A 97,141-nucleotide genomic window follows, 5' to 3' on the forward strand; every position below is an offset into this window, starting at 1 on the left:
GTTCGAAAGAATTTGGTGTGAAAAAATTAAGGTTAAACTATCTGATTTCAAGCATGCACCTGCAATTGCCGAATTTGGTGTATTTAATGAGAGAAGATAATTTTTTATCGTTTGGTTATCTCATGGGCCATTAAAAGCAAAGCATGTATAGATTATTCTAAACAAAACACAAACCTTTCAAAAATGAAAATTAAAGCATTCTTACTTATAACAAGCTTATTGCCATTTTTTGCCGCCGCTCAAGGAAATAACTTCTCACTGTCGGGTAAAATCGGAAGTTTGAATGCTCCTGCAAAGGCCTATCTCGATTACATGGACAATGGTGTAAACCATGAGGATTCAACCATTTTAGTAAACGGTGCCTTTCGTTTTAAAGGGAGTATTTCCGGAATCGCAAGCGCTCGTCTGGCTCTTGATCATGATGGTGGCGGTAAACAGCGTGCGGTGTATACAGGCGATGTGATCTACATTTATTTTGGCAAAGAGCAGATCATGATCACATCAAATGATTCATTGGAGAATGCATACTTCAGTGGTTCAAATGTATATAATGAGTTTTTGGCTTACAATAAGAAGATTGGCGGAACAATTATGGCTTTAACCAAAGCTGCTAACGCCGATTTTAATAGTGGAACACCCGAACAGCAAAGGGATTCGGCTTATATGAAAGCTGTAGCTAACAGATTTAGAAATAATATTAAGGCTAGAGAAACAAAGCAATTTGAGTTCGCAAAGGCCAATCCTGATTCATATTTCGGCTTAGTGGCATTATCAGAATCTGCAGGGAGCGACATTAATGTGGCCAAAGCAGAGCCCGTTTATATGGCACTTTCTAAAAACTTAAGAGAAACTGATATGGGTAAAGAGCTGGCACAACGCATCGCAGCGAACAGTGCTACGGCGGTTGGTGCAACAGCTCCATTATTTACCCAAAATGATGTAGTTGGAAAACCCATTTCATTGGAAAGTTTGCGGGGAAAAGTCGTATTGGTAGAATTTTGGGCCAGTTGGTGTGGTCCGTGTCGTTCTGAAAACCCCAACCTGGTTAAAGATTATGCTCAATACAAAAATAAGGGCTTCGAAATCCTATCGGTTTCATTGGATAATTCAAAAGAAAACTGGTTAAAGGCAATTGATGCAGATGGACTTCCCTGGCTTCATGTTTCTGACTTAAAGGGTTGGAACAATGCAGTTGGACGTTTATACGGTATACGAGCCGTCCCTGCCAATTTCCTTTTGGGAAAAGATGGAAAAGTGATTGCCAGTAATTTAAGAGGCGAAGATTTAAATAAAAAATTAGCATCAATATTTAATAACTAGGCCAAAAAGACAGCCATGCAGCAAATCATGCTTAATACAATCAATTCAGATATAGGCAGATATTTAAAATTGGCTGTCTTTTTTGTTTTATTGCTTTCTTCAAAAGCTTTTGCACAGCGTGGCAAAGCAAAAAGGATGGAATCTGCGGTTGTTTCTGCAATGGAAAAAGCCTATTCGGCAAGTGTTAAAATCTGGGGCTTCGATACTACCCGTAACGAGCGGACATCAGCACAATTTAGTGGTGTTGTGGTAACAGCCGAGGGACATATATTAACTGCGGCACACACTATCCGGCCTGGCAAAAGTTATAAAGTCTTTTTTCCGGATGGAAAAGATTGCATTGCAATTGCTTTGGCAAGAATCGAAGTAAAGGAAACGCCCGGGATACCTGATGTTGGAATGATGAAAATCATAAGTCATGGCAGTTGGCCCTATGCAGCTATGGGTTTTTCATCAACATTGCAAAAAGGGCAAACCTGTTTAAGCATTTCCTATCCCGAAAGCCTGAATCAAAACCTGCCAACATTGCGGCTGGGAAAAATCGTGGAGATCAAAAATCAATATGGCTTTATTCAATCTACCTGCAAAATGGAGCCTGGCGATTCTGGAGGTTCGCTATTTGATCTTACAGGCAAAGTTATTGGCTTGCATAGTGCAATTGATGTTTCGGAAGATATGAATTTTGAGATCCCGGTTGATCTGTATCGAAAATATTGGTCAGCATTACTTTCAGAAACCAATTATGACGCACTTCCAAAACAAGAAGAGCGCTACAAAGAAAAGACACTAACTGGTACGGCAAGAAAGAAGAACAAAGTAGAAAACTTGGTTCCTGATCATAGAACCAATATCAAAGCTTTTACAATATCCAGTTTCATCGATCAAAAAATAAGTGAAGTAAGCGCGACTTTTTTCGATCTGATAGATTCCGTTGGTAAGTTGAAGCAAGTGTTGATCACTAAGAGCAGCTTAGTGGGCGATTCGGCAAAACTAAAATTACAAAATACAGCATATCCGTTAAAAGTTTTAGCCAGAAATAAGGATAATGATCTGGTTATGCTGGAAACAGATATACGGCTACAGGGTGGTATCGATTTAAAGAGGTATAAAAGCCACGATGAGTCAAAGATAATGGGGAAAATCCTTTTTACAGTGCAACAAAACGGGGCACTATTGCCAAGCATCGCAGCGAGCAATCTCATCAATTTACCTAAAATAAGTAGCCTGCCAAGTCTGGGTGCAATGGTTGCATATCAATCCTGTCCTGCAATTTTTTCGCTCATTAAAGATAGAAGCCCTGCGGAGCAAGCCGGATTGAAAGTAGGCGATGAAGTGCTAAGCGTGGATAGCCATCTGGTATCCGGGAGTGAAGATTTTGTCTCGATAATTTCATCTTATTGGCCTGACGATAAAATAGAGATGAAGTGGAAACGTGATGGAGAAATACATACCGGGCAGATCCAATTAAGGACGCAAATGCAAGGTGTTTCCAATCATCCTGTTGAGAAGTTTATCGGAGGTAAATCGAAAAGAAGAGATGGTTTTACGAATATATACGCTCATGATCTTGCTCTCCTACCTGAACAGATAGGAACTGCTGTATTTAATATTGATGAGCATTTTTTAGGTATCAATATCGCAAGATTCAGCAGAGCAGTTTCATTGATTATGCCAGTTCAGCAAATCAACGATTTCATTAATCATCATTTAAAACAAACACAATAACATGAATAGCCTATGATGCTACCATTACACTAAAACAAACTTAACTATCGCCGAATTTTAAGCCCGGCACCAATTTTTAAACCTATAACCAACCAAACTTATGAACCAAATTTTTACTATTAAGGTAAGGCACAGGCCTTATCTGGAAAATCTATGGATGCTGCTCGCTTTTTTGGCCGTCAGTATGTTGCTTTTTTCCACTCCCGCAAAAGCACAACAGGGTACATTCAAAATTACTGGAGTTGTAAAAGATTCACTCGGTCTTGGCATACCTGGCGTAAGCTTACAGGTAAAAGGCCAAAATGGTATGGGAACTGTAACCGATAGTGATGGTAAATTTACTTTAAATGCTATTCCGAATGCTACAGTTGTTGTTTCATCTGTGGGCTTCAAACAAAAAACGTTTATTGCTGATCCCAAAAACATTAGGATAGAACTGGTCTTAAGCCCGGATGATAATAACCTATCAGATGTAGTGGTTACCGCTTTCGGGAAAAAGGAACGAAGAGAAGCTATGGTAGGGTCGGTAACCAGTATTACTCCATCTAAACTTAAAATTCCGTCAAGTAACCTAACCAATGCCATGGCCGGACAAATTGCCGGGGTGGTGGCTTATCAGCGAAGCGGACAGCCCGGACTTGATAATTCCACATTTTTTATCAGAGGGGTAACTACTTTTGGTTATAAACAAGACCCCCTGATTTTAGTAGATAATGTGGAATTGACTCCAACTGACCTGGCGAGATTACAGGTTGACGATATTGCCAGTTTTTCCATTTTAAAAGATGCAAGTGCTACTGCATTATATGGCGCCAGAGGGGCAAATGGTGTGATTTTAGTTACTACTAAAGAGGGTGCAGAGGGAAATGCAAAAGTAAACGTGCGTTTCGAGAACTCAATTTCTCAATCTACTCAAAACTTAGATATCGCCAACCCAATTACTTTCATGAAAATGTATAATGAGGCCATTACCACCAGAAATCCTCTGGGTGTTCCACGCTTTACGCAAAATGACATTTTCAACCGCGAACAAACATTGAATGATGCACCAGGAAGTAATAAATATGTATATCCTGCTGTAAACTGGATTGATGAACTTTTTAAAGAAAGCACCAACAACCAAAGATTAAACGGAAGTGTAAGTGGGGGTGGTAAAATCGCCAGATATTACATCGGAACCTCGTACAACCGCGATAATGGCATACTTAAAGTTAGTCCTGTAAACAATTTCAATAATAATGTTAAGCTGGAAAATTATCAACTTCGTTCAAACGTAAACATTAATGTAACGCCAACCACTGAAATTGTATTAAGGCTTTCGGGAACTTTTGATGAATACAACGGACCTATAACAGATGATGGTTCATTTTCTGCAGATCTTTACAGAAAAGCCCTGCATACAAGTCCGGTGCTTTTCCCCGCATTTTTTCCTGCAGATCCTTCAACCGGAATAGACACGCATATTCTTTTCGGAAACAGTTCAACTGAGGGTACGGGTAATACAGTTGGTTATTCAAATCCCTATGCTGATATGATGAAAGGCTATAAATCTTTCTCAAGATCAAGAATGTCTGCACAGCTGGAGCTGAATCAGGATTTGACATTCTTGACCAGGGGTTTATCTTTCAAAGGCATGTTTAACACCAACAGGTATTCCTACTTTGATCTAACCAGACAATATTCTCCATTTTTCTATAATGTGGGTTCGTACGATAGAATCAGTAACGGATACACTTTAAGCTGGATTAACAATCAACCTGGTCAGGCATCAGAATATTTAAGTTTCGAACCCGGATTTAAGGATGTGAATACCTTTGTGTATATGCAGGCCGTGCTTGACTATTCCAGACAGCTGGGCACAAAACATAATATCTCCAGTACGCTGATCGGTATCAGGCAGCAGCGCTTATATGCCAACGCAAATGATCCGGCAACGAATTTACCAAGTTTACAATACTCACTTCCTTACCGAAATATTGGCTTATCGGGCAGGTTGGGCTACTCTTACGACAACCGTTACTTCGCCGAGTTCAACTTTGGGTATAATGGTTCAGAGCGTTTTGCAGAAAAAAACAGATTCGGGTTTTTCCCAACCATTGGTGGTTCGTGGGTAATATCTAATGAAGCTTTTTGGGATGGTGGCCTGAGAAAGGCAATGAATAAACTAAAACTTAGAGCAAGTTACGGTTTGGTTGGTAACGATGCCATTGGCGCACAGCGCTTTTTCTACCTGTCCAATGTGAATTTAAATGGTGGAAATCCAGCCTTTTTTGGACAAACAAACGGCGTAAGCCGCCCCGGAGTAAGCATTACCAATTATGCAAATGATGCCGTTACCTGGGAAACTTCAAGACAAACCAATATAGGTTTAGAGATCAGTCTTTTTAACAGCCTTAATATTATTGCAGAGGTTTACAAGCAACATCGCTACAATATCCTGATGCAAAGAGCATCCATTCCATCAAGTATGGGATTGGAATCGGCAGTGAGCGCAAACCTGGGTACAGCCGATTCGAGGGGGATTGATTTCTCTGCCGATTACAGTAAAACCTTCCGTGGGGGCTTTTGGATGTCGGGCAGGATGAACTTTACTTTCTCACAAAACAAATACGGAGCATATGAGCAGCCGGCCTATCGCGAACCCTGGAGAATACTTTCAGGGCAAAAAATTGGTGTGAGATGGGGTTACATCGCCGAACGTTTATTTGTTGACGATCGGGAGGCAGCCGCGTCGCCATCGCAACTTTTTGGATCAGGGGCTTCTGCACCTCGGGGCGGTGATATTAAATACACCGATTTAAATAATGATGGAAAAATCACTGAAGCCGATCAGGTGTTTTTGGGATTACCATCTACACCAGAAATTGTTTACGGTGCAGGTTTATCTATGGGTTTCAAAAAAATCGATTTATCGATGTTTTTTCAAGGTGTGGGAAGAACCAGCTTTTTTATTGATCCATCACAGGTAAGCCCATTTCTTGAAAACAGACAGGTATTGCAGGCGTTTGCCAACAGCCATTGGACGGAAGATAATCAGGATCTGTATGCCAAATATCCACGTTTGGGAACAAATTCATCAGAAATCAGCAATAACCTGCAAACCAGTTCATGGTGGATGCGGGATGGAGCTTTCATCAGATTGAAATCAGTAGAGATTGGATATACCTTTCCTGATAAATTATCGAAAAAGGCATTTCTTTCCAACTGCAGAATTTACTTCAATGCGCTAAACCCTTTTACCTGGAGCCGATTTAAAGATTGGGATCCGGAATTGGCTTCCAATGGATTTAGTTATCCGATACAAAAAGTATACAATATTGGTATCAATGTAAACCTTTAAGCAGAAATCATGAAATTCAATTATAAATTATTCATACTCCTTGCGCTTTGTTCGGGTATGATCCAATCCTGTAAAAAATACCTCGATGTAACGCCAGATAATGTAGCGACCATCGATTATGCTTTCAGGAATAGAAATGAGGCAGAAAACTACCTTTTTACCTGTTATTCTACCCTTCAAAATATGGTGCCATCCAATAGCGATGCCGCCTTTACAACCTCCGGAGAGATTTATTTTCCCAATACCCTAACTGAGGCTACTTTAGGTAGCCGCGATGCCGAACAAGGTTTTCATTTGATAAGAGGAGTGCAAACCACTGATAATCCATCTTTAAATTATTGGGGTGGAGAACAATTGGGGCAACCGATTTTCAAAGCAATTAGAAGATGTAATATTTTTCTGGAGAATATCGATCGGCCGAAAGATTTGCCTCAATTTGAGCGTAACCGCTGGATTGCAGAAGTGAAATTTTTAAAAGCATATTACCATTTTTATCTGTTAAGGATGTATGGTCCGATTCCTTTGATCAAACAAAATCTGGCAATTGATGCCGGTACTGAAGAGGTAAGGGTAAAGCGTGAGCCAGTTGATGCGGGTTTTGATTATATCGTATCGCTTTTAGATGAGGCCACTCCCGATCTTCCTGCTACCATTCAAGATCCGGCACGGAGTTTAGGCAGAATCACGCAACTCATATCGCTTTCGTTAAAAGCTGAGGTGCTGACCACACAGGCTAGTCCGCTGTTTAACGGCAATCGCGATTATGCCGGTTTTAAAGATAAAGATGGGGTAAATCTTTTTTCAACAACCTATCAGGCCGAAAAATGGTCAAAAGCAATGTTGGCGTGCCAGGCAGCTGTTAAAGCTTGCGAACAAAATAATGTGTCGCTGTATCACTTTGTTTCACCTGGTAATCTTCCAACCATACCAGCGCCATTGAAAACGGTTATGGATATAAGGCAAAGCATTACCGAGAACTGGGAAAAAAATTCGGAAGTGATCTGGGCGCTCAATCCAAGCTTTGGTTTGCAATCTATGGCAATGCCGAGGCTTACTAATGCCATGGTACAAAATATGGATAGTGCGCCTGGCAACTTCGCAGTTCCGATTGGGATGGCCGAATTATTTTACTCTAAAAATGGTGTTCCCATAAATGAAGATTCGGGATATGATTACCGTGGACGCTATGCAATTGCCGCCGCGGCGCCTGATCATAAATATTATCTTAGAAACGGCTATCAAACCATTAAGATGCACATGGATAGGGAACCAAGATTCTATGCCGATTTATCATTTGATGGCAGCTGCTTTTTTGGGAACGGGCAAACAGATCCGGAAAATATGCTATATGTTCAGGCTCGTGGAACAACATCCATTGCAGGACCAAAAGATAATATCAGGGTAAACGTATCAGGCTACTGGCCGAGCAAATTGGTTAATTATCAATCGGTTTTTGGTACTGAGGTTGTCCAGACAGGTTTCAGAATGCCCTTGATCAGACTTGCAGGGCTATATCTTCTTTATGCCGAAACATTAAATGAGGTAAATGGTCCATCAGCTGAAGCATACAGCTACATTGACAGGGTTCGCTCGCGTGCAGGTTTGAAAGGCGTTCAGGAATCCTGGTCACTTTACTCATCCAATCCGGGCAAGGCTTTATCAAAAGATGGTTTGAGATCAATCATCCAGCAGGAAAGAAGAATTGAGCTATGCTTTGAAGGTAGAATTGGATGGGACCTTCGCCGTTGGAAAATCATCCAGGATGTGTTGAGTAAACCTTTACAAGGCTGGAACATTCAGGATACCACTCCCGAAGGTTACTACCGGCAAAGAAACCTTGTTGTTCCTTCATTTGGCTTAAAAGATTATTTGTGGCCGATTAAATACAATGATTTGATCATAAACCCGAATCTTGTTCAAAATCCTTATTGGTAAACCATAAAAACAATGATTATGAAAAATAAATCAACAAAATATAATGGTTGGAGCATGGCGCAGCTTTGTGCTGCCCTGCTACTTGCCTGCTCACTGTACTCATGTAAAGAAAGTGATGGGTTTAATGATGTGGTATCGCAAGATATGGCAAAACCGGGTGTACTTACGGGTGTGAAAGTCGAAAATCTGGCTGGTGCAGCAGTTATTTCTTACACGCTTCCCAATTCCGAAAATCTGCTTTACGTTCAGGCAGAATATAGAATCAATGCCCGAACGGTAAGGCAATCTAAATCTTCTTATTACAGTGATACACTCCGGGTAGAGGGTTTTGAGAAAAGCGGAGATTATGAGGTCACCTTGTATGCTGTTTCCCGTGCAAATGTAAAAAGCGATCCCGTTAAAGTAAATGTCCGACCATCAACCCCCTCTTACCTGATGGTTTATCCTACCATTCAGCTGAATGCAGATTTTGGCGGGGTAAACGTTTCGGCAAGCAATCCATCCAAAAAGGCAGTTGGAATAATAGTGATTTCCAATGATAAAACCACAGGTAAAATGCTCCCCGTTGAACAGTTTTATACAGAAGCAGAAAACATTAATTTCAGTGTGAGAGGTTTTGATACCTTAAAAAGAGATTTCGGGGTTTACGTAACCGACAGATGGGGGAATATATCTGATACCTTATACAAATCCATTAGCCCCATTTTTGAGATTTTGGTACCAAAGAACAGATTTAGTGAATATAGGTTACCGTCAGATTCTCCTTTGGGCGCCACCGGTTTAGGATGGAACACTACCAGGTTGTGGGACAATAACATTGCTGACCCAGGCTGGCATACTGATGCTGGAAATGGCATGCCTTTACAAATATGCACTTTCGATATGGGTATATTAACCAAACTAAGCCGGTACAAATTGTGGGAAAGGGGCGAAGCTTACGGAAATGATTACTCCTATAATCACGGTAATCCTAAGGCATGGACACTTTGGGGTTCTTCAAGTACGGCACCAACCGATGCGGTATTGCCCGTTAATTCTCCTAAGGGTACAGTTGTGGGCGATTGGATTAACATTGGCAATTTTACTTGTCCGCCGCCACCATCGGGCAATGCACCCGGTCAAACCACACCAGCCGATTTAGCTGCTGTTAAGGCAGGGTTTGAGTTTAATATTGCGCTTGATGTTCCAAAAGTAAGATACATCAGGTTGGCCGTAAACAGCACCTGGGGCAATGCAGATTTTGCCCATGTAATGGAATTATCTTTCTGGGGAAATACCAATTAATAAGTATATAAAATGGCAACTAAAAATATAAAAAGGATTTTTTTGGCACTTATGGCCATCGTACTCTTCTACAGTTGTAGTAAAGACGCACTTGATTACAAAAAATATCTCAATGGAAAAGAAAGGGTATATCCGGGTTTTCCTGAAAAAGTGGTAGCATCTCCAGGGAATTACAGGGTAAAGTTAAGTTGGAAAGCAAGCCCTGATCCCAGTGTTACCCGCTATATGATCTTTTGGAACAATTTTCAGGATTCAATAGCGTTAACAGCGCCCGATAGAACGGTTACGACTGTTTCGGTAATCATACCCAATTTGGTAGAGTACAATTACTCGTTTACCATATACTCTTACGACAAGGCCGGCAACAAATCTGTCCCGGTTCAAATTAATAACGTGAAAGTGTTTGGTGACAGTTATAAATCAAGTTTAACCAATCGATTCCTTATGGCAGCAGCACCTTATCAGCTTGATGATAATGGTATTACGCTACAATTTGAGCGGCCAGACACCATAAATATAAATACGGAGATTCATTACACCTTTAAAGATGGGACCATTCATCAAAGCACGCTAGGTCCAGATGATAACTCGATCAGACTTGCAGATTATAAAGTGGGTACAAAAATCTATTTTAAATCTTCGTATGTGCCTGTAAAATCAGCAATTGATACATTTTATGTCGCCAATTTCGACTCATTGAGCAACATCATGGTGCCTGTTGATAAATCATTGTTTCGCCCGCTAAAATTAGCCAATGATGTTGGTACCTATTCAAGTGAAACTTCACTATCAAAACTATGGAATGGAAATCGAGCACCAACAGGTTACCCTGATATTTTCCACAGTGATGATAATACACCACTTCCACATCATTTTACTTTCGATATGGGCAAACAGGTCGCAAATCTGGCTCAATTCGAAATAATCGGTCGCGATTGTTGTAATAACCCCACTAAATTTGAAATTTGGGGCATTGCAGATTTAACAGGTGCTGAAACTCAATCTCCGGGAAATTCTCCGGGATGGATAGCTGAATCAACTGGACGAGGATGGAAACTGCTCAAAACTGTAGAAAGGACTGATGATGGTTCGGCACCCTTCAAAGTTACATTTCCTGATGGTTTGCCAACCGTGCGGTACATTCGGATCAGGGTAATTTCGGTAGCCAGTGGCGATGCATATTACAGCAACATTAGCGAGGTTTCCTTTTGGAATAAATAAATAATACCCATGAGTGGCAGGCAAAAGTTATTCGTTCTCTTTTGCCTGCCACTCATTAATCGTGGCTTTGTAGCAATTTCTTTAATATCCCATATTCAGAAATACATCATTTAGAAGAATGAAACCATCACGATTTAGACCGCAATCTGCTCAATGTTTCAATTCTCATCCCTAAAAACGAGGCGAGGTATTTAAGGGGAATTCTGGTAAAAAAGTCAGGATTTGTGTCCTTGAGACGTTTGATCCGCTTTGGTGCTGATGAAAGCCGTATAATGAAATTGCGTTCTTCAGCTTCCTGATATTGAACCCACAACAACTTTCTGGTAAGTACTGACATTTCTGGAAACAATGATAAAAGCTTCTCGATCAAGGCGTAAGTAATGATGATGACTTCAGTTTCTTCAAGGGCCTGAATATACTGTGTTTTTTCACATCCCGTTGAGGATGGATAAAGTGTCAAACCAACAATGTTCTTTTCCAGACTTATCCAGGTAGTCACTTCTTCTCCGTTATTTCTGACAAAACCTCTGACTGTCCCTTTTAGAATGAAATATACATTGGGAAACAGGTCTAAGGGGCTGACCAGAAATTTGTGTTTGTTAAATGTCTTTGTTGAGCAATCTTCTAATATATATGTTTTCATCTTTGATGGAACATCGATATATTGTTGGAAATATCGTATCAACATTCCTTTGCGATCTTCTTCTTTAAAGAAATCTGAGTTCATATATATCGGTTGCTTTCACGTATTAATCATATTTCGTGCTGAAATTTTGAACTCATGTATGAATAGGGGTAATCAATTTATTATCAATAAATTAAAACGGATGTTCTTTAGTGCGGTATTTATGATCTGTGTATAAAATCCACAAACTGATGCAATTTCGGGCAATGTCGAAGAAATCTAAGATTGCCGGTTTTTATGTCCAATTCAACCATGCCGTAGAATTGTCAAACAAATAACTTAAAATCAGGGTTATGCATTACTAATCCATAACACTTCGCTTATTGGTCATTTGAAAATAAATAATCATTTTGGAAGTATTATTGCAATCAATAACTACTTGTGGTTTCATAAAAATTTAACCGACGAAGAATATGAGCACTCCACTAATAAAAGAGTTTAATTATAATGCACCGATTGAGAAAGTTTGGCACGCTATAACTAATGAGGATAAAATGAGAAAATGGTATTTTCCTCAACTTCAAAAATTTAAACCTTTGGTTGGATTTAAATTTCAATTCGACGATAACGATGCAAAATATCAAAAAGAATGGGTTGTGAAGAAGGTGATAGAAGGCAAAACGTTGGCGCATAGCTGGGCTTATAAAGGTTATCAGGGAAATTCAGAGGTAATATTTGATCTGTTTTCAGAAGAGAACAAAACCAGATTAAAGGTCACACAAACTGATTTGGATAGTTTTCCGGATTACCCACATTTTAAAAGAGACCGGTTTGCATGGGGATGGGATAATCTTCTTGGACAAAATTTGAAGCACCTTCTTGAAGACAGTGTTGACTCCTGATTTAAGATTCGATCATTTGTTTAAAAAAGAAAGTCCTTCAAAATAACATCGTACAATCAGTTCTGTTGCCGATCAATGTGTATTTATAACACATTTTCAAGCAAGTCAAGCTATGTGCATAGATCACAATTATAAAACACTTATCACTTATTGAGTTTCAAAAGATTATGTCAGAAAAATTTTTTAGAGCGATTAAGGCTCCATGTTTTGAGCATTATTCTCTTCTGCTCTCTACCGTGTAAACAAAACTGTCTGCTTTATAGTATCCAAGATTATACTCAATAGGTTTTTCATTGAGATCGTAAACAAACCTTTTGCGGAATAAAATTGGCGCTCCAATAACGGTTTCCAGTTTTTCAGCAATAAAATGGTCGGCAGCAATGGCACTGATTTCTTCTTTTGATATCATTGCTATCACTGCATGCTCCTTTTCAAGCATTTCGTATAGGGGGCTTTTATAATCCTCTTCCCCTGTAAGGCCCACACTAGGATGAAAATAAGATTCAAAATATACGAAAGGTCCTTCCGGACGACCTCGTAGTCTAACCAGTTTCAGTATTTTCTTATCGCCTTTAATTTCGAAAAAACTTGCAATTCGCTTCTCTGGAAAAACCCAGCTTACATGAAGTTCAAAGTTCTTAATCGGAATTCCTCTTGCACTCATCTCCTGAGAAAAACTCATCCAGTTTTTAGATTTCGAACTCAGTGATTTCGACTCTGCGACTTTGGTGCCCACGCCTTTTTTTCTGACCAATAATCCGTCATAAACCAGTTTATTAATCGATTGTCTTAAAGTTGTCCGGGATATGCATAATTTTTTAGAAAGCTCAACCTCGTTTGGAAGTAGTTTTCCTTCTATGTATTCAGGGCTCTCTATCAATCTCCTGAGTAATTCTTCAGCTTGGATGTGTAGTGGAACCGGACTTTTATGGTCGATCGTAAGTTTCATAATCAACACAATTATATAAAAAATTTGGCTCATTGCTAACCTGTATGCACATTCTTTACATTATGTAGGCGGGTTTGATACCAGGCTCACTTAAATATGTCAAAATTATATCCAAATAAATTTGGAAAATTATTTATTAATAATACATTTGTATGTACATACTTTAATATGTATTATCTAACCAAATTATTTGAACTGATTTTAACGTCGAAAATCAATTTTACATAACATGTTTCTCATGTGATTTGGCTTAATAATTTAAAGTGTAGTTAGTCAAAAGTTTACTTATGTGCTTTTATTTAATATTTTTCCCTAAAAAGGAGTAGAAAGAGGATTTGCCAGGCAAGAATACAATGTGTGAACATGAATCAAAATAAAATAAATATTTACAAGAATGCTAATGCAATTATGTCTATAGAAGAACCTATGCGAAAAACTGAGCAGGAGATCATGCCTGCTTATACCAAAGAGATAAATAAACCTGACAGCTATGATATTTATCCGTACCATTCCCTTGGCGATCATAAGATATACCATGGTTTTTTTGAGTTGTGTCAGTTTATTACCGAGCAGAAAACGGTGGTTATTGATGGATATATAGGCGTTTATTGGAATCGTGTTGTAAATGCTTTATCGCAAGAGCTTGCCTTGCTTGGTCTGCAGGTAAATATTATAGATGCTTCTCTTTTTTTGAAAAATGAGGAAGTGATTGATGAAATGGTTGACCCGTTCATGGGCCAGAAAGATTCTGTCTGGGGAAAAAGAACAAACCTCGAGCTTTCTGATTTTTATGAACTTGATGTCTTGAAAAACGTTCAAATCGATCCTCAGTATGATATTAACATCATCATCGGTTGCGGTGCCTCATTAGCCCAATGGGATGGCACATTAATCTACATAGATCTTCCAAAAAACGAACTTCAGCATCGGATGTCTGCTGGTTCAATCTGCAATCTTGGAAAGTCTCAACCTCAGGAACAAATGGAAATGTATAAGCGCTTTTATTTCGTTGACTGGGTAGTGCTCAACCGTCATAAGGAAAATCTTATTCCCAGAATAGAAGTGTTTGTTGATTCGCAGTGGGAAGATGAGATTAACTGGGCCCATGCTGCCGATATTCATGATGGACTTCAAAAAATTTCCACATCCGTTTTTCGTGTGCGTCCCTGGTTTGCGCCCGGGGCCTGGGGAGGACAGTGGATGAAGCACCATATCCCACAACTGGATCAGAATGAAATCAACTATGCCTGGTCTTTTGAGTTGATTGTGCCTGAAAACGGGATTGTATTTGAAAGCAATGGACTGCTGTTGGAAGTATCTTTTGATATATTGATGTTCACCAATAACAGAAATGTATTGGGCAGACATGCTGAACAATTTGGAAATGAATTTCCCATAAGATTTGATTTTCTGGATACTTTCGATGGTGGAAATCTTTCTATACAGTGTCATCCGAGCCTGGAATACATCCGGAAGGAGTTTGGGGAACAAATTACCCAGGATGAAACTTATTATATTTTAGATTGTAAAGATGATGCCTCGGTATACCTGGGGTTTCAGGAAAATATAGACTCGAATCATTTCAGAAAAGTTTTGGAGAACAGTAACCTTGACGGACAAGAGATTGCCATTGAGGAATTCGTTCAGGTTCACAAAGCAAAAAAACATGATCTCTTTCTGATTCCAAATGGAACCATTCACAGTGCTGGTGCGCAAAACCTGGTATTGGAAATCAGCGCCACGCCTTATATTTTCACTTTTAAAATGTACGATTGGTTACGCCTTGATCTTAACGGTAAACCTCGTCCTATAAATATTGACCACGCCTTTAAAAATCTTGATTTTACCCGAAAGGGCCAAAAAGTTCAGGAAGAGCTAATCTCCAAACCTTATATACTTTCCGAATCGGATGGCGTTGTGTGCTATCACCTGCCTACGCATGCAGAACATTTTTATGATGTTTACCGCCTTGAATTTGATGTGCAGGTTGATCTCAGTACCGATGACATCTGCCATGTGCTGATGCTGGTTGAAGGCTCATCCATTACTGTGATCACTAAACACGGCACAGTAATGCAATTCTCTTTTGCAGAAACCTTTGTAATACCGGCTGCTGCTGAAAGCTATAGAATTATAAATAATGGATCACAACGGGCAAAAGTCATCAAAGCCTTTTTAAAATAAATATCATGAGCGTTACAGAACAAGAAACATCTGTTGAAAGAAACAGTCTCTATTTATATCTGGTGTGTCTGGTTGCCGCTCTCGGCGGCTTTCTTTTCGGATTTGACACTGCGGTAATCTCAGGTACGATCAGTTTGGTAAAAAATGATTTTGGGCTGGATGCAGTGAGTGAAGGCTGGTTTGTAAGCTGTGCCCTCTTGGGATGCATCATTGGAGTAAGCATATCAGGAAAGTTGAGCGATAAATATGGAAGGAAAATCGTACTGATTCTTTCTGCCCTCCTTTTTCTTGCTTCTGCTCTTGGTTGTATGTATGCAAGTTCTTTCTCAATATTAATTGCCTTTAGGCTCATCGGCGGAATAGGAATAGGTGTTGCCTCCATGGTATCTCCGCTTTATATCTCTGAATTCGCTCCGTCCAGGCTTCGGGGCACCATGGTTTCTCTATACCAACTGGCGCTGACCATAGGTATTGTGACAGCCTATTTTACCAATGCGTTTCTGGCTGCCCACACGGCGGAAATCTTTTCAGACAGCAGTGCTGAAAGAATATTTTCTCAGGAAGTATGGAGGGCAATGTTAGGCTTAGGAGCTGTTCCTGCATTCATTTTCCTGATTTCCTTATTCTTTGTTCCCGAATCGCCAAGGTGGCTGCTCTCTAAAGGGCGTAAAGAATCGGCTACAAAAATACTTATAAAAATTGACGGGGAAACCGCTGCAAACAAGGAGTTGAAAGCATTTTCTTTACAACAAAGCGACGGGGAAGATGCTTCACTTAAAACATTGTTTAAGCCGGTATACCGTAAGGCTTTATGGATTGGTCTGCTTTTACCTTTCCTGTCTCAGGTTTGCGGGATAAATGCCGTGATCTATTATGGTCCCAGAATTTTGGAGCAAGCGGGCTTTACCCTTAATAATGCCCTTGGAGGTCAGGTCACCATAGGCTTAGTAAATGTCGTATTCACTTTTGTGGCTATTTTTACTGTCGACAGATGGGGCCGTAAACCCCTGCTTTATGTTGGTATCGGTGGCGCTGTTTTCTCACTTGTGATCATCGGAATGCTTTTTCACTTTGGGGTTATTTCAGGACCATGGATACTTATTTTCATACTCGCTTTTATTGCCTGCTTTGCTTTTTCTTTTGGGCCGGTATGTTGGGTGGTCATCGGAGAGATTTTTCCTAACGGGATAAGAGGTAAGGCAATGTCTCTCGCTACGCTGACATTATGGATCGGTAATTTCTTTGTTGGACAGCTCACTCCAATAATGCTTGAAGGCCTGGGCTCTTCCTGGACCTTCTGGATATTCGCCCTTTGCTGTTCACCTGCAATTTATCTTACCTGGAAACTTATTCCGGAAACCAAAGGCCGCTCACTTGAAGAAATCGATGTGCATTGGCACAAAAGTCACTCACAAACCAGCACCTGAGTTAAAACTTTATACCACCTAACCTTATATTCCAGATGCACCTTGGCATCTTTATTAATCAAATGTTATGAGACTTAAACTTTACAAAACAAAAGAACTTAAGCGGCTGCCCTTCCGGCAACTTGCGGTACTGGTATCATTACTGGTTCCCTTTACGCCTTCTTTTCTCGCAGCGAAAACTTTCTCTGCACCATTAACAGAGCTGAGCGCGATGAATGTCACGGTTAGCGGAAAGGTTGTCGATGAAAAAGGTATTGGACTTCCCGGAGTAAGTGTACAGATCAAAGGCACTTCGGTCGGCGCTGTTACCGATGCCAATGGTGAATACGTTATCTCCGTTCCCGATAATCTGGTTTCCCGAAGCCTTACGTTTTCCTATCTGGGCTATGTAAGCCAGGATATTGCAATTGCTGGCCAGAAAACAATAAATGTGCAAATGAAAGCAGGAGGAGAAAATGTATTGGATGATGTTGTCGTTGTAGGTTATGGCGTGCAAAAACGGGTATCGGTAACGGGCGCAATTAACACTATAGATGCGAAAAACATTGAAAATAAACCCGTATTGAATGCCTATCAGGCATTACAGGGTGAAGCTCCCAATCTGATTATTCAACAGACGAATTTAAACCCGGGCAGTAATGTAACCGTGAACATTCGTGGTGTCGGAACTTTGGGTGATAATACGCCACTTGTAGTGGTTGACGGAATTGTGGGCGGGAACCTGAATACTATAAATCCAAATGATATTGCCAGTGTAACAGTATTGAAAGATGCAGGATCAGCCGCCATATATGGCTCCAGAGCTGCGAACGGCGTGATATTGATAACCACAAAATCTGGAAAGCTGAACCAGCAAACAACAGTTTCCTACAATGGGAGCTATGGTATTCAAGATGCCAACGTGCTGGTGCATAAGGTTCCTGCATGGCAAAATGCTTACTATAAAAATGAATCCCTGGTAAACTCAGGTCTTAGTCCGGCTTATACACCAGATCAGATACAGCAGCTTAAAGATCAGGGTGATGGCACATGGGATATTGAACACCTTTTAAGAACAGCTCCTCAACAATCCCATAATTTTAGCATTGCAGGCGGAGGCGAGAAAAGTTCGTTTTTTGTTTCCGCCGGATTTCAGGATCAGGAGAGCAATTTCATCGGTAATGGTGGAGAAGGAGCGAATTTTGGCTACCAGAAATATAACCTGCGATTAAATCAAACCAATGTTATTGGCAAATTAAGAACTAACTTTATTCTTCTTTATACCAAGACACGCAATAAAACAAATAGCGTTGGCGATAACAATATATTTGCTGATGCGAACAGGGTGCCCCATAATTTCAACTGGCAGGACGAAAATGGAAATTATCTGACTAACCCCTTTGCCTCGCAATACAATGAATATGGAGTGCTCGAAAAAGGTGGGTTTAACCAGGCAGATAATGATGAGATTTTTGGCTCTTTTAACGGGCAGTTCAATATCACAAAAGACTTAAGGTTAACCGGACAGTTTGGCGGTACGCTTCAGAATAATGGAACATTTTTCCGTCGTATGCAAGTTAATTACCTGCCTTCAGGTGTTTATGGCGATGATCGTTCTGTTCTTGATGCAAACAGTAAGTCACAGCTTTTCAATACCAAAGTATATCTTGAATATGGTAAGAAAATTTCCGATCACGATTTCAAGGCGCAAATCGGAGCTGAGAGTGAGAATTATTCTCAACGTGGTTTCCAGTTACAAAAAACCTTAACTGATCAGTTACTGGGAACCCCGACAACAGGAACATTGGTAGATGCCATCAATTCCAATAACAGTCTGGCCATCAATTCATATAGCCTGCTTTCTTTATTAGGAAGGCTGAATTATAGTTTTAAGGATAAGTATTTACTTGAAGGTAATGCCAGATATGATGCCTCCTCTAAATTTGCCAGAGGAAACCGCGGGAGTTTCTTTCCATCGGTAAGCGCTGGCTGGATTGTGAGTCAGGAGCCATTCATGCAATCCGTCAGGAACACGCTGAGTAACTTGAAATTACGTGCATCATATGGTGTAGTAGGAAACCAGAATGTGGGCAATTTCCAGTATCAAACAACCTATTTCAATTATGCCAGTGCATATGGTTTTAATAATGTGCCTGTTGGGGGAGCCGGAACATTACTGTCTAACAAAGATTTGACATGGGAAAAGGCATCCACTTTTAATATTGCGGTGGAAGCGGGCTTTTTTGATAACCGCCTGACTGCATCTTTTGATTACTTCACAAAAGTTACAAGAGACATTCTGCAGCCCAGACAGGACATTCCGGCCATTTTCGGAGCGGCAACGCCTGATTTTAATGTGGCGAAAGTGAGAAGCAAAGGATGGGAGGCTACTTTGACTTATAACCTGCGCGGAGACAACGTGACTCAAAGTTTTAGTTTTAACCTTGCTGACAATCAAAATAAATTGCTCCAGTTATCTGGCGGCGCTACTGAACAAATAATCAATCAGGATGTGTTTCAATTGTTGAGAAGAGTCGGGGAGCCTATAACCCAATATTACGGGTATGAGACCAATGGTTTTTTTCAAAATCAGGCAGATATCAACAACTCACCAAAAATCGCCGGAAACCCAGTTGTACCGGGAGATGTAAAATTCAAAGATCTTAATAACGATGGAATAATAGATGCTCAGGATAAAACAGTTTTGGGTAACCCATTTCCAAGGTATACTTTTGGATTCACTTACAGACTAGCCGTTAAAGGTTTTGATCTCCAGCTCTTCATTCAGGGCGTTGGCAAGCGTGAAACCTTCTTGCGTGGTGAACTTGTTGAACCATTTCATTATGGATATGGTGCTACAGTATATGAGCACATGACCAATTACTGGACGCCGAACAATCCGGATGCCCGCTACCCGATTTTTGCAAACATCGGCTCGCCATCCAATACCAATAACTGGCGCACAGGATCTGATCTGTACAAATATGACGCGGCCTATGCCCGTTTGAAAAACGTGAACATCGGCTACACCCTGCCTCAAATGGTGACCAGGAAATTTGGTGTTGAACGCCTTCGGGTTTCGCTCATTGGGCAAAATCTATTCACGCTTAGCAAACTTAAATTCATCGATCCGGAAACTTCCGAATTCGGAAATAATTTAAGCACTGGCTCCAGTTCAAACAGTGCCCGCCAATATCCTTTACCGATATTCTATGGTGCTGGTTTAGACATAACTTTTTAATACTCACGGTTAGAACTACTCATATGAAATTTCTATATAAAAACCTCATAATTGCCATCGCATTGCTAGCATTTGCGGGGTGTAAAAAACTGGATATTGCGCCTACCGACAGGTTTTCAGATCTGACATTCTGGACCGTTGATGTGAACGTGACCAATGCGTTGAACAATAATTACAGTCTGCTTTATAACAGTAACTTGTATTTTGAACCAGAGGCACTCTCTGACAATGCCTATTCTCCCTCCGGAGATCTCAACCTGATTGCCAGTGGCAATGCAACCTCACTTACAGCGAAGTTTCAGGGAGATTGGGCGAGCTACTATCGCACAATAAAATCCGTAAACATCTTTCTGGAAAACGTAGACCAGAATAAAACGCTTCCACAGGCAACTATTGCCCGAATGAAGGCAGAAAACCAATTTATGAGGGCGTTTGCATTGTTTAATCTAATTAAGTGGTATGGTGATGTGCCGCTTCCTGATCATGATCTGACTCCCGAAGAGGCTCAGGTAATTCCCCGCACTTCCAAAGCTGCAGTAAGTGCTTTTATTGTTAGTCAGTTAGAAGCCGCGATACCCAACCTGCCCAGCAAAGATCAGCTCCCGGATGATGAGAATGGAAGGATAACAAAAGGCGCTGCTCTGGCACTACAGATGAGGACATTGCTTTATGAAGGAAACAAAATGGCGGAAGTGATTGCTGTTTGCGAAAAACTGATCAATAACCAGTCTACCTATGGTACCTATTCACTCTCTCCAAATTATAGCGCATTGTTTAGCGATCCGGTAACCAATAAAACCAGCAGTGAGAGCATATTATCCCTTCAATATGTACCTACGGTAAGAACCTGGCAAAATTTCTGGGATTTCGCACCCCGAACGGTTGGCGGAAGAGTTAGCAACATGGCCCCAACTCAGGAACTGGTGGATGATTACGTTATGCTGAATGGAAAGGGAATCAAAGAAGCAGGCTCAGGATATTTGGAAAACGATCCTTACATTAATCGCGATCCCAGGCTAACCGCAACAGTTGTTTATGACAGGTATGCATGGGTAAATCCAAACAACAGCACCAAAACGATTTACATCAAACCAGGCACAGATCCGGTTCAGCCCGGTCTGGATGAATATTCTCCAGGTTCCCAAAGTGCCTCAGCAACCGGTTATTACTGGCGAAAGTATTTTGATCCAAGCGCTTTGTCAAGTTTTGTTTCCGGCAATAACCTCCACTTGTTCCGATATGCAGAGGTATTGCTAACTTATGCAGAAGCCAAAAACAGCCTCGGACAGATGGACGCATCAATTTGGGCAAAAACGATTGGTGCCCTTCGTTCAAGAGCAGGTTTCACAGATGCTGCTGCATTGAATTTTCCAGGTGGGGACCTGACCAATATTATTCGCCGGGAACGCAGGGCGGAACTTGCAATGGAGGGCTTAAGAGTTGATGACATCAGACGATGGAAAGTGGCTGAAGTGACCATGAATGGATTTGCCCATGGAGCAAAATTTGCTTCGGACCAGAATATTGATGGTGGCTATATCAGAACCCAACAAAGAAAATTCAATCCGCAAAGAGATTATCTCTGGGCCATTCCCTCAAGTGAGATCAGTCTCAACAAAAATTTAACTCAGAATCCGGGATACTAAAATCTATAACGATATGAAAAATTTCAAAACATTATTCGTTTTAATGCTCGCCGCCTTTATTGCGGTAACTTCCTGCAAAAAGGATGATAAGGAACTCAATGAGAACCTGAATTCCATTGGTGCTTTAACCTTACCGTCGAATCAACAAAGTATAAAACTTACTCCATCCAATGCATCTGCTGCTCAGCAATTCAAGTGGAACGCTGCAAGCGCCGAGAACGGTGGGCTCATTCTTTACGAGGTTGCCTTTGATAAGGAGAGTGGAGACTTCTCAAATCCCGTTTTCAAAGTGGTTTCTGACGGAGCAGGTATACAACCTCAGGTAACCATCTCTCATAAAGACCTGACCAAAATCGCGGCCTTATGTGGTATAAATTCTTCAAGTACAGGAAACGTAAAATGGACAGTAATGGCTTCAAAAGCCAGCAATAGACAAGCGGGTCAGGAAAGCAGAATACTGCAGTTAGAAAGACCAGCTGGTTTTGCTGAAGTGCCATCTGAACTGTATATCACTGGAACGGCAACAGAGGCCGGGGAGGACATCACAAAAGCCATCAGGATGAAAAAGCTGGAAGATGGTGTGTTTGAAATATATACCTCTTTAAAGCCTGGCAGTTATATCCTTACTGATAAAGCTGTTCAGGGAGGAAGAAAATTCTATTCTGAGGGCTCGTTGATCAAGGAAGGTACATCTCCAATTACCACGACGGGGAATACCAGGGTATATTATTTAAAATATGATTTTAATGTGGCTACTGTGGCTGATGCAGTAGAAATTCAGAGCATGGGATTGTATATGTCTGCTTATGCCTCTGAAATTGGTCAACTTGCTTATAGTGCGAACGGTACATGGCAGTCTGATGCAATCCCTGTGGTATTTTATCAATTTTCATGGGGCAGAGACGAGCGCTATAAGTTTGCGATGCACACTTCTGCTGGAATCCGATACCTCGGAAGCAGCAATGAGAACAATGTGAGTCCGGTAGGGCAGGGTGCGTCCTACTTTTATTTGAATGCGGTAAGTAATGATCAATGGAACAATACCTATAAATTCAATCCTTCAGCAGATAATAAAAACGTAAAAGTAGTGGTAACGCTTAATTCCAGCGGCCCTTATACGCATACCGTAACGACACAATAATTCATACTCCATTGGCAGATATGCCAGTGGATAATAAATCGACTATGAAAAAATTACTTTATAACAGTTTGCTCATTTTATCTATTGTATGCTCCGCTTCCTGTAAAAAGGGTGGCACGGTAGTTCCGGTTACACCGCCTCCCGTGGTTCCACCCTCAACAGGGACGCCAGTTAACTATCTTCAACTGGCACAGGAAACGCATACTTTTACCATAAATAACCTATTGACATCAAGCTATAGTTATAGGGCAAATACAACCACTCACTCCAACAATTGCTACGAATGGTATAATGTGAGTCAGATCTATGCTGATGCTGCAATGGTAAGCGTGGGCCAGACCAAACACCTCGCCTATATGAACAATACCTTTAAATTCATGGAGAATATGTGGGATAAAAACGATCTTAGAGGTGGCTATTTTGCTTCGGTGAATCTTGATGGGACCGGCGCGGGAGGTGATAAATATGTGGATGATAATGCCTTAAGTGGAATGGTTTATCTCGAGGCTTATGAGGTTACCACAGGAGCAGATAAACAAGCCTATCTGGCTAAGGCAAAAGCTTGTGGAGACTGGTTGATTAATTGCGGTCTCTGGGATAATGTGTATGGCGGCGGATTTTACTGGAATACGTTAAAACCTGACAAACCTACCCAGACCAACGGCCTGGCTTTGCAATTGTTTTTGAAACTTTACAGCTTAACAGGTGAAAGTATTTACCGCGATTGGGCAATACAAGTAGAGATGTGGCTGAATAATAAAATGTTTGATCCGGCTAGCGGTTTATACATTTGGAGAATTGATGGCCCGGGAGAAGGCAAAAAACACATTGAAAAGTTCACTTACGATAACGCGATCATGGTGGAAGCATTTATTTTATACAGTAAAATAATGAATGATCCGGGCTATCTTACCAAAGCGCAAAATCTGGGCAAAGCAATGAACACCACCTTGTGGAACTCTGTTTGGAAAGGATATGTATTTAACACTGCTGAAACCAGGATCAATCCGGCGTGGTGCGCCTGGGGATCTCAGGCCATGATCCGTCTTTATGAAGCTGATAAAAATGAAAGCTGGCTGGTATATGCCAGGGAAAATATCAATAGATTAAATGTAGCCAATAGAAATCCGGGCACTTTTGGTTATTATTTTTTCGCAGGATTTGACGGTCAGAACCGCTCACCTGAAATAGAAACAGTTGACCAGGCCTGGATGCAGCGGATTCAGGCATTACTTTCCAAATATTAATTATTATCTAACAAGCCAATACCTTTATGAAAAAGGCCAATAAACCACTATTACTTTTAATGATCATGCTCTTCATGGTGCCAGGCGCCTTTGCCCAGGATCTTTTAAAGTTTGTAAACCCCAACATCGGGACTGCCCACAGCAGATGGTTTTTTTATACTCCTGCTGCCGTTCCCTATGGAATGGCCAAGCTTGCCCCATCTACCAATGGGAGTTACGGCAACCTGCAGGGCTGGGAGGCGGTAGGATATGATACACGTCATAATTCAATTGAGGGCTTTGTTCATTTTCACGAATGGCAAGTGGGTGGTGTTAGCTTTATGCCCACTGCGGGCGAGCTGAAAACCGTGCCCGGGCAACTTGATAAACCTGGAAGTGGGTATCGGTCATCATTTGACCGCAAGAATGAAATCGCCCAACCTGGATATTATTCGGTATTGCTGGATGATTTCAAGATAAAGGTTGAGCTTACTGCCACCAAGCGAGTGGGCTTTCACAGGTATATATTTCCCAAAAGCGACGATTCCCGAATTGTTTTTTCGGTTGGCAGTATTCAGGGAGAAAGCGGCCCGGTAACTGATGCATCCGTGAAGATGATAGACGACACTCATTTTGAAGGCTTTGTTGTTACTTATCCCAAATATGTTAAAACATATGATGAGGGCGGAAAAGTGGCAATGTACTTCTTCGGTGAATTAAGCAAGAGGCCGGTAGGTGTTGGTGCTTTTGACGAAACAAAAACAAGCGCTGATCAAAAATCATCCTCGGGTATTGGGGCAGGTTTATACCTGAGTTATCATACCAGTGAAAATGAAAGCATAGAGATCAAGGTGGGGCTATCGTACACTTCTGTTGAAAATGCTAAACTCAATTTAAAAGCTGAAGCCGCAAATTTAGACTTTGATGGTGCTAAAAAAGCCGCTCAGAACGAATGGCAGAATGAATTGGGCAAAATTAAGGTGTTCACTAAAAATGAATCTGATAAAATTAAATTTTATACAGGACTCTATCACGCATTGCTTGGCCGTGGCATAGCCAGTGACATTAATGGCAACTTTCCAAGACACAATGGTACCATCGGACAATTGCCCAAAGATAAAAATGGCAAATTCAGCTATAACTTTATGAACACCGATGCCATCTGGGGTGGTTTCTGGAACATCACGCAGTTGTGGGCATTATCTTACCCTACGCACTATAATGATTTTGTGCATACCCAACTGGAGATTTATAAAGAAAGAGGATGGTTTGGGGACGGTATAGCAAATAGTAATTTCGTTTCGGGGGTCGGAACTAATTTCGTAGGCCTGGCAATTGCCGGGGCATATCAGGCTGGAGTCAGGGATTATGACCTGAATCTAGCCTATAAAGCTGTATTGGCAAATGAGTTGAACTATCAAAACCGATTGGTTGGTTCGGGAAAAATGGATACCAAAAGCTTTGTTCAAAAAGGCTTTGTACCGTTTCTTGATGCTGATAAAACAGATTCGACCGGCTCTCATTTCTCGGGCTCCCATACTCTTGAATATAGCTATAGTGCATTTGCTGCAGCACAATTTGCTAAAAGGATGGGTAACACAAATGATTATAAAAGGTTAATTGAATTGTCTAATGGATGGAGATTGATTTTTGACAAAGAGCTAAAACTGGTAAGGCCAAAAACACAAAGTGGGGCGTTTATCGATAAATTTAATCCACTAGAAGCTTGGAGGGGGTTTCAGGAAGGAAATGCCACTCAATATACTTTTTATGTTCCCCAGAATCCTGATGGCTTGATAAAAGCCATTGGAAAGAGAGTTTTCAATGAGCGCTTGAACAATATTTTTCAAACCGCTCAGCAAAATGCATTCGGTGGAGGTAAAACAATCGATGCATTTGCAGGTATCCAATCACTATATAACCATGGCAATCAACCTAATCTCCATATCAGCTGGCTGTTCAATTATTCTTCAGCACCATGGCTAACGCAAAAGTGGACAAGGGCCATCTGCGATGAGTTCTATGGTACCGAAAGCATTCATGGTTATGGCTATGGTCAGGATGAGGATCAGGGTCAACTGGGATCGTGGTATGTAATAACCTCGCTCGGCCTGTTTGATGTGAAAGGTTTAACCGATGCAAGACCCACAATACAAATCGGGAGTCCGGTTTTTGACAGAGCAGAGATTCTGTTGGCAAATGGTAACCGATTGATAATAGAAAGCAAAAATAATTCAAAACAAAATGTTTACATCCAATCTGCCTCCTGGAATGGTAAGGCACTGAACAATGCCTGGCTGTACCGTGATGTTTTAATGAAGGGTGGAACATTGACTCTTAAAATGGGTAATAAACCTAATCGAGTATGGGGGGTAAAGATTCCACCTCCATCTGAACAGTAATTGTTTTGGACAACCAATAAATATTCAAATTTTAATCAGCATGAAGTACCTCCATATCATATTTGGTTTAATAATCTCTGTGAACAGTTATGCTCAAAAGCTTAAATCAAATGATATTTATAAAGCGAGAGCTGAAACCATGTTCCAAAAAGTTTGGGATCATTACAGGCTTAAACAATATCCCGGATTGTTTGCAGAAAATTACCCGTCAGGAAATAAAGTTGATCTGAACTATTTTCAAGGTTCAGGAGTGAAAGAAAAGGAGGTAAGCTTTTTGTGGCCGTTTTCGGGAATGTTCTCCGCTGCCAATGTACTGATAAAGTTCCCTGATCTGAAAAAGAAATATGAAAATTATCTCGACACTTTGAAAAATGGTGTTTGGTCATACAGAGATACAACAAGAAGACCTATCGGTTATCAGGCTTATCCGGCAGCGCTCGAAAAATCGGATCGGTATTATGATGATAATGCATTGGTATGTATCGATTACCTTGAATCATATCTTAACACTAATGATCCCGCTTATATCACAAAAGCGAAAGAGGTGTTCAATTTTATAATCAGCGGTTGGGATGAAAAGTTGGATGGTGGTGTTTACTGGGTTGAAGGCCATAAGGATCAGAAACCAGCTTGCACCAATGGAATGGCAACCCTTGCTGCCCTGAAGCTTTACCAATGTAGCAAAGACTCCCTTTACCTGGATTGGGGCAAGCGGTTTTACAATTGGATGTATGCCAGACTCCGAAATCCTCAGGGTATTTATTACAACGATGTTAAGATGGATGGAAAACCGAATGAGGTATATTATACTTACAACAGTGGTTCCATGCTTGAAGCCTCCGTGCTTCTATATCATTTTACCAATGACGTAAAATACATCAAGGAAGCTGAAATTATTGCCAGTAGCACTTTTTCGTTTTTTTCGAGCATCGATAAACAGGGGAAAAGGGTTTTTAAGATTGATCTTCCCTGGTTTGTCACTGTTCTTTTTCGGGGTTATGAGGCTTTGTATAAAGTGAACCAAGATCCGCGTTTCATCAATGCGATTGTGTCGCATCTGGACGATGCATGGGAAAAATCTTCTGACTCTTTGGGTTTTCTGTCGGCGAAATGGGCAACGGACAAAGAAGCCAAAGCAAAACCGAAATGGCTACTGGATCAGGCATGTATTGCCGAATTATATGGTAGAATAAGTTTATTAAAGATTAGACATTAAGATTGACATTGTGAAAAAAAATATAATCCTGGGCGTTGATATTGGGGGTTCCCATATTACATCTGCTCTTGTCGATGTGACAAGCGGCCAAATAATAGAAGGTTCCTGGAAAAGGGAAAGGATTGATTCTCAATCTGGCGCGGAAGCGATCATTGCAGCCTGGTGTACTGTGATGCAAGACAGTCTTTTGTGTGCTGAACATTCGGGAAAAATCGCAATTGCCATGCCTGGACCTTTTGACTACACCAAGGGGATTTCTTATATGAAAGGCATGGGTAAATTTGATGCATTATATGAACAGAATGTACGGGCATTAATCTTGGGCCGCCTTTCCAAAGTGGCAAGTGAGGTATATTTCATCAATGATGCAGGGTGCTTTTTACAAGGTGAGATTACCCATGGCGAGGCATCAAAATATAAAAAGGTTATGGGCTTTACAATAGGCACCGGGTTTGGATCAGCATCTGGCAATGAAGGTGTGGCAACTGATGCTGACTACTGGCAATATCCTTTTCTCGGAGGCATTTGCGAAGATTTCTTCTCTTCGAAGTGGTTTGTTTCGAAATATGTTGAATATTCAGGGAAATTGGTAATCAATGTAAAAGATCTTATCGAAAATGCAGACAATGCAAATCCATTATTTCAGATTTTTGATGAATTCAGCATAAACTTAGGCACTTTTCTGGCCAGAATTTTTAAGGATCACCATTTTGAGTGTGTCGTTTTAGGAGGAAACATATCAAAAGCATCGCCTCTCTTTTTGCCTCAGCTGCAGTATCATCTTAAGGTAAGATCTATGGCTGTACCAATCATAATCTCTAAAAAAGGGGAAAATGCTGCGCTGATAGGTGCCGCATGCTCAATCTAAGTGATTTTGGGGAAGCATAGGTTTAATGTTTTTCAGGAAGACTTTCGGTACATTATCTGTTAAATAAATAAATAAATCTCGCATGTTCATTAACTGTAGTTACAGGCTATAGGTTCTGAACGATTCTTTTTTTGTCGATAGTTTCATCATTCAAATGCCCCACGGTAATTATGAATAGTATAGTTATTGCTTCAGTAATTATGTGTTATCAACCGCAATTGATTGAGGCATTTTCCATGCCCAATTGTTTCTTTCCCCAATTGTGCAGGTGCTCTATAAACGGAATTAATTCCCATCCTGTGTCACTCAATGAATATTCTACTTTGGGTGGCACTTCATGATACATTTTCCGGGTAATCAATTGATCATCTTCCAATTCTCTTAAGGTTTGTGTAAGCATTTTAGTTGTTATATCAGGCAAAGTCCTTCTCAATTCACCATAACGCAACACCTTTTTCGAATTAAGATGCCACAAGATCCGTGCTTTGTATTTTCCACCTATTCGTCTGAAAGCATATTCAACGCCACAATTCTGTATATAATTAGGAAGTTCTTCTTTGTTTTTCATTTTTATATCATTGTAAATAGCTGAAAAACAGCAATAGATACCTTTTGGTATGTAAGATACAAATAAGTACATACTTGACAAAAGTACATATTTGATCTAATATTGCAATTCATTTAAAGTCAAGAATTGCTGGTCTACTCAGCTCTTGATCAAAAGTTAAAATAAAAAGTATATCAAATGACAAAGATGAAAAACACTCCAAATAAGAATGACGGCAAACTATTGATGAAGGCAATCAGACAGCACGAGTTTGGCAGCCCCGAGGTATTACATTATGAAGAAGCGCCGATTCCCGGGCTAGAGCAGGGTGAAGTGCGTATTCGCGTTCATGCAATCGGGGTCAATCCCCCAGACTGGTACCTGCGCGACGGATATAAGATGCTCCCTCCTGAATGGCAGCCGGCAGTATCCTTTCCGATAATTTTGGGAACTGACATTTCAGGTGTTGTAGAAGCGGTTGCTGATGATACTAAAGGCTTCTCTGTAGGCGATGAAGTATATTCTATGGTTCGCTTTCCCAGCTATGGGGAAAGCAAAGCTTATGCTGAGTATGTTACTGTGCCAGCTTCGCAAGTTGCGCTCAAACCGGTTAGTATTGATCATGTAGGTGCTGCTGCAGTGCCGATGTCGTTGCTCACTGCATGGCAATTCATGATTGAGGTAGGTCATGACGAACCCAACCCACTTCAGCCGTACAAACATGAGCCGGTACCACTTGATGGCAAGACCGTCCTGGTAAACGGAGCCGGAGGAGGCGTGGGGCACTTCGTTGTGCAGTTAGCCAAGTGGAAAGGTGCACGAGTGATCGCGGTGGCATCTGGCAAGCAGGAGACGTTAGTGCGGAATCTCGGCGCCGACGAATTCATCGACTATACCAGGATAACTGCCGAGGATGTTGTTCATGACATTGATCTCGTTATCGATTCCGTTGGTGGCCCAACAACTGGTCGTTTCTTGCGCACGCTCAAACGTGGCGGCGCTTTGTTCCCAATTTTCCCTTTAGGTTTCTCTGGTACTGAAGAGGCTGAAAGGCTGGGCATAACGGTCTCAGAAACTCAGGTGCGTTCAAACGGCAGACAACTTGCCGAACTTGCCCGCTTAATTGATGATGGAACAATTCGTGTGGTTATCGATAGCACTTTCCCGCTTGCCGATGCCCGCAAGGCGCATGAGCGGGCTGCCCTTGGACACATCCAGGGCAAAATCGTGCTCACTGTCGCTTGAGAAGAAAATCTTTAAATGTAAAGTTTCGAACATACGGACTGTATTTGATTAGCAGATGATTACAACTGATATTGTACTTGAATGTATTGGCCATTGCAGCGAACACGCTGTGAGACTTTTAGCTCTGTTGCGAAAAAACAAAGCGAATATATCTGGGCGATTAGTTTGAGATTGTTGTAACATGCTCTATCAAGCTATTCAATGAAAAAATATTTGGTTAAATGTTTAAATTTAAACCTAAATTCAGGTAATGGCACATGTTAATATAACTGTTCGGACGTTGCACGAGCTGTATCAGCAGCTTGGGCTTCCTGTCGATTATTTAGAAGAGGAATCAGGCTTTACCGTCCATTATCTCGAAGATACATTCAAAGATCTGCCATTTCGTTCAGAACCGTTTCGCCCTAATTATTTCAGTTTCCTGTTCATCAAAAGTGCCTTTGGACATTATACCATTGATGACCAACGGTTTGAGGTGACTTCAAACACCGTTTACTTTACCAATCCCGGAAACTACCGGATATTTGAATGGGAAAAATTGGAACATACCTGTCTGATTACTTTTGGAGAGGGCTTTTTAAAAGAGTATGTGCACGACGATGTCTATCGTGATTTTTCTTTTTTGCTATCGGAAATAGTTTCCCCGCGGGTTTTAACACACCATCAATTTGATCAGGTGGAAGAATTGTGCAGCCAGATACATAAAGAATATAAAGGAAATTCCCTTTACAGGAATAAAATTATTGGAGCACTTGTTATCGTACTGCTATTAAAGATCAAAGAATATTTTTTTCAGGATTACAATCCCATTTATGAGGGAAACAGAAGCTCCCAGATCGTGAAGAATTTTAAACTGAATATCGAACGGCATTTTCGGGATTTAATCAGTGGAAAAACAAATACTCAATTAAGGGTTCAGGATTATGCAGATCTGCAGGCACTGCATGTCAATTATCTGTCGAGTGTGATCAGCAGTAAAACGGGTAAAACCATCAGCTCATGGGTAGCTGACAAGACCATTACAGAAGCAAAGGTCATGCTGCAGGATGAGGGGCTCAGCATCAAAGAAATTGCTTTTCGTTTAGGTTTTCTGGAAACACCTCACTTTAGTAACTACTTCAAAAAGCACATGTCGGTAAGTCCTGCGGAATACAGAAAACAGTATTTCAGCAACCTTTCTTAGAAATTTGCAACACATGCTATGATCCTTGTACGTTGACTGGGGCAGTAATGTGCCAACTTTGTTCTATCAAATTAAAACTGATAAAAACAAAGTACTATGAACACATTAAACAACAAAGTGATCCTTGTGACCGGAGCGTCAAGAGGTATCGGTGCTGAAGTAGCACAACAGCTGGCTGCTGCCGGCGCGAACGTTATCATAAATTATGCGGGCGGAAAAGATGCCGCTGAACAAGTGGTTTCTGTTATTAAGACGAATGGAGGTAATGCCATTTCCTTGCAGGCCGATGTTAGCAAGGCTGATGAAGTGGCAGCACTGTTCGATGCCGCTATTGGTCATTACGGCAGGATTGATGTATTGGTTAACAACGCTGGTGTAATGATCACCAAACTTTTAAAAGACACTACTGATGAGGACTTCATCCGCCAGTTTGATGTCAACGTAAAAGGTACGTTCAATACATTAAGGGAAGCTGCCATCAAACTTGCTGATAAAGGCAGCATCATTAATTTCTCTTCCACCACTACAAGACTATTGATGCCAACCTACGCCACATACGTAGCCACCAAAGGAGCGGTTGAGCAACTTACCCGTGTTTTTGCCAAAGAAGTTGGCGCAAGAGGCATCAATGTAAACGCCATCCTTCCCGGACCTACCAACACCGAATTATTCACTAAAGGTAAACCCCAGGAAGTGATTGATCGTTTGGCATCACTAAATGCCTTCAACCGTTTGGGCGAACCGGCAGATATTGCCAAAATTGTTGCTTTCCTTGCCAGCGATGATGCCAAATGGATCAGCGGACAAACCATTGGAGCTAATGGTGCTATGGCGTAACGTCACTAATCATTAACCTTAAAAAAGTAAATTATGAAAACTTTACCAATTGCAATAGCTTTCGGCCTGTTTGGCGCGGTTGCAGTAACCGTTTCTTTCTCCCAACAGTGGCCTACATGGGTAATGTTTGTAGCGTGGGTTAGCTTCTACATTTTCGGAAAAACCTGGCAAAGTTCACTCTGGGCATTCCTGCAAATTGTGTTGGGGATGGGTATGGCGGTGCTGATACAGGTAACTGCCGGATTACTGAGCCAACTGATCGGAACGTTAGGCTTTGCGGCCTCCGTATTCTTTTACATTGGGTCACTGGCATACTTCGCAAGAACAAAAAGATTAAACAATATAACCGCATGGTTCCTCGGCCTTATCATCCTGTTTGGGGTTCATCCTCCATTGGAGCCGCTGCCGATATTACAATTACTTGTTCCAATTATTTCGGGATTTGTATTTGCCTGGCTGAACAACCTGGTAGTCGAAAAGATCCATGCCCGGCTAGCACCGCATTCATCAACCCACTAACAAATCGTTTCAAAAATTATTATTAAATTTTAAAATACAAAACAATGAACTCGTTAAAAAACAAAGTAGCCATTATTACAGGCTCAGGAAGAGGCTTGGGAAAAGCCATCGCAGAACGTTATGCTGCGTTAGGCGCAGATATCGTATTGAACTACTCAAGGGACAAAGCTTCAGCAGATGAAGTGGAAAGCAACATCAAAGCAATGGGTGTTAAGGTAATCTCGGTACAAGCTGATGTAAGCAAAGTAGCCGATATCAGACACCTGTTTGAAGAGGCAAAAAAAGCGTTTGGCAGAATAGATATTGTAGTTGCGAATGCTGGCATTGAAATGGTGGAAACGCCCGTTACACAATTTACAGAAGAACAATTTGACCGGTTGTTTTCCATCAACACGAAAGGTGCTTATTTTACGATGCAGCAGGCCGCGCAGAATGTGGAAGATAATGGACGGATCATTTATGTAGCTTCAAGTACTACTGCTTTTCCTGTTCCGGGAATGGCTGTATACGGAGGAAGCAAAACCACTCCGAGATACCTGGTGGATGTATTGTCAAAAGAAATCGGACATCGCGGCGTTACCGTTAATACCATCATTCCTTTTGCGGTAGATCATTCCGGAATTTTTGCAGAAGAAGGAAGTTATCCTGAATTGAGAAAATCATTGATTGATAGCTGCCCGATGGGAAGACTGGCAGAAGTGGAAGATGTGGCCAACATTGCTGAATTCTTCGCCAGCGATTTATCCTCTTTTGTGAACGGACAACATTTATTGGTAAATGGAGGAGCCACTCAATAACCATCACTAATGAGTATATTCAAGAAAATATTACCGATTCTGCTCCTGTGCTCTTTACAAGCATGTGGACAGATCGGTAATCATCAACATAAAACAATTACCCAAATGGAATACAGAAAAATCAGCAATCAAAAGGTAAAAGATGCTATAGAAGCATGGCAAAAAGGAAAAGTTGCATTGTGGCTTTCCTTTTTTACGGCAGATGCCCTGCTTTTAGATGACGGACATCCGAGAGATTTTAATAAATTTTCTACCGAAGCCATCGGGCATGAGCATTTTACGAGCGTTGATAAGGTGGAGGACAATGGGATGTCTGTTTACGGGAGTTTTCATAGTGATACCTGGGGTGATTTTAAAACGTATTTTAAATTTTACCTCGATGCCGCAGGAAAGTTCAGCAAATTGGAAATTGGTCAGGCAAGTTATTGATATAATGTTGCTTTACAATACTTCATGTAAGTATCGTCATTTGATAAGTGATATTCATAAGAAAAACTTTGATTTTCATATAGCCAACGGAACGGAAGAAGTTTAATTTTAAAAAATATTTGGATGAAAAAATGGCACAAACGTTAGATATACAAATCATAGAACAGCTAAGGGACGTACCGGATCTGACACCTGTTGCCCGTGAATATTATGAAGACTGGAACATCCGTGTTTTCAACAGGGAGCATTTCGCCTGTAAAAATTATCTGTCTCCCAATCGTCGTGATTTTTACAAAATACTCTTCATCACAAAAGGCATCGGCGTGTTTACCGTAGGAGCCAATACCTATTACATCGAAGAGCCTACCATCCTGTTCATTCATCCCAACGAAATTATTTCGTGGAAAAACCTGTCTGACCACTCAGGCGGGTATTATTGCCTGTTCAAAAAGCGATATATTGAACAATTTCCTTCTTTGAGATCTATTATCGAGAGGTATCCTTTATTTAACAATGCTGCAAACAGTGTGGTTCGCCTTAACAGCAATACAACAGCGGTTATTAGCGAACTTTTTGTCAAGATGCACGGGGAAACTTTAAGCGGCGGTAATTATTTCGAGGATAGTTTGCAGGCATATATTCAACTGATGGTTGTGGAAACCATGAAAGCAGCCAACTTCCCTAAACCGGATGCCATCAACGACGAATTGAGACATGTATATCATTTTTTTCAATTATTGGAAGAGGAAGCGGCCAATATCAACTACAGCCAACCTTTAAGGATAAAAACTGCTAAGGAATTTGCATCGGAACTGGCTGTCCATCCCAATCATCTAAATGCTTTATTGAAGAAACATACTGGTCAAAACGTTAGCACGCACATCCGCAACAGAATTTTAGATGAAAGCAAAACTTTATTGGTACAAACAGATTGGTCTTTGCAGGATATAGGCTTTGCTATCGGCTTTGCCGACCAACCCAACTTTACCCAGTTTTTCAAAAAGAATACTGGCGTGACACCCAATGAGTTCAGAAAGGAATATAGGAATAAAATTTAATACGTTCTTTCTTATATACAAAATTTTGGTAAAGGCTTAACCTATCTAATTTTAGCAGAAAGAGCTCGTGGATATTAACCACTAAATGTTACCCTATTATTTGATGTTGCAATCTGAATTAAACTTTCAAGAAACGGGAATTAAATAAAGGTTTTCAGTACTTGCGGCAATTTATCTTTGAAATTCATAAAAACTGCTTTGAACGGCATACCCCATCCAGGCAGCTACCATGCGAACTTTGTGATATAAAATTTATTTATTATGGACACAAATAAAACATGGTTTATCACAGGAGCATCCAGGGGGTTCGGATTTGAAATCACTAAAGCAGCATTAGCTGATGGTCACAAGGTAATCGCTACGGTTCGTAAAGGAAAAGAACAATTGGCGGCACAATTTAACAGCAACAACCTGCTCGTTATTGAAATGGATGTTACCGACGAAGGTGTGGTTAACACAGCCGTTAATGAAGCATTGGCACGCTTTGGAAAAATTGATGTACTGGTAAACAATGCGGGCTTTGGCCTGTTGAGTGCCGTGGAAGAAGGCAGTGACAGTGAAATCCGCAATATGTATGAAACCAACGTATTCGGCCTGTTAAAAGTATTGAGGGCTGTACTGCCACATTTCCGTTCACAACATTCAGGGCATGTCATCAATATTTCCTCCGTTGGCGGATTAACTGGTTCTGCTGGCTGGGGATTGTACAATTCCACCAAGTTTGCGGTAGAAGGTCTTACAGAGGCGCTGGCAAAAGAACTTGCTCCATTAGGAATATATGCTACTGCTGTGGAACCTGGTTACTTCCGTACCAATTTTCTCGATGGTTCGTCACTTACAACTGCTAAGCAGGTAATTGACGATTATGCGGAGACTTCAGGAAAAATGCGCAGCTATGCCCCGGATGTCAGCTACAGGCAGCCCGGAGATCCTGCAAAGCTGGCAAAAGCTATTTTAAAGATTGTTGAGGCAGAACAACCGCCTGTTCATCTTCCTTTAGGAAATGATACCTTAAAAGCCTACCGCACTAAAACGGCATCTTTCGAACTGGACATACAGGACTGGCTTGATGTCGTGACCGGCACAGATCATGATGATGTTCATCAGCCTGCAGTTAATAATTAACTCGTATTAAAAGAACAGCTCATGTCTCGTCAAAAATCCATAATACTTATGTTCGCTGCCAGCTTTTGCTGGGCGGCGGGCTTTATCACGATGGGCAACGTATTGAAATCTGTAAATGCTGTTACACTTCTGTTTCTGCGATACTTTATAACTGCTATTGTGTTGGTTCCAATTATCCTGAAAACGGAACGTTTCGACTTTCCCAAGAAAAACAATATCCTGGCCATAGCGGGAATGGCAGTGTTCAATGTACTGCTCATGAATTTAATGATGTTTGAGGGATATAAAACCACTACCGGAACCAATATCTCCATTATATCTGCCATGAACCCACTGACCATAGCATTTTGGTCTTTTGTGATACTAAAAGTCCGCTTTCGCTGGTTGCAGGTTACTGGTGCTTTCGTTGCCTTTTTCGGGGTATTGGTCATGGTATTTCGTGGTAATCTGCAGGCGCTGGCCTCTTTACAGTTCCATCAGGGAGACTTATGGATGATTGCTGCCGTGTTTAGTTTTGGACTTTCCGCAATATGTTCAAGGTTTGCCACCCAATCCATCAGTCCGCTGAACGCTTTGTTTTATTCCAGTATCATCGGTCTGGTACTGCTGTTACCCATAGGTACAGCATCGTTCAGTTGGCCGGAGTGGGATGCCCGATTGATCGGACAGGTTTTGTTGATAGGTGTTGTTTCTACGGCATTGGCCCAATGGTTTTTCAATTTAAGTATCAAAAGCCTCGGCGCTGCGGAATCAGGTTTCATTATTAATTTCAATCCCGTGTTTGGCGTATTGATCTCCCTGGTTTTTCTTCGGGAAATACCTGTATGGGGGCAACTTATCGGGTGGCTGATCATCATGGGTGGAACAGCGCTGTTCTACAATAAAATTTCATTCAAGAGTAAATAACATTTAAATTTTCAAATCATGGATACAACTAAAAATAGTTCCTTAACCTATAAATTAGGAGGAGAAATTGAAATCAACAGGCTTGGATACGGTGGCATGCAGTTAACCGGCCCCGGCATATGGGGCGATGCGCCAAACAGAGATTTAGCCGTACGTTTGCTGCATTCAGCAGTGGAAAGCGGGACTAATTTTTTCGATACGGCAGATGCCTATGGCCCGAACACAAATGAGGTGCTCTATCATGATGGTTTACATGCATATTATGATAAAATCGTGATTGCGACAAAAGGAGGCTTAGAACGAAGCGGCCCGAACCAATGGCATGTAAACGGCGAGCCGGAATATATCGCATCTACGATTGAAAACAGCTTGAAGCGGTTGCAATTGAATCAGATAACGCTATGGCAACTCCACAGGGTAGATCCCCGTATTCCTATTGAAGAAACACTTGCTCCTGTAGCCGATGCGCTGAAAAACGGCAAGGTTAAATATGTGGGGTTATCCGAAGTTGATGTGAAAACCATCGAACGGGCAAGAAAGATTGTTCCCATAGTTTCTGTGCAAAATCTGTACAATCTAGCTGAACGTTCTTGGGAGCCTGTACTGGATTATACCATCGAGCAAAACCTAGCCTTTATACCGTGGTATCCACTGGCTTCCGGCCCGGGTAAAATGCAGTCAAGCATTCAGGCTATTGCAGAGCAACACGGGGCTACAACGGCACAGGTTGCATTGGCCTGGTTGCTAAAGCGCTCAGCTAACATCCTTTTGATTCCCGGAACCCGTTCTCTTGCGCATTTACAAGAGAATATGGCGGCGGGTCAAGTCAAGTTGACTGACGAGGAATTCAGCTTGCTCTCAAAATCATTTTAATTATTTTTCTAAATCGATGATAAAAATGGCAAACGATAATAAAAAACCGGTATGGTTTATCACAGGATGCTCCACCGGGTTCGGGCGAGAACTGGTAAAACAATTACTGGAAAAAGGTTATACCGTAGTAGTTACCGCTAGGGATATAGCTAAAGTACCGGACTTAGTAATCGGGCACGAAAATAATAGCCTGGCACTTCCACTGGATGTGACCGACAAAGAGCAGGTAAAAACAGCTGTTGCAAAGGCAGAGGAAACTTTCGGGAGTATTGATGTACTGGTAAATAACGCAGGGTTCGGCTATTTCAGTAGTATAGAAGAAGGTGAAGAAGAAAAAATCCGTGCACAGTTCGAAACCAATGTTTTTGGATTGATACAGGTTACACAAGCCGTGCTGCCAGGAATGCGCAAAAGAGGAAAAGGGCATATTGTCAACCTTTCTTCCATAGGTGGCATACGTTCTTTTGGGGCTACCGGATTTTACCACGCAACAAAATATGCAGTAGAGGGCCTGTCAGAAACATTGGCTATTGAAACAGCACCTCTTGGCATTAAGGTGCTACTCGTTGAACCCGGCCCCTTCCGCACCGATTGGGCGGGTCGGTCATCTCTTCACACGCCGCTTCAGATCGCCGATTATGAACCTACAGTTGGAATCAGGATGAAAACAAGTTTTGAAGGTAGTGGCAAACAAAAAGGAGATCCTGTCAGGGCAGCGGCAGCTATTATTAAAGCCGTGGAAGCTGAAAATCCACCATTGCGTCTGCTTCTAGGTAAATCTGCCTATGAGCTGGCCAGTGAAAAGTTAGATATGCTAAAGGTAAATTTTGAGACATGGAAAGAGGTTACCATTGAAGCTGATTTTCCCGATGGGGAATGAAGTATCTTCAATAGAAAAAAGGATATGAAGAAAAGCAAGCCGTTTCCTGGCAGGCTGATCAGGTATTTATCCCCATGATGCCCATTTTTCACAAAAACAAACTTCTGTAGGGATTGTTGTAAGCTAAAAAGGGGTTTGACAAGAACAATCAGATGATGAAGTTGTTTTTGACACGAGTATGCATCGATATGAACGAACAACTGGATAAGAATGTCAATTTAAGACATGAACACTGAAATCCTGATCAAGTGCGTGAGGAACAGGGAGAAAAATATCATTTCAATTTAAGTACGACCATGGAAAACAAAGAAGATTTATCAAAGAACCCGGCAGAGAAATATCCTCAGCCGCCTTTTCCCAAACAGGATCAGCCCGCACCGGGAAAGGAGGAATTGCTCCATCCAAATGCAGACCATGGGGAGAAATCATATAAAGGAAGTGGAAAGCTGGAAGGCAAGAAGGCAGTCATTACCGGCGGTGATTCTGGCATCGGGCGTGCAGTAGCCATTGCATTTGCCCGCGAAGGCGCAGACGTTTTGATCAGCTACCTGGATGATATGGAAGATGATGATGCCCGCATCACGGCCGAATATGTGGAAGCAGCAGGTAGAAAAGCGGTTTTGATCAAAGGAGATATTCAGGAGGAGGCACATTGCAGGCATATTATTGATACCGCTGTGAAAAAGCTTGGTGGACTGGATATCCTGGTTAATAACGCGGCATTCCAGATGGCCAGAAAAACCATGGATGACATCTCTTCAGCCGAGTGGGACCGTACTTTTCGCACCAACATCACTGCCATGTTCTACTTATGTAAAGCAGCTGAACCACATCTTAAACCTGGAAGCAGCATCATCAACACCACATCAGTAAATGCATATTCGCCAAATGAAGAGCTCCTGCCGTATGCTGCAACAAAAGGTGCGATTCAGAATTTCACGGCCAACCTGAGTCAAATCCTGTTAAAGGACGGGAAAGGCATCCGGGTAAATGCCGTAGCGCCAGGTCCAATCTGGACGCCACTGATTCCTTCAACCATTCCCGATCATGAAGAATTTGGAAAAGACACACCCATGCAAAGGGCAGGACAACCCGCCGAGGTTGCACCGGCTTATGTTTTCCTTGCTTCAGCGGATGCGAGCTATATCGCGGGAGCCACGATTCCGGTTACCGGAGGACGGATCACGATATGATAGTTGGCAAAATACCACGATTCAACCATTTGCCTATCTGAACTAATGGATGCTGTGAAATAATTAGATCTCATCATCTAAACAGATCGGAAGCACTTTAAGGTATAAAACCCAGAGTTCTGTTGGCTATTGGCATTTTTTTTTGACAATACTGATCTGTCCGTTTTTTTCCATGAAGATCTTATCAACCTGGGCTAAATCCTCTGTGCCCAGGTTTTGTCTCATCGCCCGGTATACCTCTTCTTTACCAATCAGCGACCTGGCCATGTTGTCTTCCATAAAACTGTCTTTTTCATAGAGCAGGATTTTACGCCCTTCGATTATTTCCGAAAGTTTTGAATCTTTACTGACCACCCAGCCCAAAAGCCTGTGGAGCATCACCAATAGAATACTGGCTGCCAGCACTGCGAGGAATGGCGAGGCTCCAACCACTGCTCTGCTTAAAATAGCACCCAGGAGTATGACAATGATATTATCCATAGGACCATGCTGTCCAAAGGATCTTCGACCAGAAATGCGGATCAAAAAATAGGCAACAACAAAAACAATCATTGCCCTGATGCACATTTGCAGTTCAGTGAGTTCCCTGCCTGTTCCAATGATTTCCATTAAGTTATCCATAATGTTTATAGTCAGGTCACGCCAATAGTTTCCTGATCTGATCTTTTGATTTCCTTCCTGATAAGCATCGGATTATTTCAGTGAAAAATATACCGTCACTTCAGAAGGTTAATATAAAACCATTTATGGGTGCAATTGGTTTTATGAACGAGCTGTTTAATGTTGATCGTACTTACAGTGGAAAAGGTAAGCCGGTTTGTATTTATGAGCCATTCTCAATTACATCGTAAATCAGATGCACTCACAGGCCATTCTCCCAAATGGAGAACTTCTATTAATTACGATTTGGTTTAAAAGTATGCGCTAATGGTTTAGAATTCCAAATCTGAGTACTTGATCAATCATTGTGTTATAAAACAGTTCAGTTGACAATCAAGTGCACTATTCCACTCTTTTTCACATTTCTTTTTTAATTGTGTTCAAATAGGTTGATGGTGATAGACCAAACTGCCGTTGAAAATCTCTCGAGAAATTAGTAGATAACGTATATCCTACCATATTCGCAACCTCATTGATCTTATAATTTCCTTCTGCCAAAACTTCGGCAGCTCTTTTCAACCTGGTTACATTAATGAATTCATTAGGTGAAAGATTTGCTATGGCTTTAACTTTTCTGTATAAAGTCGGCCTGCTCATGTTCATCATTTTCGCAAGCAGATCTACATCGAGATCTATTTGGGTAATGTGATTAAAAATTAAATCATGCAGCTTTGTAATAAATTCCTGATCTGCTTTGGAGTGGGCTATTCCTTTAATGTGTGCCAATGGCGAATGGGCAAAGTGTTCTTTGATGATATTTCGGTTTATCAGCAAATTATTAATCTGCGCAAGTAAATGTTCAAAGGCAAACGGTTTTTCAATATAGGCGTCTGCGCCTACTTCAAGGCCTTCGATTTTAGAACCGATCGAGTTTTTAGCAGTTAAAAGTATAACAGGTATATGACTGTAATGAAGATCATTTTTAAGGTTTTTACATAAGTCAATGCCATCCATTACGGGCATCATGATATCACTGATGATCAGTTGTATGTTTTCTTTCTCTAGAATGTCGATTGCTTCCATGCCATTGGTTGCGGTAAAAACAACGTAATTATTAGCAAGCTGATTTTTTAGGTAAGTTAAAATGTCATGATGATCTTCAACCAAAAGTATAAATGGTTTTCCTGAAGAAATTTCCTGTTTTGCATGATCTTCCTTAATGTGATCAGGTTTTTTTTCCTCCTGCGTTTTTTTCTGATCTGTTTTTATTTCCTGGTGAATAGGTATCGATAATAAAAAGATATTGAAATGATCACCCATCTTCTTAAACTCTATTTTACCTTTGTGAAGTTCGGTTAATGATTTTGCAAGCGAAAATCCTATACCGGTTCCTTCTTGTTGTTCAGTTTCAGTTATCCTGAAATCAGGTTCAAAAATAGATTCTGTGTCTTCGTTCGAAAAGATATGGCCGTCATGTCTAAATTCAATTCCAAAACAATCATCATCGCTACTAAATGGAAGTAGTTTTATCTGAGTGGTTCTTGAGGCATATTCAATCGCATTGCTAAACAGATTGGTTATTATTTTTTTTAGTACTTCACAATCTACTAAGGCATAAAGCTTAAGTTTAGGAAGATATAATTCGCACTCCAGGTCTTTTTGTTCAGCTACGGGTTTAAAGCTGGCATAAATTTCATGCAATAGTTCATTAATATTCGTGCTAACAAGGCTAAGGCTTAGTTTATCAGCCTCAGCTTTTCTTAACTCGAGGAGCTGATTGGTTAACGCAATAGGTCTGCTGGCATTTTTTTTCATGATATATAATTTCCCCTAATCAGATTTTCAGTGGCAGTTGATGGTAATTTATCCAATGGCATTTTTATTAAGGTAAATGAGTACAGATCTCATAGGCAAGATTAGTAAAAAAATCAATTTTTGTATTATCAATTTTAACCATTCTTATCGAAACGGTTTAACCTGTTTTGGCTTCCAGCCTTTAATATAGTGCCAGAATAAATGTAATCAAAATTGGATGCATTAAATTGAGACGTTTTGATTTTAAATTGAATGACAGTGATTGGTTGCTCTGGGTTTAAAGTGTCAAATTTGACACTACTGTACAACCAAATCAAAATAGAGATTATGAAAAATTACCTGTTCAACTTAGGGCAATACAAATAATGCGAATGAAAAAATATAGGATTTTAGTTTTGGCATTTGTCCTCTTTATTCCTCAGTGTTAGAAGCAGATAGTGTACACGAAAATACCTGACACAGGTATTATGGAATTAAAAATTAAACACAAACAATTTATTTGAATTATTGAATCTGATACATGAAAAACCTGATCTTAATAGGCATTTTGATTGCTTTTTTTAGTGCCAATGCGCAGCAGCTCAGCTCACCTGACGGAAAACTTATAATGACCTTTGCACTGCAAGATGGCGGTACACCCGGCTACAGTCTGATCTACAAAAACAAGGATGTGATAAAACCGAGTAAACTCGGACTGGAACTAAAGAACGATAAAAAATCTTTGCTGGATGATTTTACCATTGCTGATGTTAAGACAGCTACCTTTGATGAAACCTGGAAACCTGTATGGGGTGAAGTAAGCAAAATTCGGAACCATTACAATGAGTTGGCGGTTACCCTTAATCAGAAAGAAACAAACCGGAAAATGATTATCCGCTTTCGTCTTTTTGACGAAGGACTTGGATTTCGTTATGAATTTCCTGCACAGCAGAACCTTACTTACTTTGTAATTAAAGAAGAAAGAACGCAATTTGCCATGGCAGGTAATCATACCGCTTTCTGGATACCGGGAGATTATGATACACAGGAATATAATTATACCACTTCAAAGCTTTCAGAAATAAGAGAACTCATGAAAAAGGCGATTACGCCTAATGCATCACAAACGCCATTTTCTCCAACTGGTGTTCAAACAGCATTAATGATGAAAAGTGCTGATGGTGTATATATTAACCTTCATGAAGCGGCTTGCATTAATTACGCTACAATGCATTTAAATCTGGATGATGAAAATATGGTATTTCAATCCTGGCTTACACCAGATGCTAACGGCGATAAAGGACAGATGCAGGCTCCACGAACATCGCCATGGCGTACGGTTATGGTAAGCGATGATGCTCGTGATATATTAGCTTCTAAAATGACCTACAATCTCAACGAACCCAGTAAGATTGAAAATACTTCCTGGATCAAACCCTCAAAATATATTGGTGTTTGGTGGGAGATGATTGCCGGTAAAAGTAGTTGGTCTTATACCAATGAATTTCCGGCAGTTCAGCTTGGCGTAACCGATTTTGCCAAGGCAAAGCCAAACGGAAGGCATGGCGCAACAACCGCCAATGTAAAGAAGTATATAGATTTTGCTGCGCTGCATGGTTTTGATGCTGTATTGGTTGAAGGATGGAATGTGGGTTGGGAAGATTGGTTTGGAAATGCAAAAGACTATGTATTTGATTTTGTAACACCCTATCCTGATTTCAATGTAAAAGAATTGAACGATTATGCCCATTCAAAAGGCTTGAAACTGATTATGCATCATGAAACTTCGGGCTCCGTAAGAAATTACGAAAGGCATATTGATACGGCCTACAAATTTATGAAGCAATATGGGTATGATGCGGTAAAAAGTGGTTACGTTGGGAATATACTTCCGCTAGGAGAACATCATTACAGCCAATGGATTAACAACCACTATCTTTACGCCGTTCAAAAAGCGGCAGATTACCAGATCATGGTAAATGCACATGAGGCCGTTCGTCCTACTGGCATTGCACGAACTTATCCAAATCTGATCGGTAATGAATCTGCAAGAGGCACAGAATACCAGGCATTTGGTGGCAGCAAACCAGATCATGTAACGATACTGCCTTTCACACGCCTGATAGGTGGCCCAATGGATTATACGCCTGGTATATTTGAAATGGATCTTAGCAAGCTTACCAATGGCAGAAACAAATCTCATGTAAACAGCACACTGGCCAACCAGTTGGCATTGTATGTAACCATGTATAGTCCGTTGCAAATGGCTGCAGATCTTCCTGAAAACTTTGATCGCTTCGCGGATGCATTCCAGTTTATAAAAGATGTTGCTGTAGATTGGGATGATAGTAAATACATTGAAGCAGAACCAGGTGCGTACATTACTGTAGCGCGAAAAGCAAAAACAACAGGGAAATGGTTTTTGGGAAGTGTGAATGGTTACAATCCCCGCATTTCTAAAGTCAGCTTAAATTTCCTTGATGCCGGTAAAACCTATATTGCTACCATTTACGCAGATGCAGGCAACGCAGATTATAAAACAAATCCACAGGCATATACCATTACCAAAGCTGTTGTAAATAGTAAATCTAAACTATCACAGTATAGTGTAGCAGGTGGTGGATATGCAATCAGCTTTGAAGAAGCAAATAAAAATCAGATAAAAGGTTTAAAAAAATTATAAGGTAAACTTCATTTAGTCCCGAATCCATTCGGGACTAATTTGATAACAAAATCAAAAGTAAATTCTGTTATATCTGTATTGCCCGGATTTCAGAACGAAAGTTTGGGAACGCTCTATTGTCATTGCTCAGCTGTTAGATGCTGTGTCAACCTTGGTGTCTGAAATAGGTGAGTATGGTTGTCTCAAGCTTAGGTATCTCGGGCTTCAGTTCTTCTGCATTTTCACATTTTTCATACATAACCCGTCATCATATATTCCTGGCGAAATAATAAACCTTATGGTACTCTGCATTTTTTGGGCTGATTCCCCTGCAGGATACTGAGGCTATCAGGGTTTCTATTTCATTGATGATAATATTGAGACGAATTCCATGCTCCTGGGCTTCAGTTTCTTCTCATCAACCACCCCGTAATGTTGGTGCTGAAAAGTAATCGGCAAACATATTATTCAAGTAAGTGCTCAAAAAAATCGCATTAATGTTTTCTTAACATTAAAAAAACCTTAAGGGCATGTTATAAAAATAACTTCGCCTCAAAATATACGATGGCTTCATCACATATGAAAAAAAATTAAACATGAAAAAAATTATTACTTCAATAATCTTGCTATGGCTTTCAGCAGGATCTGCACCTGCTCAGGAGAACCACGTAGTACTGATTAGCATTGATGGTTTAAGACCAGAATTCTATTTAGATCCACAGTGGGGAATGGTAAATGTGCGCCAGGCTATGAGAAATGGTTCGTATGCTGAGGGTGTGAGGGGAAGTTTTCCTACCGTAACCTATCCATCACATACTACGATAGTGAGCGGTGTATTGCCAGCAAAACATGGCATTTATTATAATACACCTGTTGAGCCTCTGGGTATTTCCGGGAAATGGTTCTGGTACTACAAAGATATTAAAGTGCCAACCATTTGGACTGCTGCTAAAGAGGCTGGTTTAACTACTGCTGGTGTAAGTTGGCCGGTTACCGTAGGTGCACCTATTGATTACAATTTACCCGAATACGTGATTCTTCCACAGGGAAAAGGAGAGAAAAAAGATGAAATTAAGGCGATGTCTCAGGAATCTAATCCTAAAGCACTTTTTCAGGAAATTGAAAATTATGCAGTTGGTAAATTTGCTGAATATGGTGCTACAATTGATTACTATACCAGCGATCAAAATAAATCAAGAATGGCAGCCTATATTTTGAAACGGTACAAGCCTGCTTTCCTTGCATTGCACATCGCCCTTCTGGATCATTTTGAACATGAGCAGGGGCGTGATGGAGATAAGGTAAGATCTGCCATAGTAGGCGCCGATGTTGCCATTAAAACAATTATGGATGCAGCAGAAACTGCAGGAATCAGTAAGAACACCACTTTTATCATCACGGGCGATCACGGCTTTGTTGATATTCATACTCAATTTAAACCGAATGTAATGCTGGCTAAACTGGGTTTATATGATGATGCAAACAAAGATGCCTGGAAAGCTTATTTCCAACAAAGCGGAGGTTCGGCTTTTCTACACCTCAGAGACCCGAAAGATAAATCAACTTTAGAAAAAATAAAACTTGCAATTAATCAACTTCCTGAAGGTATTCAAAGAATGTTTCATGTATTGGATAAAGAAGCTTTAGGCAAAGCACAAGGCGATCCGAATGCTTTTATGGCATTGGCTGCAAATCAGGGGTTTAGTTTTGGTGCTTCAGCCACAGGTGATATGCTTGCCCCGGTAAGCGGAGGTACGCATGGATATCTTCCGACCGATTTCAAGGAGATACAAACGGGTTTTGTGGCCTTCGGTAAAGGAATTAAATCGGGTACGGTTTTGCCTTTGATGGGGCAGGAAGATATTGCCCCACTGATTGCAAAGTTGTTAAATTTGAATCTAAAAACAGATGGCATTTTATATCCGGGATTGATTGCCCCATCTAAAAAATAAAATATCTAATGTGAGTTTGGAATAAGCAATAATGTTACCCTTTTGGGCAATGTCATTAAGTTAGGTAAAAAAATGTCATTCTGAACGCAGTGAAGACCGCGAAGCAGCTACGAAGTAAATCCCTAACCTAAAGGCATTGCTCTTTGGTTTAACCCTGACTTTGTTTTGTAAGGGAGTAGTGCTATATTAAAGTTTGTGTTTCATCGCCCCAGCCTAAAGGGCATTGCACTTGGTTTACCACTAATTGTTATTGTAAAAGGTACCGCATTATTAAAGTTTTGTATTTCATTTTCTTATACCGAAACTCAGGTTTAAGTTAATGGCTCAACTTAACTTTAAGTTAACACATATGCTCTTTCTTTGTCAGATATTTACTTTCTGACATGATAAAATACATTGGTCTTTGTTTAACATTCCTGCTGTTTTCTTTGAGTAGCTATGCACAGGAAGAAGAATTGGAGACTTTTCTCGATCATCACTCAAGAAAACCAATTGAATCACTTACCGCGTTAAAAAAAATATACGCTCAATCAATTGAGGATGGTAATGCGCTTTTAGAAGGGCAGTGCCTGCAGCAAATGGGAAAGGTATGCTACCGGCAAGGACATTTCAGACAAGCATTGGAGTTTTTTTTAAAGGCAGATAAAATATTCAACAGCGCCAACAAACCTTTATCACTGGCTGCCAATCTCAGTGACATCGGGGTTTTGTACTACTACATTAAACAGCCTGATAAGGCGATGAAAAATTACACACTGGCGCTGAATATTTATAAAAAGCTGAATAACTTAAAAGGGCAGGCAACGGTTTTTGGTCATATTGGTCAGTTGTATGAAAAGCGGCAAGATTACGACAGTGCATTTTACTATCAGAAACTGGCTCTAAAAATAAATGAGAAAACCAACGATAAAAGCCGTGCTGCCAAAATTTATGAGAATTTAGGTAGCATATACGAAGATCTGGAAAAGTACGATCTGGCATATGTTAATTTTAAAAAATCACTCGATTTATATCAAAACGATCATAACGAACTTGGCAGCATAGAGGTAATAAACAATTTAGGTGATATCCTGCGTAAAACCGGAAGGTATCAGGAAAGTGTTGTTCAAACCGAAACGGCAATGAAACTGGCTGCCAAATTGGGTAATATCTATCAACTGGCATCCTGCTGCAGAGATTTGGGTAAAGCTTATGAGCTCATGAATAAAATGGACAGTGCCTACCACTATGTTAAGCTTGGGTATAAATATACACTCGATCTGTACTCAGAAGATGGAGCCAGGCAAGTTGCCTTTTTGCAGGTGTTGTATGATATTAATAAGAAATCAGATGAAATAAATAAGTTGCAAAGTGATAAAAAGATCAACAGGATTATCGCATCGTCGGCAACGATAGTGATCATATTATTGATTATTCTGGGTTTTGTTATCTTCAGCAGACAACGTTTCAAGTTAAGAGATCAGCAAATGCTGGCCAGACAGAAAGATATTGAACATGATCTGACAAGCCTGGCGCTAAAAAACCTTCAGTTAGAGGAACAAAACCTCAAACAGTTGCTGGAAACCAAAAGCCGTGAACTATCCACGCATACGCTGAACCTGATCAGGCACAACCAGTTTCTGGAAAATATTCGAAGTACCCTGCAAGCGATGGTAAAAGATGATAAACGGGATCAGAAAAAACAGATGAATCAAATCCTGACTGAAATCAATCAGAGCTTTAACCATGAACGCAACTGGAAAGAATTTACCCTGGCCTTTGAACAAGTGCATCATCAGTTTCTGGAAAACCTCAAAAAATACAGTAGCGAGTTAACCTCTGCCGATATGCGCCTTATCGCATTACTGAGAATGAATCTCGACTCTGGCGATATCGCAACCCTATTAGGAATTTCTACCGATAGTTTAAGGGTTTCGAGATACAGGCTGCGGAGAAAACTAAACCTGACACAGGGAGATAATTTATCGGCTTTTATTCAGGCATTATAAGCGTTACATCAAATACACTGAATGGCTGTTTTTTTTCATTTTTATGCGCTTAACAATTTGTTAATGTAACGGTAATAAAAGGATAACGGCGGTTTTTGTTTTAGTTAAATAGTTGATAATGAGTATATTGATTTTTAATGTTGCTTTTTGATATATGGCTTTTGTAACGCTGTTGCCTTTATGTAACCCTGAGAATTTCTTTGTGTGATGTGGTGTATACACCTTTGCGCTGTCGATAAATAAAAGACATTAACAAACGCAATGAACAAACTTTTACAAATTCTGTTTTTACTTCTTTTTTGTGCGGGCACGGCCAATGCCACAAAACTGAAAGGGCATGTTTATGATAGGCAAACCGGAGAGGCCATTGTGGGCGCTACCGTTGTGCTGGAAAACCCAAGGCGGGTAACCAATACAGGGCTCGATGGAACGTTTGAGTTCAAGGACGTACCAACCGGAACAGCTAAAATCAGCGTAAGCTATATCACTTACAAAACGATCACTAAAACCATCGTTATAGCGAAAGAGGGTAACGACCATTTAAAGTTTTATATGGAAAGTGATTCGAAAAGCCTTGATGATGTAACCATTAAATCAAATACGGTAAGTTCGACAGATCAGGGAGCAAGACGCCTGGAGAAAAATGCCACTCAGCTCATGAACATCGTTTCGGGCAGATCGATTGAGATTTCTCCGGATTTAACGGTAGCCAACGTTATGCAACGCATTTCTGGCGTATCCATTGAACGTAACAGTAATGGAGATGGGCAGTATGCCATATTAAGAGGTATGGATAAGCACTATAATTATACATTGGTAAATGGCGTAAAGATCCCCAGTCCGGATAACAAATACCGCTACGTACCGCTGGATCTTTTTCCATCTGATTTGTTGGATCGATTGGAGGTCTATAAAACTTTGACACCAAATTTGGAAGGGGATGCCATTGGAGGGGGCATTAACATGGTAATGAAAAGTGCTCCTGGTCAGTTTCAGGTCAATGCCAACCTTTCATCAGGTTATAACCAACTGTTTTTCGATCGGAAATTCGTAAGCTTCAATTCTGCTGATATTCAGTATAAATCTCCTTATGAGTTGAATGGAAGAACCTATAATGCCACTCAAAATGACTTTACCAAAGGAACATTGGATTATAAGTATAAAAACCCTGCGCCTAATTTAATCGGAAGTTTATCCGTAAGCGAGCGATTCCTCGATAATAAACTTGGTGTGGTGCTGGCCGGAAGTTATCAAAACACTTATCGCGGAAGCAACAGCACATTCTACAATACGGCTGTGAACGGAACCGATGCCTATGCGGTAATCACCAACAAGAGTTACAGGGAATTTTCTGAACAGCAGCAACGTACCGGTTTGCATGGAAAAGTTGATTATGTTTTCAACAAAAGCCATCAGCTCAGCCTTTATAATGTATATGTTAATCTTAAAAATGAGCAGCTAAGAGATGCTGTAACCACTACGTACAATGGTGTTTATAATCCTGCTGCCGGAAATGCAGAGCTTGTTTACAATACCCGAAGCAGGTTAACTGAACAGCAGATTTACAATAGTACACTTCACGGCGATCATAAATTCTTTGATGATAAATTCAAGGTTCAGTGGTCGGCAGTGTATTCATCAGCTAAAAATGATGTTCCTGAGAATACGAGCATCAGCTTGAATGGGGTTCAGCAGAATTTCCAGAGCAGAAGAACCAGTTTGGTCAACACCTCGCCGGTTAACAGAAGATGGGAACGCAATACAGATGAGGATTTAGCCGGTTATCTCGATTTGAGTTACCATTTTACACTTGGAAATGATCAACTGGATGTGATGGCAGGTGGTTTATATCGAGATAAACAAAGAAGTAGTTTTTTCAACAATTATACGCTCGCACCCAGTGCTGCCGATGCAAGCCGCCTCTATGGTGTCGATTTCCAGAATTATACCGACCTGAATTTAGTGGTGACCAATCCAACTGGTGCGGTAGCCAACCCATTAACGTACGATGCATCAGAAAAAATCAACGCTGCTTATGGAATGTTTAAGTATATCTCGGCTAAACTTGAGGTTGTTGGTGGTGCAAGGGTAGAGCATACCAATCAGGGATATAACCTGCTTTTTCCTGCAGGAGAGAATTTCCCGAAAGGTCAGCAAATTTATACCGATGTTTTACCAAGTTTAACCGCTAAGTATTTTTTAACTGAAAAAGCACAATTGCACGGCTCTTATTACAAAGCACTTAACCGCCCTGGGTTTTATGAAATTGTACCAGGAAGAGTAGTGAATGAAGAATTTCAGGAACGTGGTAATCCAAACCTGAAACGGGCATTAGCTGATAATTTCGATTTACGTTATGAGCTTTTTCCTGGTGCATCAGAACAGTTATTGGTAGGTGCATTTTACAAAAGGATAAAAGACCCGATTGAGTATACTTTCCAGGCAGATGCAGTTCGTGGCCAGGATATTTATTATACACCAGGAAATTTTGGTACGGCCAATAATTATGGTGCTGAGGTAGATTATATAAAATATTTCAGCAAAATTGGTATCAAAGCAAATTATACCTATACCCATTCACGTATTACAACCCCTAAAACTACAAGAACGATTAATCCTGCAACGGGTGATATTCAGGCACTCTCTGTAGATCAGGAACGCCCGCTTTACGGACAATCGGAACATATAGCCAACTTGTCATTACTATTTAAGGATACAAAAAAAGGCTGGGATGTGCAGGTGGCAGGCGCATATACCGGACCGCGGATCAACACCGTTTCTCAATTCTTAAATAATGATTTGTGGCAGGAAGGATTTATTCAGATGGATGCCTCGGCAGAAAAACGCTTTAAAGGTGGTATAAGCATCTTTGTAAAAGCAAATAACATTTTAGATACACCTACAAAGCTCTTTATAAAAGGCACCAATCCGGAAAATAATAAGATTGCAGAAGAATTGGTTAGTAACGGGCATACATTGGTAAGAAGTGATTATTATGGCCAGAATTACCTTCTTGGCTTTAGATATAAGTTTAATTAATAGAAAATTTTAAAAGACAAAAACATGAAATCGAATCAAATTTTTAGACTGTTCATCCTTGTCGCGCTAGCCCTGGCCGGGTGTGAAAAAGCAAATATTGATGTAGATACCACAGCCTTAGATGGTTCTGCAATAGGAGAGGTTTCCGGCGTATGGACAAAGGGCAGCACACAGGTCATCAAAGGAGATGTTGTTATTCCTGAAGGCAAGTCGCTTACCATTGAGGAGGGGGTAACTGTATTAATGGATACGGTTGCCAAACCGGAATTCATTGTAAAGGGTAATCTTTATGCACTTGGAACTGCTGAGAATCCAATAAAATTTACGGTTAACGAGTTTTACAAAACCCCACAGAAAAAATTCGGCAAGCTTTGGGGAGGGATATTAGCTGGTCCTACATGTGAAGAACTGGTGCTTGACCATACCATCCTGGAATATGGCGGATCTACCACTTCAGATGCATCTACATCCGTTAAAATGGGCCTTTATAAAGCCGTTGCAGGAGAAAATTTGCCAGCTCTTTGGTTTGCAAATGCTAAAGGCAGGCTTGTGGTGCAAAATAGTATTATTAGAAACTTCCAGGAGGATTGTACTTATATTGAAGGTGGTAGAATTATCTTTGCCAACAATATGTTTTATACTACAGGTGTAACAGGTGGTGAGGCCATGAACTTTAAATCGGGTTGTTTGGCTGATATCGCTTATAATTTGGTTTACAGTGCCAATACAAATGCCCTGAAACTTTCCAATACCGGTGATAAAGTGCCACAAACCCATATCATTGCCTATAATAACACCATGGTAAACACAGGTTGGAGAAGACCTACCGCCAAAGGAGGATCGGTTTGGCTGGAAAGCACAGTGCGTGCAGATTTATTTAATAATCTTTTTGCAAATACCCGGTTTGGCGTTAAAAGAGACCCTAAAAAACCAGAAGACAATCGATCTTCCTATAGCAATAACTGGTATTATGGTTTTGATCAAATTACTGTAGATCAGTTTCAGCCAACTGGTGATATTGTTGGAGGGAAAAGCGATGTCATTAGTACTGTTGCTGGTGCAAACGATCCGAAATTTATTAATTACCCCTTAAATACTGCAGTTAACAATGCCGATTTCAATACCACCTGGGATTTCCACCTGCAAGGCAATTCACCTGCTTTGGGCAAGGGTATAACAAACTTTACACGTCATCATCAAGGTGGAATTATCATGAAAAACGGTATCACTTACACGTCTCCGGCGCCATCAACATTTGTTGGAGCATATGGAATTAAAATATAAAATGAAGAATAAAATGATAATAAAACTTGGGGCCTTTGCTGTATTGATTTTGGCCATGTCCTGTAATGGGGTTGCACAAAACCCAAATCTGGCAGAAGTAAAGCCCTTATACGTTTCTGAACCAGTTGATTTTGATACCGATGATCCTGCCATTTGGGTCGATTCAAAGAACCCGTCGCAGTCTTTAGTCATAGGTACAGATAAGGATGCCAACGGTGGTTTATATGTGTTCGATCTGAAAGGAAAGATTATTCCATCCAAAACTGTAAAAGGCCTGAAAAGACCAGACAACGTTGATATTGCTTACGGCCTGCTGCTTGATGGTAAAAAAACGGATATTGCAGTAACGACTGAGCGATATACGCATAAATTAAGGATTTATTCGCTTCCTGACATGAAACCTTGCGACAACGGCGGAATACCGGCGTTTGTGGGAGAAACCGGAACAGAATTCCGTGATTTGATGGGCATTTCGATGTATACTGATCCCAATGGAAAAATATATGCTATTGTTGGCCGCAAAAGTGGTCCAAAAGAAGGAGGCTATTTGTGGCAATATTTGTTAAGTGATAATGGTAAGGGCCAGGTTAAAGCAGATTTAGTGAGGAAATTTGGCCGCTACAGTGGTAAAAAAGAAATTGAAGCCATAGCAGTTGATAATGAATTGGGTTACATTTATTACTGCGATGAACAGGTTGGGGTGCGGAAATATTATGCAGACCCTGAAAAAGGCAATGAAGAACTTGCTTTATTTGGCCAGGGAGATTTCAGTGTTGATAATGAAGGAATCGGTATTTATAAAACTGCAGGAAACAAAGGATATATTTTGGTTTCTGATCAGGGTGCAAAACAATTAAAAGTTTACAGCAGAACCGGTACGGGAAATGCGCCAGATCAACACCCACTATTAACCACCATAAAATATTCTGCCAATCAAACGGATGGAATTGATGTTGTATCAGTTCCTTTAAATGCAGACTTTAAACATGGATTATTGGTTGCCATGAGCGATGATAAAACTTTTCATTTTTACAGATGGGAAGATATAGCTGGTAAGAAATTGGATGTAAATCCTTAGGAAGAAATATACTTTTATCTGGTTATGTGCGGCATGCTCAATGAAGATCATGCCGCTTTTTTTTGAGATGAATAAATAACCATCGTTTTGTGGCAATCTCACTGCTGCAATTCCATTCATTAAAACAGCACTTCATGATCTTTCTGGATGAGATTGCCGCGGCCAATGAAGGATTAGCCTCGCAATGACGGGTTTACAACTTACGCTAAAACGGTCGTCATTGCGAAAAACGATCCTTCCATCGTTTTGTGGCAATCTCACTGCTGCAATTCCATTCATTAAAAGAGCACTTCATGATCTTTCTGAAGGAGATTGCCGCGGCCAATGAAGAATTGGCCTTGCAATGACGGGTTTACAACTTAAGCTAAAGCGGCCGTCATTGCGAAAAACGATCCTTCCATCGTTTTGTGGCAATCTCACTGCTGCAATTCCATTCATTAAAACAGCACTTCATGATCTTCCCGAATGAGATTGCCGCGGTCAATGAAGGATTGGCCGCGCAATTGTAAAGGTTTACAACTTAAGCTAAAGCGGTCGTCATTGCGAAAAACGATCCTTCCATCGTTTTGTGGCAATCTCACTGCTGAATCAAAAAAAAATGGTCTGTGAGCCACAGACCATGCGTTAATTTAAATCTAAGGGTTTGATTGTTTAATTTATTAAGGTTGAGCTATTTCCAACACCATTCTGCCTTCAATTTCACCTTTTTTCATCTCATCAAATACAGTGTTAACTTCTTCCAGTTTGACACCATGAACATTGGCCTTTACCTTCCCGTCAACAGCAAAAGCTATGGCTTCCTGCATGTCCTTTCTCGTACCTACAATAGATCCTCTTACTGTATAGCGGTTCAATACCGTTTCAAAAATAGGGAGATCAAAACTTCCCGGAGGAAGACCATTTAAAGCAATAGTTCCTTTGCGCCTTAATGCAGAAAGCCCCTGCCTGAACGCAATAGGCGATACTGCGGTAACCAATACCCCATGCATTCCTCCGGTTTCTTTCTTCAAAACCGTTCCTGGATCTTCCTCTCTGGCATTAACTGTAATTTCTGCACCCAGTTTTCTGGCCAGTTCCAGTTTATCTTCGGCCACATCAATGGCAGCAACATGAAGCCCCATGGCTTTGGCATACTGAACAGCAAGATGGCCAAGTCCGCCAATTCCTGAAATCGCAACCCATTCGCCCGGTTTAGCCTCTGTTTCCTTTAGTCCTTTATAAACAGTTACCCCGGCACAAATAATAGGGGCCATTTCTGTGAAATTAATATTGGCAGGGAAATGGGCAACATACCTGGAATCTGCAATAACGTATTCGGCGAAACCACCATCAACACTGTAACCCCCGTTTTGCTGGGTGTCGCAAAGTGTTTCCCAACCCGTAATGCAGAATTCACAACAACCACAGGCACTATACAGCCATGGCACGCCTACAATATCTCCTTCTTTTACATTGGTCACATTTCTTCCCAAAGCTGCAACATAACCTATTGCTTCATGACCGGGGATTAAAGGCATTTTTGACTTTACAGGCCAATCACCATTACAGGCATGAAGATCAGTGTGGCAAACCCCGCAGGATATGACCTTAACCAGAATTTGGTTTTCTTTTGGTTCTTTTACCGGCATTTGCTCAATGCTCAGGCTACCGCCGAATTCATGAATTACAGCGGCTTTCATTACTTTAGGTATCATAAGAAATAGTTTAATTTTCGAATTCACTGATCAAATGTTCTCAAAAAACAAGAATTAAATAGTGATGTAAATCACAGTAAATCATGATGTTGAGCTTTATTTGGTTTTTGCCATGAATAAGTGATGAACGTCATAATATGTGATGACTCCTGTCAACTGGTTAGAGGAATAATAAGCTGAAGTTTACTGCTTATTATTTCAACGCCATGACCACACCAATTGAAGACAATGAACTGAATGCCGAATTACAGGAACTTTACCTGACAGGCAAACAATGGTTATCGGACCTCGATTTTTTTGAAGTAGAGATCAAATCTGTCGCGAGGTTGTCCGTAACAATCCCTGGTGTAATCGGACTTACAGGAAACCCGATCAACCTTTCACAAAGCTACGTGCTTTTAAAAGATGAAATTATTAAGTTCATGAATGCCCTGGGTATACTCATCAACGCTTCTGAAAAACAGATAACTGTTAATTTACTGGAGGATCATATCAGATTACGAGAAAAAGCTGAGGCACTGATGACCACTTATCGGGCTGAGAGAAAACTCGTCTTCGACCATTACCATGCTGCTGGTGCTGAAAAATAAACAAATGCTGCGACTTAAAATATTGCTGTTAATTGCTTTTGGCATATTCCCTGCTTTCGGTTTCGTGGGCAGCAATATGGCATATCCTATAAAATGGGTATTAACCAACGAATGTACACTTAAGGTAAATGGCAGTACCAATATTAACAAATTCAGCTGCGTAATTCCCGAATATACCAAACCAGATACTTTGATCTTTTATAAAGAACAGAAAAACGAGCCAGTAAAAATGAGCGGATCTATGGCTCTTGATGTTCAAAACTTTGATTGCCATAATCCAGTCATGACCAGTGACCTCAGAAAAACGCTAAAGGTCAAAATTTATCCTAAGATCATTATTAGATTTCTAAGCCTGAACAGATATCCTGATCCGAACAAAAAAACAGATCTAATTAAAGGTATGGTAACCATAGAGCTTGCAGGAACAATCAGGCGTTATGAAGTAGATTATAAATACACGGCGAAAGAAAATGATAATCTAAACCTGATTGGAACAAGGCAGGTAAAGTTTTCAGACTTTAATATCAACCCGCCACGAAAATTAGGAGGAATGATTAAAACCGATGATGAGTTGAATGTTGAATTTATACTTAATGCAAGAATCTTAAATTAAATAAAATGAAAAAAATCGTTCTTCCGGGATTGATTTCAGGAGTCGTACTTTTTATCCTGAGTTATGGTGGGTTATATCTGGGGATTAGGTTTTTCCCAGGTCTGTTTATGGATTATAACAATCCGCTGTTCAACTCAGAAAGTAACCGGGATGGGTTCTTTTATATGCATGCATTTGTCATCAGCTTCGCACTATCCTGGTTTTGGGATCGCTTTAAAGGGCTTTTTCACGGCCACTTTATCTTCAGAGGATTGGAATTTGGTTTTGTATACGCAATAGTTGCATTACTGCCCGTTATGTGGATTACTTTTAGCGCAATGGACATTACGCTGTTTATGGTGTTGAGCTGGTTTATCTATGGATTTGTTCAGGCTGTAGTGGCCGGATTATTATTTTCAAAGTTAAATCCCTGAGTTAATTTCTACTCCTTAAAATCTTTTAATAAGTATTTTCAATAAATATGGGCAAGATATGCCCATGTTGTTCTTGTGATGCTTTTTTTAATTGATTATCAATGTGATATAATGATTACTATCACTATTTAGCATGTCCTGTGTCATCAGTGGGAATGCAATCAGGAAGTACTTTTGATCAAACAATTTAATCAATATATTATGAAAAAGTTTTCCTTCCCTAACCAGCCCGTTTTTACTATAAAATTATTATTTCTGTTCTGTATCGCTGCAGGAACTATCAATAATTTGCATGCTCAGGTTATATACAAATTAAGCAGCGCCAAAGAGAACATTGTAAAAGTTTCCGGTAAATCAAATGTTCATGACTGGAATATGATTGCACAAAACCCTACTTGTGAGGCGAGTTTTGGCCCACTTACCAGTGATGATGTACCTAAAAGCCTAAGTGCACTTAGTTTCACGGTAAATGCCAAAAGCTTGAAAAGCGAACATGAATCTATGGATAGCCGTACTTACAAAACGATTAAAGCAGATGCCTTTCCACAAATTACATTTAAACTTAGCGATGCCGTTATTACGCCCTTACAAAAAGGAAAATTTTCAATTAAAGCTTCTGGTACCTTAACCATTGCGGGTGTTTCAAAAACCATCAGTTTGTTGGCTAACGGTGAAGTTAAACCAGATAATGTGATTGTTTGTAGCGGTCAGGAAAAAATAAAACTAACGGATTACAATATCCAACCACCAAGTTTTATGCTTGGCGCTATGAAAGTTGCCGATGATTTGACCATATCCTTCACCCTCAATTTTAAAAAATAATCGTTCCATTTAAATATACCACAGATCATGAAAACTCAAAAAAGACACTTTATAATGCCACTGATGGCATTGATTGGTATTTTCTTCAATCCCTTGTCAAGTCATGCCCAATTTCAAAAAATAAATAACCTAAGACCTTACGATAAAACTGGTATCAACATATTTGAAGACCCTAAAGATACAGTAACTACTTTCGATGGTCTTAAAATCAAGTTTGGTGCAGGATTTACCCAACAATTTCAAAGCTTAAAACACGAAAATCCTGATGCCTTAAGAAACAACATTGGGGCAGTAGGAACACCTGGTAATAAATTAAGGAGCATTACTCCTGGTTTTATGACAGCACAAGCCAACCTGTATATTGATGTGCAACTGGCTGATGGGATCAGGTTAAATATTACCAATTACCTTTCAGGAAGACACCACAATGAAGTATGGGTAAAAGGAGGTTATATTCAGTTTGATAAACTTCCGTTTCAAGGACAACTTTGGGAAGACCTGATGAAGATTGCAACCATTAAAATTGGTCACTACGAGGTAGATTATGGCGATGCACATTACCGCAGAAGCGATGGTGGAAACACAATCTTCAATCCGTTTATGGATAACAACATTATGGATGCTTTTGCTACGGAAATTGGCGGACAAGTGATGTTGAGAAAAAACGGATTATTTGGAATGATTGGCTTAACTAATGGCATGATCAAAGGAAACATAGACTCACTTACTGCTGCGGCAAATCCTGACGGAGACTATACCAAATCACCTTCTATTTTGCTTAAAGGAGGATTTGACAGACAATTGACCAGTGATATCAGACTAAGAGTAAGTGCATCCTATTACGGAAATCAGGGCGGGGGTGCCAATACCTTGTTTGGTGGAGACCGTACAGGTTCAAACTATCAATATGTAATGGAGCCAAACACAATCTCTGAATCTACTGCAATGGCATTTTCAGGAAGGTTTAACCCAGGCTTCTCTAAAAAAATAAACACCTTTATGCTTAATGGTTTTCTAAAAGTAAAAGGTGTTGAATTGTTTGGTACTTATGAGCAGGCTTCTGGAAGAACAGCGAGAGAAACTGATACCAGAGATGCTAAACAGTTTGCCATTGATGGTGTATACCGATTTGGTTTCAATGAAAATCTTTTTATCGGTGCCAAATATAACACAGTTTCGGCAAGATTGGCAAATAACCAAACAGGTACCGGCGCTGGACCTATCGTTTACACTGATAACGTCAAAATTGACAGGATTGCCGCTGCAGCTGGCTGGTTCCTTACTAAAAATGTGATGTTAAAAGGTGAATATGTGGTGCAAAAGTATAAAGATTTTCCAACTGCAGATTTACGTGCTGGAGGAAAATTCAATGGATACGTACTGGAAGCAGTGGTCGGATTTTAACTTGTACGCTCAAATCCTGGGGTCGATAAGGCTCCTGGATTTAAATTCTAAGCGCGCTAACTGATAAATAACGAACAAAATTCAGATCAGCCAGAAAACGGCTTATTCTAAAATTAGAAGAACCAAAATATATGTCTTTAGATGGCAATATATTTTGGTTTTCTTCTATTAGGAAATTGCCCTCGATAAGTTAGACTAATAAACAACTATACGCTCGGCACAGATCAAAAGAGTGGTAAGCTGTTCAAAGATTTTTTCTACTCACTTATACATTCATTGAATTAAATCCTATACATTTTTGTGATGTTTTTTGAATAAAGTCAATGGAACAGTGCTATCCAAATAGCGATTAACAGCTGAGGTTTTCCATTGGCATTTTTTTTGGACTGGCCTGCCATAATAAAATACATTAACCATGAAAACAAAAATCAATAAATCATTCATCATCGCCGTAGCGGCTGTGATGTTGTTCTCATTTTCCTCCTGTAAAAAGGATAGTAATAATGTTGATGAATTGAACGCAAGGTTATCTTTTGTTAATACTGTTGAGGGCTCAGCAGCTCAGGATGTTTACATTAATGATTCCAAAGCAAGTGCATCGGCTGTGGCTTATGGCAGTTCATCGACAAACATTTCCACCTCATCAGGTAATAAGCTGATCGCGTTTAAAAACTCAGGATCATCTACGGTTAGTGCTTCAGCAACAATCAATGCCGAGGCGAATACTTCACAAACAGCCTTCCTGATCAAACAAGCTGATGGCAACTTAGCAGTAAGCACTTATGCTAATGACAACAGCAGTGCAAGCGGAAAAGTAAAGGTACGCTTTATCAATGTGGCTCCATTGTTAGTAGGCGCAGTAAATGTTACTACCAACACAGGTGCCAGCCTGATCTCTACGCTGGCGTTTAAAGCTGCATCAGCTTATCAAACTATTGACGCCAATACCAACTTAAATGTCAACGTAGCTGGTTCTGTAGAGGTGGTTACCATTGCTGGTTCAGAATTACAGGCAGGTAACATCTATACTATTTGGTTTGACGGTTCAAGTACCACAAAGGTAAAATACCATGTGATTTTACAAAACTAATTCCATGGGCGGCGATTTAGCCGCCATTTTTTTCAGGAAAGCTACCAGAATCAAAGATAAACTTTGAATTAAGGACCGGAGATGATGAGCTCTTTTTGTTTATGAGAACAGTAAATCACTCTTCTGTGTTTTGTCATCAAAATACTGATGCCAAAGTAAGGCTAAAACTCTTTATATGGCTGAAAAGGGCTATATACAATTCCATTTTCGAAGATTATGTTTGTAATCTTCATAAATCAATGGGACGATTTATAGAACACTGCTCTTCGGATGAAGAGTGGTGTTCTAACTTTGAATTATTGATAATATTTAATCGGAAAAAAGTGATAACAGCAGTTATAATGAGCTTGAGCAAGAAGAAAAAATGACTTCAAGGCTAGGATATGAATACAGCTGTTTTAATCATTTTACTCGAACTTAAACATGGATTTATTTATCATTAAATTATAAATATGTATTATTAAAACTACTGTTATTCTTGCTTTTTGTTTTTATTTGTATGTGTGAAAACGTCAGACAGTGTATTTAATACACGAGTGAAAAGTATCTGTAAACGACTTATAATCTGTTGATATAAAAGGACATAAGTAGAATCTTAGATTCTTTTTTTATTGTTTACTTTTGCAGTGATCCGATTTATTTATTGGATTTGTTGCTATCTCTAATATAATTTTTTTATAATTCCTGATTTGATCGATCTGAACTGTAATATTTCATTTCCTGATCGTCACGAAAACGAAGGTAAATGATTCTTTTAGAAACGGACTAACATAGTAAATACATTTCTAAAATTTTTAAATGATATCAGTTTCAATTGTTGAAGACCATGACCATTACCGTAACAGTCTGGTAGCTTCCATCGGGGAAAATAAGAGGTTTCTCATCAAGGGCGTCCATGCATCGGCTGAAGAAGCACTCGAGAATTTGCCCAAAGATTTGCCAGACATTGTGATTATCGATATTAAATTAAAGAGCAAATCTGGAATCGATGTCATTGTGGAAAGCAAAACTAACTTACACGCCACTCAGTTTCTAATGTGCACAGGTTTTCAAAATGATGAAAAGATCTTTAGTGCACTTCAGGCGGGAGCATCCGGATACATTATCAAGGGTTCTACTGCAGCTGAAATTCAAGATGCCCTGATTGATCTTCATCATGGAGGTTCGCCAATGAGCCCTTTTATTGCCAGAAAAGTGATCGGCCTCCTTCACAGCAAGAAGAAGGAAGAAAAAAATATTGATCTTGGACTCAGTGAGAGAGAGCTTGAAGTATTGTCGCTGCTCAGTAAGGGCTTATTGTACAAAGAAATTTCAGAAATGCTTTTCATCAGCACCAATACTGTAAAAAACCATTGCAAGAACATTTATAAAAGGCTTCATGTTCAAAATAAAATAGAGGCTTTGAATAAGTTCAAACATTATAATTACAACTAACACGATATTAACTAATAACAGTTCATGCCATTCCGTTTTTGCTCCATTACAACGGAAATTCATTTACTACTTTTGAGTAAGACAATGCTTAATTGCAACCTTGGTCTGTTCTGATTCTGTTTAGCAATCTTCAAAGCAATGACAGCTTTACGCCAATAGCATTTTAAAAAATATTCATCCAAATATCGGCTGCTTTTTTTTAAAACTTTCCAGGTAAAAATTTGTTATAGATAACGTTGTCAATCACTACATTACGCCGCTCTCAGTCGTTCCGGGGCTTCCTCCCAATCTGTCGTAAACGTTTTTAGGATTCACAATTGATAAATTATCAAGCACCTTAAAAGCGTTATCCTGTTTATGATTAAGTTAACTTACAATACCCCGGTGGTAAAATTGGAAAAGATTAAAGTTGGAGACGAAATTATCGACGAATACCAATCACAGGGACGTGTAACCAAAATTACCAGAAAGGTCAGAGCCGGAATCATTGAATTTATTTTCCATCTTGACACCAAGCAAACGATTTTCATCATGAGTAAGGCAGTCTGATCAATATAACTTTAGCTCTTGTGAAATATTAGAATCAAAATACACCCGGTTTAAGCTTCAAAAAAATCGTGCCCGCATAAGAGAAATGCTTATCTTAGTCAGTGATAGCACTAAAATGTTTGTTCCGGCCATCCATGCCATTAACCTGAGTTTCGATTATTAAAACCAATCTTTGTGCTTTTGCCAATGATCAGATCATTTCTACGCTAAGTATATGGCCAATTCCAGTATTAATAATAGTTTTAAAAAAAATGCTTCCAAATGTGCAACACTTTTAACTAAACTGCGACTAGAGAATAGAAACATGTTAGAAACCATAAATTAAAAGCTCCGACATTGCCATCTGAAGAAAAAATAACGGATAAGGAATTGATTGCTTTGTGCCTCAAAGGGCATGACGCCGGATATAACGGGTTGTACAACCGTTATGCCAAAAAGGTTTACAACTCAATCAGCAGAATAGTCAGTCACACCGGTGAAGCAGAAGACATCCTTCAGGATACTTTTTGTGCCGTGTTCAGTGAAATTGGCAAGTTGACAAATGTAGTAAGTGTTGAGGCCTGGATAAGAAGGATGGCCATCAATCGTTCTATTTCCCATTTAAGAAGAAGAAAAATCATTTTCGCTGATTTAGGCGATATGGATATCGGAGATGATTTGGGAGATGCAGAGCAGATGGAGATTTTTGATTGCAGGGTGGCGGATGTGAAAAAAACCATAGATGAGCTTTCATCGGGGTATAAAACGATTGTGAACCTGCATGTTTTTGAAAAGATGACCCATGAAGAAATTGCCCGCATGCTGGATTTAACACCCACGAATGTGAGGTCGCAATACCACAGGGCGAAGAAGCGGATTTTATTGTCATTAAAAGATAAATGTTATTATGAATGATCAGATAAAGGATTTTGTAAATAAGAACCGGGAGGAATTCGATCATCTCGAAGCTCCGGCATTTGATATGGAACGGTTTAAACGTACACGTGTTCCGCAATCCCGCCCGAAATTCAAAATAGTATCGCTTTTTAACAAGGCGAAATGGGTAATTGCAGCTTCAGTAATGATTGCCGTGGGGATCGTATGGTTCTCTTTTTACCAGCAAAAACCAACCTTGGGAGAAACTTATTCACAAAACAAGGCAGCTAAAAGTACTGATGAACGTGATGAAAATAAAACCCTGGATTCATCAGCAAGTGCAACAGACACAAAAAATGAAGCAAGGCAGGTAACCTTCGCTCATGTGAACAAAGTGGAAAAAATGAAGATAAAAGCGTTGACTCCGGAAAAGCAGCTACAGGAATATCAGGCGTTAAAAGACAGTAGTTCTGCAAGTGTGAGGCTGCTGGCGATTCTGGAAATAGAGAAATCTGGAAAGGTCAGCAATCAGGTTCTGGATATGCTCTCCCAAACATTAAATCACGATGGCAATACTAACGTTCGCCTTGCGGCTTTAGGGGTATTGCAGAAATACAGTTTCGACGGATATGCCTCCTCACTTCTGGTCAATTCATTGAGCAGGCAGGATGATCCCATTGTGCAACTTGGGCTGATTAATTTGCTCGGCAAGATGAAGAATGTGAAAATCGATGAGAAACTTTATGCCATTGCCAACAATCCGGAAACTTTTGCTGCGGTTAGAGATGAAGCTTACAATGTGCTATTAAACCAGGATAAATTATAAACACACTATTAAAACAAATTAAAATGATGAAAAAACAATTTACAGTTCTTTTTTCTTTGCTTGTCATTGCGGTATCCGCTTCAGCACAGAAAGAATACAAATTAAGCAAATCCTCAGGACAACTGAATCTGAAGGTGGCGGGTGCCATAGTAGAAGGCTACAATGGCAACGAAATTATTTTCTCCCTTCCAAAAGCTAAAAATGAAGCGGTAGATGAACGCGCAAAGGGACTTCGTGTAATCAATGGTTCAGGATTTGTAGACAATACCGGATTGGGACTTGATATTTCCGAAAAAGGAAACGAAATCAACGTGAATGCGGTAAGTAAGGATATGGATGGCATCCTTTCCATCAAGGTTCCGCAGAACGTTAAAGTATCATTTGTGAACCAGAGTAACATCTATCAGGATGAGATCATCTTAAAAAACCTGAAGAGTGAGATTGAGGTTTCAACCAGTTACAACAAGATCAAACTGGAAAACAATAGTGGTCCGATGAATGTCAAATCACTTTATGGAAGTGTGGATGCAGTCTTTTCAGAAGCCATAAAAGGTCCGGTATCTATAGTGTCTGTTTACGGCCATGTGGATGTTTCATTGCCTGTGGGTGTAAAAGCGAATGTTGAGCTCTCCACCAGTTACGGAAAGCTATATGCGGCCGATGAACTTAAGATCGCAATCAATAAGCCTGCAAGCAAAGAAACAACTGGTGCAGGCTTTGGATTGGCCGTATATGGTGGGCGCGGTGCTGATGAGATTAAAGGCAAGATCAATGGCGGTGGTGCTGATCTTATCCTGAAATCAAATTATGAAAAAGTGTATTTACGCGTGAAGTAGTAGGGTTAGTTAATTTCCATCTGCTCCAATCGCCCTGAGGTTCTACATTGGGCTTCCCGGAGCAATAAACAAAAATGTTATGAAATCAATATTATTATGCTGGCTGTTTTCAGCCTTAGTGCCTTGTATTGCCTGTTCGCAAACCAAAATCAATAAATCTTATCCTGTTAAACAGGGGCAAACGGTAACATTCCGTTTTGATTATCCAAAAACGATACGTGTAAGTAGCTGGAACAAAAATGAAATCTCTGTAGAAGCCTCTGTGAAAATTGATGGAGCCGTTGCTGATTCCGTTTTTACGTTGCTTCAAAGTGAAGCCAACGGGCGGCTGCTTATTGAGAATAAACTTGATATAAACAAAATTCCGAACCGTTATTACGTGGTAGAGAATGGCATTAAAACCCGTTTCAATACCAAAGAAGACATGAATGCTTTTATAAAAGAGAAGGGCAGGTCGGTAACCTCAAATTATCAAACTCAGGATGTAGAGATCATCATTGATATTAAATTACCTGCAAACATTAACACGGAGATTTCTTCGGTTTATGGAATGGTGGAGGTTCAGGATTTCAAAGGCCCTATGAAAATTGATGCTACTTATGGCGGAATCGACGCCAAATTGAACCATCAATTGATTGGCAAACTGAAAATGACCAATCGTTTCGGGAAAATCTATACCAACCTGAGCTTAAAGCCCAATGAGTTAAAAGAAGAACGATTTTTTACGGCGATAACTGCTACTCCCGGCCAGGGACCCAGTTATGATTTCAGTTCTTCTTACGGCAATATTTATCTAAGAAATCCATAACCTAGGCCTATAGGGCTCAAGAACATGCAAATACTGATTTTGAGCGTTGAGACGGAATTATAAATACCATAAATATCAGTTTGAAAATTTCTGATCTCGTGATGCAACGATTCAATCATTCTTTTGTCTTGTGCTAAAAACAGTATTTGTCTTCTTTATCCGCGTTATATACTCTACACTTTCAATACATGCTAAACCGTAAATTAACTACCTGCCGCAAGCGTTGCCTTCCATTTCTTGTTTTTCTGTTCCTGACCGCATTTTCCATCATTGCGCACGCGCAACAAACCGCGGGAGTAGCTAAGGGTGTAGTGATTGACTCTGCCTCTAAAAAAACGCTTGAGTTTATCACTTTAGCCATTAAAAAGGATGGCGTGGTGCTTAAAACAGCTGTTACAACAGAAAACGGCGCGTTTGCATTTGATAAAATACCTTTTGGGAAATATGACCTGACGGCGATTGCGGTGGGTTACCATGCAAAAACCATTTCTTTTGAACTTAGTGCCGCTAAAGAAACTTTTGATGCGGGACAGATTAGTGTCGTTTCACAAGTAAATACCTTAAATGAGGTTGCAGTAAGTGCGCTTCGGCCAATCATTAAACAGGAAGTGGACAGGATCAGCTACGATACACAGGCCGATCCGGAGAGTAAAGTGTTGACTGCGCTTGATATGATGCGAAAAGTTCCTTTACTTTCTCTTGATGCCGATGATAACATCAAGCTTAAAGGCAGCGGCAACTACAAGATATTGATCAATGGCAAACCTTCCAGCATGGTGGCGAGGAGTCCGAAGGATGTATTGCGCAGTATGCCCGCATCATCAATACAAAAGATAGAGGTTATCACTACTCCGCCGGCAAAGTATGATAGTGAAGGGCTTTCAGGGATCATTAATATTATAACGAATAAAAAAATAGATAATGGTTATAACGGAAGCCTGAATCTTCGCCACCAGTTTCCGGTGGGCGGCCCGGGTTTAGGTGGCTTTGTAACCATAAAACAGGGAAAATTCGGTATGACCGCTTATGGAGGTACCGGTTTCTACAGTGCGCCCGAAACAGAGAACAGCAATTCAAGGATTACCAACGGCACGAGTCCTTCTGAATTGTTGAATATCGGAAGAAGAAGGTTTGACAATAACTACCGTTATGGTGGGGCTGAGCTTAGCCTGGAAATCGACAGCTTAAATCTGATCACAGCAGAGGTAAACCCCTATGGAGGTTACAACAAATCGACCAACAACCAGATTTTCAGATTAACCACTCCAGGTCAGATTACCGCTTATGATTTATTAAGTAGGAATCGTTTTGGCTGGGGTGGCCTTGATATGACACTGAACTATCAGCTCGGTTTTAAAAGTAATAAAGAGCGTCTGCTAACTTTCTCTTATAAATACAATAACGGCAGTAACCCTCAAAAGAATGATTTAACTTTCAGCAACCGACAGAACTATAACGATCCTGATTATATTCAGGAGAATGACAGCCGTTCAAAAGAACAAACCATACAGCTTGACTATGTGCATCCGGTTAAAAAGCTGAATATTGAAGGTGGTTTGAAAGGAATTTTGAGAGACAATAACAGTAACTTTGAGTATAGACGTTTCAATGATGCTAGCGGTGATTACCAGGTCGATCCATCGAGAACCAACATCTTTAGCAACAATCAAGACGTTTTAAGTGCTTACAACTCTTATTCTTATAACCTCAGCAACTGGGGCTTTAAGGCCGGTGTTCGCATCGAAGAAACTTTTGTGCGGGCAGATTTCGTTAGCAATTCATCGAATGTCAACACGGATTACTTTAATATCATCCCTTCCTTTTCGGTAAACCGTAAATTTAAGAACCAGAGCAATTTGAATTTTGGTTTTACCCAGCGTATCGAACGTCCTGGAATCTACAACCTTAATCCTTTTGTTGACCGGTCTACACCAAACTTTGAATCTTCAGGTAACCCTGATCTGAAAGCGGTTGTAAGCAATAATTTCGACCTGACTTATGGCAGATTCAAAACCGGTTCAGTGAACATCGGGTTGGGGTATAGCTTTGCAAATAATACCATTCAAAATATCTCGGTGTACAATGACGTGGATAAGATCACCAGAAGCACTTATGCCAATATCGGAAGAAATAAAAACCTGACCACGAATATCAACATCAATTATCCGTTAACTAAAAAATGGAACCTGAGTTTGAGTGGTAATCTCGGTTATACCTGGCTTGAAGGTGCAATCAATGGTGTGATGACGGCCAACAAAGGTTTATCAGGCTATATTTATATGAATACCGGTTATAAATTTGAGCACCAGTGGCGTGCAAATGCTAGCTTTAATTACAGTGCCCCTGATGTATTATTGCAAGGACGATCAGGAGAATATTATTACATGTCATTTAGTGGAAGTAAAGAGCTGATCAAAGATAAGCTGACCATTTCGGCTGGCCTGAATAATCCATTTTTAAAATACAGGTATTATGAAACTTTTACAGAAGGACCTAATTTCTCGCAACGTTACCGCGGCCAGAACTATAACCGTTCTGTTAACATGAGTCTGAACTGGAAGTTCGGAAAATTGAAAGACTCCATCAAAAAGAATCAACGCAATATCAGCAACGATGATGTGAAAGGTGGAACTAAATCAGGAAGTTAAGATGAGTTGACTGATGCCGCTTCAGGTTTGTTTGATTTATGAAAACCCGGCTGGCATTCAAACTCCTTCTTAAATTAAAACAATCAGGAATGATGTGCCGTATGTCTAAACTTTTTGTTGCCAGGCCTTGTTATTGATAGAAAAAACGATCGTCATGCCCTGGTATAACGGAGATTATCCACCATCATATAAGAATCAGCCAATTCCATTGCGGGAAAAGGCTGTTGAAATTGCTAACGCACTTCTACAAGAGGGCGTTGAGGAAGGTATTGCAATTGCTACCGGACTCAAACGTGCCAGAACCTATTTTGAGAATGAAGAGGGGCAAGGCGAACGGGAAGATTTTCAACCGAGGCATGAATGACCTGTTGCTTAAACTAAAGTTATGAATACCAAACCAATTTCGCCTAAACATCACGCCATTATAGATTATCTGCTGGTCGGCAGTCTTTTGGTGCTTCCCTCTGTGCTCAGGTTAAATAAAAAAGCACGTCAAATTTATGCTGCCGAGGCATTGATTTTACTACCTTATATAGCCCTGACCAAGCAACCCGTTGCCATTAAAGGAATTATTCCTTTGAAAACACATCAGAAGATTGATCCTTTTAACATTGCGCAATTTGCACTGCAATCTTTTTTCAGCCCTTTTCGAAAAACGAGGAGTACACTGTTGTTCAACATTGCTTTCACAACCATTGCAGGGGTTACCGTTTTATTGACAGATTGGAATAAAAACAGGTAATGACCTTTCTAATGGCGCATGGCTCACAATTATTATTATAGAAAATATGCACTGAGTAAATGTGATGCTGAAAATATGAGTGTCATGCAAAGAAAAACGTCTTTGTATCGTGATGGAACTGCTTGTCCGAATATAGTTCCCGAGCCAGGTCTTTATGAGTCTATTGCAAGGAATAGATAAAACCAAATGTGTAAACTGATGTTTTATTAATATGGATAACAAGAAAAAACAAGATGGTCGTGACGATGCTAAAGTAGATTTGAACGACGCAAACGAGGTATCTTATGCAGCTAAACAAGCTGGAATCAGCCCTGCAGAATATAAAAAGTTAGCACAGGCATCGGGAAGCAGTTCTCGTTCTGCCATTGCTGAATACCTTAAAAAAAACAATACCTCCTCATAAACACGGTTAAAATTAAACGATATGAAAACGAAATTAATAATATTGGCGGCAGCTTTATCCTTCACATTGGCAGCATGTAGCGGAAACAGGGCTGATGGATCAGATCAGGATTCCACCTATGTTGAAAGTGATTCTGCTGGTCTTTTGAGAGATAGCACGGCAAGGGATAGTGTTGGGGCTAAAGAATATGGAGACAGCACATCAAATGCACCGAGAATTATTGGGAAATAATGGTTTACTTCAATCATTTACACACCCGGCCATTTTCTGGTTGGGTGTTTTTGTTTAATAGCTACTGTGATTTTTAATGGTTTTCTTCAGTCAGAGAATGTGCAACGGAGATTTTTATCGCAAGCAGCATAGCGTTCCTCTATGTAATGATAAGTTGGGCTGATATAACTCATTGGAATGATGGCCCAATTGAATAGTTAGGCTTGAGAACGGATAAACTTCTGCTAAACTTTATTGCAAGCTGTGTTGTTATGGATTTATAACTGACCGAATGAAAAAAATATTTCTAGCTGCAGGGCTCCTTATCGTCTTATATATGCACACGTTTGCGCAGGCACCTCAAAACTACAACCTTTTCAAACCCGTGCCCAGGGCTCAACTCAGGGAAATGGAAACAGACCGGCCAGGTGTTACCGAATCGCCTCAAACCATAGATGCGGGTCATTTTCAATATGAAAGCGATCTTTTCCGGTATGAAAGACTTGATGGTAATTATGGCGTAAAGCATACTTATCTTTTTAACCAGGCCAATTTAAAGCTCGGCATTACCAGATCAACGGCAGTGCAGGTTGTACTTGAAAGTTTTGTTTTAACCAAAGAGCGGCTTGGAGAGGAATCAGAAGTGGCGGCTAACCATGGACTGGGAGATGTTACCCTGCGTATCAAACAAAATATTATGGGTAACGATAAAGGTAAATTCGCAATTGCCGTTTTGCCATACCTCAAGTTTCCCACTTCTGTAGCTGATGAGGAAAGCAGGTATGAAGGAGGACTTATGGTGCCTATGTTGTTAAAAGTTGGGAAGGAATGGAAACTCGGCATGCAGCTTGAAGCCGACAGGCTTCAGGATGAAGAAGGAAATGGCCACCACAACCAGATTCTGGAAACCCTTACTATTGCACATCCGCTTTTTAAGCATCTTGACGGAATCGCCGAAACCTATTATACCTATAACCTGAAAGAGAAACATTGGAATAATTATCTGAATGCAAGTCTACAGTTTGAACTGGCAAAAGACCTGAAGATAGACGGGGGAGTAAACTATGGCATTCAGCACGATTCCAGTAAAAGTTATTTTCTGGGGCTTTCTTTCAGGCTCTAGATTTTGAAGGAGCTGGATATCTTAAACAGAAATGATTTATAATAAAACATTGTGATTTTAAAAATCACACCCTAGATATGAATAAAATATATACAGATGAAGAAAAATACCAGAACCATAGATGGTGCTTCGCAAAATACAGAAATTGACGAAGCCGCAAGACGACTGAACCAGCAAACCCTTTGGGAAAATACCATTAGCGGTCAATACCTCGAAGGCGAATCTGGCAACGATGCACCTGAGGAAGGTGAAGGAACCGAAAACTGAAGGGGCATTTAAGTTTAATTTTCCAACAGATTGATTTTTAAAACTATCACACGCTGATTATGTTTTTAGCGAATATGGATAACACAAAGATTTCAGACTACTGCGATATGATAGAGAAATGGGCAATTAAACACCAAAAGGGATTGATCCTTGGTGGCATTATTGGTTTCTCTCTTACTTCGGCCTATTTGTTAAGTCAAAAAAAGAAAAAACTGCGGCTTCAGCCTAAATCAACTGAACCCAATTTAAATATGGAAAGATATGTTTTTGAGATCCTTACCGATAAAGGTATCACACAGGCCATTGTTGAAACTTCCGGAGAATGTTATGGCGTTACATTAGGTGGTCGGTACATCGGAAGCATGTGGCGTGATGGTGCGGGAGAAATGCAATGGAATACGTCTGATGAAGAACTGAAACCATTTCTTCATGAGCTTGCAGGTCAGTTGGATGAAGCTTTTTCACGAAAAGGTTTTGCTTCGCTTCTAAAAGGTGCTTATCCGGAAATTATATCAACACAGTGGAAAAGCAGCGAAACATTGGAAGTAGTCATTTCTCCTGACCAGGACTTAGAGGTATTCACGACTTTTTTAAATGATGAAGCCTCAAATCTTGTTGATTTTGACGAACATCTGGATCTGATCGTAAAGAAATCAAACGATGCTTATTTTGTGATTGTTGGGATTAACTAAACCGGTTTTTAATTAAAATATATTTAATGTCTGCCCTGTTTCAGCATTATGGAAGATAAACAAACCACTGTAGAACCAACAATGATTTACCCGGGTAATTTAAGAAACCTGAATGCGGGGAATGGCACGTTTTACTATGGTTTTGATTTTCGGAAGCAGGCCGCTATCAGTAGATTTTGAAGAGATGAGCGAATTAACCACTTTAAGCAATTCATCAACTGAAAAAGGCTTTTCCAGTACTGCGTCACAGCCATATTCTGCAAGCGAAAGCAGAATTTTTGCATAAGCAGAGATAATGAGGACTGGAGTATACTCAAATCCATCCAGCGATCGGATGGCGCCACACAACTCTCCACCATTCCAATCAGGGAGCATATAATCCAGAATCAACAAATCGGGTCTGAACTGTTCAACCTGCTCCAGCACATGATCAGTATGATGGCAGCCCAAACAATCATATCCGTTCGAGGCCAGGATATCCTGTAAGGTTTCTAAAAGTACAAGGTCGTCTTCAACAATCAATATCTTTTTTTGTTCCATTACAATAGCATTTTTTAGAAACATTTACAGCTAACCATTAATGAAAGTTATTTTAAGGTTTTGAAGCCATCATCCTCTAAATTGGAGATCCTGAAAATCTCTTTTGAAATAATGGCGATATTTTCCTTCAGATCTTCCAGGCAACAGTTCAACACGCCAATCGGAACTGGTAATGCGGCAATCTCCTCCAAAAGTTCCAGCTGAATACAGCAACCCTGAATGGGTTCATTCTTTCCCTTTAACATGGCAAAAATTTCCTGTGCAACTTTCATTTCAGTACCAAGCATAAATCTTCCATAAGGGAGTTTGCCGTTAGGCACCTGAAGGGAGAGCGATATGGTAAATCTGGTTTCCATATGCTTAAAATGATTTATTTTTTTACTCCATAATGTAATCGTAATAAAAAAAATAAATGCCGCGGTTCGCGGCATTTTCAATTATTGGATTTCGATCTGACGGGAAACAGCCCTGGCTTCCTCTTTTTTTGGAAGGTTGAGTTTTAATATCCCATCAGTGTAGCTGGCCTGAATGTGGTCAACATCGGCACTTTCAGGAAGGGTAAAGGCTCTGGTAAAGGCAGCGTAACTGAACTCTCTTCTGTTATAAGTTTTACCTTCGTTTTGGGTTTCCATGGATTTTTCTGTAGAGATGGTTAACATGTCTCTTTCCACGCTTACCTTGAAATCCTCTTTTTTCAGGCCGGGAGCAGCGAGTTCGATGTGGTACTCTTCATTTGATTCTGAAATGTTCACAGAAGGAACGCTGTTCGTGCGGCGCTCAGAAAAAAAGGTGTCGCCTAATACAGATTCGAAAATGTCATTAAAGCCTGGCAATAATGCATTGTTCTTTTTTTCGGGATTAAATTTAACCAATGTCATAGTGTGTTCTCCTTTAATGATTTTTAATACATAAACGGACTATAAATTAATTAACTTTTTTCTCTAACCTGATTTTCAGGTTCGGCTAGAAAACATCAAGTGCCGTGCCAATGGCTGTTTAATTGGTTTTGAAGCCTGTTTTCTGAAATTTTTTCAGAAAAATATGAAAAAATTTCAGTCGAATCAGTCTAAATTTCAGTTTTTACTTCTTGGTTTTTTTCCCGCAGATGCCGCTGATCACGCAGATAAAAATAAAGTCTGCGTAATTTTCTTAAATCTGCGGGACATTTTTAAGAATTAAAATTATGATTAACAGTAAATTACAAAAACACGGTATTGATGGGCACGAAGAATCCCTGACCTACAGGCATTGCATATGACTTACCGCTGAATTGTTTTTGTAAAGAGTATTGCTATTGTTAAAGTTTTTGTTCCATCGCTTGCGGATTATTCAGGTGTTTTCCCGCAGATGCCGCTGATCACGCAGATAAAAATGAAGTCTGTGTAATTTTCTTAAATCTGCGGAACATTATTTTTTAAGAATTAAAATTATGATGAACAGTAAATTACAAAAACACGGTATCGATGGGCACGAAGAATAGTGCTGTTATTAAAGTTTTCGTTTCATCGCTTGCGGATTATTCAGGTGTTTTCCCGCAGATGCCGCTGATCACGCAGATAAAAATAAAGTCTGCGTAATTTTCTTAAATCTGCGGGACATTATTTTTTAAGAATTAAAATTATGATTAACAGTAAATTACAAAAACACAGCAGTTGTGCTTGAAAAGATTTTCTGCAGCAACGTATTTGTTATGATTTTAAATCTTCTTTGGAAGACTCCCGTTCTATATCATCCTGCTGATGGAGAATGGTTTTCTCTGATTCAAACCTGCGGTCCTCATAGTCATCCAGGTTCTCCGCGGCACAATTTCCCGGAATGTCGAAAAAATCCTTTATAGAGGGATAATCAAAATAGACAGACATATTCAAAAATTAACAAGTTTAAGTTTATTATGCCAAACAGGTAAATTGATAGCCAGATAATTCCGGCTATCATTGCTCTTATTATTTTATCCCCGGCATTGTTTTGACGTCATGGGCGGATTCGAACCGCCGTATAAGGTTTTGCAGACCTACACCTAAACCACTCGGCCACATGACTATAAATAATATCATGGCAGAAGCATCAACTTTTAAGCATCTGCCAATGTTAATGATATGCAAATATAATGTATTTATATTAAGTCCATAGATATTGTAGTCTTTTTGTTTTTTCCTACATTTGTGTATATCAAAATGATATTAATAAGGGCAACCAGAATAGTATTTCTTGTGTTTATTTTAATATAAATTTTGGCATAAGTTAAAAAGATCAGAAAAATGACCCTTGAGCCTATACCTTATCTGCAGGGATTGGATATTGCGGATTTCAAAAAAAACTATGTTCAACGCAAAAGGCCTGTAATTCTTTGCGATTTTATTTCACAAAGTTCCGCATTTAAGAACTGGAATTACGATTACTTCAGAAAAGAAGCTGGAAATAAAATTGTTGCTGTTCACGGTAGTGAGGATGCGCACCCTGACTATGTAACCAGTCCGCCGGAGCGGCAGATGTTGTTTTCTGATTATCTGGATCTGATTGAACGGGAGCCGAGTGAACTGAGACTTTTCCTCTTCAACTTATTGGTTTACCGACCCAAATTAAGGAAGGCCCTTAAAATCATTCCACCCATGAAAGGCTTTCTGACCAATTTTCCACTGTTGTTTTTCGGAGGAAAAGGTGCAAGCGTACGGTATCACTACGATATTGATATGAGCCATGTGTTTCTGAGCCAGTTCGAGGGAGAAAAAAGAATCTTCCTTTTCGCGAATGACCAGTCTGATCTACTGTACAAATTTCCTTTCAACTTCCACGGGCCTGTTGATCTGAGAAAACCAGATTATGAAAAATATCCTGCACTGAAATTATTGAAAGGGTGGGAGTGTGTGCTCAAACCGGGTGAAACGCTCTATATTCCATCGGGTTACTGGCATTATATTCAGTACTTAAGTCAAGGCTATTCGGTAAGCAATAGAGCATTATCAGCCTCGTTAACCGATAAGCTGAAAGGCTTCAGGAATATATTGATTATCCGTAGAATCGATAATCTTTTGCGGCGTTTATTTGGGCAAAAATGGTTCAACTATAAACTGAAACGTGCTAAACGGAACGCTGAAAGGCATATCAGAGCTTAAGACAAATCGCCGATTACTTTACGGTAATCCTTTCGTTGATTGGCTTACCATTCGCGATGTCTGTTCCCTCAATCTGGGCATATTTCACATTGGGCAACCAAAAAGATCCACCTACTATTCTGACGAAAATTCGGGTAACCCTGATTTTTTTTCCATTAACGGTTGCTGTTACCTCATACTGTTGGTCAGTATCTCTTTTGCTGAGATATAGTGGGAAAGCTTTCTGCGATACAAGCCGTAGTTCAAAGTGATCTTTGCTGAGCTCTTTTGATAATATTCCATAAGCAAATTTTCTTTGGATGTACCCCAGTTCCTTCCTTTCTCCTTTTTCAGCATATCGAATCCAGTAAGTTGAAACAGGTTGTGACCGGTTGACATCACCATTCTCTGCCAGATTCAAGGCATAGATCAGGGTATTGGTATTGGGATCTCGTTGTAAATAGAATAGCATGTTGTCCACATTTTTTGGTGTTGGGAAATGAATAGGAGAAGGATCTCCGTTCTGTGCGCATAACCTGTCTGCAAAAATGAGTAAACAAAAAAGTAACACTATGGAAAAGCTGAATATTGACCCCTTTGGGTATTTTTTGCCGGTTTTATGCATGATATATTTAAGATAACTGTTTTTGACGATCACGAGCGAGCCATCTCCGTTTTGTCCTTTGTACAATCCACAGCCTGAATTGGTAAAACTTTAAACACCCAATATTTCATCAGCGGATAATTGAATCCATAAGAAACCACTCCATCAATCAGTAACCTGCCAATTCTGTAATCCAGGTTAAGGCTGCGGTGTAAAAGATATGTACCTGCTGATTTTAGTGAGATACTCCCTATTACAACACTGAAGAACCTGATCAATTGCATTTGCGCCGATGCAGAGTAGCCCGCCTGATGTTTAAACGCCCAAAAGCGGTTGATGCAGAAATTTACCACCCCTCCCAAAGATCCGGAGATTAGAATAGAGAAGGCAAAATGTATCCTACATACCTCGGTAAGGAATATCATCATTCCATAATCTGTCACACCACCGGAAAAGGCCGATACCTGTGCTTTCAAAAAAACCTTAACTGACGACAGCTTGCTCATCTTTCTCTTTCCTCCTCGTCCCGAAGGTTGCCAATATTCAGTAGTTTAACCGTATCCAATATATTAATGACAAGCAATGTAACGGTAAAGGCAATGGCCGAATAAATGATCGAACCTGGAATTACACATTCAAGGATCAGAATCAATGCAATGATTACCCGCAACTCTGTTGGACCGAGCAGGCCGGAGTCAATCTGATAAATACCAAGAATTTTATAGCGGAGTAACGAAATGATCATTGACCAGCCATAAAATACCACGAACAAAAATCCCAGCATCTTTGCCGCCTCTGTGGCATAAAAGTAATAACCGAGTCCAATCAGGATGATGCTAAGCCAATCCATGATGATATCGAGCGCAAAACCATACCATTTTCTGGCAATATGGCGATAATAAGCAAGCCTTCCATCAAGCGAATCACCAATCCAGTTAATGATAAGGCCAACAATTCCGGTGAGCAAAAGATAGCGGCCGTAAAATGCTGAAAGTAAAAAAGCTGTAAATACAATCAGTGAGCCAAATATTCCGATTGCGGTCATCATGTTAGGTGAAACAGACTTTGGTACTTTCTCCAACAGGAAATGGATTAGCCGTTGTTCAGGCACTTTTAATATATTGGTTCTTTTTCGGTCTGCGAATATCCTTTCCCGCTCAACTCTCTGCACTTGCGTAATTTCCTCCTGTTCCATCAAGATGCTAAAATGATAAGGCCGGGAATTATTGCTGCTCCCGGACGAAAGATTCCTGATCCGATTTTACGTGGCAATGCCCTGAGGAAGACCAGCTGTTTTTTAAACTTTCCCGTTCTGACCAGGTAACTAAAGATCAATATGAATACCATAGAGGCTATTTTACAATTCCAGCGAAACGCTGATAAAAAACTGTTGGACTGTTCTCATTTTTTGGTGCATATTTCCCGGCAATGATTGGAATATAGATAACCCTTCGTCTGCTTTCCTCTCCACGAACCGACGATTGTGCAACTCGATGCCAAAGTCTGCCATCGTGAATGGTAAGATCTCCAGCTTCTGGTAAAATCGATACCTCATCACTGTCAGGTTTGTTATCAAGAAAGTACTTTTTACGAAACAACATTTGATATATGCTTTGTTTATGTGTGCCCGGAATAATTTTCAATCCGCCATTCTCTTCCTTTTGGGTACTGAGATGGATACCTACATTCAGCATCGGGTTGAGCTTTCCACCATAAAAGATATCTCTCAGTCCATCGGTATGCCAGCCCATTTTAGTAAAGCTGCTTTCTGGTCCGTTAATATAGTGGTTGAATACCATTCCGTCTTTTTCTTCAGTACCCAAACGTGAACCTTCGCCTGCCAGTGGTAGGAGAGCCTCTATTCTTGGGTCCATTAATAGTCCGCTTAAAGTCCGGTGGTGCTGATTGATAAAGGCAAAGCGCTGAACTATTCTTTTACCATCAAGGTCTTTTCCATATTTGATCGGCACACCATTGATCTTTCTGATATCTGCATTAATCCATGCCCGCTCAACCTCTTTAGAGGCATGAACGATTGAGGCGACAGTGGATTTAGTGATAAAATTCTTGAAATGAATATACCCGTGGGTATTGAAAAAGTCGATTTGTTCTGAAGAGAGTTTTTCGGATAGGGTAAACGTTGGATACGGTGATGCCATGGATTCAAAAGTTTAATGATTGAGAAAATGTAAATTGGTTGAGATTCGGATTATGCGCAGCAACAACACATTCGCATTCGCGAGTGGTTCTGTGCTGAAGGGAAGAAATCAGTTTCTTTGATATACATAATCTACGGATTTAGTAGTATTTAATACAAACGTAACATTTTTTTAATATTCAAAAGAAGATTCATGAATTTATTTTAAAATATTTCTATCAGGTCTTGTAAATTCCTGCAGCCATTCTTTCAATAAACGATTTCGGCAGGATTCTGTTTGCATATACACTGATCATGTTGGTAAGACCCGGAATGATTTCTGATTTCCTGGCCAGCATCCCTTTAACTGCAATTTTAGCAACCTCTTCTGGCCTCATATTGAATTTTTCTGCCATTTTACTAAAAGCATCCATTCCCGCACGGTGTGCAAAACCAGTATCTACCGGACCAGGACTGATGCAGGAAACCGATACAGAGGATTCCTTGAGTTCAAAGCGTAATGCCCGGGTAAAGGATAAAACGAAAGCTTTTGTTGCAGAATAAATGGCCAGAGTAGGTACGGCCTGATAGGCGGCTGTACTGGAGACATTAAGGATATAAGATTGCTTTTCCCGGGATAGCAAAGGGAGAAATAGATGACATAATGAAATCAGCGTGTCCATATTGAGTCTGCACATCTCTAACTGATCATCCAATCCAAGTTCGCCAAATTTGCCCCAAAGACCATAGCCTGCATTATTAACAAGCACACTGATAGCATAACCTTTCTGCAATACATGTTCCAACACCAGGTTTGGTGCACCAGCTAATCCTAAATCAACTGCAAGAAAATCAACATCTACTTGATGATCACTGATAAGTTTATTGCCAACGGTGTGAAGCTCATCAGCAGAGCGTGCAACCAAAAGAAGGTTGAAACCCCTTTTAGCCAGTTCGGCAGCAATGGATTTGCCGATACCCTTACTTGCACCAGTTACTATAGCATAACTATTGTTTTTTACACTCATGTATTGGATTTTTTCTGATCAATAATATGAATTAATAATATATAAATACCCATATACAGATGGACCGGGTGGGCAAAAGTAATCAAAATAGCTTTAAAAACAGTTAGTCTATATGTTTTGTAGAATTAATCATTTGTACTTATATTTACCCAAATCCTGAACAAATTGGAGAAACTCTCTACTGGAAATTCGAAAGTTCAGGTGTAATTTTCTGTTTGCCGGGATGTGTATAAAGATAAATACAATGCAGACATTAAAATAGGTTAAATTAAAATCGCCATACCAGTCAATTGATGATGTCAAACCAAAACACTGCGGCAGACAATACAGCTGCCTTAACAGATGCAGGTATCACTCCAGATAAGAAAACATTTTTGCAATCGCTTACTGAAGATTGGTGGGCGGTTATATTAGGAGCGGTTATTATTGCTGCAGTATTGTATTTAACCGGCAGTGGAAGCGCGATAACAATGCCCTCATACAAATGGGCCAGTGGCGATGAGCTTACCGATAAAATACTATCGCCACAAAACCTGGTTTTGATCATCGAAACCGGTGCGGTCTTTTTGGTGCTGGCTAGTCTGGCAGTTGGATTATCAGGTGGCCATGTTGGCAAATTTGCAATTGGTTTTACATTGATTTACTTACTGGCAAACCTGTCTTTCATCATTGCTGGAAACAAAAGCATATCCTACTATGGATTGGAATATGTTGTGTTTGCGCTTCTTATCGGAATTCTTCTGGGTAATCTGATCAAATTGCCTTCGTGGTTAAAAGAAGCCGTCCGGTCTGAATTCTATATCAAAACCGGACTTGTGATTTTGGGTACCACTATTTTGTCGGCTGATTTGATTAAGGCCGGGTTGCCTGGAATTATTCAGGCTGTTATCGTGGTTAGCGCAGTTTGGTTTTTTTCTTTATGGCTAAGCCGTAAATTAAAAGTAGATGATGAATTTGGAATAATCCTGGCATCTGCTGTTTCTATTTGTGGGGTGTCTGCGGCAATTGTCGCTGCAGGAGCTATCAATGGAGATAAACGCAAGTTATCTTATGTAACCACCCTCGTACTTATCATGGCAATTCCTATGATGGTCATTTTACCATGGGCCATTAAATATTTCCATATACCTGAGGTAATTGGTGGCGCCTGGCTTGGTGGTACGTTGGATACCACCGCAACTGTTACCGCGGCGAGTGATTTAGTGGGGCCAATTGCAGTTAAGGCAGGAGTGATTGCTAAATTCTCTCAAAATGTATTTATTGGTGTCGCTGCCTTTTTTATTGCAATTTGGTGGGCTTACAGAAAGCCAAAAAGCAGCGATGAACATATTCCTGTAGCAAAGGCAGAGCGACCTGGCCTTAAAATTGTGTGGGAGCGTTTTCCCAAATTTGTACTGGGTTTCGTAGCTGCATCGATGGTTTTTTCTTTCATATTATCGCCGGCAACCGCAAAAAGTGTCGCACCAACATTGAATGGCCTGCGTACCGTCTGGTTTGCCATTGCATTTATTTCCATAGGCATGGAAGCCAGGTTTTCTTCACTGGTTAAACTTCAGGGGGGAAGGCCTGCGTTCACCTTTGTTATTGCGCAGATTTTCAATATATTCTGGACATTGTTGTGGTCGTATATCTTATTCGGAGGTTACCTGTTTCCCGTTCCTGATTTTAAATAGAATCCTTTTCCCGGTTATCTAAAAAATAAAGGTTTTGCATTCTTATGAATTTGGAGCCAATTCTTTTTGGTTGATAGGTAATGAATGGAGAATTTATTATGCTTTCATGGGTTAGCTCTGTTCTTCAAAAAAATCTTATAGGTGTTTATGCATAATCAGGTTAATTGATGCGTTGCAAAGTGCCACTTGATAAAATACGTTTTTCGGTTATTAATTATTATTATTGTCGGGATTTAATCATATACCAGGATTTGCAATAAGAACCTGTAAAAAATTATCTGATGATTATAAGAAAGAAGGAAAACTGGTTTAAAATGCTGTTTGTATGGCATGGTTCTGTTCTTCCACGCGTTCTTCCCCGGTTGATCCTGCTTTTTGTTTTATCGCTGGTGGTGGTATTTTTTCACGGTAAAATCCTTTCTTTCAAAGTACCGTTAAACCCAACTCCTTTAACCTTATTTGGATTTGTACTGGCCTTGTTTCTTGGTTTTCGAAACAATGTCAGTTATGACCGGTTTTGGGAGGCGCGTAAGCTCTGGGGAGGTCTGCTGAATTTTGCCCGATCATTGACCCGGCAGGCACTTACGTTACCAAATAATTCGGCAGATAAAGCGCAGTCAATTAATTTTGTTATGCTTCTAACCGCTTTTACTTATGCGCTGAAACATCAGCTAAGAGGAACCGATCCTCGTGCTGACCTTAAAAGACGGCTTAGTGAAACGCACTTTAATTTCATTGAACCTGCCAAGTTTAAACCGGTAATGATTATGAAACTGATGGCGCAATGGGTAACTGACAGGAGAAATGCCAACAACATTGATGCGATACAACAAATGCGGTTTGATGAGAACCTTGATAAGCTGGCTGAAATTGTTGGTGGCTGTGAACGTATTATCTCAACGCCAATACCTTACAGCTATCGGGTGCTGTTGCACCGAACGGTTTACCTTTACTGTTTTTTATTGCCATTTGGCCTGGTAGATAGTCTCCATTGGCTAACCCCATTTATCGTCGCTTTTATCGCCTATACTTTCGTTGCTTTTGAAGCCATTGCAGATGAGATCGAGCAACCTTTTGGAACCGAGGATAACGACTTAGCCCTCAATTCAATGTGCCAGATGATTGAAACTACTTTGTTGGAAATGGCTGGCGAAAAAATTTCTGATGTTGAAGTGAAAAAAAGTGGAATTATTGATTGATGGTAAACGTCATTCAGTATCAGTTTTTCATAACATTTACTTTGCCTAGCTTACCGCTACTTTCTATTCAAGTATATTTCTTTTAATAACTTTGTTTTTGCCATCCAGTTCTTAGGTACTGCTTAGAGGTAACAGACTTGATAGGTTCTGACATTTGATTTAAGTTTGATGTTGCCTATATTTGGGGCGTGAACAAAGTTGTCATTTTCCTGCTGTTCCCTATAATTGCTTTTAACGCTTCTGTACGTGAAGTGCTAAAAATGCCTCAACTTATTTCACATTTTATTCAACACCACGAACTCAATTCACAGATCGGTTTTATTGATTTTCTGGAAATGCATTATTTCGGGGAAGATCTCAATGATGATGACGACGAAGAGGATATGAAGCTTCCGTTTAAAAAGATAGATGGGCATCATGTAATTTCAGTTGGTGTTCCAGCCGAAAAGTTTATTCTCTTAAAAGCGGCTTGTTTAAATCTTTTAACCGATTGCTCTTTCCATTACGAGCGCAAACATAGCAATCCCACATTCGGGAGTCTGTTCAGACCGCCTATCGCAATAGCGTAATTTTCAACTATTCCTGTTTTTTTTCGGGGGGGCTTGCCCTTACCTCGAATGATATGTCGATCCATTTAAAATAATTTATTATGCTAAATAAGATTATCGGCTTTTCCGTTCGGAATAAGCTGATCATTGCCTTATTTGTTCTTTCCCTTGTGGGTTGGGGAACTTATGAGGTTACTAAATTACCCATTGATGCACTTCCTGATATTACGGATAATCAGGTTCAGGTTATTACCGTTTCCCCTTCTTTAGGTGCTCCGGATATTGAACGTTTAATTACATTTCCCATTGAACAAGCATGCAGCAGTATTTCAGGCCTTAAACAGATCAGGAGCTTTTCCCGTTTCGGGCTTTCTCTTGTAACCATTGTTTTTAATGAAGAAACAGACGTTTATTGGGCCCGGCAACAGATTGCCGAGCGATTACAACAGGTTCAGCAAGAAATTCCACAGGGAATAGGATCTCCGGCAATGGCGCCGGTTTCCACTGGTTTGGGTGAGATTTACCAGTATGTTGTTCGTCCAAAAAAAGGTTATGAAGGCAAATACAATGAACAAGACCTCCGCACCATTCAGGACTGGATTGTCAGACGTCAGCTTCTTGGAACGCCCGGTGTGGCAGAGGTTTCGAGTTTTGGCGGCAGATTAAAACAGTATGAAGTTGCCGTTAAACAAGATCAGCTAAAAGCCTACGGGCTTACAATTGCAGATGTTTTTGATGCCCTGGAAAAGAATAATGAAAATACCGGAGGTGCCTATATTGAGAAAGGGCCCACGGTATTATATATCCGCAGTGAAGGATTAACCACAAGCCTTGCCGACATCGAAAAGATTGTGGTCAAAACCCTTGATAATGGCATGCCTGTATTAATGGCTCAGGTAGCCAGGGTACAATATGGATCGGCTATACGCTACGGTGCGATGACTTATAACGCACAAGGTGAAGTGGCCGGAGCTGTGGTAATGATGTTGAAAGGAGAAAATTCATCGGTTGTGGTTAAACGGGTTAAGGATAAAATTGCCCAGATCCAAAAAATGGTTCCTGAGGGCGTGGTTGTTGAGCCTTTCCTTGACAGGACCAAAATGGTGGATAATGCCATTAGTACTGTAGAAACCAATTTAATGGAAGGTGCACTGATTGTGATCTTTGTACTGGTTTTCTTCCTCGGAAATCTGCGGGCAGGTTTAATTGTATCCTCCGTTATTCCATTATCAATGCTTTTTGCCATCATTTTAATGAACAAGTTTGGCGTTGGCGGAAACCTGATGTCGTTAGGTGCGATAGACTTCGGCCTTATTGTTGATGGTTCTGTAATTGTTGTAGAAGCGATTCTCCATAGATTTTCGCATAGTAAACATTTCAGGTCATTTAACCGGATAGATCAAAATCAAATGGATGAGGAAGTTGAGAAATCGACTGGCTCTATGATTAAATCAGCAGTATTTAGTCAGATCATCATCCTCATTGTCTATCTCCCCATTCTATCACTGGAGGGTATTGAGGGCAAAATGTTCAAACCTATGGCATGGACAATAGCCTTTGCCATATTTGGTGCATTTATCCTATCCATTACCTATGTGCCGATGATGTCGGCGCTATGTCTGAACAAAACCATCAGCCATAAGAAAAATCTTACGGATAGACTGATGGCCTGGCTGGAACGTAAATATCAACCTGTGCTGAGCGGCGTACTTAAATTTCCAAAAACGATATTAACCGTAACAATTTCCCTTTTTGCAATAGCCGTATTGATTATGGGTACCCTGGGAGGAGAATTTATTCCCCAATTGGAAGAAGGTGATTTTGCTGTAGAAACGCGTTTATTAACAGGTAGCAATCTTAATAATACCATTGAAACCACTCAAAAAGCATCGAAAATCTTACTGGATAAGTTTCCCGAGGTGGAGAAAATAGTAACCAAAATTGGTAGTGCTGAAATCCCGACAGATCCTATGCCCTTTGAGGCTGGTGATATGATGGTGATCTTAAAACCCAAAAAAGAATGGACTTCTGCAAGCTCGTTTCCGGAACTGAGTGCAAAAATGACAAAGGCTGTAGAAGTTATTCCAGGTATTACAGTTGGTTTTCAGTTTCCTGTGCAGATGCGTTTCAATGAATTGATGACGGGGGCACGCCAGGATGTGGTGTGCAAAATATTCGGTGAAGATCTTGATTCGCTGGCAACGTATGCCAGGCGCTTGGGAGGAATTATTGGAACCGTTAAAGGTGCTATTAATGTTTATGAAGAGCAGGTTACGGGAATGCCGCAGGTTGTGATTAAGTACAATAGAGATGGAATGGCCAAATACGGAATAAACGTGACTGACGTAAACCGCGTGGTCAATACTGCGTTTGCAGGTCAGATTGCGGGTCAGATTTATGAAGGGGAAAAGCGCTTTGATATGGTGGTGCGTTTGGATGAGGCGGCGAGAAAAAATATCAGAGATGTTGAAAACCTGATGGTACTTACCAAATCAGGTAATCAGGTTCCACTAAGCCTGGTGGCTAATATTGATGAAGTTGAAGGGGTAAACCAGATACAACGGGAAGATACTAAAAGAAGAATAATTGTAGGTTTCAATGTTAAGGGCAGAGATGTACAATCCATTGTAGAAGAACTGCAGCAAAAGGCCGGGCAACTTAGTCTTTCAAAAGGATATACCATTTCATACGGAGGCTCCTTTGAAAACATGACCGCCGCGAAATCAAGATTGGCAATTGTGGTGCCCATTGCGCTCCTGCTGATTTTCCTGCTGCTCTATTTTGCCTTCAGCTCTGTAAAACAGGGCCTCCTCATTTACACGGCCATTCCTTTATCTGCCACAGGTGGAATATTGGCCCTTTGGATAAGGGATTTGCCTTTTAGTATATCAGCAGGAGTAGGTTTTATAGCACTTTTCGGTGTTGCTGTGCTTAACGGAATCTTACTGGTAACGGAATTTAACCGCTTGAAAAAAGAAGGGTGGACCGATGTAAAACGCATCGTTATCCATGCAACAAAGTCAAAGCTTCGTGCCGTATTGATGACTGCATTGGTTCCTTCTCTGGGATTTATTCCGATGGCCGTTAGTACGGGCGCAGGCGGAGCTGTTCAAAAACCGCTGGCTACAGTGGTAATTGGAGGCTTACTCGTTTCAACCATGTTAACCTTATTTGTTTTACCAATGTTATATATCATATTTGAAAAGGGCTTTGGATATTTCCGGTCAAAGGGTAAGCTTGCCATAGTGGTGGTTTTGATGTTCATGGGAACCATTCCATCTCAGGCACAGGAAATTAATCTTAAAGCCGCCCTTGATACTGCAATCAAAAATAATGTGTCGTTACGGGTTGCCAGAACAGAAGTGCAATATTATGAACAATTGAGCAAGAATAGTTTTGATGTTCCAAAAACTGCTCTGGGTTTCGATTATGGAAAATTTAATAGCCTGGAGAATGACAATAAGTTTTCGATAGTGCAAAACATTGATTTTCCTACCGTTTATGGCCGGCAAAATGCAGTTCATAAAACCAATATCCGCATTGGAGAAATACAATTGAACAGTAAACGGTCAGATCTTAAGGCCGAAGTCAAATCTACCTATTTCAATCTGATCCTGTTAAGAGAAAAGCGTAAGCTTTTAGTATGGGCAGATAGTGTTTACAGCGCGTTTCTTGAAAAAACATCACAACGGTTTAGGTCTGGTGATGTTGATGTTTTGGAACTTCGCACAGCTGAAAATCAGAAACAACAAATTGGCAGTCAAATGGAAATGCTGGAAACAGATTACAATCAAAGTTTAAACAGGTTCAGGTTTTTATTAAACAGCAACCTTAATTTAGAACCAGCTGCTGATAGTTCGGTATACCCATTTCATTTGGTTGCTAAACAGGAAGCAGATCATAACCCGGTTCTTAAGCTGAGCGAGGCGCAACTGGAACTTGCCAAAAAGCAAAAAGCATTGGAAAATAGCAAGCTGATGCCATCTTTGAGTTTTGGTTATAACAATTCAAGTATCATTGGCTGGCAAACAAACAGCATCGGTGCAGAGCAATATTTCAATGGAAACAAAAGATTTTCATCCATCAGCATCGGATTGGGAATTCCTGTTTTCTTTGGTGCCCAGCAATCCCGGATCAAGGCCTCTAAAATTGCGATCCAACAAAAGGAACAGGAACTGGAAATGAACATAAAAATGGTTAAGCATGAATTGGAAAATGCTGTTCAGCGCTATCTGAAATTGGATAAGGTAACCCGGTCTTATCAAAAAGTTTCACTGGCAAATGCCGGAGATATCATCAAAACAGCAACTGATAAGCTTAACGCCGGAGAAATAGCTTATCTCGATTGGGTCATACTGATCAACCAGTCGATACAACTTAAAGCAGGATATTTTGATAAGGTTCAGCAGCTTAATGAAACTGCATTTGAGATAGAAAGATTAACGGCAACAGATAAATAACACAAAGATGAAGAATAAATTAAATGTAGGAATTATTTGCATGGCTGTGTTAATGGCTTGCGGTAATCCGGAAAATCAAAAAGACATTTCGGTCGATCAGGCGGTAACGGTAAATACAAATGAGGTACAGTTAAGTGCTGAACAGGTCAGGAATGCAGATATCCGGACAGGAAAAATTGAGACAAAGCGAATGTATAACACCATTAACGTTAATGGAGTGGTTGATGTTCCACCCGAAAACACCTACTCGGTAAGCGTGCCAATGGGTGGATATATCAGGAAGATGTTGCTGATTCCAGGGATGATGGTTAAGAAAGGTGCTGTGCTCACTACAGTAGAAGATCAACAATATATTCAGTTGCAGCAGGATTATCTTACTTCAAAAAACAAGCTGAAGTTTGTGGCAGAAGATTATATCAGGCAAAAAGGGCTGAACCAAACCAAAGCAACCAGCGATAAGATTTTTCAGCAAACAGAAAGTGAGTTCAATAATCAGAAAGTGCTGGTAAAGTCACTGGCAGAGAAACTGAGGCTTATCGGAATCAATCCTTTAACATTGAACGAGGATAACATAACCAGGAGCATTAGCATTTATGCTCCTATTAGCGGTTATGTGACCAAAGTGAATGTTAATGCCGGGAAATATGTAAACGCAGCCGATGTACTTTTTGAGCTTATCAGCCCCGGAGCGCTTCATGCAAGCCTTACGGTATTTGAACGTGACGCCGCAAGCCTTAAAATTGGACAGGAAATTGTTTGTACAACATCTGCTAACCCGGAGAAAAAATACATAGCTAAAATACACCTTATTACCCCGAATATTGAGGGCGACCGCACCACAACTGTACACTGCGACCTTGAAAATGCAGGTAATAAGTTGTTACCAGGAACATTTCTCAATGCTGCAATTTCAGTTTCAAATGCAGTTGTTGATGCAGTTCCGGAAGATGCAGTTGTAAAATGGGAGAATAAATATTATGTATTTGAAGACCTCGGCAGTTACCGGTATAAAATGATTCCGGTTGAAATTGGTACTGCTATGGAGGGATTTACAGAGATTAAGACAAAAAGCAGACCAGGTAATATCGTAACCAAAAATGCCTATGCAATTTTAATGAAGATGAAAAACAGTGGGGAAGAAGGAGAATAAACCATAGAAAGCGGAATGAGTTACTGTTTTGATGCCGTATTCTCCTTTTGGATCCATGGTTATAAAAATAAGTTTTCGGTTAATCACGAATAAGTTATGGTATTGATGGGCCTTGTTTTTTATTGAACAGGTTCGTCATGTTTACAGAAACGGCAATCCCTGTTGATGATAATTTTGAATTTCCATAGCCAATATTAGTTAGTGGAACTTTAGCAAAAGGTGTGATACTAATACTGAGTTTATTGCTTATTTGATGTTGAAAGGCCACACCAATATTTGCAACACCTAAAAAGTGCTGGTTTTGGTTTTTTACCTCATACGATTGTGGACCGGCAGCATAGTCATTTTGATAAGAATAGTAATACGCTTCCTTAAGCATCAGATAACTTGATAATCCTGTACTCAATGTTAAAGAATTTCGGTTGTTGCCCAACAATTTGTAGTTTACATTAAGCGGAATATCCAGTACATCGCAGTTCGCATGGATGTTGGTGGGCTGATTTTTGAAAACATAATTTGATTGTGGACGATATAAACTAAAGTCTGAATCGTATATTTTTTTGGCATAAGAAGCTCCTGTTGTAATGCTTAACCGCTTGGTTAGCATTAAAGTGGCTTCTATGCCAATACCTCCGCTTAAACTACTTTTACCCGATTTTTGTACACTTGTCAAATCTGGCGCAGCAACGATACCCAGTACAAAATTTGGTTTTCTTTTAGTGCTTTTTATAGATGGTTTATCTGCGCTTTTTAATGCCACAGGGGTATTGAATTCCTGATGTGCCAATGTTACAGAACTTTGAAAGAATTCCGGTTCAATCCTGTTATTTGAGAGATCAGCAAGCCTTCCATGCTGATTAAATATAAATGTATCTGCTTTTGGAGACAATGTTTTCTTGTCTACGAATTTCTGATTCAACGCTGCAAAAGCATTTGGGTTATTTCCAATGGTCAATGTATTACTGATTTTAGAACGGTCACGGTCTTTCTCGGCCGGTTTTGTATGAAGATCTGATATCGGGTTTTCTTTATCCTTACTATATTTTTTGTTGTCAACATTGACATCGGTTAAGTTTTGATGGGGTTCGATCAATAAAAAAACCACAAGCAACACAGCAGCAATCCCAGCTACGGCTGTCATCCAGAAAAATGGTATTATCCGGCGTTTTTGGTTAGGATGCAATCGTTCTTCCAGCACGTCCCAATCCAGGTCATTATAAGGAATATCAGGATTTTCCAATCCATCCTTAAATAACTTATCTATGTCTTTTTCCTCTCTCATTGCATATTTGTATTTAATCGTACCTGTAAAAGGTTTTTGTTCTCATCCGAAGGTTGAACTTTGTAGGTTATTTCCTCTGTAGCCTTAAGCATTTCCTGTAATTTTTGCCTGGCTTTGAACAGATTGGATTTTGATGTCCCTACAGAGATCTGCAGTAATTCCGCAATTTCTTCATGGCTGTAACCATCAATCGCAAACAGATTGAAAACAGTTCTGTAGGCCGGGCTCAGGTTTTGTATAAGCTTCAGCAGGTCGTTATAGGCCAGTTTATCATAAACAGCACTTACTTGTGTTAAACCTTCAAAGCCATCGATATCCAGATGCCCGGCAAACTTTAAGTTTGTGCGGTAGAAATCAATGGCAGTATTAGTCATGATCCTTCCGAGCCAGGGCAAAAATGCCTTGGTGGATTCATATTTCGAAATGTTCCTGAATGCTTTGAAAAAGCCATCATTTAATATCCCAGCAGCATCAAGCCTATTGTTTGCATAGCGCAAACAAATGCCCATAGCAAAGCTGTAGAAATGTTTGTATAGTGCTTTTTGACTATTTCTGTCATTTCTAATACAGCCTTCTATATACCCTTGTATAATATGTTCACCATCGCGATTAGTGGTCACTGATTCTCCTTTCAACATGCATTACGTTAAGGATTTACAAAAGGTTGCCTATAAAAAAAATATTTTTTGGAATGCTTTTTTTAAAAAAAACTTTACTGCTGGTAGCAACCATTTCGAATTCGGGTGCGTAATGACAGCAAATAAAGATAATAATACTAAAACAAAACCTTTATGTTAACCTACCTAAAAAGAAATATGCCGGCTATTTGTTGTATAGCCTTGTTATTGAGCGCCGCCTGCAAGAAATCAGGCAGTGATGATCCAGCAATTGATAGAAAAGGAATCCAACTAACAACTGATTCGAAATTCGGAACTGTACTTACAGATAAAGATGGAAAGAGCCTTTACTTTTTTGCCACAGATGTTGCCGGAACAGCAAATTGTACTGGCGATTGTGAAACCGTATGGCCGCTTTACTATTCGGCTGATATCAGTACCGATATGAATCTGGATCAATCACAAGTTGGAGAGATTACCAGAGCAGATGGAAGAAAGCAAAGTACCTATAAAGGTTATCCACTTTATTATTATGCAAATGATGCTGCATCAGGCGATATTAAAGGAGATGGCGTGGGCGGTATCTGGTTTGTGGCCAAACCAGATTACTCACTCATGCTTGCCAATGCGCAATTGGTTGGCTTAAATGGAAAAGCATATACCGCTGGCTATGTGGAAGGAAATGGCAATACCAGGTATTTTACTGATACGAAGGGAAGAACGGTTTATGCATTTACACCCGACAAAAACAATAAAAACACGTTTACAAATGCCGATTTGAGTAATAATAGTATATGGCCGGTTTACGAAATGGATTTAAAAAGCTTACCATCGGTCATTTCTAAAGATTTAATTAGCGTGATTGATGTTTTTGGAAAAAAACAAATGACTTATAAGGGTTGGCCTTTGTATTATTTCTCGCAAGATACCAAGCGTGGAGAGAACAAAGGCGTAAGTGTTGGTGCAGCGCCAGGCTTTTGGTTTGTGCTTAATACCACATCTCCGGTTGCTCCTGCACCTTAACAAGATATAGGGGTTGGGTAGATGGGATAAGGTCGGCTGGCATATTTGGCCGGCCTTATAATCTATCCCTTTATTGGAGTAACATACTCTTACCCTGACCTGGAGCTCAGCGATAGCACTTTTAATTCAACTGACATAAACTTTAGCTCAATGAAAACAAAAATAACGATAATGGCAATTGTTCTTGTCATATTTCTATTGATACGTTGTTTATCAGCAAATGCCCAAAACTATGTTTCGGGGAATGTTAAGACTTCTTTTTTTTCGTCTACTCCAATTGAGGATATCAGAGCTGCAAGCAATAAAACCTCTGCAGTACTGATCGCTGAGAGCGGAGCGTTCGCTTTTCAAGTGCCTGTTAAAAGCTTTGAATTTGAGAAAAAACTGATGCAGGAACACTTTAATGAAAATTATCTGGAGAGCGATCAATATCCGACAGCATCATTTAAAGGAAGTATTGAGCCTAATATCAACTGGACAAAAAATGGAGAGTATAATGTAATGGCCAAAGGGATATTCACCATTCATGGAGTTGGTAAAACCCGGACTATTCCTGCAAAAATTTCAATAAAAGACGGCTCAGTGAATATAACTTCTGCTTTTGATGTGGCTTGTGCTGATCATGACATCAGGATTCCAACACTTGTTTTTACCAAGATTGCAAAGGTTATCAGTGTAAAAGTTAACGGAACGCTTATTCAAAAACCATAAATATATGTCAAAAATCTATACGCTAATCACTTTTATCCTTTTGATAAGTGGTAAACTTTTTGCTCAATCAGCAGATTCACTGCTCCAGTCAATAACTGACACCTCCGAGTTTAAAATGATCAATCCTGCCTTTAAATCGACGAGGATTGTATTGTCTCATTCCACAGAAACACAAAAAGCTCATGATCTCGATATGCGTATACGGCATCATTTTGGAGACATTGGCGGAGAGTTTGGAAGTGCACATACCCTTTACGGTTTAGATGTTGCCTCAGATTTATTTATTGGTTTCGATTATGGTATAACCGATCGGTTAACCGTAAGTATTGGCCGGAGTAAGCATGATGAATTATACAATGGATTTTTAAAATATAAATTATTTGAACAGCGTGGCGGCAAACACCATGATTTTCCACTGAATATCACATTCCTGGCACAGATGGGTTGGATCACCAGAGCACCTTTTGCAACCAATGAATTTACGGTGTATGCCAATCGTTTTACTTATTTTTTGCAGCCCTTAATTTCCAGAAAAATCAGTCAACGGCTTTCCTTGCAAGTTGCACCTTCAGTTTTGCTCAGGAAAAACACAGTTGAATCCAGAGATCCGGAAAATTTATTTAGCATCGGTTTTGCAGGGAGACTAAAACTGACCAAACGTTTATCATTTATCGCCGACTATACTTTGGTTAATGGTTTAAACCGTCCGAATGATCTGAGCCAAAAATTATATAATCCACTTGGCGTTGGTTTAGAAATTGAAACCGGTGGACATGTCTTTTCGCTAAATTTTATGAATTCAGAATTTATTTCGGAGAACAGCTTTATTGCCGATACTAAAAAATCGTGGAAACACGGAGGTGTACGCTTTGGCTTTACCATTTCCAGAAATTTCACACTATTTAAATCAAAGGATAAAAATATTCAATCTAAAATTTACTAATAAAACAAAACTATGGAACGTAATGAATTTATTAAATCGCTCGGGCTTGGAGTTGCCCTGGTTTGTACAGGCAGTTGCTTTTCCGGCTGTGGCAAAAAAAGTGATTCACCTGAACCCAATAAACCTGGTGGTGGACCAGTACCTCCGGGTACAGGTGTAAATGTCGATCTGAACACACAAATATTAGCGGTTGGTGCATCAATAGTAGTAAGTGGCATTTTGTTTATCCGCATCGCCTCTGGAAATACAACTTCTTCATTTGCTGCAACTCAGGCAACTTGTCCACATCAAGGTGGTTCGCTTGCATTTATAGAAGCCAATAATTATATCCAATGTAGTTTGCATAGTTCCAGGTATACCACAGCAGGTGCCATTTTAGCGCAACCAAATGACGGAGGTACCACAAGTGCATTGAAAACATATCCACTCACTATTTCAGGTAATACGCTTACGGCAACTGCATAAGATTGGATAGAGACTCGCCCGTCATTGCGCAGGCGGGAACCCAATGTCATTAAATTAAGGAGAAAACAAAAACAATTATCGACGCAGTGAAGACCGCTAAGCAGCTACAAGTAAATCCCTGACCTACAGGTACTGTACCTGGTTTGCCGCTGAATTGTTTTTGTAAGGGAGTAGTGCCGTTTATTGATTTTTGTGTTTCATCGCCTAGGGATTATTCGGGTGTTTTCCCGCAGTGCCGCTGATCAAGCAGATAAGATAAAGTCTGCGTGATTTTCTTAAATCTGCGGGACGTTGTTTCTTTAAGAATTTAAATTATGATTAACAGTGAATTATAAAAACACGTCATTGATAGGCACGGAGAATCCCTGACCCACAGGTATTGTGCCTGGTTTACTGCTGAATTGTTTTTGCAAGGGAATAGTGCTGTTTATTGATTTTTGTGTTTCATCGCCTGGGGATTATTCGGGTGTTTTCCCACAGATGCCGCTGATCACGCAGATAAGATAAAGTCTGCATGATTTTCTTAAATCTGCGGGACGTTGTTTCTTTAAGAATTTAAATTATGATTAACAGTGAATTATAAAAACACGTCATTGATAGGCACGGAGAATCCCTGATCCGCAGACATTGTGCCTGGTTTACTGCTGAATTGTTTTTGCAACGGAGTAATGCTGTTTATTGATTTTTGTGTTTCATCGTCTGGGGATTATTCGGGTGTTTTCCCGCAGATGCCGCTGATCACGCAGATAAGATATAAGATAAAGTCTGCGTGATTTTTTTAAATCTGCGGGACGTTGTTTCTTTAAGAATTTAAATTATGATTAACAGTGAATTATAAAAACACGTCATTGATAGGCACGGAGAATCCCTGATCCGCAGACATTGTGCCTGGTTTACTGCTGAATTGTTTTTGCAACGGAGTAATGCTGTTTATTGATTTTTGTGTTTCATCGTCTGGGGATTATTCGGGTGTTTTCCCGCAGATGCCGCTGATCACGCAGATAAGATAAAGTCTGCGTGATTTTCTTAAATCTGCGGGACATTGTTTTCTTAAGAATTTAAATTAGAATTATGATTAACAGTGAATGCTTGCTAAATCTTAAATCTTTCGCTATGGAAAAAAACGCATTTGAATAACCCAATCAATCGGGAATAACAACAAATGAGATTTTTTGAACAGACTCGCTTAATATTATTTCTTCAATCTTAATGAGTTTAATATAACCGAAACTGAGCTCAGGCTCATGGCCAGAGCTGCGAGCATAGGGGAGAGCAGGATGCCGAAAACAGGATAGAGGGCTCCGGCTGCAATAGGGATGCCCAGGATGTTATAACCCAAAGCAAAAAACAAGTTGCCACGGATATTCGACATGACTTTTCTGCTTAATGCCTTCGCTTTCCAAATCCCTCCCAGGTCGCCGTTGATCAGGGTAAGGGCCGAACTCTGTATGGCGACGTCTGTTCCAGTGCCCATCGCAATCCCTATATCGGCCTGAGAAAGTGCCGGGGCATCATTTATTCCATCTCCGGCCATAGCTACCTTTCTACCCGCTTCCTGTAGTTTTCTAATCTCACTGAACTTATCTTCGGGAAGCATCTGCGCTTTAAAGCCATTCAGTTTAAGACTTTCACTTACAGCTTTTGCAGTGTACTCATTATCACCTGTGAACATGATAACTTCCAAACCTTCTTTTTGCAGACTTTTTATAGCTGATGAACTGGATGGTTTTATCTGATCTGAAATAACAATAAATCCTGCAACCTGCTTTCCAATGGCCAGATAAGATACCGTTTTTCCTTTTTTCTGCTCTAAATTTACACTGTTTTCAACCTCGGGGGAAATGGCTGCACCAATCTTTTCCATCAGTTTTTTATTGCCTAGTGAAAGCTGTTCTCCGGCCATTCTGGCTGTTACTCCTTTTCCGGTTACAGATTCGAAATCAGTAACGGGGCTGGCCGAAACTTTTTGCACTATTCCGTAACGAATGGTTGCCTCAGCAAGGGGATGCTCACTGTTTTTGTTAAGTGAAACAATCCTTTGAAGAATTTCCGCTTCATTCAACTCTCCGGTAGTGCTAACCACTTTTTCGACAGAAGGTTTACCCTCAGTGAGTGTGCCTGTTTTATCGATAACCAGGGTGTCAATGGCATTCATCTTTTCCAGGGCTTCTGCATTTTTAAACAGGATGCCCAACTGGGCCCCTTTTCCTACACCAACCATAACCGACATGGGCGTAGCCAATCCAAGTGCACAAGGGCAGGCGATAATCAGCACTGCAATCGCATTTACCAGTGCATATACCAGAGCAGGATCGGGGCCATAGATTGCCCACAGGACAAAAGTCAGCACAGAGATTAACACTACAATGGGTACAAAATATCCCGAGATCCGGTCGGCCAGTTTTTGGATGGGTGCTTTTGACCGACTGGCATTATTAACCATTTCAATGATCTGGGCGAGCAGGGTTTCACTGCCAACCTTTTCTGCGAGCATGAGAAAAGTCCGGTTTCCATTGATGGTGCCCGAGCGTACCTGATCGCCTTTTGTTTTTTCAACCGGAACGGGCTCGCCAGTGATCATAGACTCATCGATAACGGCCTCGCCTTCAATGATACTCCCATCCACAGGGATTTTTTCGCCAGGTTTAATTCGTAAGAGATCTCCTTTGATAATCTCATCGATATTTACGGTTGATTCTTTTCCATCCCTTATTCTGATGGCGTTACTAGGGGAGAGTTTCAGAAGTTCTTTAATGGCACTATTGGTTTTGCCATGCGCTTTCGCTTCTAATAGCTGGCCGAGTAATACCAGGGTCAGGATTACGGTAGCAGCTTCAAAGTAAACATACACCGTACCGTGATGGGTTTTAAACTGATCAGGAAAGAGGTTTGGAAATAACAAAGTGGAGTTGCTATCTTTGAGTAGAGACATTTATGGAGCAGATTTGAAATGTAATTTTAAATTTGGCATATATGAAACACAGAGTATTTGACGATGAGTTCAAAAAGATGGCAGTAGAGCTGTCCAGG

83 protein-coding genes and 1 tRNA gene (1 of these 84 running past the window's edge) are annotated in these 97,141 nt (G+C 40.2%); 65 read left to right on the forward strand and 19 right to left on the reverse strand.

All coding sequences use genetic code 11. The features are described 5' to 3' along the window. The 7 genes from DU508_RS13800 to DU508_RS13830 form a co-directional block, all read left to right on the forward strand. Nucleotides 1-100 carry the 3' portion of an alpha-L-fucosidase gene (locus DU508_RS13800; RefSeq protein WP_115403396.1) on the forward strand. It extends 1,316 nt beyond the left edge of the window, so only the last 100 of its 1,416 coding nucleotides appear in the window; its start codon lies off the left edge, out of view; the stop codon is at nucleotides 98-100. Nucleotides 101-183: 83 nt separating this feature from the next. After that, nucleotides 184-1,320 (forward strand): TlpA disulfide reductase family protein, encoded by a 1,137-nt coding sequence (locus DU508_RS13805; protein ID WP_115403476.1) that lies wholly within the window; start codon nucleotides 184-186, stop codon nucleotides 1,318-1,320. A 27-nt stretch (nucleotides 1,321-1,347) separates the two neighbouring features. Next, on the forward strand, nucleotides 1,348-3,045 hold the full coding sequence (locus tag DU508_RS13810) for a S1C family serine protease (RefSeq protein ID WP_158542176.1): 1,698 nt from the start codon (nucleotides 1,348-1,350) through the stop codon (nucleotides 3,043-3,045). Between the two features lie 100 nt (nucleotides 3,046-3,145). Then, nucleotides 3,146-6,385 carry a SusC/RagA family TonB-linked outer membrane protein gene (locus DU508_RS13815; RefSeq protein ID WP_115403398.1) on the forward strand — a complete coding sequence of 1,080 codons (3,240 nt, stop codon included), beginning with the start codon at nucleotides 3,146-3,148 and terminating at the stop codon, nucleotides 6,383-6,385. A 9-nt stretch (nucleotides 6,386-6,394) separates the two neighbouring features. Beyond that, the gene (locus tag DU508_RS13820) at nucleotides 6,395-8,320 is read left to right on the forward strand and encodes a RagB/SusD family nutrient uptake outer membrane protein (protein WP_115403399.1); all 1,926 of its coding nucleotides are present in this window, start codon (nucleotides 6,395-6,397) and stop codon (nucleotides 8,318-8,320) included. A gap of 18 nt (nucleotides 8,321-8,338) precedes the next feature. Continuing rightward, nucleotides 8,339-9,604, forward strand: coding sequence for a DUF5000 domain-containing lipoprotein (locus tag DU508_RS13825; protein WP_233509584.1), 1,266 nt, complete (start codon nucleotides 8,339-8,341; stop codon nucleotides 9,602-9,604). Between the two features lie 12 nt (nucleotides 9,605-9,616). Then, nucleotides 9,617-10,825 (forward strand): DUF4998 domain-containing protein, encoded by a 1,209-nt coding sequence (locus DU508_RS13830; protein ID WP_115403401.1) that lies wholly within the window; start codon nucleotides 9,617-9,619, stop codon nucleotides 10,823-10,825. Nucleotides 10,826-10,952: 127 nt separating this feature from the next. Here the strand turns inward: DU508_RS13830 and DU508_RS13835 are convergent, their stop codons facing one another. Next, nucleotides 10,953-11,552 carry a Crp/Fnr family transcriptional regulator gene (locus tag DU508_RS13835; protein WP_115403402.1) on the reverse strand — a complete coding sequence of 200 codons (600 nt, stop codon included), beginning with the start codon at nucleotides 11,550-11,552 and terminating at the stop codon, nucleotides 10,953-10,955. Nucleotides 11,553-11,923: 371 nt separating this feature from the next. Here DU508_RS13835 and DU508_RS13840 point away from each other — a divergent pair, with 371 nt between their 5' ends. Continuing rightward, a complete protein-coding gene (locus DU508_RS13840) occupies nucleotides 11,924-12,352 on the forward strand; it encodes an SRPBCC family protein (RefSeq protein WP_115403403.1) in 429 nt (142 codons plus the stop codon). 214 nt (nucleotides 12,353-12,566) lie between these two features. Here the strand turns inward: DU508_RS13840 and DU508_RS13845 are convergent, their stop codons facing one another. Beyond that, nucleotides 12,567-13,301 carry a GntR family transcriptional regulator gene (locus tag DU508_RS13845; RefSeq protein ID WP_115403404.1) on the reverse strand — a complete coding sequence of 245 codons (735 nt, stop codon included), beginning with the start codon at nucleotides 13,299-13,301 and terminating at the stop codon, nucleotides 12,567-12,569. A gap of 363 nt (nucleotides 13,302-13,664) precedes the next feature. On the opposite strand from DU508_RS13845, the gene DU508_RS13850 reads away from it, so the two are divergent. The 9 genes from DU508_RS13850 (at nucleotide 13,665) to DU508_RS13890 (ending at nucleotide 28,631) form a co-directional block, all read left to right on the forward strand. Then, a complete protein-coding gene (locus DU508_RS13850) occupies nucleotides 13,665-15,485 on the forward strand; it encodes a class I mannose-6-phosphate isomerase (RefSeq protein ID WP_233509586.1) in 1,821 nt (606 codons plus the stop codon). Nucleotides 15,486-15,490: 5 nt separating this feature from the next. Then, on the forward strand, nucleotides 15,491-16,912 hold the full coding sequence (locus tag DU508_RS13855) for a sugar porter family MFS transporter (RefSeq protein WP_115403405.1): 1,422 nt from the start codon (nucleotides 15,491-15,493) through the stop codon (nucleotides 16,910-16,912). A gap of 67 nt (nucleotides 16,913-16,979) precedes the next feature. Beyond that, the gene (locus tag DU508_RS13860; protein ID WP_199562714.1) at nucleotides 16,980-20,132 is read left to right on the forward strand and encodes a SusC/RagA family TonB-linked outer membrane protein; all 3,153 of its coding nucleotides are present in this window, start codon (nucleotides 16,980-16,982) and stop codon (nucleotides 20,130-20,132) included. Between the two features lie 23 nt (nucleotides 20,133-20,155). Then, nucleotides 20,156-21,778 carry a RagB/SusD family nutrient uptake outer membrane protein gene (locus tag DU508_RS13865; protein ID WP_115403406.1) on the forward strand — a complete coding sequence of 541 codons (1,623 nt, stop codon included), beginning with the start codon at nucleotides 20,156-20,158 and terminating at the stop codon, nucleotides 21,776-21,778. Nucleotides 21,779-21,791: 13 nt separating this feature from the next. After that, nucleotides 21,792-22,919, forward strand: coding sequence for a SusE domain-containing protein (locus DU508_RS13870; protein ID WP_115403407.1), 1,128 nt, complete (start codon nucleotides 21,792-21,794; stop codon nucleotides 22,917-22,919). Nucleotides 22,920-22,963: 44 nt separating this feature from the next. Further along, the gene (locus DU508_RS13875; RefSeq protein WP_115403408.1) at nucleotides 22,964-24,166 is read left to right on the forward strand and encodes a glycoside hydrolase family 76 protein; all 1,203 of its coding nucleotides are present in this window, start codon (nucleotides 22,964-22,966) and stop codon (nucleotides 24,164-24,166) included. 26 nt (nucleotides 24,167-24,192) lie between these two features. Beyond that, nucleotides 24,193-26,547 (forward strand): GH92 family glycosyl hydrolase, encoded by a 2,355-nt coding sequence (locus DU508_RS13880; RefSeq protein ID WP_115403409.1) that lies wholly within the window; start codon nucleotides 24,193-24,195, stop codon nucleotides 26,545-26,547. A gap of 40 nt (nucleotides 26,548-26,587) precedes the next feature. Beyond that, on the forward strand, nucleotides 26,588-27,763 hold the full coding sequence (locus DU508_RS13885; RefSeq protein ID WP_115403410.1) for a glycoside hydrolase family 76 protein: 1,176 nt from the start codon (nucleotides 26,588-26,590) through the stop codon (nucleotides 27,761-27,763). A 10-nt stretch (nucleotides 27,764-27,773) separates the two neighbouring features. Continuing rightward, nucleotides 27,774-28,631 (forward strand): ROK family protein, encoded by an 858-nt coding sequence (locus DU508_RS13890; protein ID WP_158542177.1) that lies wholly within the window; start codon nucleotides 27,774-27,776, stop codon nucleotides 28,629-28,631. A gap of 208 nt (nucleotides 28,632-28,839) precedes the next feature. Here DU508_RS13890 and DU508_RS13895 read toward each other — a convergent pair whose 3' ends face one another. Further along, a complete protein-coding gene (locus DU508_RS13895) occupies nucleotides 28,840-29,199 on the reverse strand; it encodes a winged helix-turn-helix transcriptional regulator (RefSeq protein WP_115403479.1) in 360 nt (119 codons plus the stop codon). Nucleotides 29,200-29,376: 177 nt separating this feature from the next. Between DU508_RS13895 and DU508_RS13900 the strand changes: the two genes are divergently transcribed. From DU508_RS13900 to DU508_RS13955, 12 genes are all read left to right on the forward strand, one after another. Then, complete coding sequence (locus DU508_RS13900) at nucleotides 29,377-30,423, forward strand: NADP-dependent oxidoreductase (protein WP_199562715.1); 1,047 nt, start codon at nucleotides 29,377-29,379, stop codon at nucleotides 30,421-30,423. A 250-nt stretch (nucleotides 30,424-30,673) separates the two neighbouring features. Further along, the gene (locus DU508_RS13905; protein WP_115403413.1) at nucleotides 30,674-31,606 is read left to right on the forward strand and encodes a helix-turn-helix domain-containing protein; all 933 of its coding nucleotides are present in this window, start codon (nucleotides 30,674-30,676) and stop codon (nucleotides 31,604-31,606) included. Nucleotides 31,607-31,702: 96 nt separating this feature from the next. Next, complete coding sequence (locus tag DU508_RS13910; RefSeq protein WP_115403414.1) at nucleotides 31,703-32,443, forward strand: SDR family oxidoreductase; 741 nt, start codon at nucleotides 31,703-31,705, stop codon at nucleotides 32,441-32,443. A 33-nt stretch (nucleotides 32,444-32,476) separates the two neighbouring features. Further along, on the forward strand, nucleotides 32,477-32,962 hold the full coding sequence (locus DU508_RS13915) for a DUF1097 domain-containing protein (RefSeq protein ID WP_115403415.1): 486 nt from the start codon (nucleotides 32,477-32,479) through the stop codon (nucleotides 32,960-32,962). A 44-nt stretch (nucleotides 32,963-33,006) separates the two neighbouring features. Beyond that, a complete protein-coding gene (locus DU508_RS13920; RefSeq protein WP_115403416.1) occupies nucleotides 33,007-33,759 on the forward strand; it encodes an SDR family oxidoreductase in 753 nt (250 codons plus the stop codon). Nucleotides 33,760-33,864: 105 nt separating this feature from the next. Further along, the gene (locus DU508_RS13925) at nucleotides 33,865-34,188 is read left to right on the forward strand and encodes a hypothetical protein (RefSeq protein ID WP_199562716.1); all 324 of its coding nucleotides are present in this window, start codon (nucleotides 33,865-33,867) and stop codon (nucleotides 34,186-34,188) included. 131 nt (nucleotides 34,189-34,319) lie between these two features. Beyond that, nucleotides 34,320-35,246 (forward strand): AraC family transcriptional regulator, encoded by a 927-nt coding sequence (locus DU508_RS13930; RefSeq protein WP_115403418.1) that lies wholly within the window; start codon nucleotides 34,320-34,322, stop codon nucleotides 35,244-35,246. Nucleotides 35,247-35,507: 261 nt separating this feature from the next. Then, the gene (locus tag DU508_RS13935; protein ID WP_115403419.1) at nucleotides 35,508-36,371 is read left to right on the forward strand and encodes an oxidoreductase; all 864 of its coding nucleotides are present in this window, start codon (nucleotides 35,508-35,510) and stop codon (nucleotides 36,369-36,371) included. Between the two features lie 21 nt (nucleotides 36,372-36,392). Further along, nucleotides 36,393-37,277 carry a DMT family transporter gene (locus tag DU508_RS13940; protein WP_115403420.1) on the forward strand — a complete coding sequence of 295 codons (885 nt, stop codon included), beginning with the start codon at nucleotides 36,393-36,395 and terminating at the stop codon, nucleotides 37,275-37,277. Between the two features lie 18 nt (nucleotides 37,278-37,295). After that, nucleotides 37,296-38,150 (forward strand): aldo/keto reductase, encoded by an 855-nt coding sequence (locus tag DU508_RS13945; RefSeq protein WP_115403421.1) that lies wholly within the window; start codon nucleotides 37,296-37,298, stop codon nucleotides 38,148-38,150. A 25-nt stretch (nucleotides 38,151-38,175) separates the two neighbouring features. Then, on the forward strand, nucleotides 38,176-39,030 hold the full coding sequence (locus DU508_RS13950; RefSeq protein WP_115403480.1) for an oxidoreductase: 855 nt from the start codon (nucleotides 38,176-38,178) through the stop codon (nucleotides 39,028-39,030). Between the two features lie 296 nt (nucleotides 39,031-39,326). After that, nucleotides 39,327-40,223: an SDR family oxidoreductase gene (locus tag DU508_RS13955; RefSeq protein WP_115403481.1), complete on the forward strand. Its 897-nt coding sequence runs from the start codon at nucleotides 39,327-39,329 to the stop codon at nucleotides 40,221-40,223. 126 nt (nucleotides 40,224-40,349) lie between these two features. On the opposite strand, the gene DU508_RS13960 is transcribed toward DU508_RS13955, so the two are convergent. After that, nucleotides 40,350-40,844 carry a DUF421 domain-containing protein gene (locus tag DU508_RS13960; protein WP_115403422.1) on the reverse strand — a complete coding sequence of 165 codons (495 nt, stop codon included), beginning with the start codon at nucleotides 40,842-40,844 and terminating at the stop codon, nucleotides 40,350-40,352. A 396-nt stretch (nucleotides 40,845-41,240) separates the two neighbouring features. Next, nucleotides 41,241-42,638 (reverse strand): hybrid sensor histidine kinase/response regulator transcription factor, encoded by a 1,398-nt coding sequence (locus DU508_RS13965; protein ID WP_115403423.1) that lies wholly within the window; start codon nucleotides 42,636-42,638, stop codon nucleotides 41,241-41,243. Between the two features lie 520 nt (nucleotides 42,639-43,158). Between DU508_RS13965 and DU508_RS13970 the strand changes: the two genes are divergently transcribed. The 6 genes from DU508_RS13970 to DU508_RS13995 all read left to right on the forward strand — a co-directional run bounded on the left by DU508_RS13970 (nucleotide 43,159) and on the right by DU508_RS13995 (nucleotide 54,620). After that, nucleotides 43,159-45,300 (forward strand): glycoside hydrolase family 97 protein, encoded by a 2,142-nt coding sequence (locus DU508_RS13970; protein WP_115403424.1) that lies wholly within the window; start codon nucleotides 43,159-43,161, stop codon nucleotides 45,298-45,300. A gap of 575 nt (nucleotides 45,301-45,875) precedes the next feature. After that, nucleotides 45,876-47,231, forward strand: a complete 1,356-nt coding sequence (locus tag DU508_RS13975) for an alkaline phosphatase family protein (protein WP_115403425.1) — start codon at nucleotides 45,876-45,878, stop codon at nucleotides 47,229-47,231. Nucleotides 47,232-47,614: 383 nt separating this feature from the next. Continuing rightward, the gene (locus DU508_RS13980) at nucleotides 47,615-49,219 is read left to right on the forward strand and encodes a tetratricopeptide repeat protein (protein WP_115403426.1); all 1,605 of its coding nucleotides are present in this window, start codon (nucleotides 47,615-47,617) and stop codon (nucleotides 49,217-49,219) included. A 261-nt stretch (nucleotides 49,220-49,480) separates the two neighbouring features. Continuing rightward, entirely contained in the window at nucleotides 49,481-52,258 is a 2,778-nt protein-coding gene (locus DU508_RS13985; RefSeq protein ID WP_115403427.1) for a TonB-dependent receptor, read from the forward strand. Between the two features lie 24 nt (nucleotides 52,259-52,282). Then, complete coding sequence (locus DU508_RS13990; protein WP_115403428.1) at nucleotides 52,283-53,542, forward strand: right-handed parallel beta-helix repeat-containing protein; 1,260 nt, start codon at nucleotides 52,283-52,285, stop codon at nucleotides 53,540-53,542. 13 nt (nucleotides 53,543-53,555) lie between these two features. Beyond that, entirely contained in the window at nucleotides 53,556-54,620 is a 1,065-nt protein-coding gene (locus DU508_RS13995) for a phytase (protein WP_199562717.1), read from the forward strand. Nucleotides 54,621-55,279: 659 nt separating this feature from the next. Here DU508_RS13995 and adhP read toward each other — a convergent pair. Continuing rightward, nucleotides 55,280-56,314: an alcohol dehydrogenase AdhP gene (gene adhP, locus DU508_RS14000; protein ID WP_115403429.1), complete on the reverse strand. Its 1,035-nt coding sequence runs from the start codon at nucleotides 56,312-56,314 to the stop codon at nucleotides 55,280-55,282. 206 nt (nucleotides 56,315-56,520) lie between these two features. Here adhP and DU508_RS14005 point away from each other — a divergent pair, with 206 nt between their 5' ends. From DU508_RS14005 to DU508_RS14100, 20 genes are all read left to right on the forward strand, one after another. Then, a complete protein-coding gene (locus DU508_RS14005; protein WP_115403430.1) occupies nucleotides 56,521-56,904 on the forward strand; it encodes a hypothetical protein in 384 nt (127 codons plus the stop codon). Nucleotides 56,905-56,908: 4 nt separating this feature from the next. Continuing rightward, entirely contained in the window at nucleotides 56,909-57,517 is a 609-nt protein-coding gene (locus tag DU508_RS14010; RefSeq protein WP_147273633.1) for a YceI family protein, read from the forward strand. Between the two features lie 5 nt (nucleotides 57,518-57,522). Beyond that, the gene (locus tag DU508_RS14015; RefSeq protein WP_115403432.1) at nucleotides 57,523-57,930 is read left to right on the forward strand and encodes a hypothetical protein; all 408 of its coding nucleotides are present in this window, start codon (nucleotides 57,523-57,525) and stop codon (nucleotides 57,928-57,930) included. Between the two features lie 201 nt (nucleotides 57,931-58,131). Continuing rightward, a complete protein-coding gene (locus tag DU508_RS14020) occupies nucleotides 58,132-58,752 on the forward strand; it encodes a YceI family protein (protein WP_115403433.1) in 621 nt (206 codons plus the stop codon). A 27-nt stretch (nucleotides 58,753-58,779) separates the two neighbouring features. Continuing rightward, nucleotides 58,780-60,156 carry a hypothetical protein gene (locus DU508_RS14025; protein ID WP_233509593.1) on the forward strand — a complete coding sequence of 459 codons (1,377 nt, stop codon included), beginning with the start codon at nucleotides 58,780-58,782 and terminating at the stop codon, nucleotides 60,154-60,156. Nucleotides 60,157-60,571: 415 nt separating this feature from the next. Beyond that, entirely contained in the window at nucleotides 60,572-61,246 is a 675-nt protein-coding gene (locus DU508_RS14030) for a DUF4397 domain-containing protein (RefSeq protein ID WP_115403434.1), read from the forward strand. A 798-nt stretch (nucleotides 61,247-62,044) separates the two neighbouring features. Beyond that, a complete protein-coding gene (locus DU508_RS14040) occupies nucleotides 62,045-62,680 on the forward strand; it encodes a response regulator transcription factor (protein ID WP_115403436.1) in 636 nt (211 codons plus the stop codon). A 357-nt stretch (nucleotides 62,681-63,037) separates the two neighbouring features. Further along, nucleotides 63,038-63,229 carry a hypothetical protein gene (locus DU508_RS14045; protein WP_115403437.1) on the forward strand — a complete coding sequence of 64 codons (192 nt, stop codon included), beginning with the start codon at nucleotides 63,038-63,040 and terminating at the stop codon, nucleotides 63,227-63,229. Nucleotides 63,230-63,565: 336 nt separating this feature from the next. After that, entirely contained in the window at nucleotides 63,566-64,123 is a 558-nt protein-coding gene (locus DU508_RS14050; protein ID WP_115403438.1) for an RNA polymerase sigma factor, read from the forward strand. Further along, the gene (locus DU508_RS14055; RefSeq protein WP_115403439.1) at nucleotides 64,116-64,910 is read left to right on the forward strand and encodes a HEAT repeat domain-containing protein; all 795 of its coding nucleotides are present in this window, start codon (nucleotides 64,116-64,118) and stop codon (nucleotides 64,908-64,910) included. Before DU508_RS14050 ends, DU508_RS14055 begins: the two co-directional genes overlap by 8 nt. A 23-nt stretch (nucleotides 64,911-64,933) precedes the next feature. Further along, a complete protein-coding gene (locus tag DU508_RS14060) occupies nucleotides 64,934-65,746 on the forward strand; it encodes a DUF4097 family beta strand repeat-containing protein (protein ID WP_147273634.1) in 813 nt (270 codons plus the stop codon). Nucleotides 65,747-65,825: 79 nt separating this feature from the next. Further along, nucleotides 65,826-66,554 (forward strand): hypothetical protein, encoded by a 729-nt coding sequence (locus tag DU508_RS14065; protein ID WP_115403441.1) that lies wholly within the window; start codon nucleotides 65,826-65,828, stop codon nucleotides 66,552-66,554. Nucleotides 66,555-66,742: 188 nt separating this feature from the next. Then, nucleotides 66,743-69,202, forward strand: a complete 2,460-nt coding sequence (locus tag DU508_RS14070) for an outer membrane beta-barrel family protein (protein ID WP_115403442.1) — start codon at nucleotides 66,743-66,745, stop codon at nucleotides 69,200-69,202. A gap of 154 nt (nucleotides 69,203-69,356) precedes the next feature. Beyond that, nucleotides 69,357-69,566: a DUF2188 domain-containing protein gene (locus tag DU508_RS14075; RefSeq protein ID WP_115403443.1), complete on the forward strand. Its 210-nt coding sequence runs from the start codon at nucleotides 69,357-69,359 to the stop codon at nucleotides 69,564-69,566. 21 nt (nucleotides 69,567-69,587) lie between these two features. Further along, nucleotides 69,588-69,944 carry a hypothetical protein gene (locus tag DU508_RS14080; protein ID WP_115403444.1) on the forward strand — a complete coding sequence of 119 codons (357 nt, stop codon included), beginning with the start codon at nucleotides 69,588-69,590 and terminating at the stop codon, nucleotides 69,942-69,944. A 211-nt stretch (nucleotides 69,945-70,155) separates the two neighbouring features. Next, nucleotides 70,156-70,347, forward strand: a complete 192-nt coding sequence (locus DU508_RS14085; protein ID WP_115403445.1) for a DUF3606 domain-containing protein — start codon at nucleotides 70,156-70,158, stop codon at nucleotides 70,345-70,347. A gap of 21 nt (nucleotides 70,348-70,368) precedes the next feature. Beyond that, complete coding sequence (locus tag DU508_RS14090; RefSeq protein WP_115403446.1) at nucleotides 70,369-70,578, forward strand: hypothetical protein; 210 nt, start codon at nucleotides 70,369-70,371, stop codon at nucleotides 70,576-70,578. Nucleotides 70,579-70,849: 271 nt separating this feature from the next. After that, entirely contained in the window at nucleotides 70,850-71,680 is an 831-nt protein-coding gene (locus DU508_RS14095) for a transporter (RefSeq protein ID WP_115403447.1), read from the forward strand. Between the two features lie 96 nt (nucleotides 71,681-71,776). Beyond that, nucleotides 71,777-71,947 carry a hypothetical protein gene (locus DU508_RS23855; protein WP_158542178.1) on the forward strand — a complete coding sequence of 57 codons (171 nt, stop codon included), beginning with the start codon at nucleotides 71,777-71,779 and terminating at the stop codon, nucleotides 71,945-71,947. A gap of 59 nt (nucleotides 71,948-72,006) precedes the next feature. After that, nucleotides 72,007-72,639, forward strand: a complete 633-nt coding sequence (locus DU508_RS14100) for an MPN domain-containing protein (RefSeq protein WP_115403448.1) — start codon at nucleotides 72,007-72,009, stop codon at nucleotides 72,637-72,639. A 99-nt stretch (nucleotides 72,640-72,738) separates the two neighbouring features. Here DU508_RS14100 and DU508_RS14105 read toward each other — a convergent pair whose 3' ends face one another. The 5 genes from DU508_RS14105 to DU508_RS14120 form a co-directional block, all read right to left on the reverse strand. Then, entirely contained in the window at nucleotides 72,739-73,179 is a 441-nt protein-coding gene (locus tag DU508_RS14105; protein WP_115403484.1) for a response regulator, read from the reverse strand. A 47-nt stretch (nucleotides 73,180-73,226) separates the two neighbouring features. Next, nucleotides 73,227-73,535, reverse strand: a complete 309-nt coding sequence (locus DU508_RS14110; protein ID WP_147273636.1) for a hypothetical protein — start codon at nucleotides 73,533-73,535, stop codon at nucleotides 73,227-73,229. An 81-nt stretch (nucleotides 73,536-73,616) separates the two neighbouring features. After that, nucleotides 73,617-74,057: an Hsp20/alpha crystallin family protein gene (locus tag DU508_RS14115; protein WP_115403450.1), complete on the reverse strand. Its 441-nt coding sequence runs from the start codon at nucleotides 74,055-74,057 to the stop codon at nucleotides 73,617-73,619. Nucleotides 74,058-74,867: 810 nt separating this feature from the next. Beyond that, on the reverse strand, nucleotides 74,868-75,041 hold the full coding sequence (locus DU508_RS23860; protein ID WP_158542179.1) for a hypothetical protein: 174 nt from the start codon (nucleotides 75,039-75,041) through the stop codon (nucleotides 74,868-74,870). A 106-nt stretch (nucleotides 75,042-75,147) separates the two neighbouring features. Beyond that, nucleotides 75,148-75,219: transfer RNA gene (locus DU508_RS14120), tRNA-Cys, on the reverse strand. 218 nt (nucleotides 75,220-75,437) lie between these two features. Between DU508_RS14120 and DU508_RS14125 the strand changes: the two genes are divergently transcribed. After that, complete coding sequence (locus tag DU508_RS14125) at nucleotides 75,438-76,292, forward strand: cupin-like domain-containing protein (protein WP_115403451.1); 855 nt, start codon at nucleotides 75,438-75,440, stop codon at nucleotides 76,290-76,292. A 13-nt stretch (nucleotides 76,293-76,305) separates the two neighbouring features. Here DU508_RS14125 and DU508_RS14130 read toward each other — a convergent pair whose 3' ends face one another. The 5 genes from DU508_RS14130 to DU508_RS14150 form a co-directional block, all read right to left on the reverse strand. After that, nucleotides 76,306-76,743 carry a DUF4833 domain-containing protein gene (locus tag DU508_RS14130; RefSeq protein WP_199562718.1) on the reverse strand — a complete coding sequence of 146 codons (438 nt, stop codon included), beginning with the start codon at nucleotides 76,741-76,743 and terminating at the stop codon, nucleotides 76,306-76,308. A gap of 182 nt (nucleotides 76,744-76,925) precedes the next feature. Beyond that, nucleotides 76,926-77,381, reverse strand: a complete 456-nt coding sequence (locus DU508_RS14135) for a GtrA family protein (RefSeq protein ID WP_115403452.1) — start codon at nucleotides 77,379-77,381, stop codon at nucleotides 76,926-76,928. Further along, on the reverse strand, nucleotides 77,378-78,070 hold the full coding sequence (locus DU508_RS14140) for a CDP-alcohol phosphatidyltransferase family protein (protein ID WP_115403453.1): 693 nt from the start codon (nucleotides 78,068-78,070) through the stop codon (nucleotides 77,378-77,380). Before DU508_RS14140 ends, DU508_RS14135 begins: the two co-directional genes overlap by 4 nt. A 157-nt stretch (nucleotides 78,071-78,227) precedes the next feature. Continuing rightward, complete coding sequence (locus tag DU508_RS14145; RefSeq protein WP_115403454.1) at nucleotides 78,228-79,034, reverse strand: phytanoyl-CoA dioxygenase family protein; 807 nt, start codon at nucleotides 79,032-79,034, stop codon at nucleotides 78,228-78,230. Nucleotides 79,035-79,251: 217 nt separating this feature from the next. After that, complete coding sequence (locus DU508_RS14150; RefSeq protein ID WP_115403455.1) at nucleotides 79,252-80,040, reverse strand: SDR family NAD(P)-dependent oxidoreductase; 789 nt, start codon at nucleotides 80,038-80,040, stop codon at nucleotides 79,252-79,254. Nucleotides 80,041-80,333: 293 nt separating this feature from the next. Between DU508_RS14150 and DU508_RS14155 the strand changes: the two genes are divergently transcribed. From DU508_RS14155 to DU508_RS14175, 5 genes are all read left to right on the forward strand, one after another. Next, nucleotides 80,334-81,713 (forward strand): YeiH family protein, encoded by a 1,380-nt coding sequence (locus DU508_RS14155; protein WP_233509595.1) that lies wholly within the window; start codon nucleotides 80,334-80,336, stop codon nucleotides 81,711-81,713. A gap of 281 nt (nucleotides 81,714-81,994) precedes the next feature. Beyond that, the gene (locus tag DU508_RS14160; RefSeq protein WP_115403457.1) at nucleotides 81,995-82,912 is read left to right on the forward strand and encodes a bestrophin family protein; all 918 of its coding nucleotides are present in this window, start codon (nucleotides 81,995-81,997) and stop codon (nucleotides 82,910-82,912) included. Nucleotides 82,913-83,172: 260 nt separating this feature from the next. Then, nucleotides 83,173-83,481: a hypothetical protein gene (locus DU508_RS14165; protein WP_158542180.1), complete on the forward strand. Its 309-nt coding sequence runs from the start codon at nucleotides 83,173-83,175 to the stop codon at nucleotides 83,479-83,481. Nucleotides 83,482-83,561: 80 nt separating this feature from the next. Beyond that, complete coding sequence (locus DU508_RS14170; protein WP_115403459.1) at nucleotides 83,562-87,920, forward strand: CusA/CzcA family heavy metal efflux RND transporter; 4,359 nt, start codon at nucleotides 83,562-83,564, stop codon at nucleotides 87,918-87,920. 7 nt (nucleotides 87,921-87,927) lie between these two features. Beyond that, entirely contained in the window at nucleotides 87,928-89,070 is a 1,143-nt protein-coding gene (locus DU508_RS14175; RefSeq protein ID WP_115403460.1) for an efflux RND transporter periplasmic adaptor subunit, read from the forward strand. 94 nt (nucleotides 89,071-89,164) lie between these two features. On the opposite strand, the gene DU508_RS14180 is transcribed toward DU508_RS14175, so the two are convergent. Then, on the reverse strand, nucleotides 89,165-90,352 hold the full coding sequence (locus tag DU508_RS14180) for a hypothetical protein (RefSeq protein ID WP_115403461.1): 1,188 nt from the start codon (nucleotides 90,350-90,352) through the stop codon (nucleotides 89,165-89,167). After that, entirely contained in the window at nucleotides 90,349-90,990 is a 642-nt protein-coding gene (locus tag DU508_RS14185) for an RNA polymerase sigma factor (protein ID WP_115403462.1), read from the reverse strand. Before DU508_RS14185 ends, DU508_RS14180 begins: the two co-directional genes overlap by 4 nt. A gap of 153 nt (nucleotides 90,991-91,143) precedes the next feature. Between DU508_RS14185 and DU508_RS14190 the strand changes: the two genes are divergently transcribed. From DU508_RS14190 to DU508_RS14205, 4 genes are all read left to right on the forward strand, one after another. Next, nucleotides 91,144-91,992: a hypothetical protein gene (locus tag DU508_RS14190; protein WP_115403463.1), complete on the forward strand. Its 849-nt coding sequence runs from the start codon at nucleotides 91,144-91,146 to the stop codon at nucleotides 91,990-91,992. Nucleotides 91,993-92,142: 150 nt separating this feature from the next. Then, complete coding sequence (locus tag DU508_RS14195; protein WP_115403464.1) at nucleotides 92,143-92,703, forward strand: YceI family protein; 561 nt, start codon at nucleotides 92,143-92,145, stop codon at nucleotides 92,701-92,703. A 4-nt stretch (nucleotides 92,704-92,707) separates the two neighbouring features. Next, a complete protein-coding gene (locus tag DU508_RS14200) occupies nucleotides 92,708-93,646 on the forward strand; it encodes a DUF5777 family beta-barrel protein (RefSeq protein ID WP_115403465.1) in 939 nt (312 codons plus the stop codon). A 12-nt stretch (nucleotides 93,647-93,658) separates the two neighbouring features. Then, entirely contained in the window at nucleotides 93,659-94,111 is a 453-nt protein-coding gene (locus tag DU508_RS14205; RefSeq protein ID WP_115403466.1) for a QcrA and Rieske domain-containing protein, read from the forward strand. A gap of 1,192 nt (nucleotides 94,112-95,303) precedes the next feature. Here DU508_RS14205 and DU508_RS14210 read toward each other — a convergent pair. Continuing rightward, nucleotides 95,304-97,043: a copper-translocating P-type ATPase gene (locus DU508_RS14210; protein ID WP_115403467.1), complete on the reverse strand. Its 1,740-nt coding sequence runs from the start codon at nucleotides 97,041-97,043 to the stop codon at nucleotides 95,304-95,306. Between the last annotated feature and the right edge of the window lie 98 nt (nucleotides 97,044-97,141).

This window comes from Pedobacter chinensis (assembly GCF_003339865.1).
Lineage (GTDB): Bacteria > Bacteroidota > Bacteroidia > Sphingobacteriales > Sphingobacteriaceae > Pedobacter > Pedobacter chinensis.

Coding starts and splice junctions, on each gene's coding strand:
- DU508_RS14200 (WP_115403465.1), top strand. CDS start 92,708: ATGTCAAAAATCTATACGCTAATCACTTTTATCCTTTTGATAAGTGGT.
- DU508_RS14115 (WP_115403450.1), bottom strand. CDS start 74,057: ATGACATTGGTTAAATTTAATCCCGAAAAAAAGAACAATGCATTATTG.
- DU508_RS14060 (WP_147273634.1), top strand. CDS start 64,934: ATGATGAAAAAACAATTTACAGTTCTTTTTTCTTTGCTTGTCATTGCG.
- DU508_RS13835 (WP_115403402.1), bottom strand. CDS start 11,552: ATGAACTCAGATTTCTTTAAAGAAGAAGATCGCAAAGGAATGTTGATA.
- DU508_RS13900 (WP_199562715.1), top strand. CDS start 29,377: ATGACAAAGATGAAAAACACTCCAAATAAGAATGACGGCAAACTATTG.
- DU508_RS14020 (WP_115403433.1), top strand. CDS start 58,132: ATGAAAAAGTTTTCCTTCCCTAACCAGCCCGTTTTTACTATAAAATTA.
- DU508_RS14005 (WP_115403430.1), top strand. CDS start 56,521: ATGACCACACCAATTGAAGACAATGAACTGAATGCCGAATTACAGGAA.
- DU508_RS13855 (WP_115403405.1), top strand. CDS start 15,491: ATGAGCGTTACAGAACAAGAAACATCTGTTGAAAGAAACAGTCTCTAT.
- DU508_RS13905 (WP_115403413.1), top strand. CDS start 30,674: ATGGCACATGTTAATATAACTGTTCGGACGTTGCACGAGCTGTATCAG.
- DU508_RS13875 (WP_115403408.1), top strand. CDS start 22,964: ATGAAAAAATTACTTTATAACAGTTTGCTCATTTTATCTATTGTATGC.
- DU508_RS13990 (WP_115403428.1), top strand. CDS start 52,283: ATGAAATCGAATCAAATTTTTAGACTGTTCATCCTTGTCGCGCTAGCC.
- DU508_RS13980 (WP_115403426.1), top strand. CDS start 47,615: ATGATAAAATACATTGGTCTTTGTTTAACATTCCTGCTGTTTTCTTTG.
- DU508_RS14180 (WP_115403461.1), bottom strand. CDS start 90,352: ATGAGAGAGGAAAAAGACATAGATAAGTTATTTAAGGATGGATTGGAA.
- DU508_RS14040 (WP_115403436.1), top strand. CDS start 62,045: ATGATATCAGTTTCAATTGTTGAAGACCATGACCATTACCGTAACAGT.
- DU508_RS14125 (WP_115403451.1), top strand. CDS start 75,438: ATGACCCTTGAGCCTATACCTTATCTGCAGGGATTGGATATTGCGGAT.
- DU508_RS13940 (WP_115403420.1), top strand. CDS start 36,393: ATGTCTCGTCAAAAATCCATAATACTTATGTTCGCTGCCAGCTTTTGC.
- DU508_RS14090 (WP_115403446.1), top strand. CDS start 70,369: ATGAAAACGAAATTAATAATATTGGCGGCAGCTTTATCCTTCACATTG.
- DU508_RS13830 (WP_115403401.1), top strand. CDS start 9,617: ATGGCAACTAAAAATATAAAAAGGATTTTTTTGGCACTTATGGCCATC.
- DU508_RS14205 (WP_115403466.1), top strand. CDS start 93,659: ATGGAACGTAATGAATTTATTAAATCGCTCGGGCTTGGAGTTGCCCTG.
- DU508_RS23855 (WP_158542178.1), top strand. CDS start 71,777: ATGAAGAAAAATACCAGAACCATAGATGGTGCTTCGCAAAATACAGAA.
- DU508_RS14110 (WP_147273636.1), bottom strand. CDS start 73,535: ATGGAAACCAGATTTACCATATCGCTCTCCCTTCAGGTGCCTAACGGC.
- DU508_RS13865 (WP_115403406.1), top strand. CDS start 20,156: ATGAAATTTCTATATAAAAACCTCATAATTGCCATCGCATTGCTAGCA.
- DU508_RS13935 (WP_115403419.1), top strand. CDS start 35,508: ATGGACACAAATAAAACATGGTTTATCACAGGAGCATCCAGGGGGTTC.
- DU508_RS14145 (WP_115403454.1), bottom strand. CDS start 79,034: ATGGCATCACCGTATCCAACGTTTACCCTATCCGAAAAACTCTCTTCA.
- DU508_RS13860 (WP_199562714.1), top strand. CDS start 16,980: ATGAGACTTAAACTTTACAAAACAAAAGAACTTAAGCGGCTGCCCTTC.
- DU508_RS13925 (WP_199562716.1), top strand. CDS start 33,865: ATGGAATACAGAAAAATCAGCAATCAAAAGGTAAAAGATGCTATAGAA.
- DU508_RS13825 (WP_233509584.1), top strand. CDS start 8,339: ATGAAAAATAAATCAACAAAATATAATGGTTGGAGCATGGCGCAGCTT.
- DU508_RS14080 (WP_115403444.1), top strand. CDS start 69,588: ATGAATACCAAACCAATTTCGCCTAAACATCACGCCATTATAGATTAT.
- DU508_RS13995 (WP_199562717.1), top strand. CDS start 53,556: ATGATAATAAAACTTGGGGCCTTTGCTGTATTGATTTTGGCCATGTCC.
- DU508_RS13845 (WP_115403404.1), bottom strand. CDS start 13,301: ATGAAACTTACGATCGACCATAAAAGTCCGGTTCCACTACACATCCAA.
- DU508_RS14130 (WP_199562718.1), bottom strand. CDS start 76,743: ATGCTATTCTATTTACAACGAGATCCCAATACCAATACCCTGATCTAT.
- DU508_RS14155 (WP_233509595.1), top strand. CDS start 80,334: ATGATGTCAAACCAAAACACTGCGGCAGACAATACAGCTGCCTTAACA.
- adhP (WP_115403429.1), bottom strand. CDS start 56,314: ATGATACCTAAAGTAATGAAAGCCGCTGTAATTCATGAATTCGGCGGT.
- DU508_RS14165 (WP_158542180.1), top strand. CDS start 83,173: ATGCCTCAACTTATTTCACATTTTATTCAACACCACGAACTCAATTCA.
- DU508_RS13960 (WP_115403422.1), bottom strand. CDS start 40,844: ATGGATAACTTAATGGAAATCATTGGAACAGGCAGGGAACTCACTGAA.
- DU508_RS13965 (WP_115403423.1), bottom strand. CDS start 42,638: ATGAAAAAAAATGCCAGCAGACCTATTGCGTTAACCAATCAGCTCCTC.
- DU508_RS13950 (WP_115403480.1), top strand. CDS start 38,176: ATGGCAAACGATAATAAAAAACCGGTATGGTTTATCACAGGATGCTCC.
- DU508_RS13820 (WP_115403399.1), top strand. CDS start 6,395: ATGAAATTCAATTATAAATTATTCATACTCCTTGCGCTTTGTTCGGGT.
- DU508_RS14030 (WP_115403434.1), top strand. CDS start 60,572: ATGAAAACAAAAATCAATAAATCATTCATCATCGCCGTAGCGGCTGTG.
- DU508_RS14170 (WP_115403459.1), top strand. CDS start 83,562: ATGCTAAATAAGATTATCGGCTTTTCCGTTCGGAATAAGCTGATCATT.
- DU508_RS13975 (WP_115403425.1), top strand. CDS start 45,876: ATGAAAAAAATTATTACTTCAATAATCTTGCTATGGCTTTCAGCAGGA.
- DU508_RS14140 (WP_115403453.1), bottom strand. CDS start 78,070: ATGGAACAGGAGGAAATTACGCAAGTGCAGAGAGTTGAGCGGGAAAGG.
- DU508_RS13915 (WP_115403415.1), top strand. CDS start 32,477: ATGAAAACTTTACCAATTGCAATAGCTTTCGGCCTGTTTGGCGCGGTT.
- DU508_RS14025 (WP_233509593.1), top strand. CDS start 58,780: ATGAAAACTCAAAAAAGACACTTTATAATGCCACTGATGGCATTGATT.
- DU508_RS13970 (WP_115403424.1), top strand. CDS start 43,159: ATGAAAAACCTGATCTTAATAGGCATTTTGATTGCTTTTTTTAGTGCC.
- DU508_RS14175 (WP_115403460.1), top strand. CDS start 87,928: ATGAAGAATAAATTAAATGTAGGAATTATTTGCATGGCTGTGTTAATG.
- DU508_RS14015 (WP_115403432.1), top strand. CDS start 57,523: ATGAAAAAAATCGTTCTTCCGGGATTGATTTCAGGAGTCGTACTTTTT.
- DU508_RS14190 (WP_115403463.1), top strand. CDS start 91,144: ATGTTAACCTACCTAAAAAGAAATATGCCGGCTATTTGTTGTATAGCC.
- DU508_RS13910 (WP_115403414.1), top strand. CDS start 31,703: ATGAACACATTAAACAACAAAGTGATCCTTGTGACCGGAGCGTCAAGA.
- DU508_RS13920 (WP_115403416.1), top strand. CDS start 33,007: ATGAACTCGTTAAAAAACAAAGTAGCCATTATTACAGGCTCAGGAAGA.
- DU508_RS13985 (WP_115403427.1), top strand. CDS start 49,481: ATGAACAAACTTTTACAAATTCTGTTTTTACTTCTTTTTTGTGCGGGC.
- DU508_RS14085 (WP_115403445.1), top strand. CDS start 70,156: ATGGATAACAAGAAAAAACAAGATGGTCGTGACGATGCTAAAGTAGAT.
- DU508_RS14160 (WP_115403457.1), top strand. CDS start 81,995: ATGATTATAAGAAAGAAGGAAAACTGGTTTAAAATGCTGTTTGTATGG.
- DU508_RS14150 (WP_115403455.1), bottom strand. CDS start 80,040: ATGAGTGTAAAAAACAATAGTTATGCTATAGTAACTGGTGCAAGTAAG.
- DU508_RS14105 (WP_115403484.1), bottom strand. CDS start 73,179: ATGGAACAAAAAAAGATATTGATTGTTGAAGACGACCTTGTACTTTTA.
- DU508_RS13850 (WP_233509586.1), top strand. CDS start 13,665: ATGAATCAAAATAAAATAAATATTTACAAGAATGCTAATGCAATTATG.
- DU508_RS13870 (WP_115403407.1), top strand. CDS start 21,792: ATGAAAAATTTCAAAACATTATTCGTTTTAATGCTCGCCGCCTTTATT.
- DU508_RS14075 (WP_115403443.1), top strand. CDS start 69,357: ATGCCCTGGTATAACGGAGATTATCCACCATCATATAAGAATCAGCCA.
- DU508_RS13885 (WP_115403410.1), top strand. CDS start 26,588: ATGAAGTACCTCCATATCATATTTGGTTTAATAATCTCTGTGAACAGT.
- DU508_RS14010 (WP_147273633.1), top strand. CDS start 56,909: ATGCTGCGACTTAAAATATTGCTGTTAATTGCTTTTGGCATATTCCCT.
- DU508_RS14070 (WP_115403442.1), top strand. CDS start 66,743: ATGCTAAACCGTAAATTAACTACCTGCCGCAAGCGTTGCCTTCCATTT.
- DU508_RS13840 (WP_115403403.1), top strand. CDS start 11,924: ATGAGCACTCCACTAATAAAAGAGTTTAATTATAATGCACCGATTGAG.
- DU508_RS14185 (WP_115403462.1), bottom strand. CDS start 90,990: ATGTTGAAAGGAGAATCAGTGACCACTAATCGCGATGGTGAACATATT.
- DU508_RS14045 (WP_115403437.1), top strand. CDS start 63,038: ATGATTAAGTTAACTTACAATACCCCGGTGGTAAAATTGGAAAAGATT.
- DU508_RS14100 (WP_115403448.1), top strand. CDS start 72,007: ATGTTTTTAGCGAATATGGATAACACAAAGATTTCAGACTACTGCGAT.
- DU508_RS13880 (WP_115403409.1), top strand. CDS start 24,193: ATGAAAAAGGCCAATAAACCACTATTACTTTTAATGATCATGCTCTTC.
- DU508_RS13945 (WP_115403421.1), top strand. CDS start 37,296: ATGGATACAACTAAAAATAGTTCCTTAACCTATAAATTAGGAGGAGAA.
- DU508_RS13805 (WP_115403476.1), top strand. CDS start 184: ATGAAAATTAAAGCATTCTTACTTATAACAAGCTTATTGCCATTTTTT.
- DU508_RS14055 (WP_115403439.1), top strand. CDS start 64,116: ATGAATGATCAGATAAAGGATTTTGTAAATAAGAACCGGGAGGAATTC.
- DU508_RS14135 (WP_115403452.1), bottom strand. CDS start 77,381: ATGAGCAAGCTGTCGTCAGTTAAGGTTTTTTTGAAAGCACAGGTATCG.
- DU508_RS13955 (WP_115403481.1), top strand. CDS start 39,327: ATGGAAAACAAAGAAGATTTATCAAAGAACCCGGCAGAGAAATATCCT.
- DU508_RS23860 (WP_158542179.1), bottom strand. CDS start 75,041: ATGTCTGTCTATTTTGATTATCCCTCTATAAAGGATTTTTTCGACATT.
- DU508_RS14210 (WP_115403467.1), bottom strand. CDS start 97,043: ATGTCTCTACTCAAAGATAGCAACTCCACTTTGTTATTTCCAAACCTC.
- DU508_RS13815 (WP_115403398.1), top strand. CDS start 3,146: ATGAACCAAATTTTTACTATTAAGGTAAGGCACAGGCCTTATCTGGAA.
- DU508_RS14065 (WP_115403441.1), top strand. CDS start 65,826: ATGAAATCAATATTATTATGCTGGCTGTTTTCAGCCTTAGTGCCTTGT.
- DU508_RS13930 (WP_115403418.1), top strand. CDS start 34,320: ATGGCACAAACGTTAGATATACAAATCATAGAACAGCTAAGGGACGTA.
- DU508_RS13895 (WP_115403479.1), bottom strand. CDS start 29,199: ATGAAAAACAAAGAAGAACTTCCTAATTATATACAGAATTGTGGCGTT.
- DU508_RS14195 (WP_115403464.1), top strand. CDS start 92,143: ATGAAAACAAAAATAACGATAATGGCAATTGTTCTTGTCATATTTCTA.
- DU508_RS13810 (WP_158542176.1), top strand. CDS start 1,348: ATGCTTAATACAATCAATTCAGATATAGGCAGATATTTAAAATTGGCT.
- DU508_RS14095 (WP_115403447.1), top strand. CDS start 70,850: ATGAAAAAAATATTTCTAGCTGCAGGGCTCCTTATCGTCTTATATATG.